Origin of the sequence: Microbacterium meiriae (assembly GCF_032364335.1) — a bacterium.
In the GTDB taxonomy this organism is placed as follows: Bacteria; Actinomycetota; Actinomycetes; order Actinomycetales; family Microbacteriaceae; genus Microbacterium; species Microbacterium meiriae.
Window position 1 is genome coordinate 2,428,670 of sequence record NZ_CP133984.1, and the last position, 114,184, is coordinate 2,542,853.

General features: G+C 70.7%; 103 protein-coding genes and 1 tRNA gene (2 of these 104 cut by a window edge). 35 read left to right on the plus strand and 69 right to left on the minus strand.

Going from position 1 to position 114,184, the window contains the following annotated elements; all coding sequences use genetic code 11:
- Positions 1–181 carry the beginning of an NAD(P)H-quinone dehydrogenase gene (locus tag RI211_RS11715; protein WP_025105680.1) on the minus strand. It extends 1,268 nt beyond the left edge of the window, so 181 of the gene's 1,449 nt are visible here — the first part of the coding sequence; it begins with the start codon at positions 179–181; the stop codon falls past the left edge of the window.
- A 48-nt stretch (positions 182–229) separates the two neighbouring features.
- Between RI211_RS11715 and RI211_RS11720 the strand changes: the two genes are divergently transcribed.
- Genes RI211_RS11720 through RI211_RS11730 form a run of 3 tightly spaced genes read left to right on the plus strand, consistent with a single transcriptional unit; the run spans position 230 to position 2,996 of the window.
- On the plus strand, positions 230–1,063 hold the full coding sequence (locus RI211_RS11720) for a purine-nucleoside phosphorylase (protein ID WP_315637980.1): 834 nt from the start codon (positions 230–232) through the stop codon (positions 1,061–1,063).
- On the plus strand, positions 1,060–2,730 hold the full coding sequence (locus RI211_RS11725; RefSeq protein ID WP_315637979.1) for a phospho-sugar mutase: 1,671 nt from the start codon (positions 1,060–1,062) through the stop codon (positions 2,728–2,730). The genes RI211_RS11720 and RI211_RS11725 overlap by 4 nt, the downstream gene beginning before the upstream one ends.
- A 2-nt stretch (positions 2,731–2,732) precedes the next feature.
- Positions 2,733–2,996, plus strand: coding sequence for an HPr family phosphocarrier protein (locus tag RI211_RS11730; protein ID WP_187661928.1), 264 nt, complete (start codon positions 2,733–2,735; stop codon positions 2,994–2,996).
- Positions 2,997–2,999: 3 nt separating this feature from the next.
- Here RI211_RS11730 and RI211_RS11735 read toward each other — a convergent pair whose 3' ends face one another.
- The gene (locus tag RI211_RS11735; RefSeq protein WP_315637978.1) at positions 3,000–4,922 is read right to left on the minus strand and encodes a BglG family transcription antiterminator; all 1,923 of its coding nucleotides are present in this window, start codon (positions 4,920–4,922) and stop codon (positions 3,000–3,002) included.
- Between the two features lie 164 nt (positions 4,923–5,086).
- On the opposite strand from RI211_RS11735, the gene RI211_RS11740 reads away from it, so the two are divergent.
- Genes RI211_RS11740 through RI211_RS11770 form a run of 7 tightly spaced genes read left to right on the plus strand, consistent with a single transcriptional unit; the run spans position 5,087 to position 11,360 of the window.
- Complete coding sequence (locus tag RI211_RS11740; RefSeq protein ID WP_315637977.1) at positions 5,087–5,404, plus strand: PTS sugar transporter subunit IIB; 318 nt, start codon at positions 5,087–5,089, stop codon at positions 5,402–5,404.
- A complete protein-coding gene (locus RI211_RS11745) occupies positions 5,401–5,682 on the plus strand; it encodes an HPr family phosphocarrier protein (RefSeq protein ID WP_315637976.1) in 282 nt (93 codons plus the stop codon). The genes RI211_RS11740 and RI211_RS11745 overlap by 4 nt, the downstream gene beginning before the upstream one ends.
- Positions 5,679–7,364, plus strand: a complete 1,686-nt coding sequence (gene ptsP, locus RI211_RS11750; protein ID WP_315637975.1) for a phosphoenolpyruvate--protein phosphotransferase — start codon at positions 5,679–5,681, stop codon at positions 7,362–7,364. Before RI211_RS11745 ends, ptsP begins: the two co-directional genes overlap by 4 nt.
- Entirely contained in the window at positions 7,361–8,995 is a 1,635-nt protein-coding gene (locus tag RI211_RS11755) for a PTS mannitol transporter subunit IIBC (RefSeq protein ID WP_315637974.1), read from the plus strand. The genes ptsP and RI211_RS11755 overlap by 4 nt, the downstream gene beginning before the upstream one ends.
- Positions 8,992–9,426: a PTS mannitol transporter subunit IIA gene (locus RI211_RS11760; protein ID WP_187661934.1), complete on the plus strand. Its 435-nt coding sequence runs from the start codon at positions 8,992–8,994 to the stop codon at positions 9,424–9,426. Before RI211_RS11755 ends, RI211_RS11760 begins: the two co-directional genes overlap by 4 nt.
- On the plus strand, positions 9,423–10,577 hold the full coding sequence (locus tag RI211_RS11765; protein ID WP_259954620.1) for a mannitol-1-phosphate 5-dehydrogenase: 1,155 nt from the start codon (positions 9,423–9,425) through the stop codon (positions 10,575–10,577). Before RI211_RS11760 ends, RI211_RS11765 begins: the two co-directional genes overlap by 4 nt.
- Before the next feature lie 36 nt (positions 10,578–10,613).
- Positions 10,614–11,360: an alpha/beta hydrolase gene (locus RI211_RS11770; protein ID WP_315637973.1), complete on the plus strand. Its 747-nt coding sequence runs from the start codon at positions 10,614–10,616 to the stop codon at positions 11,358–11,360.
- Here RI211_RS11770 and RI211_RS11775 read toward each other — a convergent pair.
- The 9 genes from RI211_RS11775 to RI211_RS11815 form a co-directional block, all read right to left on the minus strand.
- Positions 11,357–12,226 carry a carbohydrate kinase family protein gene (locus RI211_RS11775; RefSeq protein ID WP_315637972.1) on the minus strand — a complete coding sequence of 290 codons (870 nt, stop codon included), beginning with the start codon at positions 12,224–12,226 and terminating at the stop codon, positions 11,357–11,359. The two genes, RI211_RS11770 and RI211_RS11775, sit on opposite strands and share 4 nt — an antisense overlap.
- An 83-nt stretch (positions 12,227–12,309) precedes the next feature.
- On the minus strand, positions 12,310–13,425 hold the full coding sequence (locus RI211_RS11780; protein ID WP_315637971.1) for an adenosine deaminase: 1,116 nt from the start codon (positions 13,423–13,425) through the stop codon (positions 12,310–12,312).
- A gap of 48 nt (positions 13,426–13,473) precedes the next feature.
- The gene (locus RI211_RS11785; protein ID WP_187661939.1) at positions 13,474–14,787 is read right to left on the minus strand and encodes a thymidine phosphorylase; all 1,314 of its coding nucleotides are present in this window, start codon (positions 14,785–14,787) and stop codon (positions 13,474–13,476) included.
- Positions 14,784–15,182, minus strand: coding sequence for a cytidine deaminase (locus RI211_RS11790; protein ID WP_187661940.1), 399 nt, complete (start codon positions 15,180–15,182; stop codon positions 14,784–14,786). The genes RI211_RS11785 and RI211_RS11790 overlap by 4 nt, the downstream gene beginning before the upstream one ends.
- A 29-nt stretch (positions 15,183–15,211) precedes the next feature.
- Complete coding sequence (locus RI211_RS11795; RefSeq protein ID WP_396654951.1) at positions 15,212–16,495, minus strand: ABC transporter permease; 1,284 nt, start codon at positions 16,493–16,495, stop codon at positions 15,212–15,214.
- Positions 16,495–17,802 carry an ABC transporter permease gene (locus RI211_RS11800; protein ID WP_303709465.1) on the minus strand — a complete coding sequence of 436 codons (1,308 nt, stop codon included), beginning with the start codon at positions 17,800–17,802 and terminating at the stop codon, positions 16,495–16,497. The genes RI211_RS11795 and RI211_RS11800 overlap by 1 nt, the downstream gene beginning before the upstream one ends.
- A complete protein-coding gene (locus tag RI211_RS11805; RefSeq protein WP_315637969.1) occupies positions 17,799–19,313 on the minus strand; it encodes an ABC transporter ATP-binding protein in 1,515 nt (504 codons plus the stop codon). The genes RI211_RS11800 and RI211_RS11805 overlap by 4 nt, the downstream gene beginning before the upstream one ends.
- Before the next feature lie 105 nt (positions 19,314–19,418).
- On the minus strand, positions 19,419–20,537 hold the full coding sequence (locus tag RI211_RS11810; protein ID WP_187661944.1) for a BMP family lipoprotein: 1,119 nt from the start codon (positions 20,535–20,537) through the stop codon (positions 19,419–19,421).
- A 147-nt stretch (positions 20,538–20,684) separates the two neighbouring features.
- The gene (locus RI211_RS11815; RefSeq protein ID WP_071329657.1) at positions 20,685–21,800 is read right to left on the minus strand and encodes a mannose-1-phosphate guanylyltransferase; all 1,116 of its coding nucleotides are present in this window, start codon (positions 21,798–21,800) and stop codon (positions 20,685–20,687) included.
- Between the two features lie 35 nt (positions 21,801–21,835).
- Here RI211_RS11815 and RI211_RS11820 point away from each other — a divergent pair, with 35 nt between their 5' ends.
- The 7 genes from RI211_RS11820 to RI211_RS11850 all read left to right on the plus strand — a co-directional run bounded on the left by RI211_RS11820 (position 21,836) and on the right by RI211_RS11850 (position 28,908).
- Positions 21,836–23,095: an FG-GAP-like repeat-containing protein gene (locus tag RI211_RS11820; RefSeq protein ID WP_315637968.1), complete on the plus strand. Its 1,260-nt coding sequence runs from the start codon at positions 21,836–21,838 to the stop codon at positions 23,093–23,095.
- Positions 23,096–23,248: 153 nt separating this feature from the next.
- On the plus strand, positions 23,249–23,683 hold the full coding sequence (gene sdhC / locus RI211_RS11825; protein WP_082758508.1) for a succinate dehydrogenase, cytochrome b556 subunit: 435 nt from the start codon (positions 23,249–23,251) through the stop codon (positions 23,681–23,683).
- Positions 23,683–24,123, plus strand: coding sequence for a succinate dehydrogenase hydrophobic membrane anchor subunit (locus tag RI211_RS11830; RefSeq protein ID WP_149085820.1), 441 nt, complete (start codon positions 23,683–23,685; stop codon positions 24,121–24,123). Before sdhC ends, RI211_RS11830 begins: the two co-directional genes overlap by 1 nt.
- Positions 24,124–24,142: 19 nt before the next feature.
- The gene (gene sdhA / locus RI211_RS11835; protein WP_259954611.1) at positions 24,143–25,969 is read left to right on the plus strand and encodes a succinate dehydrogenase flavoprotein subunit; all 1,827 of its coding nucleotides are present in this window, start codon (positions 24,143–24,145) and stop codon (positions 25,967–25,969) included.
- Positions 25,970–25,971: 2 nt separating this feature from the next.
- Positions 25,972–26,739 carry a succinate dehydrogenase iron-sulfur subunit gene (locus RI211_RS11840; protein ID WP_187661947.1) on the plus strand — a complete coding sequence of 256 codons (768 nt, stop codon included), beginning with the start codon at positions 25,972–25,974 and terminating at the stop codon, positions 26,737–26,739.
- 114 nt (positions 26,740–26,853) lie between these two features.
- Positions 26,854–28,059 (plus strand): YhjD/YihY/BrkB family envelope integrity protein, encoded by a 1,206-nt coding sequence (locus tag RI211_RS11845; RefSeq protein ID WP_259954610.1) that lies wholly within the window; start codon positions 26,854–26,856, stop codon positions 28,057–28,059.
- Between the two features lie 9 nt (positions 28,060–28,068).
- The gene (locus RI211_RS11850; RefSeq protein ID WP_259954609.1) at positions 28,069–28,908 is read left to right on the plus strand and encodes an exodeoxyribonuclease III; all 840 of its coding nucleotides are present in this window, start codon (positions 28,069–28,071) and stop codon (positions 28,906–28,908) included.
- Here the strand turns inward: RI211_RS11850 and RI211_RS11855 are convergent.
- Entirely contained in the window at positions 28,902–29,567 is a 666-nt protein-coding gene (locus RI211_RS11855; protein ID WP_315637967.1) for a DUF4166 domain-containing protein, read from the minus strand. The genes RI211_RS11850 and RI211_RS11855 overlap by 7 nt on opposite strands.
- A 62-nt stretch (positions 29,568–29,629) precedes the next feature.
- On the opposite strand from RI211_RS11855, the gene trpS reads away from it, so the two are divergent.
- The gene (gene trpS, locus RI211_RS11860; RefSeq protein ID WP_082749972.1) at positions 29,630–30,634 is read left to right on the plus strand and encodes a tryptophan--tRNA ligase; all 1,005 of its coding nucleotides are present in this window, start codon (positions 29,630–29,632) and stop codon (positions 30,632–30,634) included.
- Positions 30,635–30,660: 26 nt separating this feature from the next.
- The gene (locus tag RI211_RS11865) at positions 30,661–31,302 is read left to right on the plus strand and encodes a hypothetical protein (protein ID WP_315637966.1); all 642 of its coding nucleotides are present in this window, start codon (positions 30,661–30,663) and stop codon (positions 31,300–31,302) included.
- Between the two features lie 16 nt (positions 31,303–31,318).
- On the opposite strand, the gene pth is transcribed toward RI211_RS11865, so the two are convergent.
- Together pth and RI211_RS11875 are read right to left on the minus strand one after the other, a co-directional pair.
- The gene (gene pth / locus RI211_RS11870; protein ID WP_187661952.1) at positions 31,319–31,900 is read right to left on the minus strand and encodes an aminoacyl-tRNA hydrolase; all 582 of its coding nucleotides are present in this window, start codon (positions 31,898–31,900) and stop codon (positions 31,319–31,321) included.
- 96 nt (positions 31,901–31,996) lie between these two features.
- Complete coding sequence (locus tag RI211_RS11875) at positions 31,997–32,602, minus strand: 50S ribosomal protein L25/general stress protein Ctc (protein WP_315637965.1); 606 nt, start codon at positions 32,600–32,602, stop codon at positions 31,997–31,999.
- 225 nt (positions 32,603–32,827) lie between these two features.
- Between RI211_RS11875 and RI211_RS11880 the strand changes: the two genes are divergently transcribed.
- Positions 32,828–32,953, plus strand: a complete 126-nt coding sequence (locus tag RI211_RS11880) for a hypothetical protein (protein WP_259954603.1) — start codon at positions 32,828–32,830, stop codon at positions 32,951–32,953.
- Here the strand turns inward: RI211_RS11880 and RI211_RS11885 are convergent.
- Both RI211_RS11885 and RI211_RS11890 read right to left on the minus strand, forming a co-directional pair.
- A complete protein-coding gene (locus RI211_RS11885) occupies positions 32,938–33,462 on the minus strand; it encodes a gluconokinase (RefSeq protein ID WP_268776824.1) in 525 nt (174 codons plus the stop codon). The two genes, RI211_RS11880 and RI211_RS11885, sit on opposite strands and share 16 nt — an antisense overlap.
- Positions 33,463–33,479: 17 nt before the next feature.
- Positions 33,480–34,538 carry a D-2-hydroxyacid dehydrogenase gene (locus tag RI211_RS11890; protein ID WP_315637964.1) on the minus strand — a complete coding sequence of 353 codons (1,059 nt, stop codon included), beginning with the start codon at positions 34,536–34,538 and terminating at the stop codon, positions 33,480–33,482.
- Between the two features lie 164 nt (positions 34,539–34,702).
- On the opposite strand from RI211_RS11890, the gene gndA reads away from it, so the two are divergent.
- Positions 34,703–36,157 (plus strand): NADP-dependent phosphogluconate dehydrogenase, encoded by a 1,455-nt coding sequence (gene gndA, locus RI211_RS11895; RefSeq protein WP_315637963.1) that lies wholly within the window; start codon positions 34,703–34,705, stop codon positions 36,155–36,157.
- 51 nt (positions 36,158–36,208) lie between these two features.
- On the opposite strand, the gene RI211_RS11900 is transcribed toward gndA, so the two are convergent.
- The 3 genes from RI211_RS11900 to RI211_RS11910 form a co-directional block, all read right to left on the minus strand.
- Positions 36,209–37,459, minus strand: a complete 1,251-nt coding sequence (locus RI211_RS11900; RefSeq protein ID WP_315637962.1) for an FAD-binding oxidoreductase — start codon at positions 37,457–37,459, stop codon at positions 36,209–36,211.
- Between the two features lie 76 nt (positions 37,460–37,535).
- A complete protein-coding gene (locus tag RI211_RS11905) occupies positions 37,536–38,255 on the minus strand; it encodes an ABC transporter ATP-binding protein (protein ID WP_396654950.1) in 720 nt (239 codons plus the stop codon).
- Positions 38,256–38,302: 47 nt separating this feature from the next.
- Entirely contained in the window at positions 38,303–39,772 is a 1,470-nt protein-coding gene (locus RI211_RS11910; protein WP_315637960.1) for an ABC transporter permease, read from the minus strand.
- A 164-nt stretch (positions 39,773–39,936) separates the two neighbouring features.
- Between RI211_RS11910 and RI211_RS11915 the strand changes: the two genes are divergently transcribed.
- Positions 39,937–40,665 carry a response regulator transcription factor gene (locus RI211_RS11915; protein WP_136051691.1) on the plus strand — a complete coding sequence of 243 codons (729 nt, stop codon included), beginning with the start codon at positions 39,937–39,939 and terminating at the stop codon, positions 40,663–40,665.
- Between the two features lie 26 nt (positions 40,666–40,691).
- On the plus strand, positions 40,692–42,182 hold the full coding sequence (locus tag RI211_RS11920) for a sensor histidine kinase (protein WP_315637959.1): 1,491 nt from the start codon (positions 40,692–40,694) through the stop codon (positions 42,180–42,182).
- 418 nt (positions 42,183–42,600) lie between these two features.
- Here RI211_RS11920 and RI211_RS11925 read toward each other — a convergent pair whose 3' ends face one another.
- The 6 genes from RI211_RS11925 to RI211_RS11950 form a co-directional block, all read right to left on the minus strand.
- Positions 42,601–44,175: an FAD-dependent oxidoreductase gene (locus RI211_RS11925; protein ID WP_315637958.1), complete on the minus strand. Its 1,575-nt coding sequence runs from the start codon at positions 44,173–44,175 to the stop codon at positions 42,601–42,603.
- Positions 44,172–45,065: an FAD:protein FMN transferase gene (locus tag RI211_RS11930; RefSeq protein WP_315637957.1), complete on the minus strand. Its 894-nt coding sequence runs from the start codon at positions 45,063–45,065 to the stop codon at positions 44,172–44,174. Before RI211_RS11930 ends, RI211_RS11925 begins: the two co-directional genes overlap by 4 nt.
- Before the next feature lie 15 nt (positions 45,066–45,080).
- Positions 45,081–45,554, minus strand: a complete 474-nt coding sequence (locus RI211_RS11935; RefSeq protein ID WP_315637956.1) for an FMN-binding protein — start codon at positions 45,552–45,554, stop codon at positions 45,081–45,083.
- A 92-nt stretch (positions 45,555–45,646) separates the two neighbouring features.
- Positions 45,647–46,681: a ribose-phosphate diphosphokinase gene (locus RI211_RS11940; RefSeq protein ID WP_315637955.1), complete on the minus strand. Its 1,035-nt coding sequence runs from the start codon at positions 46,679–46,681 to the stop codon at positions 45,647–45,649.
- A gap of 7 nt (positions 46,682–46,688) precedes the next feature.
- Positions 46,689–48,119, minus strand: coding sequence for a bifunctional UDP-N-acetylglucosamine diphosphorylase/glucosamine-1-phosphate N-acetyltransferase GlmU (gene glmU, locus RI211_RS11945; RefSeq protein WP_315637954.1), 1,431 nt, complete (start codon positions 48,117–48,119; stop codon positions 46,689–46,691).
- Between the two features lies 1 nt (position 48,120).
- Positions 48,121–48,192: transfer RNA gene (locus RI211_RS11950), tRNA-Gln, on the minus strand.
- Positions 48,193–48,315: 123 nt separating this feature from the next.
- On the opposite strand from RI211_RS11950, the gene RI211_RS11955 reads away from it, so the two are divergent.
- Both RI211_RS11955 and RI211_RS11960 read left to right on the plus strand, forming a co-directional pair.
- Positions 48,316–48,825 carry a GNAT family N-acetyltransferase gene (locus tag RI211_RS11955; RefSeq protein WP_315637953.1) on the plus strand — a complete coding sequence of 170 codons (510 nt, stop codon included), beginning with the start codon at positions 48,316–48,318 and terminating at the stop codon, positions 48,823–48,825.
- A complete protein-coding gene (locus RI211_RS11960) occupies positions 48,822–49,316 on the plus strand; it encodes a MarR family winged helix-turn-helix transcriptional regulator (protein WP_025105633.1) in 495 nt (164 codons plus the stop codon). Before RI211_RS11955 ends, RI211_RS11960 begins: the two co-directional genes overlap by 4 nt.
- Before the next feature lie 232 nt (positions 49,317–49,548).
- On the opposite strand, the gene RI211_RS11965 is transcribed toward RI211_RS11960, so the two are convergent.
- The gene (locus RI211_RS11965) at positions 49,549–50,019 is read right to left on the minus strand and encodes an RrF2 family transcriptional regulator (protein ID WP_315637952.1); all 471 of its coding nucleotides are present in this window, start codon (positions 50,017–50,019) and stop codon (positions 49,549–49,551) included.
- Between the two features lie 63 nt (positions 50,020–50,082).
- Here RI211_RS11965 and RI211_RS11970 point away from each other — a divergent pair, with 63 nt between their 5' ends.
- Both RI211_RS11970 and RI211_RS11975 read left to right on the plus strand, forming a co-directional pair.
- On the plus strand, positions 50,083–50,832 hold the full coding sequence (locus RI211_RS11970) for an SDR family oxidoreductase (RefSeq protein WP_315637951.1): 750 nt from the start codon (positions 50,083–50,085) through the stop codon (positions 50,830–50,832).
- Between the two features lie 341 nt (positions 50,833–51,173).
- The gene (locus RI211_RS11975; RefSeq protein ID WP_315637950.1) at positions 51,174–52,097 is read left to right on the plus strand and encodes a pseudouridine synthase; all 924 of its coding nucleotides are present in this window, start codon (positions 51,174–51,176) and stop codon (positions 52,095–52,097) included.
- 6 nt (positions 52,098–52,103) lie between these two features.
- Here RI211_RS11975 and RI211_RS11980 read toward each other — a convergent pair whose 3' ends face one another.
- From RI211_RS11980 to RI211_RS12005, 6 genes are all read right to left on the minus strand, one after another.
- Positions 52,104–52,763, minus strand: coding sequence for a methionine ABC transporter permease (locus RI211_RS11980; RefSeq protein ID WP_312675263.1), 660 nt, complete (start codon positions 52,761–52,763; stop codon positions 52,104–52,106).
- Positions 52,763–53,806, minus strand: coding sequence for a methionine ABC transporter ATP-binding protein (locus RI211_RS11985; protein WP_312675264.1), 1,044 nt, complete (start codon positions 53,804–53,806; stop codon positions 52,763–52,765). The genes RI211_RS11980 and RI211_RS11985 overlap by 1 nt, the downstream gene beginning before the upstream one ends.
- Positions 53,807–53,904: 98 nt before the next feature.
- Positions 53,905–54,810 carry a MetQ/NlpA family ABC transporter substrate-binding protein gene (locus RI211_RS11990; RefSeq protein WP_315637949.1) on the minus strand — a complete coding sequence of 302 codons (906 nt, stop codon included), beginning with the start codon at positions 54,808–54,810 and terminating at the stop codon, positions 53,905–53,907.
- Between the two features lie 103 nt (positions 54,811–54,913).
- Positions 54,914–56,698: a Na+/H+ antiporter gene (locus tag RI211_RS11995; RefSeq protein ID WP_315637948.1), complete on the minus strand. Its 1,785-nt coding sequence runs from the start codon at positions 56,696–56,698 to the stop codon at positions 54,914–54,916.
- Positions 56,699–56,737: 39 nt separating this feature from the next.
- Complete coding sequence (locus RI211_RS12000; RefSeq protein ID WP_315637947.1) at positions 56,738–58,630, minus strand: ABC-F family ATP-binding cassette domain-containing protein; 1,893 nt, start codon at positions 58,628–58,630, stop codon at positions 56,738–56,740.
- Between the two features lie 42 nt (positions 58,631–58,672).
- The gene (locus RI211_RS12005; RefSeq protein ID WP_268776812.1) at positions 58,673–59,437 is read right to left on the minus strand and encodes an alpha/beta fold hydrolase; all 765 of its coding nucleotides are present in this window, start codon (positions 59,435–59,437) and stop codon (positions 58,673–58,675) included.
- Between the two features lie 225 nt (positions 59,438–59,662).
- On the opposite strand from RI211_RS12005, the gene RI211_RS12010 reads away from it, so the two are divergent.
- Positions 59,663–60,883, plus strand: coding sequence for an HNH endonuclease signature motif containing protein (locus tag RI211_RS12010; RefSeq protein ID WP_315637946.1), 1,221 nt, complete (start codon positions 59,663–59,665; stop codon positions 60,881–60,883).
- 286 nt (positions 60,884–61,169) lie between these two features.
- On the plus strand, positions 61,170–62,399 hold the full coding sequence (locus tag RI211_RS12015; protein WP_315637945.1) for a Cmx/CmrA family chloramphenicol efflux MFS transporter: 1,230 nt from the start codon (positions 61,170–61,172) through the stop codon (positions 62,397–62,399).
- A gap of 87 nt (positions 62,400–62,486) precedes the next feature.
- On the opposite strand, the gene RI211_RS12020 is transcribed toward RI211_RS12015, so the two are convergent.
- The 7 genes from RI211_RS12020 to rsmA form a co-directional block, all read right to left on the minus strand.
- A complete protein-coding gene (locus tag RI211_RS12020) occupies positions 62,487–63,608 on the minus strand; it encodes a substrate-binding domain-containing protein (RefSeq protein WP_315637944.1) in 1,122 nt (373 codons plus the stop codon).
- A gap of 62 nt (positions 63,609–63,670) precedes the next feature.
- Positions 63,671–65,038, minus strand: a complete 1,368-nt coding sequence (gene mmsB / locus RI211_RS12025; protein WP_187661979.1) for a multiple monosaccharide ABC transporter permease — start codon at positions 65,036–65,038, stop codon at positions 63,671–63,673.
- Entirely contained in the window at positions 65,035–66,648 is a 1,614-nt protein-coding gene (gene mmsA / locus RI211_RS12030; RefSeq protein WP_410505918.1) for a multiple monosaccharide ABC transporter ATP-binding protein, read from the minus strand. Before mmsA ends, mmsB begins: the two co-directional genes overlap by 4 nt.
- A 60-nt stretch (positions 66,649–66,708) precedes the next feature.
- Positions 66,709–67,722, minus strand: coding sequence for a LacI family DNA-binding transcriptional regulator (locus RI211_RS12035; RefSeq protein ID WP_187661980.1), 1,014 nt, complete (start codon positions 67,720–67,722; stop codon positions 66,709–66,711).
- A gap of 118 nt (positions 67,723–67,840) precedes the next feature.
- Positions 67,841–68,773 (minus strand): 4-(cytidine 5'-diphospho)-2-C-methyl-D-erythritol kinase, encoded by a 933-nt coding sequence (locus RI211_RS12040; protein ID WP_315637943.1) that lies wholly within the window; start codon positions 68,771–68,773, stop codon positions 67,841–67,843.
- A gap of 7 nt (positions 68,774–68,780) precedes the next feature.
- Complete coding sequence (gene mgrA / locus RI211_RS12045) at positions 68,781–69,848, minus strand: L-glyceraldehyde 3-phosphate reductase (protein WP_315637942.1); 1,068 nt, start codon at positions 69,846–69,848, stop codon at positions 68,781–68,783.
- Positions 69,849–69,857: 9 nt separating this feature from the next.
- Positions 69,858–70,727 (minus strand): 16S rRNA (adenine(1518)-N(6)/adenine(1519)-N(6))-dimethyltransferase RsmA, encoded by an 870-nt coding sequence (gene rsmA / locus RI211_RS12050; protein ID WP_315637941.1) that lies wholly within the window; start codon positions 70,725–70,727, stop codon positions 69,858–69,860.
- A 97-nt stretch (positions 70,728–70,824) separates the two neighbouring features.
- On the opposite strand from rsmA, the gene RI211_RS12055 reads away from it, so the two are divergent.
- Positions 70,825–72,111, plus strand: coding sequence for an MFS transporter (locus RI211_RS12055; protein WP_259951499.1), 1,287 nt, complete (start codon positions 70,825–70,827; stop codon positions 72,109–72,111).
- Here the strand turns inward: RI211_RS12055 and RI211_RS12060 are convergent.
- The 10 genes from RI211_RS12060 to rsmI all read right to left on the minus strand — a co-directional run bounded on the left by RI211_RS12060 (position 72,090) and on the right by rsmI (position 84,104).
- The gene (locus RI211_RS12060; RefSeq protein WP_315637940.1) at positions 72,090–72,986 is read right to left on the minus strand and encodes a TatD family hydrolase; all 897 of its coding nucleotides are present in this window, start codon (positions 72,984–72,986) and stop codon (positions 72,090–72,092) included. The genes RI211_RS12055 and RI211_RS12060 overlap by 22 nt on opposite strands.
- Positions 72,987–73,003: 17 nt before the next feature.
- On the minus strand, positions 73,004–74,581 hold the full coding sequence (gene metG, locus RI211_RS12065; RefSeq protein WP_315637939.1) for a methionine--tRNA ligase: 1,578 nt from the start codon (positions 74,579–74,581) through the stop codon (positions 73,004–73,006).
- A gap of 49 nt (positions 74,582–74,630) precedes the next feature.
- Positions 74,631–75,800, minus strand: a complete 1,170-nt coding sequence (locus RI211_RS12070; RefSeq protein ID WP_315637938.1) for a glycoside hydrolase family 1 protein — start codon at positions 75,798–75,800, stop codon at positions 74,631–74,633.
- A 40-nt stretch (positions 75,801–75,840) separates the two neighbouring features.
- Entirely contained in the window at positions 75,841–77,541 is a 1,701-nt protein-coding gene (locus tag RI211_RS12075) for an ABC transporter ATP-binding protein (RefSeq protein ID WP_396654949.1), read from the minus strand.
- Positions 77,542–77,546: 5 nt separating this feature from the next.
- Entirely contained in the window at positions 77,547–78,479 is a 933-nt protein-coding gene (locus tag RI211_RS12080; RefSeq protein WP_280565617.1) for an ABC transporter permease, read from the minus strand.
- On the minus strand, positions 78,476–79,456 hold the full coding sequence (locus RI211_RS12085; RefSeq protein WP_187661998.1) for an ABC transporter permease: 981 nt from the start codon (positions 79,454–79,456) through the stop codon (positions 78,476–78,478). The genes RI211_RS12080 and RI211_RS12085 overlap by 4 nt, the downstream gene beginning before the upstream one ends.
- The gene (locus tag RI211_RS12090; protein WP_315637936.1) at positions 79,453–81,117 is read right to left on the minus strand and encodes an ABC transporter substrate-binding protein; all 1,665 of its coding nucleotides are present in this window, start codon (positions 81,115–81,117) and stop codon (positions 79,453–79,455) included. The genes RI211_RS12085 and RI211_RS12090 overlap by 4 nt, the downstream gene beginning before the upstream one ends.
- Before the next feature lie 156 nt (positions 81,118–81,273).
- On the minus strand, positions 81,274–82,368 hold the full coding sequence (locus RI211_RS12095; protein ID WP_315637935.1) for a LacI family DNA-binding transcriptional regulator: 1,095 nt from the start codon (positions 82,366–82,368) through the stop codon (positions 81,274–81,276).
- Positions 82,369–82,572: 204 nt separating this feature from the next.
- On the minus strand, positions 82,573–83,127 hold the full coding sequence (locus RI211_RS12100) for a class I SAM-dependent methyltransferase (RefSeq protein WP_315637934.1): 555 nt from the start codon (positions 83,125–83,127) through the stop codon (positions 82,573–82,575).
- A 155-nt stretch (positions 83,128–83,282) separates the two neighbouring features.
- A complete protein-coding gene (gene rsmI / locus RI211_RS12105) occupies positions 83,283–84,104 on the minus strand; it encodes a 16S rRNA (cytidine(1402)-2'-O)-methyltransferase (RefSeq protein WP_259951490.1) in 822 nt (273 codons plus the stop codon).
- Positions 84,105–84,200: 96 nt separating this feature from the next.
- On the opposite strand from rsmI, the gene RI211_RS12110 reads away from it, so the two are divergent.
- Positions 84,201–85,754, plus strand: coding sequence for a dolichyl-phosphate-mannose--protein mannosyltransferase (locus tag RI211_RS12110; protein WP_315637933.1), 1,554 nt, complete (start codon positions 84,201–84,203; stop codon positions 85,752–85,754).
- A gap of 22 nt (positions 85,755–85,776) precedes the next feature.
- Here RI211_RS12110 and RI211_RS12115 read toward each other — a convergent pair whose 3' ends face one another.
- From RI211_RS12115 to RI211_RS12145, 7 genes are all read right to left on the minus strand, one after another.
- Positions 85,777–86,256: an Lrp/AsnC family transcriptional regulator gene (locus RI211_RS12115; protein ID WP_144882465.1), complete on the minus strand. Its 480-nt coding sequence runs from the start codon at positions 86,254–86,256 to the stop codon at positions 85,777–85,779.
- Between the two features lies 1 nt (position 86,257).
- Positions 86,258–87,661: an amino acid permease gene (locus RI211_RS12120; protein ID WP_396654948.1), complete on the minus strand. Its 1,404-nt coding sequence runs from the start codon at positions 87,659–87,661 to the stop codon at positions 86,258–86,260.
- Positions 87,662–87,672: 11 nt separating this feature from the next.
- Positions 87,673–88,740 carry a histidinol-phosphate transaminase gene (hisC, locus tag RI211_RS12125; RefSeq protein WP_315637931.1) on the minus strand — a complete coding sequence of 356 codons (1,068 nt, stop codon included), beginning with the start codon at positions 88,738–88,740 and terminating at the stop codon, positions 87,673–87,675.
- Positions 88,741–88,905: 165 nt separating this feature from the next.
- On the minus strand, positions 88,906–90,708 hold the full coding sequence (locus RI211_RS12130; protein WP_315637930.1) for a thioredoxin domain-containing protein: 1,803 nt from the start codon (positions 90,706–90,708) through the stop codon (positions 88,906–88,908).
- 73 nt (positions 90,709–90,781) lie between these two features.
- Positions 90,782–91,351 carry an FMN reductase gene (gene msuE, locus RI211_RS12135; RefSeq protein ID WP_187662006.1) on the minus strand — a complete coding sequence of 190 codons (570 nt, stop codon included), beginning with the start codon at positions 91,349–91,351 and terminating at the stop codon, positions 90,782–90,784.
- A gap of 165 nt (positions 91,352–91,516) precedes the next feature.
- Complete coding sequence (locus tag RI211_RS12140) at positions 91,517–92,353, minus strand: aldo/keto reductase (protein WP_259951484.1); 837 nt, start codon at positions 92,351–92,353, stop codon at positions 91,517–91,519.
- Between the two features lie 55 nt (positions 92,354–92,408).
- Positions 92,409–93,653, minus strand: coding sequence for a heparan-alpha-glucosaminide N-acetyltransferase domain-containing protein (locus RI211_RS12145; protein ID WP_315637929.1), 1,245 nt, complete (start codon positions 93,651–93,653; stop codon positions 92,409–92,411).
- 66 nt (positions 93,654–93,719) lie between these two features.
- Here RI211_RS12145 and hrpA point away from each other — a divergent pair, with 66 nt between their 5' ends.
- Both hrpA and RI211_RS12155 read left to right on the plus strand, forming a co-directional pair.
- A complete protein-coding gene (gene hrpA, locus RI211_RS12150; RefSeq protein WP_315637928.1) occupies positions 93,720–97,712 on the plus strand; it encodes an ATP-dependent RNA helicase HrpA in 3,993 nt (1,330 codons plus the stop codon).
- A 23-nt stretch (positions 97,713–97,735) separates the two neighbouring features.
- Positions 97,736–98,680: a quinone oxidoreductase family protein gene (locus tag RI211_RS12155; RefSeq protein WP_315637927.1), complete on the plus strand. Its 945-nt coding sequence runs from the start codon at positions 97,736–97,738 to the stop codon at positions 98,678–98,680.
- A gap of 57 nt (positions 98,681–98,737) precedes the next feature.
- Here the strand turns inward: RI211_RS12155 and RI211_RS12160 are convergent, their stop codons facing one another.
- The 9 genes from RI211_RS12160 to RI211_RS12200 form a co-directional block, all read right to left on the minus strand.
- Positions 98,738–99,304, minus strand: coding sequence for a hypothetical protein (locus RI211_RS12160; protein ID WP_315637926.1), 567 nt, complete (start codon positions 99,302–99,304; stop codon positions 98,738–98,740).
- Between the two features lie 40 nt (positions 99,305–99,344).
- On the minus strand, positions 99,345–99,953 hold the full coding sequence (locus tag RI211_RS12165; RefSeq protein ID WP_315637925.1) for an alkylhydroperoxidase domain protein: 609 nt from the start codon (positions 99,951–99,953) through the stop codon (positions 99,345–99,347).
- Positions 99,950–100,609, minus strand: coding sequence for a CMD domain protein (locus tag RI211_RS12170; RefSeq protein WP_315637924.1), 660 nt, complete (start codon positions 100,607–100,609; stop codon positions 99,950–99,952). The genes RI211_RS12165 and RI211_RS12170 overlap by 4 nt, the downstream gene beginning before the upstream one ends.
- Complete coding sequence (locus RI211_RS12175; protein ID WP_315637923.1) at positions 100,606–101,676, minus strand: putative FMN-dependent luciferase-like monooxygenase; 1,071 nt, start codon at positions 101,674–101,676, stop codon at positions 100,606–100,608. Before RI211_RS12175 ends, RI211_RS12170 begins: the two co-directional genes overlap by 4 nt.
- Positions 101,673–103,313, minus strand: a complete 1,641-nt coding sequence (locus RI211_RS12180) for a dipeptide ABC transporter ATP-binding protein (RefSeq protein WP_315637922.1) — start codon at positions 103,311–103,313, stop codon at positions 101,673–101,675. The genes RI211_RS12175 and RI211_RS12180 overlap by 4 nt, the downstream gene beginning before the upstream one ends.
- Positions 103,310–104,203, minus strand: coding sequence for an ABC transporter permease (locus tag RI211_RS12185; protein WP_315637921.1), 894 nt, complete (start codon positions 104,201–104,203; stop codon positions 103,310–103,312). The genes RI211_RS12180 and RI211_RS12185 overlap by 4 nt, the downstream gene beginning before the upstream one ends.
- Positions 104,200–105,180: an ABC transporter permease gene (locus tag RI211_RS12190; protein WP_315637920.1), complete on the minus strand. Its 981-nt coding sequence runs from the start codon at positions 105,178–105,180 to the stop codon at positions 104,200–104,202. Before RI211_RS12190 ends, RI211_RS12185 begins: the two co-directional genes overlap by 4 nt.
- 16 nt (positions 105,181–105,196) lie before the next feature.
- On the minus strand, positions 105,197–106,831 hold the full coding sequence (locus RI211_RS12195; protein WP_315637919.1) for a TIGR04028 family ABC transporter substrate-binding protein: 1,635 nt from the start codon (positions 106,829–106,831) through the stop codon (positions 105,197–105,199).
- Positions 106,832–106,962: 131 nt separating this feature from the next.
- Entirely contained in the window at positions 106,963–108,357 is a 1,395-nt protein-coding gene (locus tag RI211_RS12200; RefSeq protein ID WP_315637918.1) for an NtaA/DmoA family FMN-dependent monooxygenase, read from the minus strand.
- Between the two features lie 103 nt (positions 108,358–108,460).
- Here RI211_RS12200 and RI211_RS12205 point away from each other — a divergent pair, with 103 nt between their 5' ends.
- Both RI211_RS12205 and RI211_RS12210 read left to right on the plus strand, forming a co-directional pair.
- Positions 108,461–109,456, plus strand: a complete 996-nt coding sequence (locus RI211_RS12205; protein ID WP_315637917.1) for a Gfo/Idh/MocA family protein — start codon at positions 108,461–108,463, stop codon at positions 109,454–109,456.
- Complete coding sequence (locus RI211_RS12210; RefSeq protein ID WP_187662020.1) at positions 109,449–110,429, plus strand: NYN domain-containing protein; 981 nt, start codon at positions 109,449–109,451, stop codon at positions 110,427–110,429. The genes RI211_RS12205 and RI211_RS12210 overlap by 8 nt, the downstream gene beginning before the upstream one ends.
- A gap of 25 nt (positions 110,430–110,454) precedes the next feature.
- Here RI211_RS12210 and RI211_RS12215 read toward each other — a convergent pair whose 3' ends face one another.
- From RI211_RS12215 to RI211_RS12230, 4 genes are all read right to left on the minus strand, one after another.
- On the minus strand, positions 110,455–111,462 hold the full coding sequence (locus tag RI211_RS12215) for a sugar phosphate isomerase/epimerase family protein (RefSeq protein WP_315637916.1): 1,008 nt from the start codon (positions 111,460–111,462) through the stop codon (positions 110,455–110,457).
- A 40-nt stretch (positions 111,463–111,502) separates the two neighbouring features.
- Positions 111,503–112,354, minus strand: coding sequence for a sugar phosphate isomerase/epimerase family protein (locus RI211_RS12220; protein ID WP_315637915.1), 852 nt, complete (start codon positions 112,352–112,354; stop codon positions 111,503–111,505).
- A gap of 78 nt (positions 112,355–112,432) precedes the next feature.
- On the minus strand, positions 112,433–113,629 hold the full coding sequence (locus RI211_RS12225) for a substrate-binding domain-containing protein (RefSeq protein ID WP_396654946.1): 1,197 nt from the start codon (positions 113,627–113,629) through the stop codon (positions 112,433–112,435).
- Positions 113,630–113,643: 14 nt separating this feature from the next.
- Positions 113,644–114,184 carry the 3' portion of an ABC transporter permease gene (locus tag RI211_RS12230; RefSeq protein WP_232089058.1) on the minus strand. It continues 509 nt past the right edge of the window, so only the last 541 of its 1,050 coding nucleotides appear in the window; its start codon lies beyond the right edge, outside the window — the gene reads right to left on this strand; its stop codon occupies positions 113,644–113,646.

Here is a 114,184-nt window from a genome sequence, read left to right on the forward strand (position 1 = left end):
GGCTCTTCGAGGGCACCACGTCGGTGAGCACGGCGGATCCGCCGACACCGACGCGCTCGACGAGGGTGACCTCCGCTCCGAGCTGGGCGGCCGCCAGGGCCGCCTCGTAACCGCCGGGTCCGCCGCCGAGGACGGCGACGCGCTGAGTGCGCTCGAAAGTGGTGGAAGACATGCTCTCCATTCTTCCGCAATCCTGGCACCGGAGCCTGCCACTTCCTAGAGTGGATCCATGCCTGAAACCCACAGCAACCCCCTCGACGACCCCTCTGCGAACCCGTTCGAGGTCGCAGCCGAAGCCGCCGCCGACATCGCGCGGCTGACCGGCGTCGAGAAGCACGACATCGCCCTCACGCTCGGCAGCGGCTGGGGCAAGGCCGCCGACCTCATCGGCGAGACCGTGGCGACGATCCCCGCCACCGAGGTCACCGGGTTCTCGAAGCCCGCTCTGGAGGGCCACGTCGGCACGCTGCGCAGCATCCGCACGCCCGGCGGGAAGAACGTCCTCGTCATCGGTGCCCGCACGCACTACTACGAGGACCACGGCGTCCGCCGGGTCGTGCACAGCGTCCGCACCGCCGCAGCCACCGGCGCGAAGATCATGGTGCTCACCAACGGCGCCGGCGGCATCAGGGAGACCTGGAAGCCCGGCCAGCCCGTGCTGATCAGCGACCACATCAACCTCACCGCCGACTCCCCGCTGGAGGGCGCGACGTTCATCGATCTCACCGACCTCTACGCGAAGCGCCTGCGCGACATCGCCCGTACCGTCGACCCCACCCTCGACGAAGGCGTCTACACGCAGTTCCGCGGCCCGCACTACGAGACCCCGGCCGAGGTGCAGATGGCCAAGCACATCGGCGGCCACATCGTCGGCATGTCGACCGCTCTCGAGGCGATCGCGGCGCGCGAGGCCGGCATGGAGATCCTCGGGTTCTCGCTCATCACGAACCTCGCGGCCGGGATCCAGCAGACCCCGCTCAGCCACGCCGAGGTCATCGAGGCCGGACGCGAGGCGGAGCCGGTGATCTCCGACCTGCTGGCCCGGGTGGTCGAGGCCCTGTGAGCGAGGAGCGGCTCGCCCAGGCCCGCGCCTGGCTGCGCCAGGACCCCGACCCGCAGACCCGCGACGAGCTGGCCGGCATCATCACCCGCGCCGCCTCCGGGGATGAGGCCGCCACGGCGGAGCTCGACGACCGCTTCGGCAGTCGTCTCGCGTTCGGCACGGCCGGGCTCCGCGGCGCGCTCGGGGCGGGAAGCAACAGGATGAACCGGGTGCTCGTCTCCCAGGCCGCGGCGGGCTTCGCGGCGTATCTGCGCGAGCGGGCCGCGGGCGCGACCCCGACCGTGGTGATCGGCTACGACGGCCGCCGCAACTCCCGGGTGTTCGCCCAGGACTCCGCGGAGCTGTTCGCCGGTGCCGGCCTGCGCGCGATCCTGCTCCCCCGCCTGCTCCCCACCCCCGTGCTGGCCTTCGCGGTGCGGCACCTCGGCGCCGACGCCGGCGTGATGGTGACCGCGAGCCACAACCCGCCGGACGACAACGGCTACAAGGTGTACCTCGGCGGCGCGGATCACGGTTCGCAGATCGTGGCTCCCGCCGACGCCGAGATCGCCGCCCACATCCAGCGCGTCGCGGACGGCGGAGACGTGCGGACCCTGCCGCGGTCCACGGCCTACGAGACCGCGGGCGAGGATCTCGTCCAGGCCTACGTCGCCGCCACCGCGGCCGTCGCCCCCGCACCCGCGGCAGGCCGCCGCCTGCGCTGGGTCTACACCGCGATGCACGGCGTCGGCTGGGAGACGTTCGCGCGCATCCTCGACGCTGCCGGCTACCCGCGGCCGATCGTGGTCGACGAGCAGCTCCACCCGGACGCGACGTTCCGCACGGTGTCCTTCCCCAACCCGGAGGAGCCGGGCGCCATGGACCTGGCGTTCGCCACGGCCCGGAGGGCGAAGGCGGACTTCATCCTCGCCAACGATCCGGACGCCGACCGGCTCGCCGTGGCCGTCCCCGACGACACCGCCGCGGACGGCTGGCGACGTCTGACCGGCAACGAGGTCGGACTGCTGCTCGGCGCCCGCGCCGCGCGTGCCGCGGCCGGAACTCCCGGGGCCTCGCTCGCGTGCTCGCTCGTCTCCTCCCCCGGGCTCGGCGCCATCGCCGCCCACCACGGGTTGGACTTCCACGAGACGCTCACCGGGTTCAAGTGGATCTCGCGGGCGCCCGGCATCGTCTTCGGCTTCGAGGAGGCCCTGGGCTACCTCGTCAACCCCGAGACCGTGCGCGACAAGGACGGCATCTCCGCCGCGGTCGCCGTGCTCGGGCTGGCCGCCGAGGCGCAGGAGCGCGGGCTGACCCTCGCCGACCTCGTCCGCGAGGTGGGCGACACGTACGGTCACTTCGCGAGCTCCCAGGTGTCGGTGCGGGTGGCTGACCTGTCGCTCATCGGCACGGTGATGCTGTCGCTGCGCTCGCTTCCGCCCACGCAGATCGGCGGACGCTCGATCGCGTCGACCGAGGACCTGCTGCAGAGCGCACCGGGGCAGCCCTCCGGGGACGTGCTGCGGTACCGGCTCTCCGACGGATCCCGGGTCATCGTGCGCCCGAGCGGAACGGAGCCGAAGCTCAAGGTCTACATCGACGCCGCAGCCGACTCCGCGGAGGGTGCGGCGTCCGCCGTCGCCGAGCTGGAGGCCGGTGTCCGGGTCCTCCTGGACGAGCGCTCCTGACCATGCCCGTCCGCCACGTCGTCGTCAGCGCCCACAACGGGGTGCACGCACGACCGGTCGCGGAGCTCGTGCGCCTCGCGCAGGCGCACGAGCTCCCGGTCACGCTGCGCACCGCCGGCGGCACGGCCGTGGATCTGCGCAGCGTCCTCGCGGTGATGGACCTCGCCCTCGCCCCCGGGGACGCCGTGACCCTGGAGACGCCGCCGGGCCCGTCGTCCGAGCGCGTCCTCGCGCAGCTCGCCCTGGTGCTCGCGCCCGACGCCTGAGTCTCAGCCGTCGATCACGGCGACGAGCTCATCGAGGAAGCCCTCGAAGGTCGCCCCGCGGCGGACGATCCGTTGCACGCTCTCCCGCTCGCTGAACACCTCGACGAGCTGCTCGAACACGGTCTGGAAGGCCGCCCTGTCGCTCTCGCTGAAGGCGGCGAGCGCGACGACCTGCACGCGTCCGTCCCCCCAGGCCGCCGACCCGTCCGCGACGCCGAGCGCGATCGCCGTCCGGGTCGCGGTCATCTGCAGCGCGTGCGGCACGGCGAGTGCGTCGGTGAAGGCTGTGGACGACATGCGCTCGCGCACGATCGTGTTCTCCACGTAGTCGTCTCCGATCAGCCCCGCGCGGACCAGCGGCGCGCCGAGCTGCCGGATGATGGCCTCCTCGCCCTCGTCAGGGAGCGGGTGCACGAAGGCATCGGGGTGGAAGTAGCGCGCGAGCTCCTCCCGGAGCCGGGCGAGCCGTCGACCGCGGCGCAGCCGCCCTGCGGCCTGCTGGATGCGGTCGACGTCGGCGTCCGTGAGGAACGGCTGGATGCGCACGAACCGGTCGCCGGAAGCCCCGGGTTCGATCGTGCTCAGCACGAGGTCGGTGTCGAACGACGCCCAGTCCGGGTCGACGTTCGTGACGACGCTGGTGACCTCGATCGCGGAACCCAGCGAGCGGTCCACGCTCGAACGCAGGAGTTCGTGGAGTTCGTAGTAGCCGGGGCAGACGATGGTCGCGGTGAGGATGGACTCCGCCTTGCGGCTCCGCTCCAGCCGTCCCCCGACGTGCATGGCGATGTAGGCGATCTCGTCGTCGTGGATGGGCGTGCCGAGCCAGTCGTGCAGACCGCTCGCGATCGACACCGCCACCTCGAAGATCATCGGATAGGTCGTCTTCAGCGAGCGGGTCAGCGGGTTCCGGGTGAGGGCGCTCTCCTCGGCGCGGCGCAGGAGGTTCTGCACGTGCAGCGCGAGGCGGAGCACGAACGTCTCGTCGACGAGGTCGACGCGGTAGTCCTCCGCGGCCCGCGCGATCTCCGCTCTGACCGCCGCCTCCACGTCCGGGGCGACGCCGCTGCGGGCGAGCTCCTGCGCCGCCTCGCCGCCCGGCGCGACGATCCGCGTCAGGACCAGGGAGGCGAGGTGACCGCTGTCGCCCTCGCCCAGGACCACGGCGAAGTGCTCGGCGGCGAGGCGGGCGATCACCGCTCCCACCCGCGGGATCTCCGGTCGAGCTCCCACGGGGGGTGCCTCGAGGGCACGGCCGGCGGCCACCCGCTCGGCGGCGATCGCGATGTGCAGGAGCACGTCGGCGATCGCGAGTTCGTTGACGTAGTAGCCGAGTTCGCCGAGCTCGCGCACGAGGGCCGACTTGAAGGGTCCGACCGCCTGCGCATCGACCGCGGTCCCGGAGAGGGCCCGCCGGAAGATCTCCGGGTGGAACGACGCGTCGTCCATCTCGTCGTGGGCGAGGCGGCTGAGTAGGCGGCGCTGGGCGGCCTCGTCTCCGCGGAGCCGCACCCGCTCACGGGCCCGGTCGAGCGTCAGGTCGGTCCCGTCGAGGAGCCCGCGCACGCGCACGAGGTCCGCCTCCAGCGTCGCCTCGCTCACGTGCAGCGCATCCGCGGTGTCGAAGACGTCGATCCCCTCCGGCTCGTCCAGGAGCAGCCGGACGAGGGCGTGCAGCCGTTCGCGCGGGGCGGAGTCGCCGCCCTGCCGGACGCGCAGCGCACCGCGGGCGCCGGGACCCGCCCGATAGCCCGCGGGGCCGGACTCGACGACCGCGGCGCCCGGCGTGCGGGCGTTCAGTGCCGCGACGTAGGAGCGGATGCTCCGCGGGGTCACACCCAGGAGATCGGCCAGCGTGCCTGCGGTCGCCCAGCCCTCCTCGCGCAGCAGCGCGGCGAGGAGCTGGTCCCGACGCTGGCGCGACATGGTCCCTCCGAGTTCCCGTGCTGACGGCACTGTCCGACTGCTCTCCATGATGACAGCCTCCGGCGGCACGGGCGCGGCGAGGAGCATTCCGCAGGGGCGGAAGAGAACGTGTTGGTGCCGCCGTGGTCACGTTTCCCAGACTGTTCTCAGGAAGGGTGACATCGATGAGGATTCTCGTGGTCTGCGGCGCCGGCGCGTCGAGCACGTTCGTCGCTCAGCGCCTGCGCACTGCCGCAACGGCAGCAGGCCTGGACTGGGCTGCGGATGCCGGGGTCGAGAGCACCGTCCCCCTCGGCGGACACGACCTCGTCCTCGTGGGCCCGCATCTGCGTGAGCGCCTCGACGCCATCCGCGACCTGACCCGCGCGCCCGTCGCCGTCCTGCCGGACGACGTGTTCGCGGACCGCGACGGCGTCCGCACCCTTCTGCTCGCCCAGTCGACCCTCGCCGCCGCCGGCGGGGCCCCGAAAGGAACACCATGACCGCCACCCGCACCGTCCGCATCGGCTCCTCGCACGGACTGCACGCCCGGCCCGCAAAGATCTTCGCGCAGGCCGCGAAGGACTCCGGGCTCGCGGTCACGATCGCCAAGGACTCCGGCACGCCGGTCAACGCCGCGAGCATCCTCGGGGTGATCGCGCTGGCCATCGAGCACGGCGACTACGTGACGCTCACGGCCGACGGCGACGGCGCCGAGGCCGTACTGGACACGCTCACCGAGCTGCTGACGACCGACCACGACCAGGACGCGGCCGGATGAGCGCGTTGCGAGGAGTGGGCATCGGTCTCGGCGTCGCGCAGGGACCGGTCGTCCGCATGACCGAGGCGCTGCCCGCGCCCGAGAACGTCCCGAGCACCGCCGGGGCCGATGCCGAGCGCGCGCGGGTCCGCGAGGCCGTCGCCGTCGTCGCGCAGGAGCTGACGCAGCGTGGCGAGGCCGCCGGCGGCGCCGCGCAGGAGGTGCTGGAGGCGCAGGCGATGATCGCCGAGGACCCGACGCTGCAGGACGAGGTCGACGCGAGGATCGATGCCGGGGCCACCGCGGAATGGGCCGTTCACGACGCCTTCGCGGGCTTCCGGGCCACGCTCGAGGCCGTCGGCGGCTACCTCGGCGAGCGCGCCGCCGACCTCGACGACATCGCGCAGCGGGTGCTGGCCCGGCTGCGCGGGGTGGACGCCCCCGGCGTGCCCGATCCCGGGCACCCGTTCGTCCTCGTGGCACGCGACCTCGCGCCCGCCGACACGGCGCTGCTGAACCTCGACCAGGTGCTCGCCCTCGTCACCACCGACGGCGGCCCCACCTCCCACACGGCGATCCTCGCCAGGGAGAAGGGCATCGTGGCCGTGGTCGGCGTCGGAGACGGGCACGCGCTGACGACCGGCGAGACCGTCATCGTCGACGCCGCCGCGGGTGTCATCACCCGCGAACCGACTGCCGATGAGCGCAACCGCGCCGCCGAGCGCGCCGCGGCCCGACTCGTCGCGGACGACGCGCCGCTGACGCCCGGTGCGCTCGCCGACGGCACACCGGTCGCCCTGCTCGCGAACCTGGGCAAGCCCGCCGACGCCGCCGACGCGGTCGCACGCGGGGCCGAGGGCGTCGGGCTGTTCCGGACCGAGTTCCTGTTCCTCTCCGCGTCGCAGGCGCCCACCGTGGCCCAGCAGCGGGAGTCCTATCGCGAGCTCCTGGAGGCGTTCCCGGGCAAGAAGGTCGTCGTGCGGATGCTCGACGCGGGTGCCGACAAGCCCCTGGCCTTCCTCAACGACGCGCACGAGGAGAACCCGGCCCTGGGGTTGCGCGGTCTGCGGGCTCTCCGCGCGAGCGAGGACATCCTCCGCGAGCAGTTGACCGCGCTGGCCGAGGCCGACGCCGCGACCGACGCCGATCTGTGGGTCATGGCGCCCATGGTGGCCACCGTCGAGGAGACCGTGTATTTCACAGGCCTCGCCCGCGAGTACGGCCTGAAGACGGCCGGCGTCATGGTCGAGGTGCCGTCCAGCGCCCTGCTCGCCGACCGCGTCCTCGCCCACGCCGACTTCGCGTCCATCGGCACCAACGACCTCACGCAGTACACGATGGCCGCGGACCGGCTGCTCGGCTCGGTCGCCTCGTTCCAGGACCCCTGGCACCCCGCGGTGCTGCGGCTGGTGCGCGAGGTCGGCACGGCCGGTGCCCGCCTCGGCAAGCCGGTCGGCATCTGCGGCGAGGCCGCGGCCGACCCGCTGCTCGCGGTCGTCCTCGTGGGGCTCGGTGCGACGAGCCTCTCCATGGCGCCGTCCGCCCTCGCGGACGTCCGCCAGGCGCTCGCCGCCCGCACTCGCGACGACGCCCTCCGCCTCGCGGAAGCCGCGCTCGCCGCGGACGACGCCCCCTCCGCCCGCACCGCTGCGGCGACCCTCGCCGCGGCACTCCCCCCTCATCAGAAAGAGACCACATCATGACGACGACGTCACCCGCCGCCACCAGACCCGGTGGCCTCCGCGTAGGCGTGCAGCGGTTCGGCACGTTCCTCTCCGGCATGATCATGCCGAACATCGCGGCCTTCATCGCCTGGGGCTTCATCACGATGCTCTTCATCCCGAAGGGCTTCTTCGGCGCCGAGAGCCCGTTCGGCTGGCACTGGGCCGGCGTCGCCGAGATCCTCGGCGGCGGCGGCGACTCCGCCGTCCTCGGCTGGCAGGGCGCGATGACCGCGGTCGCCGAGGGCGCAGACGGCAACATCCTGGCCTACGTGGGCCTGGTCGGCCCGATGGTCACCTACCTGCTGCCGCTGCTGATCGCGAACACCGCCGGCCGCATGGTCTACGGCGAGCGGGGCGGCGTGGTCGCCACGATCGCGACCGTCGGCGTGATCGTCGGCACGAACATCCCGATGTTCCTCGGCGCGATGATCATGGGCCCGATCGCCGCTTGGATCATGAAGCAGGTCGACAGGCTGTGGGACGGCAAGATCCGCCCTGGTTTCGAGATGCTCGTCAACAACTTCTCCGCCGGCATCCTGGGCATGCTCCTCGCCATCGTCGGGTTCTTCGCCTTCGGTCCGGTCATGCTGGGCATCAGCGCCGCGCTGGGTGCCGCCGTCGACTGGCTCGTGTCGCTCAACCTGCTGCCGCTCGTGTCGATCATCGTCGAGCCGGCCAAGGTGCTGTTCCTCAACAACGCCATCAACCACGGCGTGTTCACCCCGCTGGGGATCGAGCAGGCTGCGGAGACGGGCAAGTCGATCCTCTTCCTCATCGAGGCGAACCCCGGCCCCGGCCTCGGCCTGCTGCTCGCCTTCACCTTCTTCGGGGTCGGCGCCGCGAAGGCCTCGGCTCCCGGTGCCGCCATCATCCAGTTCTTCGGCGGCATCCACGAGATCTACTTCCCGTACGCTCTCAGCAAGCCGACCACGATCCTCGCGCTCATCGCCGGTGGAGCGGCTGGCGTCACCACGAACATGGTCCTCGGCGGCGGACTGGCCTTCCCGGCCGCCCCTGGCAGCATCATCGCCGTGACCGCCGCGGCCATCGGCCCCGGCGTCGCCAACCTCCTTGTCGTGTACCTGTCGGTCATCGTCGCTGCGACCGTGACCTTCCTCATCACCGGCGTCATCCTCCGGGCCTCGCGCACGCGCGACCTCGCAGCCGAGGGCGACACGTTCGGTGCGGCCATCGCGCAGACCGAGGCGAACAAGGGCAAGTCGTCCGCGGCGATGGACGCCCTGCGCACCTCGACCGCGACGGCGGCACCGGAGTCCACGCCCGCTCCCGCCACCACTGCGGTCGCGGCGGCCCCGATCGAGACCATCGTGTTCGCGTGCGACGCCGGTATGGGCTCGTCCGCCATGGGCGCCAGCGTGCTGCGGAACAAGCTGAAGAAGGCCGGCATCGAGGGCATCACCGTCACGAACGCCGCCATCGCCAACCTCGACGGCGCCGCCGACGTGGTCATCACGCAGCAGCAGCTCACCGACCGGGCCACGGCGAAGTCGCCGGACTCCCTGCACGTCTCGGTGGACAACTTCATGAACTCGCCGAAGTACGACGAGGTCGTCGAGATGGTCAAGGAACAGCGAAAGGACGAAGAATGAGCGTTCTCACAGCCGAGCAGGTCCGCATCCACCCGGGAGGCGCGTCGCGGGACGACGCGCTCCAGGAGGCGACGGACATCCTCGTCGCCGCCGGTGCGGTGACCCCGGCGTACGTCGATGCGATGCGTCAGCGCGAGGAGACCGTGTCGACGTACATGGGCAACGGCCTGGCCATCCCGCACGGCACGAACGAGGCGAAGGACACGATCCTGGCGTCCGCGCTCTCCGTCGTCCGCTACGACGGCGGCGTCGACTGGGACGGCGAGCAGGCGAGGTTCGTGATCGGCATCGCCGGCGTCGGCGATGAGCACCTGGACATCCTGTCCCGCATCGCGATCCTCTTCTCGGAGGAGGACGACGTCGCCCGGCTGGAAGCGGCGGCGACGCCGGACGAGCTGTTCGCTCTCCTCTCGGAGGTGAACGAGGGATGAAGGCGGTCCACTTCGGGGCGGGCAACATCGGGCGCGGTTTCGTCGGCCTGCTCCTGCACGAGGGCGGGTACGAGGTCGTGTTCAGCGACGTCGCCGACGCACTCGTGGAGGCGATCGACCGGGCGGACTCGTACACCGTGCACGAAGCCGGCCCCGGAGGGACCGACCACGTCGTCTCCGGGTTCCGTGCGGTGAACAGCCGCACGGACCCCGCCGTGGTCGCGGAGGAGGTGGCGACGGCCGACGTCGTCACGACCGCCGTCGGCCCCACCGTGCTGCGGTTCGTCGCCCCGTCGATCGTCGCCGGGCTCGCGTTGCGCTCCCCCGAGGCCGCGCCTCTGCAGGTGATGGCCTGCGAGAACGCCATCGGCGCCACCGATCAGCTGCGGCAGGAGATCGTCGCGGCGGCGGGGCCGGATGCCGACGTCCTCCTCGCGCGTGCGGTGTTCGCGAACACCGCCGTCGACCGCATCGTCCCGGCGCAGCCGGACGGTGGGGGCATCGACGTCACCGTCGAGCCGTACTTCGAGTGGGCGATCGAGGCCCGGCCGTTCGGCGACACCCCGCCGCGTATCCCCGGCGCCCATTTCGTCGACGACCTCGCGCCGTACATCGAGCGCAAGCTCTTCACGGTGAACACCGGTCATGCCGCCACCGCGTACTTCGGTGCACGGGCGGGCATCGAGCGGATCTCGGACGCCCTCGCGGACGACGCGATCGCCGCGCAGGTGTCGGCCGCCCTCGAGGAGACCTCGGCGGTGCTGGTCGTCGAGCACGGGCTCGACCCCGCAGACCTCGCGCAGTACCGTGCGACCATCCTGGAGCGGTTCCGGAACCCGGAGCTCGTGGACACCGTGCAGCGCGTCGGCCGTCAGCCCCTGCGGAAGATCTCCCGGCACGAGCGGTTCATCGGCCCCGCGGCGATGGCAGCCGAGCACGGACTGCCGACGGATGCCCTGGTGGCCGCGGTCGCCGCCGCGCTGGAGTTCGACGACGCCGCCGACGAGCAGTCGGTCGAGCTGCAGACCCTTCTGCGCACGGAGAACGCGGCCGGCTTCACCGTCCGCACCACCGGCCTCGATCCGGAGCACCCGCTCTTCCCCGCCGTCCGCGACGCGGTGGCCCTCCGTCAGGCGGCGCTCGCCGGTTGAGGGACGCGGCGTCGGGGCCGGGGTAGCGTTGCTGCTGTGCAGAAGAAGCCCCGGCGCCGCGTCCTGAAGCGAGTCCTGTGGAGCGTGGCGATCGTCATCCTCCTCGCCATCGGCGGAGTCCTCGTCTGGAGCCAGGTCGGCGTCATGGCCGCGGAGCCCGCACCGCTGACCGCCGTCCGCGAGAACCCGGCGATCACGGTGACCGATGCCGATGAGGGGATCGTCCTGGAGCCCGCGGACGGCTCCTCCGACCGGGGACTCGTCTTCATCCCCGGCGCGAAGGTCGACCCCTGGGCCTACGCGTCGATCCTCCAGGGGCTCGCGGCAGAGGGCACCACGGTCGTGATCACGCGGCCCTGGCTCCATCTCGCCTTCTTCGACCCGCGCGGCCTCGACTCGTTCACGAGCGCCGCGCCCGACGTGGACACCTGGGCCGTGGGCGGCCACTCCCTCGGCGGGGTACGCGCCTGTCAGCTCGCGACGGACGCCGATGCCCTCGTCCTCTTCGCCTCTTACTGCGCGACCGACCTCGCAGGCACCGACCTCCCGGTGCTGAGCGTCTCCGGCAGCGAGGATGGTCTCTCCACACCCGAGAAGATCGCGGACGCCCGCTCCGAACTCCCCGCGGACGCCGAGTTCGTCGAGATCGACGGCGCCTCCCACGCCTCCTTCGGCGACTACGGACCCCAGTCCGGCGACGGCACCCCGACCATCGACGACGACGAGATGGATGCCGAGGTCACCGAGGTCGTCGGCGGGTTCCTGGAGCAGGTCGCGCCCTAGGCCGCCCGCGGATCCCCGAGGATCGAGTCGAGCAGCGGGTGCAGATGCCGGGTGGTCAGCACTCCGGCGGCCGAGCGTGCGCCCGCCGAGAGCGCCGACGCCAGGTCCGCGCCTCCCAGCCGCGCGTCGAGGACGCCCGCGAAGAACGCGTCGCCGGCGCCGTTGGTGTCGACGACGGTGGTCGGCACGGCGGGCACCCGGAACTCGGCACCGTCCGCCCCCACCGCGACCGCTCCCTCGGCGCCGAGCGTGCACACCGCGAACGCCGCTCCCTCCGCGACGACGGCGCGGAGGAACTCCACCGGCGCGTCCAGCCGGTCCGCGTTGCAGAAGACCGCCGTGGCTGCCGCGAGGAACGGCCGGTGGTACTCCCCGACGCCGTCGTAGTCGTGCACGTCGACCCACAGCGGCGTGCCGCTGGCCACTGCGAGCGGGAGCAGCCGTCGCGGCTCGGCGGACAGGTCGAGGACGACGGCGTCGGCTCCAGCCATCTCCGCCGCGTGCGCCCCGTCCGCCTCCCCCGTCGTCTCCGCCGGGGTCGAGAGGTACAGCGACACCCGCTCACCGCGCGGCGTCATCAGGTTGAGGTGCCGCTCGGTGATCCCGTCCGTCCACTGCGCGACCACTCCGGCCGCCTGCAGCGCCTCGCGGACGCGCAGCCCGTCCTCGTCCTCTCCGGCGGTGCCATGCAGCACGACCGGCCGCCCCAACGCCGTCAGGCTCAGCGCCTTGCCGGCGCTCGTGCCGCCGACCGTCTCCCAGCTCGCCTGCGCGAACTGCATGTGGGGCACGGGCTCGGGGAGCCGGTCGAGCAGGACCATCCGGTTCCACGAGGCGGGACCGGCGAGGAAGACGGAGGCGGGCATGCCCCCATCCTCGCGTCCCCGCATCCCGTTCCGGCCGTGCCGACGGGTCGTGTCGGCCGCGACGGGTCGTGTCGGCCGCCGGGTCAGGCGCCGAAGCCCTCGGCGATCATCTCGACGAGCTCCTCGCGCTCCTCGACGGGGAGGAACGCCGCAGCGGCGGCGTTGAACTGGAAGGCCTCGAGGTCGTCGAGGTCGTACTCGAACGTCTGCACGAGCAGCGCCAGCTCCCGCGTGAGGGAGGTCGCGCTCATGGTGCGGTTGTCCACGTTCACCGTCACCGCGAACCCGAGCTGGTACAGCAGGTCGAACGGATGATCGGCGAGGGTCTGCCCCCACGCCGCGACGGCTCCGGTCTGCAGGTTCGACGACGGGGAGAGCTCCAGCGGGATCTCCCGATCGCGCACCCAGCGGGCGAGGTCACCGAAGCGCACCTGCACCTCGTCGCCCTCCTGCGTGACGACCTCGAGGTCCTCCGCGATGCGCACGCCGTGTCCGAGTCGGAGCGCACGCCCGTCCAGAAGGGCGGAGCGGATCGAGGCGAGCCCGGCCGCCTCCCCCGCATGCACGGTCACCGGGAAGAAGTTCTCGGCGAGGTAGTCGAAGGCCGCGCGGTGGTCCGACGGAGGGAAGCCGTCCTCGGGGCCGGCGATGTCGAAGCCCACGGCACCCCGTCCGCGGAAGTCCACCGCGAGCTCGGCGATCTCCCGTGCGCGGTCGGTGTGCCGCATCGCGGTGAGGAGCTGGCCGACGCGGATGCTGCGGCCGTCGCGGTCGACGGCGTCCTCACCCTCCTCGATGCCCTGCTGCACCGCCTCGACGGCGTCCTCCAGCGAGAGACCGCGCGCCTGGTGCTGCTCCGGCGCCCAGCGCATCTCACCGTAGATGACACCGTCCGCCGCGAGGTCCTGGACGAACTCTCGCGCGACGCGCGTCAGCCCCTCACGGGTCTGCATGACCGCGGTGGTGAGCTCGAACGTCTTCAGGTACTCCACCAGCGATCCCGCGTCGCTCTTCTTCGCGAACCACGAACCGAGCGCGGCAGGGTTGGATGCCGGGACCTCGAGACCGATCGCGTCGGCGAGCTCGATGATCGTGGCCGGGCGCACCGCGCCGTCCAGGTGGTCGTGCAGCGACACCTTCGGCAGACTCCGCAGGGAGACGCCCTGGATGGCGACGTCGCCGCTCGCATCGATCGACATGGGGATCCTCTCGGTCGCGGGGTGTTCGTCCAGGCTAGCGCCCGGGCCTCACGCCGTGATGCGCTCGCGGACGATCGGTCCCACGGTCGGAGCCTCGTCGCCGAGCTCCCAGGCGCCCTCGAGCGCCTCGATCGCCCGGGGGAAGCGCGCCTCGTCGGCTGCCGAGAGCGTGAACAGCGGCTGCCCCGCCGACACCCGGTCCCCCGGCTTCGCATGCAGATCGATCCCCGCCTCGAAGATCACCGGGTCCTCCGCGCGCGCACGCCCGGCGCCGAGACGCCAGGCGGCGATGCCGAAGGGAAGCGCGTCCATGCGGGTCACGACGCCGTCCGCGGGCGCCGTCACGACGTGCGTCTCCCGCGCCACCGGGAGCGCCGCGTCGGGGTCGCCGTCCTGGGCACGGATCATCGCCTTCCACGTGTCCATGGCCCGGCCGTCGTCGAGCGCTGCCTCCACGTCGGCGTCAGGCTGACCGGCGAGGGCGAGCATCTCCCTCGCGAGCGCGACGGTCAGCTCCCGGACGTCGGCGGGTCCCCCGCCGGCGAGGATCTCGACCGACTCGCGGACCTCGTTGGCGTTGCCGATCGCGCGGCCCAGGGGAACGTTCATATCGGTCAGAAGTGCCGTGGTCGCGACACCGGAGTCCGTGCCGAGCGCCACCATCGTGCGCGCGAGCTCCCGAGCCCTGTCGATGTCCTGCATGAAGGCGCCGGAACCGAACTTCACGTCCAGGACGAGAGCGTCGGTCCCCTCGGCGATCTTCTTCGACATGATGCTGGAGGCGATCAGCGGGATGGCCTCCACGGTGCCGGTGACGTCGCGGAGCGCGTAGAGCTTCTTATCGGCGGGCGCGAGACCCGACCCCGCGGCGCAGATCACGGCCCCGACGTCGCCCTGCATCTGCGCGAACATCTCCTCGTTGCTGAGCGCAGCGCGCCAGCCGGGGATGGACTCCAGCTTGTCGAGCGTCCCGCCGGTGTGGCCGAGGCCGCGGCCGCTGAGCTGCGGCACCGCCACGCCGAACGAGGCGACGAGGGGTGCGAGCGGCAGGGTGATCTTGTCGCCCACGCCACCCGTGGAGTGCTTGTCCACGGTCTTCTTGCCGAGAGTCGCGAAGCTCATCCGCTCCCCCGAAGCGATCATCGCGTCGGTGAGCACGCGGATCTCGTCGCGCTCCATGCCGCGCTGGAAGATCGCCATCGCGAAGGAGGCCATCTGCGCGTCGGACACGTAGCCGCGCGTGTAGGCGTCCACCATCCAGCGCAGGGCCGGCTCCGGGACCACGCCTCCGTCGCGCTTGGCCCGGATCACGTCGATCGCGTCGAACTGCTCGATGGCTCCCTGAGCCTGTCCCGCGGTCATCGTGCGTCCTCCAGGTCGCGCGGCCCGAACGCGTCGGGCAGCACCTCGTCGATCGTGCGGATGCCGGAGACGGTCTCCAGCAGCATGCCGGGTACCGCATGCTCGAACAGCAGCTGGCGGCACCGGCCGCACGGCATGATCGTCTCGCCGTCGTTGTTGACGCACACGAAGGCGACGAGCTGCCCGCCGCCGGACATGAACAGATCGCCCACGAGCGCGCACTCGGCGCACAGCGTGACGCCGTAGGAGGCGTTCTCGACGTTGCAGCCGGCGACGATCCGCCCGTCGCTGACGAGAGCCGCCGCTCCCACGCGGTAGCGCGAGTACGGCGCGTACGCCTTGGTCATGGCATCCGCGGCGACCTGCCGCAGCTCATCCCAGTCGATGTCCGTCATGGTTGGTGGTTCCTTCTTCCCTGCGGGTTCTACGACTTGATGTACGGCTTGCCGCTGGCGGCAGGGCCCCGGATCTGACCGGCGAATCCGGCGACCGCGAGCAGCGTGACGACGTACGGCAGCATGAGCATGAACTCGCCGGGGATCGGCGTCTTCAGGATCGAGAGCAGGTTCTGCAGGTTCGTCGCGAATCCGAAGAGCAGGGCGGCGAGCGTCGCGCGGATCGGGTCCCAGCGGCCGAAGATCACGGCGGCGAGAGCGATGAAGCCGAGACCTGCCGTCATCTCCTTGCCGAACTGCGGGACCGACACGAGCGTGAAGTACGCACCGCCGATGCCGGCGATCGCGCCCGCGAGCAGCACGTTCCAGAAGCGGGTCGGGTTGACCCGGATGCCGACCGTGTCGGCCGCCTGCGGGTGCTCGCCCACGGCGCGCAGCCGCAGACCCCACCGCGTGCGGTACAGGCCCCACGCGACGACGGCCACGGTGATGAACATGAGGTACACGATGAAGGTCTGGTTGAAGAGCACCGGCCCGATGATCGGGATGTCGCTGAGCACCGGGATCCGGATCGGCGCGAAGCGCTCCGGGCTGTTCAGCTCGTTCTCGTTCGGCGCGAGGAGCGCCCCGTACAGGAAGCCGGTGAGGCCGGTGACGAGGACGTTGAGCACGACACCGACGATGACCTGCTCGACGAGGTACTTGATGGCGAAGGCGGCCAGCACGCTCGCGACGAGCACGCCGCCGATCATGGCGCCGATCAGGCCGACGAACGGGCTGCCGGTGATGCTCGACAGCAGCGCCGCCGAGAAGGCACCGAGGAGCAGCTGTCCCTCGATCGCCACGTTGACGACACCGGCCCGCTCGCCGATGACGCCGCCGAGGGCGCCGAACACGAGCGGCACCGACAGCGACACGGCGCCGAAGAGCAGGCTCGTGACGGGGACGAGGCCCCCGGCTGCGGCCCAGACGAGGAACGCGAAGACAGCGAGCACGCCGTAGACCACCATGAGCCAGATCGACGCGGCGCGGTACGTCCACGCCCGGAGGAACGCTGCGACCGTGAGGACGACGAGCACGGCGAAGACGACCCAGAAGGTCGGCGCGGTGGGCAGCGCCACGTCGGGGAGCTCGAAGGCCGACGTGCGGTCGCCGAGGCGGAAGGTGCTGGTGCCGCTGCGCGGCACCGCCAGGAAGAGCACGGCCAGCAGCGCGGTGACGATCGCGAGGCTGATCGGTGCCTTGAGGTGGCGCTCCCGGACGGTGGCGAGCTGCACCGTGCCGTCGGCGGCTTCGGTCTGCACGATCGACATCATGCCGTCACCGCCTTCTTCGCGGCCTTGGCTCTCGCCTTGGCTGCCTTCTCTGCATCGGACTTGGGGAGGAAGAACACCGTCCGCAGCAGCGGCGGTGCGGCGATGAACAGCACGACGAGCGACTGCACGACGAGCACGATGTCGACGGGGATGTCCTGCGCCTGCATCGAGAACGAGCCCGCCTTGAGGGCACCGAACAGGATTCCGGCCGCGAAGGTCCCCCACGCGCGGCTGCGTCCGAGGAGGGCGACCGTGATGGCGTCGAAGCCGATGCCGGCGTCGATGGTCTCGGTGACGCCGGTGGTGACGGCGCCCTGGAGCTGGTTCATGCCGGCGAGGCCGGCGAGGGCACCCGCGAAGAGCATCGCGTAGACGTAGACGCGCTTGACGCTGATGCCCGCGGCGCGAGCGGCGTGCGGGTTCTCCCCCACCGCGCGCATGCGCATGCCCAGCGAGGAGCGCTCGATGAGCCACCACACGAACACCGTCGCGATGACCACGATGACGAAGCCGAGGTCCAGAAGCGGGAACTGCGGGCCGAGCAGGGTCGGGAACTGCGCGCTCTCCGGCGTCGCCGAGCCGAGCGCCTGATTGGTCCCCGGCTTCTGCAGGAGCCCCGGCGTGCGGATCATCCAGAGCAGCAGGTAGTACGCGATGTAGTTGAGCATGATCGTGAGGATCACCTCGTGCGCGCCCGTGCGTGCCTTGATGAGACCGGCGATGCCGCCCCAGAGCGCACCGCCGGCGATACCGGCCAGCAGGGTGACGGGCAGGTGGAACCAGATCGGCAGGTCGAGGTTGAACGTCAGCAGGGCCGCCACCGCGACGCCGACGAGCATCTGACCGCGGGCACCGATGTTGAACAGGCCGACGCGGAAGGCGAGGGCGACGCCCAGACCGGCGGCGATCAGCGGAGCCGCGAAGCCCAGCGTGTTCGTCAGCGGTCGGATCTGCGCGGCGAAGTCGGCGCCGCGGGCGTTGAAGATCGCTCCGCGGAACAGCGCCTCGTAGCCGTTGTAGACCGCGTTCCAGGCCGCGACGAACGTGTCGCTCGGCTTGGCGAAGAAGTACCCGGAGGCCTTCTGCACGTCTTCGTTCGTGAAGGCGATGAGGATGCCGCCGACGATGAGCGCGAGGACGATCGCCAGGATCGTCGTGACCGCACTCCCGCGGAGGATCTCCTTGAGGACGACGTTGCCGCGCGGGGGCGGCGGCACCTCGTCCGCCAGGCCCGTGCTGGGCGGAAGCTGCTCGGGAGGCAGCCCCTTCGTGACGTCTCCTGCGCCGGGCGTCGCGCCGCTCACGCGGTCACCTCCGTATCGGCCGCTCCGGCCATCATGAGTCCGAGTGTCTCCCGAGGCGTGTCGCCGGGGACGATGCCGACGATGGTGCCGCGGTACATGACCGCGATCCGGTCGGCGAGGGCGGCGACCTCGTCGAGCTCGGTCGAGACGACGATCACGGGGATGCCCGCGTCCCGCGTCTCGATGATGCGCTTGTGGATGAACTCGATCGAGCCCACGTCGACCCCGCGCGTCGGCTGGGCCGCGACGAAGAGCCGCAGTTCCCGGCTCATCTCGCGCGCGATCACGACCTTCTGCTGATTGCCTCCGGAGAGGGTTCCCGCGGGGGTGTCCGGGCCCTGCGTGCGGATGTCGTATTCCGCGATGCGCTCCTTGGCGAAGTCCTCCAGGGCGCCGCGACGCAGCGTCCCGGCCCGGCTGAAGGCGGGATCGTCGGAGCGGTCGAGGATGAGGTTCTCGGCGACCGAGAATCCGGCGACGAGGCCGTCCTCGGTACGGTCCTCCGGCACGAATCCGACACCGGCGTCGAGGATGCCGCGGACGCTCTTGCCCACGAGCTCGGTACCGTCGAGGATGATGTTCCCCTCGACGCGTGCGGCGAGGCCGACGATGGCCTCGACGAGCTCCGTCTGGCCGTTGCCCTGCACACCGGCGATGGCGAGGACCTCACCGGGGCGGACCGTGAAGTCGACGTCGTCCACGACGATGGCTCCGGTCGAGGTGAGCACCCGGAGGTTGCGGACCTCCAGGCCGCCTTCGCCGAGGCGGGGCGCCTCCTTGTGCACGGTCAGCTCGACCGCGCGGCCGACCATGAGCGAGGCCAGCTCGGCGTTGGTGGCGGTCGGCGAGGCCTCCCCCACCACCCGGCCGAGCCGGACGATCGTGATGCGGTCGGCGACCTCGCGCACCTCGCGCAGCTTGTGCGTGATGAACACGATCGCGGTGCCCTCGTCCCGGAGCTGGCGCATGATGGCCATGAGCTCGTCGGTCTCCTGCGGCGTCAGCACCGCGGTGGGCTCGTCGAAGACGAGGACCTTGGCGTCGCGGGACAGCGCCTTGATGATCTCGACGCGCTGCTGCACACCGACGGGCAGGTCGCCGACGACGGCGTCCGGATCGATGTCGAACCCGAACCGCGCCGCGACCGCGCGCACGTGCTCGCGCGCCTTCGCGATGTCGAGCGTGCCGAGGCCCTTGGTCTGCTCGTGACCGAGCATGACGTTCTCGGCCACCGTGAACACCGGCACGAGCATGAAGTGCTGGTGCACCATGCCGATGCCCGCGGCCATCGCGTCGCCGGGGCCGCGGAAGTGCTGCACGACGTCGTCGAGGAGGATCTCGCCCTCGTCGGCCTGATACAGGCCGTAGAGCACGTTCATCAGCGTCGACTTGCCTGCACCGTTCTCGCCGAGGAGAGCGTGGATCTGACCGGGTTCGACCACGAGATCGATGTGGTCGTTCGCCACGAGGCTGCCGAATCGCTTGGTGATGCCGCGAAGTTCGAGCTTCATATCTGCACCTTATCCAGAAGAGTCACCGAGGAGAATCGTCGCCGCCCACAGTGCGGGGCGAGTGGCAGCCTGCGCCACTCGCCCCGTGCTGGGTACGGCTCCGACTCAGCGGGTGGGAGAGTTCTCGGACTCCACCGTGATGTCGCCGGAGATGATCTGCTCCTGGAGAGCGGACAGCTCGTCCGTGAGGCCCTCGGGCAGGTCCGCCTCGAAGTCGCCGAAGCCGGAGAGCTTCACGCCCTCGTTCTCGAGCGTGCCGATGTAGGGCTCCGGGTCGAACTCGCCGGCGGCGGCCGCGAGCGTCGCGTCGCGGACGGCCACGTCGATGGCCTTCATGATGGAGACGAGCGTGATGTCGGCGACGCTGGGGTCGGCGACGGCGAGGTCGCTGTCGACACCGAGCATCAGCGTGTCCTTGCCGCTGTCGTTGATCGCCGCTGCGGCGCTCTGGTAGACCGGGCCGCCGACGGGGAGGATGACGTCGACACCCTGGTCGAGCACGCCCTGGGCGGTCTGCTTGGCCGTGTCGTTGGCGTCGAAGCCGCCCGTGAAGGAGCCCTTCTGGGTGGCGGCGTCCCAACCGAAGACCTGGACGTCGGCCGACTTGTCCTCGTTGTACTTCTCGACACCGAGCTGGTAGCCGTCCATGAAGACGGCGACCGACGGGATCTGCATGCCGCCGAAGGTGCCGACCTTGTTCACGCCGGCCTCTGCGGACCAGGCGGCCGCGGCGTAGCCGCCGAGGTAGGCAGCCTGAGCGGTGTCGAAGACGAGGGGCTTGATGTTCGGCGCGTCGGTGGTGCCGTCGAAGTCGTTGTCAGCCCAGTCGTCGATGATCGCGTAGTCGATCTCGGGGTTCGCGAGTGCGGACTCGACCGTGGCTGCGGACAGCTTGAAGCCGACCGAGACGATGAGCGAGCAGCCCTCGGAGACGGCGGTCTCGAGGTTCGGCGCGTAGTCGTTGTCGTTGGCGGACTCGAACTCCAGCGGCTTGATGCCGAGCTCGTCGGCGGCGCTGTCCATGCCCTCCTTGGCCGACTGGTTGAACGACTTGTCGTTCCAGCCGCCGGCGTCGGAGATGAGGCACGGCTTGAAGTCGGAGTCGACGGGGGCGGATCCGCCCTCGGACTCGTCGGTCGGCGCCTGACCGCAGCCGGCAAGAGCGAAGACGACACCGGCGGCGACCGTCGCGCCGAGCAGCTTCTTGGTGGTGGAGATGGTCACGGATGCCTCCCTCAACGAACCCGCGGCCATCGCGGATCGATCAAAGTTACCTAGTGTTTCGACGTTCGTGCACGTCGGCCCCGGGCGGCCGGGCCAATGGTTACAAAGCTGAAATCAACCCTGCCGATGAGCACGGAGCGCTGCTCATCAGAGCACGTCGCCCTGACCGTTGAGTTTGAGTGACTCCACCACGCCCTTCACCCGCTGCGCGTTCTCGACCGTCGTGACCAGGAGCGCGTCGGGGGTGTCGACCACGACGATGTCCTGCACCCCCACCAGGCTGATCACGCGGGTGGTCTGGCTGACGAGGATGCCACTGGCCGCGTCGGTCAGCACCCGGGCGCGGGGCCCGAGGACGGCGAGGTCGTTCTTGCGGCCGTTCGTGATGAGCTTCGTCAGCGACGCGAAGTCCCCCACGTCGTCCCAGTCGAAGTGCCCGGGGACCACGGCGAGACGCCCGCGCCGCGCCGCCGGCTCCGCGACGGCGTAGTCGATCGCGATCTTCTTCAGCCGTGGCCAGATGCGGTCGACGGCGGGCCCACGGAGCTCCCGGTCGTCCCAGGCCTCGGCGAGTTCGAGAAGACCGGCGTGCAGGGCGGGCTCGTTGGCCGCGAGCTCGTCCAGCAGGACGCTCGCCTTCGCGATGAACATGCCCGCGTTCCACAGGTAGGTGCGCTCGGCGAGGTAGGCCCTGGCCGTCTCCAGATCCGGCTTCTCGACGAAGCTCTCGACGAGGGCCGCCTCCCTGGCGCGCTCCACGACCAGCTCCGGCCCCTTCTTGATGTAGCCGAAGCCGACCGCCGGCTCGGTCGGCGCGATGCCGATCGTGCAGATGTAGCCCTCCCTGGCGACCTCGACGGCGTCGCGGACGGCGAACTCGAAGACCCGCGTGCCCCGGATGACGTGGTCCGCGCTGAACGAGCCGATGATCACGTCCGGGTTGCGCCGATGCAGCACGGCCGCGGCCAGCCCGATCGCCGCCGCGGACTCGCGGGGCTCGGATTCCAGGAAGACGTTGAGGTCGGCGATGCCGGGCAGCTCCGCCTCCACCGCAGCTCGGTGGGCGCGGCCGGTGACCACCGCGATCCGGTCCGGTCCGGCGAGCGGCTCCAGCCGGTCCCACGTATCGCGCAGCAGCGAATGGCCGGAGCCGGTGAGGTCGTGCAGGAACTTCGGGGCGTCCGCGCGGGACAGCGGCCACAGCCGACTGCCGATGCCACCGGCGGGGATGACCGCATAGAAGTCTTCGATCGGCTCGCTCATGCAGGCCAGCGTAGCGGCGGCGCTATCGTCGAGCCATGAGCCGGTCCCGCAGACCCCTGATCGCCTACGCCCGCCGCCTCGCCGTCGCTGCCCTCGCCGGCGTCCTGGCCCTCGTCGTCCTCACCCCTGCCACCGCTTCCGCGGCCGGCGGGCCGGCGGGAGACGTGTTCGCCCGGACCAACGCCCAGCGGACCGCCGCCGGGCTTCCCGCGCTCGTGTCAGACCCCGGTCTCGACGCGGCCGCCGCCGAGTGGGCGCGACAGCTGGCGTCGTCGTGCACCTTCGAGCACAGCTCCTCCTCCTGGCGGAGCACCCGTATCGCTGCCTTCGGATGGACGGCGAGCGGTGAGAACATCGCAGCGGGACAGCCGGACGCCGCCGCCGTCGTCTCGAGCTGGATGGCGTCGCCCGGCCACAAGGCGAACATCCTCGACCGTCGATACACCGGGCTCGGAGTCGGCTACGCCACCGGCTCCTGCTACCGCACGTACTGGGTGCAGATCTTCGGCATCGGCTCACCGGTGAAGACCCTGTCCGGTGGTGTCGGCGACCTCAACGGCGATCGGTCAGCCGATGTGCTGGCTCGAACCACCTCCGGTGACCTCCGTCTCTACCCCGGCACCGGAACCGGACGATTCGGAGCGGCGACGACCGTCATCCCCGGCTGGGGCAGTCGTCCCTTCGCGCCTCTTGGTGACTTCACCGGGGACCGCCTTCCCGACATCGCCCGCGTCGAGGCGGACGGTCGGCTGATGCTCTACGCGGGCAACGGGCGTGGCGGGTTCGGCACGCCCACCGCGATCGGCTCCGGGTGGGCGCGCTTCGCGCAGGTGATCGGAGGGATGGACTTCGACGGCGATCGCCTCGCCGACGTGATCGCGCGGACGACGGCGGGTGAGCTCCTCCTCTACCGGGGAAACGGACGCGGCGGCTGGCTCGCCGGAGGCGGCGCCCGCATTGGCTCGGGATGGCAGAACTTCACGTCGGTGTTCAGCCCCGGCGATTTCACCGGCGACTCCCGCAGCGACCTCATCGGCCGCCGGGCAGACGGCACGTTGTGGCTGTACGCCACCACGGGTAAGGGCACCTGGGCTTCGGGCCGACAGATCGGGAAGGGGTGGGGTTCGTTCACGGCCCTGGCCGGAGCCGGGGACTTCGACGGGAACGGCACGCAGGACATCCTGGCCAGGAACGCCTCTGGAGCGCTCCTCCTGTACGGCGGCACCGGACGGGGCGGATTCCTCCCCGCGCGGACGGTGGGAAACGGATGGAACGGCATCGCGCAGCTCGGCTGACGCCGCGCGCGGCACTTAGGGTTGCCTTCGTCGCCCGCGGCGTCCGCACGGGAATAGGATGGACTCCGATCGGGCGTGCCTGACCCTCCTCCAGGCCAGATGTGGACGAAGCAGCGCACGCGACCGAAACACATCGATCCAGGGAGGACGACCGTGTCCACAAGCGCTCGCTTGACACCGTCGATTTCGGAAACCACGTCCAAGACCCCCCGCGGCACCCTCTACCGGGGTCGCGAAGGCATGTGGTCGTGGGTGCTTCACCGCATCACCGGAGTCGCCATCTTCTTCTTCCTGTTGGTGCACGTGCTCGACACGGCGCTGATCAGGGTGTCGCCGGAGGCGTACGACGCGGTCATCGGCACATACAAGAACCCGGTCATGGCGATCGGCGAGGTCGTGCTCGTGGCGGGCATCGTGTTCCACGCCATGAACGGCCTGCGCATCATCGCCGTCGACTTCTGGTCGAAGGGCGCCAAGTACCAGCGCCAGCTGTTCTGGGGCGTGCTGCTCGTGTGGGGCATCATCATGGCCGGCTTCGTGCCGCGTCACCTGATGCTCGCGTTCGCCGGCTTCGGAGGAGGACACTGATGAGCGCGCAGACCGTCGCCGCTCCCGCCCGCCGTCAGCGCGGCATCAACCTCGAGAAGTGGGGCTGGGTGTTCATGCGCGTCTCGGGCGTCGTGCTCGTCGTGCTGATCTTCGGCCACCTCTTCGTCAACCTCATGGTCGGCGAGGGCATCCACGCCCTCGACTTCGCCTTCATCGCCGGCAAGTTCGCCACGCCGTTCTGGCAGTGGTGGGACGTGCTGATGCTCTGGCTCGCCCTCATCCACGGCGCCAACGGCATGCGCACGATCGTGAACGACTACGTGACCAACCCCACCGCGCGCAAGGCGCTCGTCTGGGCCCTCGGCCTGGCCGCGGGCCTGCTCATCCTCCTCGGCACCCTGGTCGTCTTCACGTTCGACCCATGCCTGGGTGTGACCGAGTCGAGCACGCTGTGGGAGACCTGCCAGGCGCAGGGCTAGAAGAAGAGGCAAACGAGAAGTGACTACCCAGACGCAGGATTCCGTCGTCCGTGACGGCGTGCACTACCACCAGTTCGACATCGTCATCGTGGGCGCCGGCGGCGCCGGCATGCGGGCGGCCATCGAGGCCGGCCCCGGCGCGAAGACGGCCGTGATCTCCAAGCTGTACCCGACGCGGTCGCACACCGGTGCTGCGCAGGGCGGCATGGCGGCGGCCCTCGCGAACGTCGAGGAGGACTCCTGGGAGTGGCACACCTTCGACACCGTGAAGGGCGGCGACTACCTCGTCGACCAGGACGCGGCGGAGATCCTCGCGAAGGAGGCCATCGACGCGGTCATCGACCTCGAGAACATGGGCCTCCCCTTCAACCGCACCCCTGAGGGCAAGATCGACCAGCGCCGCTTCGGCGGCCACACGGCCGAGCACGGCAAGACCCCGGTCCGACGCGCGTGCTACGCCGCCGACCGCACCGGCCACATGATCCTGCAGACGCTGTTCCAGAACTGCGTCAAGCTCGGCATCAACTTCTTCAACGAGTTCTACGTGCTCGACCTCATCACCGTGAAGGACGCGGCGGGGGCGACGCAGGTCGCCGGCGTCGTCGCGTACGACCTCGCCACGGGCGAGCTGCACGTCTTCCAGTCCAAGGCCGTGATCTTCGCGACCGGCGGCTTCGGCAAGATCTTCAAGACGACCTCCAACGCGCACACGCTCACCGGCGACGGCGTGGGCATCGTCTGGCGCAAGGGCCTCCCCCTCGAGGACCTCGAGTTCTTCCAGTTCCACCCGACCGGTCTCGCCGGCCTCGGCATCCTCCTCACCGAGGGCGCCCGCGGTGAGGGCGCGATCCTCCGCAACGCCTCCGGTGAGCGGTTCATGGAGCGCTACGCCCCCACCATCAAGGACCTGGCACCCCGAGACATCGTCGCGCGCTGCATGGTCCAGGAGGTCGCCGAGGGCCGCGGCGCCGGTCCCCACAAGGACTACGTGCTGCTGGACTGCACGCACCTGGGCGCCGAGGTGCTCGAGACCAAGCTCCCGGACATCACCGAGTTCGCCCGCACGTACCTGGGCGTCGACCCGGTCGTCGAGCCGGTGCCCGTCATGCCGACCGCGCACTACGCCATGGGCGGCATCCCCACGAACAACAACGGCGAGGTGCTCGCGGACAACGACACCGTCGTCCCCGGCCTCTACGCCGCCGGTGAGTGCGCCTGCGTCTCGGTGCATGGCGCCAACCGTCTCGGCACGAACTCGCTGCTCGACATCAACGTGTTCGGCAAGCGGTCGGGTCGCAACGCGGTGGAGTACGTCAAGACGGCGGACTTCGTCCCGCTTCCGGAGAACCCCGCGGCGTTCGTCTCCGACATGCTCGAGGGCCTGCGCAACAACCAGGGCACCGAGCGGATCGCCGTACTGCGCAAGACGCTGCAGGACGAGATGGACAAGGGCGCGCAGGTGTTCCGCACGCACGAATCCCTCCAGCACGTCCTCGGCGTGATCGCCGAGCTCCGTGAGCGCTATAAGAACGTGCACGTCGACGACAAGGGCCACCGGTTCAACACCGACCTGCTCGAGGCGGTCGAGCTGGGCTTCCTGCTCGACATCGCCGAGGTCGTCGTCTACGCCGCACAGAACCGCGAGGAGAGCCGCGGCGGCCACATGCGCGACGACTTCCCGAAGCGCGACGACGAGAACTACATGAAGCACACCATGGCGTATCTCACGGGCGACCCGCACTCCTCCGACCCGAGCGACCACATCAAGCTCGACTGGAAGCCCGTCGTCTTCACCAAGAACGACAAGGGCGAGTTCAACTACCCGCCGATGGAGAGGAAGTACTGAGCATGTCCAACGCCCTCGCCGAGGCCCCGGCAGATACGACGGAAGAGACCGGGATCCAGTCCTTCATCGTCACCTTCAACATCCGTCGGTTCGACCCGGAGATCGACGCCGAGCCGCACTGGGTCGACTACGACGTGGAGCTCTACTCCACCGACCGCGTCCTCGACGCCCTGCACAAGATCAAGTGGGAGGTCGACGGCTCGCTCACCTTCCGGCGCTCCTGCGCCCACGGCATCTGCGGCTCCGACGCCATGCGCATCAACGGCCGCAACCGCCTGGCGTGCAAGACGCTGATCAAGGACCTCGACATCTCGAAGCCGATCTACGTCGAGGCCATCAAGGGCCTGCCGCTGGAGAAGGACCTCGTCGTCGACATGGAGCCGTTCTTCGCGTCGTACCGCGAAGTGCAGCCGTTCCTCGTCGCGAACTCCGTGCCGGAGAAGGGCAAGGAGCGCACGCAGTCCATCGCCGACCGCGAGATCTTCGACGACACCACCAAGTGCATCCTCTGCGCCGCGTGCACCTCGTCGTGCCCGGTGTTCTGGACCGACGGACAGTACTTCGGCCCGGCGGCCATCGTCAACGCGCACCGCTTCATCTTCGACTCGCGTGACGACAACGCAGCGGTCCGCCTCGACATCCTCAACGACAAGGAAGGCGTCTGGCGCTGCCGCACGACCTTCAACTGCTCCGAGGCGTGCCCCCGCGGCATCGAGGTCACCAAGGCCATCGCCGAGGTCAAGCAGGCGGTCCTCCGCGGCCGTCCCTGACGCGCCGACGCAGGCATTCACGCGAGAACAGGCGGTCCCGGACGGGGCCGCCTGTTCTCGCGTCTGTGCCTGTTCTCGCGGAAGGGCGTGATCGGTCTTGGGTAGGGTGGGGGCGTGTCCGAGCCCGGTTCGGCGACCGATGGTCGCCTCGATGCCGCGGTCGAGCGCGCGACCGCGCTGACGCGGCGGACCCTCGGTCTCTTCCCGGTGCGGGTGTGGCGCCACTTCCTGCAGCACAACGGCTTCCTGCTCGCCGCCGGGGTGAGCTACCAGGCGCTGTTCGCCATCTTCGCCGCGGTGTACCTCGCGTTCGCCATCACAGGGCTCTGGCTCGGCGGCAGCGAGGAGGCCGTGAACGGGCTCATCGACATCATCAACAACTACATCCCGAACCTCATCCTCGACGAGGGCGGCGTCTTCACGCCCGCGCAGGTGCAGGAGATCGCGTCGAACACCACCGGGTTCCTCGGAATCACCGGCCTCATCGCGCTCGGCACGGTCATCTGGACGGCGATCGGCTGGGTGACCTTCTCCCGGCGAGCCGTGCGGGACATCTTCGGCCTCGAGCCCGACCGCCGCAGTTACCTCCTCCTCAAAGCGCGCGACCTCCTCGCCGCGCTCATCTTCGGTGTCTCGCTCATCCTCGGCTCCGCCCTCAGCTCGGCCAGCGCCGCCGTCCTGAGCTGGGTGCTCTCGCTCCTCGGCTGGGACGCGGGATCGGACGGACTCAACCTCGGCATCCGGATCGGCACGGTGCTCGTGTCGTTCGTCCTGCTGACGGGGGCGCTGGCGGCGATGGTGCGCTTCCTCACCGGCACCTCGCTGCACTGGAGCACCATCTGGCCGGGCGCCCTCCTCGGCGGCGCGGCCATGACGGTGCTGCAGTTCGGGGTCGGGTTCCTCCTGAGCTACACGCCGTCGAACCCCCTGCTGGCGACCTTCGCGATCTTCGTCGGGCTGCTGCTGTGGTTCCGGGTGAACGGGGTGGTCATGCTCGTCGCCGCCTCCTGGATCGCCGTCGCCGCCCAGGACCGCGACCTCCCGCTCCTGCTGCCGACGGAGGCCGAGCGGCGGGTGGCGGAGCACGCCACCCTGCTCGCGGCGGCACGGATCCGCTTGCGCGACGCCCGAGCCGCGCAAGACGAGGCCCCGTGGTATCGGAGCTGGGCGGCCGGGCACGCCGTCCGCGAGGCGGAGGACGAGGTCGCGCGACTGGAAGCCTCTGCTCCCCCGCCCGCACCCCCGACCTCCCCTCTCGCGCAGCGCCTGCTCTCCGAGCTCGATCACCGTCAGAACCGCGATGTCGGCGGTGCTCGTTAGGCTGGAGGAATGCCTCACCTGCGTATCGCCTCGGTCAATGTCAACGGGATCCGGGCGGCCGCCCGCAACGGGATGAGCACGTGGCTGGACGCCGCGGACATCGACATCCTCACCCTTCAGGAGGTGCGCGGGCAGGACGAGCACATCGAGGCCGCCCTCCCCGGCTGGACCTTCGTTCACGACGAGGCCACGGCCAAGGGGCGCGCAGGCGTCGCGATCGCCAGCCGCCTCCCCGCGCTCGCCTCCCGGGCGGACTTCGGCCCGGAGGACTTCGACTCCAAGGGGCGCTGGATCGAGGCCGACTTCCTGATCGGCGACCGTCCGCTCACCGTCGTCAGCGCCTACGTGCACTCCGGCGAGGCCGACACCCCGAAGCAGGACGAGAAGTGGAAGTTCCTCGACGCGTTCGAAGCGCGACTGGCGAGCCTGAACACCGACGGCGCCCTCGCCCTCGTCACCGGCGACCTCAACGTGGGGCACCGCGAGCTCGACATCAAGAACTGGCGCGGCAACCGCACCAAGGCCGGCTTCCTGCCGCGTGAGCGCGCCTACTTCGATCGCTTCCTCGGTGAGGCCGGGACCCCGGTCACCGGCGTCGACGGCTCGGTCGGCACCGGCCTGGGCTGGGTGGACGTCGGCCGCCGCTTCCACGGCGAGGTGGACGGGCCGTACACATGGTGGTCCATGCGCGGGAAGGCCTTCGACAACGACTCGGGATGGCGCATCGACTACCACCTGGCCACGCCCGCTCTCGCCGAGCGCGTCCAGGCGTACCACGTGGCGCGTGCGGCCGCGTACGACCAGCGCTGGAGCGACCACGCGCCGGTCGTCGTCGACTACACCTACTGACCCGGGTCGGGCTGCTCGGAGGGTGACGGCTCCGACTCCCGATACCATCCGCGGTACTCCAGGACGGTGCCGAGCAGCGGGTTCACGGCACGCATATCGATCGTGCGCCGGCGGTGCTCCGCGTCCCAGCCGTCGACCAGGTCCACGCGCGCTCCGAGCGGACCGGGCAGCGCGAACCGCCGACCGAACAGCCGCAGCGCGACTCGGACGGTGCGCATCCGCAGGAAGCCCTCCGCCGTCACACTGCACTCCTCGATGAGTTCGACGCGGCCTCGGGCACCGAGCAGGTTCCGGACCAGTCCCGGTCGGACGCTCACCGTGAGCCGGTCGACGATCCGCGCGGTCCGTCCGGGGAAACGGAACTCGCGGATGGAGTCGAGCGTCGCGCGGCCGGTCTCTGTGCGCCCCGAGGCCGTGCGGAGCACGAAAGGGACATCTCGTCCCGATGTCGGCACCAGCAGACCCGGCCCGACGATCGGTCGCGCGAGAGCGGCCGCGCGACCGAAGCGGCTCCCCGCGACGGCGAACACCCCCTCCGCGTGCCCCGCCGCGACGGGAGCGCGATATTGCGCGAGGATCTCCGGATGCAGACGCTCGGCGTCCGCGCCCAACGCGTCGAGGAACACCTGTCCGCGCGTCGGGGGCGCACCGCTCGTCATGACGTCAGCGTAAGGGATCGGCGGGCGCAGGGGTCCGCGGCGCGGACGCATAGGATTGACGGGTGAACAAGCCTCGTCTCTACTCCGGAATGCAGCCCTCCGCCGACTCCCTCCAGATCGGCAACTACATCGGCGCGCTCCTGCAGTGGCGGGAGCTCCAGACCTCGTACGACGCGTTCTTCTCCGTCGTCGACCTGCACGCCCTCACGGTCGCCCAGAACCCGGCCGAGCTCCGCGAGAAGACCCGCCGTACCGCCGCGCAGTACATCGCGGCGGGCATCGAGCCCTCGCAGTCGACGCTGTACGTGCAGTCGCACGTGCGTGCGCACGCCGAGCTCGCCTGGATCCTCAGCACGATCACCGGCTTCGGCGAGGCCGGACGGATGACCCAGTTCAAGGACAAGTCGGCCCGCTACGGCGCCGATGCGACCAGCGTCGGCCTCTTCACCTACCCGGTGCTCATGGCCGCCGACATCCTGCTCTACCAGACGGACGTCGTGCCGGTCGGCGACGACCAGAAGCAGCACGTCGAGCTCACCCGCGACCTCGCGGAGCGCTTCAACTCGCGGTTCGGCGAGACCTTCACGGTGCCGGTCCCGGTCATCCAGAAGGAGACGGCGCGCATCTACGACCTGCAGAATCCGACGGCCAAGATGTCGAAGTCGGCCGAGAGCGATGCCGGCGTGCTGTGGATGCTGGACGACCCGGCGAAGTCGGCGAAGAAGATCATGCGCGCGGTGACCGACAACGAGGGCACCGTGCGGTTCGATCGCGAGGCCAAGCCGGGCGTCTCGAACCTCCTGACCATCTACGCCGCGCTGACCGGACGCCAGATCCCCGCGATCGAGGACGAGTACGCGGGTCGCGGGTACGGCGACTTCAAGAAGGGCCTCGCCGAGGTCGTCGTGGAGGAGTTCGCTCCGGTGCGCGACCGTGCGCTCGAACTCCTCGACGATCCGGCCGAGCTCGACCGGATCCTCGCCGAGAACGCCGCCCGCGCCGATGCCGTCGCCGATCGGACGCTGTCCGACGTGTACGACCGCGTCGGACTGCTGCGCCGGGTCTGAGCCGCGCGCCACCCTAGGATGACATCGTGACCGATCCGCAGCTGCCCCCTCCGTCCGGCGCCGTTCCGCCCGCCCCTCCGGCGGCCTCGGTCCCGCAGGACTCGGTCTCCGGTGCGATCCCGCCGCCCGCGTACGCGTCCGTACCGCCGAGGGCTCCGGCACCGTACCCGCCCGCCGGCGGATACGGCCAGCCGGCACCCCCGGCTGCGCCTCCGGGGGCGTATCAGGTGCCCGTGGGCGGCTACGCAGCACCGTCCGGCACGTACACCGCGCCGGATGCCGCGCCGAAGCCCTCGGGGTTCCTCGGCCTGCTCGCCCTCGGCCTCTCGATCCTCGCGGCCGTCGTCATGCCGATCATCGGCGGCGTCAGCGCGTTCGAGGTGGGCCGCCGCATCCCGCAGGGCATCAGCGGCTCCTCGGGAGATCTCGGGTTCCTGTCCCCCGCGCGTGATCAGGTGCTGTGGACGGAGCTGTCGTTCTGGGCCGGCACGGTTCTCGGCATCGCCGCGATCGTGCTGGGCATCATCGCGATCCGCCGGCGGCAGGGACGTGGAGCGGGCATCGCCGCGCTGATCGTCGCCGTCCTCGGCGCAATCATCTTCTTCGTCGCCGTGTTCACGGCCTTCGCCGTCGGCGGCGCCGCGGGATACGCCACCTTCACCACCTGACCCCGCGGGGCGCCGGTCAGCGCGGTGCGTGATGCTTCTGCTGCGCGGCGAGCAGGCCTTCCCCGACGAGGAGCTCGACGGCGTCCGCGGCGTCACCCACGAGCAGGGGAAGGTTCGCACGCTCGTCCTTGCCGAACGGGGAGAGCACCCAGTCGGCAGGATCCTGGCGCCCCGCCGGTCGGCCGATGCCGACCCGCACCCGCGGGAAGTCCGGGCTCGTGAGGGCCCGCGCGATGTCACGCACGCCGTTGTGACCGCCGTGCCCTCCACCGGTCTTGAGCTTGACCGTGTCGAACGGGATGTCGAGCTCATCGTGCACGACGACCACGTGGTCGAGAGGGACGGAGTAGAACCGGGCGAGCGCTGCGACCGGGGTTCCCGAGACGTTCATGAACGTGTTCGGCTTGGCGAGCACGAGCTTGTCGGCGCCGGGCCGGAGCCAGGTCTCGACGACGCGCGCGCCGCCCTTGTGCTCCCGGAAGCTCTCTCCGCGCCGCGCCGCGAGCTCGTCGACGACCATTTGGCCGATGTTGTGGCGGGTCGCCTCATAGCGGGGTCCCGGGTTGCCGAGACCGACCACGAGCCAGGTCGCTGCCATTCCTCGTCCTCTCTCGCCGGAGCCTTCACCCCGGTCAGGATACGACGGAGGGGACGCGATCCGATCGCGTCCCCTCCGTGATGAAGCAGGCGGAGATCACTCCGCGGCGGCCTCCTCGGACGCCTCGGCGGACTCGCCCTCGGTCTCCTCGTCCTCGTCCGGAGCGGCCGGGACGGAGATGGCGACCACGAGGACCTCGCCGTCGGTGAGGAGCGTCGAGCCCTTCGGGAGGGTGACGTCGGCGGCGGTGATGTGCGCGCCCTCCTCGAGTCCCTCGACCGAGACCTCGATGTTCTCGGGGATGTGCGTGGCCTCGGCCTCGACCTGGATGGTCGTGGCGTCGAGGTTGACGATGGTGCCGGGGGCCGACTCACCGGTGACGACGACGGGCACGTCGATGGCGACCTTCTCGCCCTTCTTCACGACCAGGAGGTCGATGTGCTCGATGATCTGGTGCACCGGGTCCTTCTGCACGTCCTTGACGAGTGCGAGCTGCGAGGTGCCCTCGATGTCGAGCTCGAGCAGCGCGTTGGCGCGGCGGATGATCAGGGAGACCTGGTGGCCGGGCAGCGCGACGTGCACGGGCTCGGTGCCGTGGCCGTAGATGACCGCGGGGATCTTGCCGGCGGCGCGCAGACGACGGGCGAAGCCCTTGCCGAAGCTGCTGCGCAGCTCGGCGTGGACCGTGGTGTCTTCAGACATGAGGTTCTCCTTCGGGGCACGCAGCGAAGGCGCCGCGCGGTGGTCTTGGAATTGTGGACTCGAACGCGGACGCGTGAGGAAAGCCACCGGGCTTGCTTCGCCGCGTCGATCACGGACGCCCGCGCACGCGCAGAAGCGTCCCTCGCCGAGGTACGCCTCCATGGTACCGGATGACCCGATAGGCTGAGGACACCGGTCCCCACTGCAGAAATTCGGAGTACCCCCATGCTCGACGGCGCCTTCCTCTCCCACGTCCTCCTCTGGCTGATCGGCGCCATGTCGGTGTGCGCGGCCGTCGCCACGGGTGCGGCTCTCTTCTCCCTCGGCCGCTCGGGCTACCGCAAGGACTGAGGCTCCCCCGGCGTTCCCGTCTCCGCGGCGAGCGCCTTCCGGATCGCCGCCACCTCCTGCACCAGCGGGAGCGCGGCATCGACCCGGACGCCGGGCTCGTCACCCGTCAGCGGTTCCCACGCGTCGAGCTGGGAATCGAGCAGCGAGGCCGGCATGAAGTGGTCGGGCCGTCCACCCAGTCGCCGGGCGAGCGTCTCCCGTGCCACGCCGAGCTCGACGAAGAAGGCGTCCGGCGCCTCCGCCCTGATGGCATCCCGGTAGCGCCGCCGCAGCGCGGAACAGGCGACGACGATGTGCGTCTCGGCGGCGAGCGTCCGTCCGACCACCCGCAGCCAGGGCATCCGGTCCTCGTCATCGAGGGCGATCCCCGCTGCCATCTTCTCGACGTTGGTCAGCGGATGCAGATCGTCACCGTCCACGAAGCGCGCCTCGAGGCTCTCCGCCAGCGCCGCACCGACCGTCGATTTCCCGGATCCGCTCGGCCCCATCACGACGATGCGCACGCTCATACCTGCTGCATCCCGATTCAGTAGAACTCGACCGTGTCGACCACTGCGCGCAGCTCCCGACCGTCGAGCAGGCGGGTGGCGTTCTCGGCGAACCGCCGCGCGATGCGCTCCTCCTCCTTCGAGCTGAGCGCCGCGGTGTGCGGGCTGACGAGTACGCGCGGGTGCGCCCACAGCGGGGACTCGGCGGGCAGCGGCTCCTGCTCGAAGACATCCAGCCCGGCGAAGCCGACGCGGCCGTCGTCGAGGGCGGAGAGCAGCGCCGCCTCATCGACCACGCTCCCGCGCCCGACGTTGGTGAGGATGACCCCGGACTTCACTGCCCGCAGAACCTCCTCGCCGATGAGGTGTCTGGTCTGCTCCGTGCCCGGAAGCGTGACGACGATCGCGTCGACCTCCCCCACCGCGTCCACGAGGTCGTCCAGCGCGATGAGGCGATCGACGCCCTCGACCGGACGACCGGAGCGAGTGGTCCCCCACACGCGGGCGCCGAGAGCGTGGAAACGGCGGGCGCACTCCGCGCCGATGCCGCCGAGTCCCACCACGAGCACGGTCATCTCGTCGACCTGGCGCATCTCCCACCGCTCGGGCCAGATGCGCTGATCCTGATCGGTCCGCAGGCGCGGAAGGTCCTTCGCCCCGGCGAGCACCGCGAAGAGGGCGAACTCGGCGAGCGTGCCGCCGTGGACGCCGGCGCTGGTGGTGAAGACGATGCGGTCGAGATCGGCGCGGTCGAGTTCCGCGGCCTTGACCGTGCTGCCGCCGCCCGCCGCCGTGGTCATGACCCACCGCAGCCGCGGGTTCGCAGAGACCGTCCGCGCCAGTGCGTCGGGGTCGACGTCGGGGATGCCGAAGAGCACGTCGGCGGAGTCGACGAGGGCCTCGAACGCGCGCTGCTGCTCCGGCGTGCGGGTGAAGTCAGGGTCGCCCGACCAGTCGGCCGGACCGCGCATGGGAGGCACCAGTGCCGCGTCGTGGATGACCTCGAGCCGCGGCTCGAGCTCCTCGATGAGCCCGCACAGCTCCTCCGTCAACGGCACCGCGACGACGGCGCGGACCTTCTTCTCGGACTCCGTCACGACCGACTCCCTCCAGCTCCTGTGCTCCCTTCAGCGTAGAGGTCCGGAGCCTCCGGGCCGCCCGACGTCGCGGACGATGACGGTGATGCGTCATCGGGTGCGCCTCGATCCGTCGCACAGCGATACGCTGAAGACAACCCTTCTTCACGATCGAGGAGCCTTCCGTGCCCGAAGCATCAGCGAACATCGGAGTCGTCGGACTCGCCGTCATGGGGTCGAACCTCGCCCGTAACCTCGCGAGCCGCGAGGGCAACACCGTGGCGATCTTCAACCGCAGCTACGAGAAGACCCAGACCCTCCTCGACGAGCATCCCGAGGCGGGCTTCATCCCCGCGAAGACGTACCAGGAGTTCGCCGACTCGCTGCAGAAGCCGCGCACCGCGATCATCATGGTCAAGGCCGGAGCGCCGACCGACGCCGTGATCGACTCCCTCGTGGAGGTCTTCGAGCCGGGCGACATCATCGTCGACGGCGGCAACGCCTACTTCCCCGACACCATCCGCCGCGAGAAAGCGGTCCGCGAGACCGGCATCAACTTCGTCGGCGCGGGTATCTCCGGCGGCGAGGAGGGCGCCCTCACCGGCCCCTCGATCATGCCGGGCGGCTCGGACGAGTCCTGGATCACGCTCGGGCCGATCCTGAAGTCCATCGCCGCAGTCGCCGAGGGCGAGCCCTGCGTGACGCACGTCGGCCACGACGGCGCCGGCCACTTCGTCAAGATGGTGCACAACGGCATCGAGTACGCGGACATGCAGCTCATCGCCGAGGCCTACGACCTCATCCGTCGCGGCACCGGCAAGACCCCCGCAGAGATCGCCGAGATCTTCGCCGAGTGGAACCGCGGAGAGCTGGAGTCGTACCTCATCGAGATCACGGCCGAGGTGCTGCGCCAGGTCGATGCGTCCACCGGCAAGCCGCTGGTCGACGTCATCCTGGACCAGGCCGGCGCGAAGGGCACCGGCGCCTGGACGGTGCAGACCGCGCTCTCGCTCGGCGTCCCGGTCTCGGGCATCGCCGAGGCGACGTTCGCCCGGTCCCTCTCCTCCCACCCCGAGCAGCGCGCGGTCGCCGCGGCGCTTCCCGGTCCGGACGAGGAGTTCACGGTCCCGGCCGACGAGGTCGACGCTTTCGTCGAGGACGTCCGCCTGGCGCTCTATGCCTCCAAGATCGTCGCGTACTCGCAGGGCTTCGACGAGATCCGTGCCGGCGCCGCCGAGTACGGCTGGAACATCGACCTCGGTGCGATCTCGAAGATCTGGCGCGGCGGCTGCATCATCCGTGCGCAGTTCCTGAACCGGATCGCCGACGCCTACGCGGAGACCCCCGACCTGCCCGTGCTGATGACGGCTCCGTACTTCGCCGAGGCGCTCACCCGCGGCCAGGCGGCATGGCGTCGTGTGGTGGTCACGGCGGCGCAGTCCGGCATCCCGGCTCCGGCGTTCTCGTCGTCGCTGTCGTACTACGACGGCATCCGCGCCGACCGCCTCCCGGCTGCTCTCGTGCAGGGCCAGCGCGACTTCTTCGGCGCGCACACCTACAAGCGCATCGACAAGGAGGGCACCTTCCACACGCTGTGGTCGGGCGACCGCTCCGAGATCGAGGCCGAAGACACGCACTGACCTCGGGTCTGCGAAGGGCCGGGCACCGTAGGGTGCTCGGCCCTTCGTGCGTCACACGAGGATGTTGTGGTTGCGGCGGAACAGGTTCTGCGGGTCCCACTGCGCCTTCACCGCCCGCAGACGCGCGTAGCCGTCGCCGTCGTACATCCCGGACACCGCGTCCGGTCGCTCCCGGTCGACGAAGTTGCTGTACTCGGCGAGGCGGCCCCCGACGATCCGCTGCGCGTCCGCGGCGGCCTTCGCCCGCCCCTCCTCGTCGAGCATCCCCGGGACATCGAAGGCACCGGCCATGACGAACCAGGTCGCCGTGCGCGCCGGGAAGGCCGTCTCCTCTTGCGGAACGTCGCCGAACGCCCCGCCGAGGGACCGGAGGAAGACGACCGAGGCGGGGTACTCCCGCCGATAGGCCACCAGCCGATCGATCGTCTCATCGTCGAGGTCGGCGACGAGCCCGTTCCCGCCGAGGAACCCGGGAGGGGCGGGAGCCTCGCCGCCCTCGGGCTGCGGCATCTCCATCAGGATGTCCCGATAGGCGGGTTCGGTGATCTCCGTCGTGACACCGTCGAGGGCGGTGATCGGCGCGAGCTCCACGCGCAGCGCCTCCGGGTCGGGCCCGGCCCACACGGCGGTCAGCCGGGCACCGGCCGGAGCGCTCGGGTCCATGGGCGGCACGTCCATGTACGTGACGGTCAGCTCGCGCGGGGCGTCGCGGAGGAGTTCGCGCGCGGCCCGGAGCACGGCCGTCGCGTCGCCCTCGACGACGGACTCGGCCAGCGCGATCCCCGGCAGGCGATGCGCTTCGAAGTCGAAACGGGTGACGATGCCGAAGTTGCCGCCACCGCCGCGCAGCGCCCAGAACAGGTCGGGATGCTGCGTGGCCGAGACCTCCACCACGTCTCCGCTCGCGGTGACGACCTGGGCGCCGACGAGCTGATCGACGGCGAGACCCCAGGCGCGCACGATCCAGCCGATGCCGCCGCCGAGGGTGAGACCGCCGACGCCGACGCTGGCCGTGTCGCCGGAGCTCAGGGCGAGGCCGTGGCCGGCGAGAGTCTTCGCGACGTCGCCCCACACGGCACCGCCGCCGATGCGCACGGCGGTGCCGTCGACCTCGATCGAGGAGAGCGCCCCGAGTTCGAGGCGCAGACCGGGAGCGGGGGCATGGGACCAGGGCCCGTGGCCGCCGGAGACGACGGTCAGGGGGACCGCCTCCTGCGCGGCGGCGCGGACGAGCGCGGCGACCTCGGAGACGGTGGAGGGACGGTGGACGGTGGGCTGTGCGGATTCGACGTGGTCGACCATGAGCACACGGTAGACCCGGGGTCGGACATCGCGGAAGAGGGGCGGCTCGCCGTCCGCCCCTCCCCCGCGCCGCCGACTACCGGGTGATGTCCCTCACCGTCCCCTGCGTCAGACGCAGCCGTTTCGTCGCCCGCCGCGCCACCGCGGAGTCGTGCGTGACCACGACCATGGTGATGCCCTCTGCGCACAGCCGTTCGAGGAGGTCGAGGATCTCGTCGCGCATGCTCTCGTCGAGGTTGCCCGTCGGCTCGTCCGCGAGCAGCACTCGGGGGCGTTTGACGATCGCCCGCGCGATCGCGACACGCTGCTGCTGCCCGCCGGACAACTCTGCGGGACGATGGTCTCCGCGGTCCGCCAGGCCGACGTGGGCGAGAGCGGCGGCGACCCGCGTGCGTCGTTCCGCCCGGTCGATGCCGAGCGGCTCCAGGGCCATGTCGACGTTCTCCACCGCCGTCAGCGTCGGGATCAGGTTGAACCCCTGGAAGACGAATCCGATCTCCTGCGCGCGGATCCGTCCCAGCTCCGACGGCGACGCCGACGACAGTTCACGGCCGTCCAGCTGCAACGTCCCAGCAGTCGGGGTGTCGAGCGCCCCCAGCAGCTGCAGCAGCGTCGACTTGCCTCCTCCGGTCGGCCCCTGGATCGTGACGAAGGCGCCGGGCATGATCTCCAGGTCGATGCCGGTGAGCGCGGTCACCGTCCGTCCCCTCCGCGTATAGGTGCGCGTGACACCCGTCGCCCGGTACAGCGGGGTCGCCGCCGACGAGGCCGGAACGCGGGCCTCGGAATCCGTCATCGTGGTCATCTCGGTCTCCTTCTCTCCTGTGTGGTTCGCGACGCCGCTCATGCGACGGACCGCAGGGCCTCTGCCGGGCTCAGCCGCGCCGCCCGCCAGCCTCCGAAGGCGCCGGCGACGAGCCCGCCCAGCACCGCGAGGCCCACGGCGGCGACGAGCACCCAGGGGGTCAGCGGTGCCTGCAGCACGATGTCGGTGGCGGTCTCCGCGCCCGGGGCCATGCCACCGGGGCCACCGAAGCCGCCTCCTCCCTCCGGGCCTCCGCCGACGGCCGCGGAGCCGGCGGCTACGCTCGGCTGCGCGACGGTGATGATCAGGATCCCGGCGAGGCCGAGCACGAGACCTGCCGCTCCTCCGAGGAGTCCCTGCACCATCGACTCCCCGGCGACCTGACGCACGACGCGGCCGTTCGACCACCCCATCGCCTTCAGGGTGCCGAACTCGCGGGTGCGACGGCCGACGCCGGAGAGGGTGAGGAGCACCGAGAGCAGCACGGCGACGGCGAGGACGATGATCGACAGCCAGGTGCCGAGGTTCGTGACGAGCGCCGTCGCGTTCGAGAGCGAGCCGGACACGGTCGCAGCGAGCTCGGACTGCGAGGAGACGGTGGCGTCGGGAAGCTCCTCCGCCAAGGCCGTCTGCACCTCGTCGAGGGACGCCGCCGAATCCGCCTGCACGTACACCGTGGAGATCACGTCCTCCACGCCGGCCAGCTCCTGCGCGGTGTCGAGCGGGAGGTAGACGTCCGCCGCGGTGTCTGCGGCATCCGACGCCGAGGTGAGGAGGCCGACGACCTCGACGTCGGAGCCTGCGACGTCCATGGTGTCGCCGACGGCGATGTCCTCGCTCGCGGCGTACGTGCTGTCCACCAGAGCGACGAGCTCTCCGCTGTCGTCGGCGTCCAGCCCACGCCCCTCGCCGATCTCGGCGGAGGCCAGCGGGCCGACCTCCGTCGCGGACGGGTCGATGCCGAGGACGGTGAACGAGTCGATGCCGAACGCACCGCCACCGCCACCGCCACCGCCGCCCTGCGGGGGCGCCTGGCCCTCCACGGGCGCCTCGCCGCCCTCCGCGCCGTCCTGCCCGCCGAAGCCGCCGCTCGGCAGCTCACCGGAGAAGGTCGAGTTCGTCAGGCTCAGCGCACCGGTCGCGGCGGCGACGCCGTCGGTACCGGCCACCGTGTCCAGCACCGCGGCATCGAGCGTCGTCCGGCCGAAGTCCGTGCGCAGGGTCGACTGCTCCAGGGTCGTGGTCTCGCCGTCGCTCTCCCCCGCGTCCTCGTCGAACTCGAACCGCGGTCCCGTCCCGTCGCCCGGTTCCGCGGCGGCGCCGGTGACGGTGAGATCCGTCCCCACTCCGTAGACCGCTGCCAGCGACTGAGTCTGGGCGTCGCGCACACCGGTCGTCAGGGCGTTCACCACGATCACCAGTCCGATCGCGATCGCGAGCCCGATGGCCACGATCGCCGTCTGCTTCTTGCGGCCCGCGAGTTCGCGCCGCAGATATCGTCCGTACATGTCTCTCCTCCCGCCGCGACGATCGCGGCGCCGAACCGACGCTAGGGACGACCGTTGTGCGGATCCGAGGGACGGATGATGAGGGTTCTATGAGGCGGACATCTCTCAGATAACCCATAGCCCGTTCCATAGAAATCACATAGGAAGTTCCGCAGAATAGAGGCATGACCAGCGACCTGCCCGAACTGCGCCGCCCCGACGGCTCCCCTCTGCGCATCCTCGCCGTGGACGACGAGCAGATGCTCACCGATCTGCTCGCCATGGCCCTGCGCATGGAGGGCTGGGAGGTGCGCACCGCGTCCTCCGGGCTCGAGGCGCTCCAGGTCGCGAAGGAGTTCGAGCCGGACGCCCTCGTGCTCGACATCATGATGCCCGACCTCGACGGGATGGCCGTGCTCAAGCGGCTCCGCGAAGCGGGCAACCTCGTCCCCGTCCTCTTCCTGACGGCGAAGGACGCCGTGGGCGACCGCGTCGCCGGGCTCACCGCCGGGGGCGACGACTATGTGACCAAACCGTTCAGCCTGGAGGAGGTGATCGCCCGGCTCCGCGCGATCATCCGGCGCACCGGACACGCCAGCGCCGACGACGGGCAGTCGATCCTCCGGGTCGCCGATCTTACGCTCAACGAGGACAGCCACGAGGTCGTCCGGGACGGCGTGGAGATCGAGCTGACCGCGACCGAGTTCGAGCTGCTGCGGTACCTCATGCGCAACGAGCGCCGGGTGCTGTCCAAGGCGCAGATCCTGGACCGGGTCTGGAGCTACGACTTCGGCGGCAAGTCCTCGGTCGTGGAGCTCTACATCTCCTACCTCCGGAAGAAGATCGACGCCGGCCGCACGCCCCTCCTGCACACCGTGCGCGGCGTCGGCTACATGATCAAGGCCCCGCAGTGAGCGGAGCGACGGTGGCGCGACGGCCCATGAGCCTGCAGACGCGGCTGATGACCGCGGTGATCGGGTTCGTGTCGCTGATCCTCGTCATCGTCGCCGTCATCACCAGCGCCACCCTCGGCAGCACGCTGGAGGACCAGCTCGACAACAAGGTGAAGAGCTACGCCGCGACGATCAGGGATCGGATCGTGGAGGGGATCGCGCCGTCCGAGGCTACCGTCGACAACATCCTCCCTCTCCTCGGCTCTCGCGCCCCCGGGTTGCTGCTCTCGCTCGGGAGCCCCGTGGCCGGACCGAGCGGTGTCACGTTCCAGGAGACGCGTGGGGCGTTGAACAGCACGCCGCAGCCGCTCACTCCCGAGCAGTTGCAGAGGTTGTACGGCACGGTCGCACTCGGCACCCCTGCCACGGTCTCCTTCGACGGCCTCGGCTCGTATCGGGTCGTCGCGACCACCGCGAGCAACGGCGTCGTCGTCGTCACCGGGCTCCCCCGCGACGACGTCCAGAATCAGCTCACGCAGCTCCTCACCGTGATCCTGCTGGCCACGGCGGGCGGCCTGATCCTCCTCGCCCTCACCACGGCGGTCACGATCCGCGTGGGGCTGCGGCCGCTGCGCGCGGTCGCGGCGACCGCGACGAGGGTCGCCAATCAGCAGCTCGACCGCGGCGAGGTCAGCATCACCGAGCGCGTACCGGCGAGCGAGGCCGATCCGCGGACGGAGACCGGGCTCGTCGGCGCCGCGCTCAACAAGCTGCTCGACCACGTGGACACGTCCCTCTCGGCGCGGCAGAAGAACGAGGAGCAGATGCGCCGGTTCGTCGCCGACGCGAGCCATGAGCTGCGTACGCCTCTGGCCTCGATCCGCGGCTACTCGGAGCTCTCGTTGCGGGCACTGCGTCAGGCACCGGAGGCGACGAAGGAAGACGCGGTCATCGAGGGCACGACCTCCTCCTTGGAGCGCATCCAGGCGCAGTCGCTGCGGATGACGCGACTCGTGGAGGACCTCCTGCTCCTCGCCCGCCTCGACGAGGGCCGTGAGCTCGTGTACGGCACGGTCGACCTCGCCCAGCTCGCCCTCGAAGGCCTCTCGGATGCGCGGCCGACGGCGGCCGACCACCACTGGAACATCGAGGTGCCGGACGAGCCGGTGACCGTCGTCGGTGATGCAGGGCGCCTGCATCAGGTGGTCGCGAACCTGCTGGCCAATGCCCGGACCCACACCCCCGCGGGGACCACGGTGACGTTGAGCGTGGCTCGGGAGGGCGACGAGGCCGTGCTGCGCGTGCACGACGACGGCCCGGGGATCGATCCCGCCCTCCGCGACGAGCTCTTCGCCCGGTTCGCCCGCGGGGACAGCTCCCGCGCCCGGCAGACCGGCGGCACCGGACTCGGTCTCGCGATCGTGAAGGCCATCGTGGAGGGTCATCACGGCCGCATCTCGGTCGAGAGCGAGCCCGGCGACACGACCTTCACGGTCCGTATCCCGATGACTCCTCCCGGCGAGACCCCGCCCGACTGACCCGTCATTCCCTTTCTGTCGCGCACACCTGCACGACCCGACCCCGTCCGCACGACCGATCCGTCCATCCCGTCGTGCACCCGTCCCCCTGTCGTGCAGGCGTCGTCCGAGGTCGAGACGAGCCGTGCTCGCCCGCACGAACCGACCCCGTCGGCACGACCGATCCGTCCATCCCGTCGTGCACCCGTCCCCCGGTCGTGCACCCGTCCCCGGTCGTGCAGGCGTCCCCCGGTCGCGCACCCGTCCCCCGGTCGCGCACCCGTCCGCCGACGGGTCGTGACGGAGTTCTGTCGTGGCCGGGCCGCCTGCACGATCCGGGGCGGGCTGCACGACGAGACCGGGGATTCCGTCGTGCGGGTGTCGCGGGGTCGTGCAGGCGTCGCAAAACCCCGGCAGAAGGGACGGAAGACGATCCGGGTCAGTAGCCGGCGAAGGCGTCCGTGGTGAGGGAACGGGCCTTCTGCAGCGCGGGCGCGAGGTCGGCGATGAGCCGCGGCGGGCCGGAGATGAACGCGTGCCGCGCCGAGAGGTCGTCCACCGCGCTCTCCAGGGTCTCCGCGTCCAGGCGTGCCCCCTGCCCCCACGTCCAGTGCGGAGGAAGGCCAGCCGGCTCGTCGCGGGTGAACACGACCGTGCGCACACCCGTCGCGGCCAGCTCGTCCCGGAAGGCGAGCTCCTCCGCCGAGGACGCCACATAGACGAGAACGATGTCACGCCGCTGCCCTGTCGCCTGGAGCTGCCGAAGCTGCGAGACGAACGGTGTCACACCGATGCCGGCCGCCACCATGAGCACCGGTTGCTCACCGCGCGGGAGGATGAAATCGCCCCAGGTGCCCGTCACCGCGAAGGTCGCGCCGGGCTCGGCCGCCGCGAGAGCGCGCTTGTAGCTCGACGGATGCTGCTGGTCGCCGTTCTTGTAGGCGATGCGGAGTGTCGGGAGGTCGGCGGGGGCGGACACGATGCTGAACTCGCGGCGCGTCCCCCGCGCGTCAGGGCGCCGATGCGGGACATCGAGCTCGAGGTACTGCCCGGGCAGGAACCGCACGCGGCCCTTCGCCCGGAACGTGAGCTCCTGCGCGGTCGGCGTCACGAGGGCGCGGCGCTCGAGGACGAGGCGCACGGAACCGCGGAGGGCGAACGCGAAGGCCACGAGGTTGCCGATGAGCAGGGCGCGCTCTTGCCCGAGCGTGAACAGGCCCCCCACCGAGATCGGCCACCCCGCGAGGAGACCGACCACGACGGCGACGACGAGCTGCTGACGACGCCGCGGCGGCAGCGTCAACGGCTCCGACAGCATGAACGCTCCGAGGAAGAGGAACGGCGACTGGAGCACTGCGAACGACAGTGCCGTCATGAGATCGAAAGAGATGTCGAACTGCCCGGCCTGCACCGCCTGCCGCACGAGGGAGGTGGCCACGGCGACGACGAGGAACAGGAGGACGACGCCGACCTTCTCCGTGCGCCACAGCACGGCCAGCCCGAGGAGGACGACAGGGATCACGAGAACCGGTGTGCCGACCCACCACGACGACGAGGTGCCGAGCCAGCTGAACGCGCCGAACGCTCCAAGGATCGACACCACCGCGGCGCCGAACGCTGCCGGATTGAAGATGTGCCGTCCCCGCCAGGCGATGAGGTACTTGGACGCGCTCGCCACCGCGCCGGCGATCGCGAGGCCGAGCAGGGCCGACGGCTCGATGCCAGGACGCAGCACGAACAAGAGGATGAGGGCGGTGACGAGGGACGACTCGACGCGCCACGGAAGGCGAAGCAGGCGCTGGGCGACCGCGTCCACGGCGGAGATCGCCACCGCCAGCACCGCGAAGGAGGCCAGCAGCTCGACCGGGGTCGGAGAGACGATCACCCCGACCAGGGAGAGCACGAGGGCGATGAGCGCGAGTGCCGTCAGCGCGAACAACACGAGGCGGTACATCGACAGTGAACCGAGCACGGCGAGGACGCGCTGGCGGGCGGCGGCGAAGGCAGTGGTCATGGTGTCCTGTCTCCCACGGTTCCGGCGGCTCGCGCAGGAGCTGCGGTGAAGAGCTCGGCCTGGCAGCCCGGCGAGCGCTGCACACGGCCGTCGGTGGTCATGCGCACCCACTCGACGCCCCAACGGGCGGCCAGCTCCGGGCCGCCGTCGAAGAACAGGGCGGTGGCCACGGCATCGGCCCTCATCGCCTCCGGGGCCAGTGCCCACGTCGCCGCCCAGGTGCGGACGGGCTGTCCTGTCCGCGCGTCGAGCACGTGATGGAGGCCGTTCCCCCACGCCCTGCGGTTGACGGCCGATGCGCACAACGCTCCGTCAGCGACCTCGACGACGCCGATCGCCTTCCGCGCATCGAACGGGTGCTCGAGCGCGATGCGCACGCCGGCACCCCGCACGCGGATGTCCCCACCGGCATCCACGACAACATCACCGGGGATGTCGGCCAGCACCGCCATCACCCGGTCGACGAGACGCCCCTTGCCGAGGGCGCCCACGTCGAGGAGGGCGGGCTCGTGCGCCTCGACCGTGTCCGCCGACCAGGTCAGCAGGGATGACCAGGACGTAGGAGCGGGGCGGGGCTCCCCGGCCCGCAGCGAATACGTGGCGTCATAGCCCAGGGCCTCCAGGCTGTCGGCGACCAGGGGGTTCACGGCACCGGCCGTGGCGGCGTCGAGATCGCGATAGACGTCGAGCATCGGCCCCGCGTCCGGCGAGGACAGCGAGCCGCCCGACCGTCCGAGCCGGGCCACATCGGAGTCGTCGCGGAACCGGGACCAGGCGCGATCGAACCGCTCGATCTCCACTGTCACGGCCGCGCGGACGTCATCCGTGAGCGGGGCGCCGGTCTCGATCTCCCATCCGGTGCCGATCGCCTCGAATCGCCACTGCCCCATGAGGACGCCTCGCGCCTAGGCGGCGGCCTGCTCCTTGATGGAGGCCACAGCGTCGTTGAAGCCGCCGCTCGTGAGCGAGGATCCGGCGACGCGGCTGACGTTCAGCTCGTCGATCGGCTTCCCCACGACCTCATCGGCGATCCCGTCGATGAACTCGCCCTGGTACCGCTCGGTCTCCGGAGCCTTCGGGTCGCCCGTCACCTCGACCTCCGTCACGACGCCGTCGGCGAGGGTGAGCGAGACGGTGATCTCCTCCACCGTCTCCGGGGTCTGGTACGAGCCGTCGGCCGTGTACGTGCCGTCGGTGTAGGTGCCGGAGGCGTCACCCCCGCTCGACGAGGACGAGCTCGACCCGGAGGTCTCGTCGGTGCCGGTCGAGGTGTCTGCGGCGTCGCCGGTCGACGAGCATCCGGCGAGGACGAACAGCCCTGCGACCCCGAGGAGGGCAGTGCCGGTGCGGACAGAGGTGGGAACGGTCGTGCGGATCATGATGTCCTCCGTGGTCGGCGTCGGTCGACTCTTCCGTCGATGACTCGACCGTAAGCAGCCCGGCTATGCACGGGCTGTGCCGTCCCGATGAGTTACGCGTCCCCGCCGAACATGCTCGTGACGGAGCCGTCCTCGAAGACCTCGTGGATCGCGCGGGCCAGCAGCGGCGCGATCGGCAGCACGGTCAGCGTCTCCCAGCGGCGCGATTCCGAGAGCGGGATGGTGTCCGTGACGACGACCTCGTCGATGGCCGCGTCCTGCAGCCGCTCGGACGCCGGGTCGCTGAAGATCGCGTGGGTCGCCGCGACGATCACGCGGTGCGCGCCGTTCGCCTTGAGCGCCTGCGCCGCCTTGACGATCGTGCCGCCGGTGTCGATCATGTCGTCGACGAGGAGGCAGGTGCGCCCCTCGACGGTGCCGACGATCTCGTGCACCGAGACCTGGTTGGCGACCTTCGGGTCGCGGCGCTTGTGGATGATCGCGAGCGGCGCCCCGAGGCTGTCCGACCAGGTGTCGGCCACGCGGACGCGTCCCATGTCCGGGGACACCACCGTGAGGATCTCGCGGTCCTCCGGGGTGAGTGTGCGCTCGAAGTGGTCGAGGAGCACCGGCTTGGCGAAGAGGTGGTCGACGGGGCCGTCGAAGAAGCCCTGGATCTGGGCGGCGTGCAGGTCGACGCTCATGACGCGGTCGGCGCCGGCCGTCTTGAGCAGATCGGCGACGAGGCGGGCGCTGATGGGCTCGCGGCCGCGGCCCTTCTTGTCCTGACGCGAATACGGATAGTAGGGGGCGACGACGGTGATCCGCTTGGCCGAGGCGCGCTTGGCGGCGTCGATCATGATGAGCGTCTCCATGAGCCACTCGTTGACCGGCTCGCCGAACGTCTGCACGAGGAAGAGGTCGCAGCCGCGGATCGAGACCTCGAAGCGGGCGTAGATCTCGCCGGAGGCGAAGGTGCGGTGCTCGACCGGAGCGATCTCGGTGCCGAGCGAGGCGGCGACGGCCGCGGTCAACTCGGGATGCGATCGACCACTCGCGATGACCAGACGCTTCTTCGTCTTGGCGACGAGGCCGGGGGCCACGCCGTTGTCGCGATCCAGGTCGACCGTCTTCTTCTTCCGGGCCATGCTCCGCCTATTCCGCCGAATTCTCCCGGGCCGCGGCATCCGCCGCGCCCGTCCCTGCTCTGTTCTTCTCGACCCACCCCTCGATGTTGCGCTGGGGGGCCACGCTCATGGCCAGAGCACCGGCCGGGACGTCCTTGCGGACGACGGCGCCGGCGCCGGTCTTCGCACCAGGACCAAGCCTAACGGGCGCGACCAGCACCGTGTGCGAGCCCGTGTGCACCTCGTCGCCGATCTCCGTGCGGTGCTTGTTGACGTCGTCGTAGTTGGCGGTGATGGTGCTCGCCCCGAGGTTCACCCCGCGGCCGATGGTCGCATCACCGACGTACGACAGGTGCGGGACCTTGCTGCCCTCGCCGATCTCGGCGTTCTTCGTCTCGACGTAGGCGCCGATCTTGCCCTTCGGGCCGAGCACGGTACCGGCGCGGAGGTACGAGAACGGGCCGACGGTCGCCTCGGCACCGATCACGGCCAGGGTCGCGTCGGTGCGGCGGACGACCGCGTCCTCCCCCACCTCGCAGTCGACGAGCGTGGTGTCCGGGCCGATCGTCGCTCCCGCGGCGATCGTCGTCGCGCGCAGGATCTGCGTGTTCGGGAGCACGGTGACGTCCGGGGCGAGCGTGGCGTCGTCGTCGATCCAGGTCGTGGCCGGGTCGACGATCGTGACGCCCTCGAGCTGCCAGCGGCGCACGATGCGGGCGTTCAGGCGCCGGCCGACCTCGGCGAGCTGGGCGCGGTCGTTGACCCCGAACGTGACCTCGACGTCCGAGACGATCGAGGCGGCGACCCGGTCGCCGTCCCGGCGCACGAGGCCGGGCACATCCGTGAGGTACATCTCGCCCTGCGCGTTGTCGACACCGAGCCGGGGCAGGTAGCTGCGCAGCGTGGCGGCACGGAAGACGTACATGCCGGCGTTGATCTCGCTGACGGCGGCCTCCTCCTCCGTCGCGTCCTTCTGCTCGACGATGCGGTCGACGCCGCCGTCCGCGTCGCGGATGACCCGCCCGTAGCCGGTGGGGTCATCGACGAGGGCGGTCATGAGGGTCGCCGGCGCTCCGGAGGCGCGGTGCTCGGCGAGGAAGGCGGACAGCGTGTCCGCATCTGCCAGCGGGCAGTCGCCGGACAGGACGAGGACGTCGCCGTCAAAATCGGCGGGAAGGGCATCCACCGCCACCTGGACCGCGCGCCCCGTGCCGGGAACCTCGTCCTGATCGACGAAGATCGCCTCCGGATAGTCGTCATGCAGCGCGGACACGACCTGATCACGCTCGTGCCGCACGACCACCTCGATGTGCGCCGGGTGCAGGCGGGTCGCGGTCGTCAGCACGTGTCCGACGAGCGGACGCCCGCCGATCCGGTGCAGCACCTTCGGCAGGCGCGACTTCATGCGCGTGCCTTGGCCTGCGGCGAGGACGACGACGGCGAGGTTGTTCTCAGTCATGCTCCGCCGCCAGGACTCGAACCTAGACCTCACAGCTCCAAAGGCTGTCGTGCTGCCATTACACCACGGCGGACCGCGGCACCCCCGGGGCACCGCCCGATAAGTCTGCCACGTCCCGGTGTCCGTTCCTGTGTGTGCGACCCGCGTCGCACCGGCCCGTTATCCGCCCGAAACACCGCTCTGCGATGCTGGGGCGATGACCATCGTGATCGAGCGCGTCACCGTCGCCACCCCCGAGATCGCGGCCTTCATCGCCGCTCACCATGCGGAGATGGACGGCACCGCTCCGCCGGAGAGCCAGCATGCACTCCCGCTCGACCGGCTCCTCACTCCTCGCGTCCGGTTTTTCACGGGGATCGTCGACGGACGGATCGCCGCGACCGGCGCGCTGGCCGTGGTGGCCGACGGACACGAGGAGCTGAAGTCGATGCGCACCGACCCGGCGTTCCGCGGGCGCGGGTTCGGGCGGACGATGCTCGGCCACCTCCTCGACGACGCGGCCGCGCGAGGCATCGGTCGCCTCTCGCTGGAGACCGGCAAGGACCCCTTCTTCGCTCCCGCCCTAGCCATGTACACCGCCGCCGGGTTTCGGGAGGGCGCGCCGTTCGGCTCGTACCTGCCCGACCCGCACAGCGCGTTTCTCACGATGCTGCTCCCCGCGTCATCCGCGGCCACGACTCCGCCGCACGCGATAATGAACGGATGAGCGAGGCGGATGAGGTCGATCGGATCGTCGGTGCGTGGAACACGCAGCGCCCCGACCTCGACTTCTCCCCGCTCGAGGTGCTGTCCCGCATGGATCGCCTCTCGCGGCACCTCGACCGTGCACGCCGCGAGGTGTTCCGTCGGAGCGACCTGGAGCCGTGGGAGTGGGATGTGCTGTCGGCGCTGCGCCGGGCGGGTTCGCCGTTCCAGCTCTCGCCCAAGCAGCTGCTGCAGCAGACCCTCGTGTCGAGCGGCACCATGACCAACCGCATCGACCGTCTCGTCGGCCGTCGCTTCGTGCGCCGCGAGGCCGACCCGGCGGATGGCCGCAGCGTGCTCGTGACCCTGACTGACGACGGCCGGGTCCGCGTGGACGCCGCGATCACCCGGCTCGTGGACGCCGAGGCCGACCTCCTGCGCGCCCTCTCCCGCGCCGACCGTGACCGGCTGGCCGCCCTGCTGCGGAAACTGAGCCTCAGCTTCGACACCTGACCCGATCCTGGAGTGGTTCGGTTCGGTTCGGTCCGGTTCGGCCGACCCGTCCGGTCTGTTCCGCCTGCACGATCCGTGCACGGCTGCCCGGGAGAAGTGGTCACCTGGTCGTGCATCCGGACCCGGGTCGTGCAGACGTCGCAGGACCGATCCGACACGGGTCGTGCATCCGGACCCGGATCGTGCAGACGTCGCAGGACACGACCCGGCACGGATCGTGCGAACGGGTAGGTCAGGGACCGAGGAGGATGCGCCGGTTCTTGGCCGGGACGGTGTCCGGAAGCGTGGCGACGACCTCGGCGATCGAGACGCCTTCCAGGGACCTCCGCCAGGCGTCGTGGGCGCGGCGCATCACGACGGCGAGTCCGCACGGCGCGGTGCAGTCCTCCGGGCGGGCGGCGCCCCTCCCCTGCTGACGGAGTTCGCGGCAGATGTAGGGGTCGGCGGCGCCGTCCACCGCGGAGACGAGATCGAGGATGCTGATGCTCTCGGGCTCCCTGGCGAGACGGAAGCCACCGCGGGGTCCCGTGCTGCCTGTGAGGATTCCGGCGCGGACGAGCTTGGCGAGCTGCTTCGACAGATACGGCCCCGGCACACCGAAGTGCTCGGCGAGCTGCGCACCGGACACCGTCGACCCCGCGGGGAGCTGGGCGATCACCGCGACGGTGTGCAGCACCCACTCGGAGGTCTCGGGGAGTTTCACTTGCCCATCGTATCGGGACCAACCTATTGTGGACACACAATATCCATGATTGAAGGAGTGGGCATGCGCATCGCGGTCGCAGGCGGAACGGGGCGGATCGGGCGACGGGTCGTCGAAGAGGCTCGGCGTCGGGGGCACGATCCGCTGTCACTCAGCCGCAGCGAGGGCGTCGATCTGACCACGGGCGAAGGCCTCCCCGCCCTGCTGCGCGGGGTGGATGCGGTCGTCGATGCGACGAATCCCCCGGTATCCGACGTCGCCGAGGCCGAGCGGGTGTTCACCACGCTCAGCCGCACGCTGCTCACCGCCGAGGGCGAGGCGGGGGTCGGCCACCACGTGGCCCTCTCGATCGCGGCGCTCGATCGGGTGCGCGGCAATCCGCATTACGCGGGTAAGCGCGCCCAGGAGCGTGAGGTCACGCGCGGCGCGGTGCCTTTCACCATCGTGCGGGCGACGCAGTTCCACGACTTCCCCGCGATGATCGCCGAGTGGAGCATCGAGGACGGTGAAGGCATCGTGCCCCCTCTGCTGCTGCAGCCCATCGCGCCCGCAGACGTGGCCGTCGCCCTCGTCGACGCCGCGGAGTCGCCGGCGCTCGGCGGCTCGTTCGACATCGCCGGACCCCGCACGGAGGACGCCGTCGACATGGCGCGCCGCACCCTCGCCGCGTGGGGGCGTGAGCTTCCGCTGCGCGCCGCGTGGAAGGGTGCCGCGCTCGGCGTCGAGTTCGCGGGTGAGGTGCTGCTTCCCGGTGACGACGCCCGCATGGCGCCGACGACCTTCGACGACTGGCTCGCCGCCGAAGCCCGCTGACACCCCGACCGGTTCAGGGCCTCCCGTCCGGTCCCCTCGCTCCGGATGCACGACCAGGGTCCGCTCGTGGGACGAAAACCCCGGAACGGTCGTGCAGGCGCAACCGGATCGTGCACCGAGGCGGACAGCGACCCTGTCTCCCGTCGGGTCCCACCACTCCGGATGCACGACCGAGGTCCGGACGTGGGACGAGAGCCCCGAAACGGTCGTGCAGGCGCAACCGGATCGTGCAACCGGGGCGGGATGAGTGGCGGCCGCGGCCCACGGACTCTGCCCGGCCGGTCGCCTAGGCTGGAAGCACCCGGTCGCGGCCCCGCGACCCCTGCTCCGAAGGCCGAGACATGGGCATGCCCTCCCCGCTTCCCGTGCGCGACGGGGTCGGCGCGACCCGGCTGCACGTGCCGATGACGGGTGCATGGCCCACGGTCGCCGCCTACATGGTCGAGCGGTTCTTCCACCTGGATCCGGAGCGGCTGCTCGTGCGCTTCGACCGCGGGGAGATCGTCGCGCGCGACGGCCGGCCGCTCTCCCGGGACACGCCTCTCGGCGCCGAGGAGTTCGTCTGGTACTACCGGGAGCCTCCGACCGAGAAGGAGATCCCGTTCGCCGAGGAGATCCTGCACCAGGACGAGCACCTGGTGGTCGTGGACAAGCCGCACTTCCTCCCCACCACGCCGGGCGGCAAGTACCTGCAGAACTCCGCCCTCGTCCGGCTGCGCAACCGTCTCGGCAACCCGGATCTCACGCCCATCCACCGCCTCGACCGGGCCACGGCGGGCCTGCTGATGTTCTCCGCCCGCCCTGCCACCCGCGGCGCCTACCAGCTGCTGTTCGAGGATCGCCGCGTGGAGAAGGTGTACGAGGCGGTCTCCGCGCGCCCCGCGGACTGGGATCCGTCGCGGTTCCCCCTGGTCTACCGCAACCGCATCGAGAAGCTCCGCGGTCAGGTGTGCGTGCAGGTGGATGAGGACGGCGAGCCGAACTCCGAGACGCTCATCGAGGTCATCGCCGCCGACGACCGCGTCGTGCACACGCTTCTCCGTCCGCACAGCGGGAAGATGCACCAGCTCCGCGTACACCTCGCCGCGCTCGGCCTCGGCATCCTCCACGACGGCTTCTACCCCGTGCTGCAGCCGGAGCGTCCGGACGACTTCACCCGCCCGCTCCAGCTCCTCGCACGCGAGCTCCGGTTCACCGATCCGCTGAGCGGGCAGGAGCGCACGTTCACCACGCGCCGGAGCCTGCAGGAGGCCCCGGCACGCTAATCGACCTCAGCGGCGCATGACCTTCCGCGCGAGCCGGGTGCCGAGCGTCTGAGCCACGTGCACGAACACGACGATGAGCAGCACGGCGGCCCACATCACGACCGGCTCGAACTGACGTCGGCCGTACGTCAACGCGAAGTTCCCGAGACCACCCGCGCCGATGTAACCGGCCATTGCGGTCATGTCGATGAGCGCCACGATCACGAACGTGTATCCCAGGATCAGGGGTCCGAGCGCCTCGGGGATCACGACCGTGAAGAGGGTTCGCCACGGTCCGGCTCCCATCGCACGTGCGGCTTCGATCACTCCCGGCGAGACACCGACCAGATGCTGCTCGACGATCCGGCCGATGGCGAACATCGACGCCACCACCAGGGCGACGATGGCAGCGTTCGTGCCGATGCCGCTCCCCACGATGAACCGCGAGAACGGGATCAGCACGGTGATGAGGATCACGAAGGGGATGGGGCGGAAGAAGTTGATGAAGAGGTTCAGAACGGCGGAGATAGCCCGGTTCTGCAGCATGCCGCCCGGCCGCGTGAGGTACAGCCCGACTCCGATCAGGCCTCCCAGCAGACCACCGAGCACCAGTGTCAGCGACACCATGTAAAGCGTCTCGACGGCAGCCGTCCAGAACTCAGGGCCCAACTCGATCAAACGATCCATCAGCGCACCTCCTCGCGGTCGATGTCCGTCACTTCGATGCGCTCCGAGATCCGTGCAAGCGTCGCATCGATGCGAGCGTCGTCCCCGCGGATCGCGAGAGTCAAGTGGCCAAAGGCCCTGCCGCGGATGTCATTGATACCGCCGAAGACCAGCTCGAACTCCAACCCGGCCTCCGCCAGCTCCAGGAAGACCTGCGCTTGGGACGGACCGCCGTCGCGGAAGGAGAACGTCACGAGTCGTCCCTGATGCCGGTCACGCAGGACAGCACGCTCGGACGGGGAGGGAATGCCCTTGACGACCGTACCGACGAATCGCTGCGACGCGGCATGCTGCGGGTTGGAGAAGACCTCGAACACATCTCCCTGCTCGATCACCCGCCCACGGTCCATGACGGCGACCCTGGTCGCGAGCGTCTGGATGACGTCCATCTCGTGGGTGATGACGACGATCGTGACGCCCTGCTCCTCATTCACGCGCTTGAGCAGGGAGAGGACTTCATGTGTGGTCTCCGGGTCCAGCGCGCTGGTCGCTTCGTCGGCGAGGAGGATCGCCGGCCTGGTCGCGAGTGCCCGCGCGATCCCGACCCGCTGCTTCTGGCCTCCCGACAGGTGCTCGGGGTACGAGCGTGCCTTGTCGCTCAGCCCGACGAAAGACAGCATCTCGGTCACGCGCGCGTCGATGTCTGCCTTCGACCACCCCGCAAGCTTCAGCGGATACGCGATGTTCGCCCGCACGCTTTTCGAGGAGAAGAGGTTGAACTGCTGGAAGATCATGCCGATCCCGCTCCGCACCCGCCGGAGCTCACGCTCGCTGAGTGCCGTGATCTCGACACCGTTGACGGCGATGCGGCCGGCGGAGGCGGGCTCCAACGCGTTGATGAGTCGAACCAGGGTGGACTTCCCCGCACCCGAATAGCCGATGATTCCGAAGACATCTCCCTGCTCGATTTGCAGAGACACATCGTCGACAGCGGTGATCTGGGTGCCGGATGCGGACGGCGAGGGGTAGCTCTTCGACACGTGCTCGAGGGAGACGATCGGCATGGGTTCTCCGGTCTTGAAGGAGGAAAGGGCGGGGTCGGCCTGAAGACGACGAATCGGGCGACGCATCCGCGTCGCCCGATTCTCTCAGGTGAACCTGATCAACCGTTCGCAGCGACGTCCTTCTGGACGTCCTTCAACAGCGAGGCGAGCTCATCTGCCGGCGTCTGCAGAGTGACGCCGGTTCCTCCGGACGACTTCGCCAGCCCCTCCTGTACAGCTTCGTCGGTCTGGAAGATCTCGACGAGCTTGAGGTAGGTCTCGTTGTCGACGTCCTCAGCGCGAGACGCGAAGATGTTCACGTACTGGAGCGCGCTGGGGTCCTCCGGGTCGTCGGTGAAGAGTGCATCGTCGAACGAGAGACCGGCGTCCTCGACGAAGTCGTTGTTGATGATGGCGGCAGCGACGTCGGGCAGAGCCTCCGGAGTAAGTGCGGCTTCCAGCGCGGTGACCTTGACCGTCGACTTGCTCTCGTCCACGTCTGCGAGATCGGAGAATGCCGTGCCTCCGTCCTTCAGCTCGACGAGGCCAGCGGCTTGAAGCACGAGAAGCGCGCGGGCCTGGTTGGACGCGTCGTCGGGAACCGCGACGGTCTCGCCCTCAGGAATGTCCTCGACCGAGTCGTACTTCGTCGAGTAGAGACCGAGCGGGTAGATCTGCGTCGAACCGATCGCCGCGAGGTCATCCCCCGAGGCCTCGTTGTACTGCGCCAGGTACACGACGTGCTGGAACTGATTGAGGTCGATCTCCCCCTCGCTCAGCGCAGGGTTGGGCAGCTCGTACGAGCCGAAGTCGACGAGTTCGACCGTGATGCCGGCGTCAGCCGCCGCATCCACGAAAGCGGGCCACTGCGGGTCGCTCTCGCCGACCACGCCGATCTTGACGGTCTCGTTCTCGGAACCGCCGTCGCCGGACCCCGCGTCGGACGAGGTGGCGCACCCGGCGAGGGCGACGAACAGCGGGACCACGGCGAGCGCGGCGAGGGCGGAGGTTGTGCGGCGGGACATGATGAGGAGTTCCTTCCTGGCGGGACTCGACAACGTTAGGCAGGGGGGCGCGCTGTCGCGGAATCGGGATGTCACACGGCGTCACAGCCGCGCGGGAGGCGGGTCAGTCGAGCTCTTCGATTCCCTGCAGGCGCACCTGCTCCAGGTCGAGACGGGCGGAGATCCGGCGGACGACCATGTCGTCCACGGTGCCGGCGCCGCGGAGCCCGAGCAGGACCTCGCGCTTGCGGTCGAGCAGCGCGAGCTTGAGCCGGGTGTGCTCCTCGTGCCGCACGAGCGGCGAGCGCTGGGCGAGGTCGACGTCGGCGGAGGTCGCGATCATCTGCAGCGTCGTGCCGTCCGTCGCCTCGGGGTCGGGGGCGGTCCCTGCCGACACCGCGACGTCGCCCGCGTCTGCGTCCTCGTCCTCGCGACGGGGCGCCTCTCCCCCGGTGCCGTAGGGATCGGGCTCGCCGAGCATCTCGTCCAGCGCGTCGGCCTCGGCGTCGATGAGCGCCTGCTCCCGCGCGAGCGTCCGGGCGTTCGCGAACTCCAGCGCCTGGTACCCCTCGGCGCGCACCCGGTCGCGCACCTCCTGGCCGATGCCGTGCTCCGCGGCGAGGTCGTCGAGCGCGGCCAGGGCCGCACCCGAGATCGCCCGCTCGGCGAGCTCGTACTCCTCGTCCTCGGCATGGTCGACCGGGAATCGCGCCCAGCGCACGAGCGCGGGGAGGAGAGGCGCCTGCACGAGGAGGCTGAGCAGGATCACTCCGGCGGTCACGAAGACGATCTCGTCACGGCCGCCCACGACGCTCCCCTCGGAGACGCCGGTCGGCACCGACAGTGCGATCGCCAGCGACACCGCTCCGCGCATGCCGGCGACCGTGGACACGAGTCGGGCGCGGGAGCGGGAGCCGCGCGGCGGGCGTTCGGCCGGGCGACGCTGGAACAGCACGTTGAGGAGCTGGAACACGTACCGGACGGCGAAGAGCGTCGCCCACACGGCGAGCGTCACGAGCACCAGGCGGCCGATGGCGGCGGCGGAGATCTCGTGCGCGACGAACTGCACCTCGAGGCCGATGAGCACGAACAGCGCCCCGTTCAACAGGAAGACGCCGAACGGCCAGGCCGCGTCGGCCTGTCGGCGCGAGGCCGCCGTCGTCACGCGCGGCGACACCCAGGCGACGATGAGTCCGGCCACGACCACGGCGAGCACCCCCGACGCGTGCACGAGCTCGGCGAGCAGGAACGCGGAGAACGGCACGAGCAGCAGCGTGACGTTGATGACGATGGTGGAGGAGATGCGGCGCAGCAGCAGCGTGGCCAGGGCCGCGACCACGATCCCCGCGGCGATCCCGCCCACGTACGACACCAGCACGTCCCAGGTGACCGAGAGCGGCGTGACCTGGCCGCCCAGCGCGAGGGACACCGCGATGGCGTAGAGCACGAGCGCGGTGCCGTCGTTGGTCAGGCTCTCGGCCTTGAGCTTCATGAACATCCGACGCGGCAGCAGCCGACCGAGGGCCGCGACGGCCGTGGCATCGGGCGGTGCGACCGCAGCACCCAGGATGAGCGCGATCTCCCAGGGCATGCCGAACAGCACGCCGATGCCGGCCACCGCGAACGCGGAGGCGACGACGAGGAGCGTGCTCATCGGCACGATGTAGCGGAAGTCGCGGCGGATCGACCGCAGCGATGTCGTCAGGCTCTCCCAGAACAGCATCACCGGCAGGAAAAGCAGCAGCACGGTCTCCGGCGGCAGCTGGACCTCGCGCAGCGGCGGGATGAATCCCAGCGCCAGACCGAGGATGACGAGGACGAGGGGCAGCGCGAGACGCACGCGCGGGGCGATCAGGGTTCCGACGAGGATTGTGAGTCCGAGCAGGACGGTTACTTCGAGGCCTTCCATCGCTACTCCCAACAGTCGTGGGAGAAGGATATTCCTCCGTCAGCCGATCTGCTCCGTGACTTCGAACCAGCGCAGCTCCAGCTCCTCGATCTCGGCCTCCTGCGCCGTGATCGCCTTCATCCGCTCGCCGAGGCCCTCGTAGTCGGACTGGTCGTGGTCGGCGAGGGCGTGCTTGGCCGCGTCGACCTGCTGCGTGAGCTTCTGGATGCGGCGCTCCAGGGCGGCGGCTTCCTTCTGCGCCGCCCGGAGAGCAGCGCCGTCGAGACCGCTCGTTGCGGGGGCCGCTGCCGCGGTCGCCGCGGCCGTCTCGAGGTGCTGTCGCAGGCGCAGGTACTCGTCGACGCCGCCGGGGAGATGCCGCAGGCGCCCCGCGCCGTCCGGCCCCGGGAGGATCGCGTACTGCTGGTCCGTCACTCGCTCCAGGAAGTACCGGTCGTGGCTGACGACGAGGAGCGTGCCCGACCAGGAGTCGAGGAGGTCCTCGATGGCGGCGAGCATGTCGGTGTCCATGTCGTTCGTGGGCTCGTCGAGGATGAGCACGTTCGGCTGGTCGAGCAGCACGAGCAGCAGCTGCAACCGACGCTGCTGGCCACCGGAGAGATCCTTCACCGGCGTCGAGAGCTGGGCGGAGGAGAACCCGAGTCGCTCCAGGAGCTGTCCGGGCGTGAGGTCCTGCGCCTTCGACCCGGCGCCGAGCGTGTACGAGGTGCGCAGACCCGAGATGACTACGCGCACGGGGTCGTTCCAGTGCGGCAGGAGTTCGTCGAGGCGCTGCGTAAGCGTGCGCACCTGCACGGTCTTCCCTCGCTTGATCCGCCCCTCGGTGGGCTCGACCGTGCCGGAGATGAGCCCCAGGAGTGTGGACTTCCCGGCGCCGTTCACGCCGAGGATGCCCGTGCGCTCGCCCGGGGCGATCCGCCACTCGACGTCCTTGAGCACGGTCTTCCCGCCGGTCCCTGAGCCCGCCTGGGTCCCTGAGCCTCCCTGGGTCCCTGAGCCTCCCTGGGTCCCTGAGCCTGCCTGGGTCCCTGAGCTTGTCGAAGGGTACGTCACCCCCACATCGAGCAGGTCGACGACGTCCTTGCCCAGCCGCGAGACGGCGAGCGACTGCAGCGAGACCTTGTCGCGGATCTCGGGCACGTCGGCGATGAGCTCGTTGGCGGCGTCGATGCGGAACTTCGGCTTGCTGGTGCGGGCCGGGGCACCGCGGCGCAGCCAGGCGAGCTCCTTGCGGGCGAGGTTCTGCCGCTTCGCCTCTGTCGCCGCCGCCATGCGGTCGCGCTCGACCCGCTGCAGGATGTAGGCCGCGTAGCCGCCCTCGAAGGGCTCGACGATGCGGTCGTGCACCTCCCACGTCTCGGTGCAGATCTCGTCGAGGAACCACCGGTCGTGGGTCACGACGAGGAGGGCTCCGGCGTTCGCGGGCCAGCGCTTCTTGAGGTGCCCGGCGAGCCACGTGATCGCCTCGACGTCGAGGTGGTTCGTCGGCTCATCGAGCGCGATGACGTCCCAGTCGCCCGTGAGCAGTTTCGCGAGGGACACACGGCGGCGCTGCCCGCCGGAGAGGGAGCCGATCTGCGCGTCCCACGGCAGATCCGTCAGCAGCCCCTCGATCACGTCGCGGACGCGGGCGTCTCCGGCCCATTCGTGCTCGGCCATGTCGCCGACCACGGCGGCGCCGATCGTGATGTCGTCGGGGAGCGTGTCGGCCTGGTCGAGCACGCCGATGCGGGTGCCGCCGCGCACGGTCACGCGCCCGGAATCCGGTTCCTTCCGGCCGGCGAGCATGGCGAGAAGGCTCGACTTGCCGTCGCCGTTGCGGCCGACGATGCCGATGCGGTCGCCCTCCTCGATGCCGAGGGTCACGGCGTCGAAGACGACGCGGGTCGGGTATTCGAGGTGCAGGGCTTCGGCCCCGAGAAGATGTGCCATGTCCTCTCCAGGGTAGTCGCGCCGCGTCGGGCGGTCGCCCGGTCAGACGAGCGAGGGGGCGAAGAGCTCCGGCAGCGCGGCGGTGAAGACCTCGAAGTGGCTGTACCAGACGGTGTGGGCGGCGCCGGGGATGCTGCGCACCGTCACCCCGCCGTGCTCGAACCGTCGCGCGTCCTCATCGGTCACCCAGGCGCTGGGTTCCGCGCGCACGACGATGGAGCCGGGGGCGGCGGTCCAATGGCCGTCCTCCCCGCAGGAGACGGAGGCCGCCGTCGGCGGGTCGAACCGCTCGGCCGCCCGCGCCTCGACCGTGGCGTCGTCGACGGAGTAGAAGGGACGGAGGCGGCGGAGGTCGGCGGGCGACATCCGCTCGCGGCGGTCATGCTCGTACTGCGACACGAGCACGGCACGATCCTGGCCGCCCTGCAGGGCGAGCGGCGCGTCGACGTAGACCGCGAGGCCCGGGTCGAGGCGGGGCGCGGCGGCGGCGAGCACCGTGGCTCCGAAGGAGTGCCCCACGGCGACGGCGAGGGTGGAGCAGGCGCGGTCCCCCGGGGTGCCCTCGGCATCGCAGCCGGCCGCGACCTGCGCCAGAGTCTCGACGACGGCATCGGCCGCCGACTCGATCGTGAGCTCCGGGTCACGCGGCGAGAGGCCGTGGCCGGGCAGATCGAGCGCCAGCACGCGGAAGCCGCGTTCCACGAGCAGCGGGACCACGCGGTGCCAGCTCTCGGCGGACCCCATCATGCCGTGCAGCAGCACGGCGACGCGGTCGCCCTCCCCGGCTTCGATGACGTTCAGGAGCACGGAGCCAGTCAACCACGGTCGTTATTCTTTCGTGATACGACTTTCGGCCAGATTCCTTCGAACCTTCGTTCGAATGTCGGTGGTCGGTGATGGACTGACGTCATGCCCGCACTGCTCGACGCGACCGACTCCCAGATGGCGATGCTCGCCGATCTGGTGGAGGGGCTGGAAGCGGCCGAGAAGACGCTGAGCAGCATGTAGGCGGCCCGCGACGGACTGCTCGCGATGGCGGGGCGTCTTGCGGTCGACATCGCTCGGCAGGCGCGTCATCCGGACGGCGGCGACATGGCGATCCGCACGGTCGCCGCGGAGATCGGGGCCGCACAGCGCGTCAGCGACCGCACGATCGAACGGCGGATGTCCGAGGCGTCCTGGCTGGTCGAGCGGTTCCCCACCGTCTGGGAGGCCCAGGGCGCCGGACGGATCAGCGCCGCGCACGCGCGGCTGATCGTGGAGGCGGGCGCTCATCTCGATGACCCGGACGACCGTTCGTGTTTCGCGACGGAGGCGATCGAGGTGGCCGCTGCGGAGTCTCCGAACCGGATACGCCGGCTCGTGCGCCGACTGGCCGACCGGCTCCAGGAGCGGACGCTCGTCGAGCGACACCGCGACGCCAGGGAGCTGCGCCGCGTCTGGGTGACCGACCTCGAGGACGGCATGGCCGAACTCGGTGCGCGCGGCCCTGCGGCCCTCGTGCACGGCATGTTCGACCGGCTCTCCCAGATGGCGCATGCCGTGCGGGAGGAGAACGCGCGAGCACACCGTCGGGAGGCGGAGGAGAGCATCCCCGACGACAGGACCGTGGACCAGCTGCGCGCGGACCTGCTCGCCGACCTCGTCCTGACGGGCGCTCCGGCGGGACATGACTCGGACGAAGGACTGCTCTCGGAACTTCGAGCGCGCGTCGAGGTCACCGTGCCGGTGCTGACCCTGATGCACGGCGAGCAGGAAGGGACCACGGACGGGACTCCGATCCTCGCCGCCGAGCTCGACGGGGTCATCCCGATCGATCCGGCCACGGCCCGCCGACTGGCCGGCGCGGCGAGCGGATGGGACCGGGTGCTCACCCACCCGATCAGCGGGGCGCTGCTGGCCGTCGACCGGTACCGGCCGAGCGAAGACCTCCGCCGGCACCTGCGGGCCCGCGATCAACGCTGCCGCTTCCCCGGCTGCGGCCTCGCGCCGCGGAAGTGCGACCTCGATCACAATCACGATGCGGCGCTCGGCGGAGAGACCGTGCACGACAACCTCGCGACCTTCTGTCGACGACATCACATGCTCAAACACCACTCTCCGTGGCACGTCGAGCAGGGGCCGGGCGGCGTTCTCGAGTGGACGAGCCCCACCGGCCGGAGCTACATCGACCGACCGCCGCCTCCGCACACCGTGACCTTCGCCGAGGATCCCCCGTGGTCCGCCGCCGACGCGCGGCCCGGCTCCGACTGATCCCGCAGGCACGACGTTGACGTCTGCACACCGATCACGCAGGGACACCGATCACGCAGGCACACCGATCGCGCCTGCACACCGATCACGCAGGCACGCCGATCAGCCGTAGGGTGGAGGGCATGTCGAGTCCCGAATCAGACAGGTCGGGGGCTGCCGGTCACACCGTCAGCCCCGTGAACCGCTGATCCCTTCGTCCGCCCTGTCGGCGGGCGCGCGCCGGTGACCCGGGCGCTGACCGTGGTGACGAGAAGCCCTCCTCTTCCCTCTCACCTCGGAGCACTCGATGCCTTTCCCCCTCTATGCCCTCGCCCTGGCGGTCTTCGTCATGGGCACCTCGGAGTTCATGCTCGCTGGACTCCTCCCCGCGATCGCGGACGACCTCCACGTCCCGGTCGGCACGGCCGGTCTCCTCACCTCGGCCTTCGCCGTCGGCATGGTCGTGGGCGCGCCCGCCATGGCCGCGTTCGCGCGCGAGTGGCCGCCGCGTCGCACGCTCATCGTCTGCCTGGCGCTCTTCGCCGCGTGCCATGTCGTCGGCGCGGTGACGTCTGCCTTCGAGCTCCTCCTCGTCATGCGCGTGCTCAGCGCCCTCGCGAACGCGGGGTTCCTCGCCGTCGCGCTGCGTACGGTGACTCTCCTCGTCCCCCGCGAACGCACGGGACGCGCCCTCGCGGTGGTGCTCTCGGGGACGACCATCGCCACCGTCGTCGGCGTCCCTGCGGGGGCGGTGCTCGGCAGCGCATCGAGCTGGCGGGCCACCTTCGCCGCCGTCGCTCTGCTCTGTCTCCCCGCGCTCCTCGGGATCCTCCGTGGAGTGCCGACGACGATCCGGGGCGCGACGCATGGGCAGCCTCGGTCGACATCCGGAGCAGCCCCGGCCCCGGCGCATCCCGCCAGGAAGGCACCGTCCCTGCGCGCGGAAATCGCCCTCCTGCTGACGCCGCCGCTCGCCCTCGCGATGATCCTGGCGGCGCTGGTGAACGCGGGGACCTTCGCGGTCTTCACGTTCCTGGCGCCGATCGTCACCGAGATCGCCGGTCTGCCCGACGCTGCGGTCTCGGTCGCGCTCGTCTTGTTCGGTCTCGGCTCGTTCCTCGGCGTGACGATCGCCGGTCGATACACTGATCGGCACTCGGGCGCGTTGCTCGCCGTCGGTGGACCGCTGCTCCTGGGCGGCTGGATCGTCTTGGCGACGGTCGCGGATCAGCCGGTCGCGCTGCTGGTTCTCGTCTTCGTGCAGGGCATGGCCTCGTTCGGCGTGGGAAGCACCTTGATCACCCGCGTCCTGTACGCCTCCTCCGCCGCCCCGACGATGGGAGGGTCCTACGCGACCGCGGCCCTGAACCTCGGTGCCGTGATCGGTCCGGCCTGGGGCGGCTGGACGCTCGCCAGCGGAGCCGGTCCGCTCTCCCCCGTCGCGGTCGCCGTGACCCTGTCGACCTGTGCCCTCCTTCTTGCCCTGATCACGCGAAGAAGGCACTCCGGCAGCGGACGCCGCGAGGCTGAGCCCTGACAACGGCGGCGAGCCGCCCGGACCCGAAGGTCCGGACGGCTCGTCGTGTCCGACGTTCGCGGGGAACGAGGACGGTCTCGCTTCTGCTTACTCGTACGACTTCACGATCTCGAGGAGGCTCGGAACGTTGGCGTACGCCTCGGCCGCGTTCTCCTTGGTCACGATGACCGGCGGGAGGAGGTAGGCCGGGACGACCTTCTTGCCGTTGTCGTACTGGTCGGTGTCGTTGACGTCGACCTCGTCGCCCTTCTGGAGCTGACCGACCATCTTGATGGCCTGCTCCACGAGCAGCGTGGTGTCCTTGTTGATCGTGGAGTACTGCACGCCCTCCATGATCGACTTCACCGACTCGACCTCGGAGTCCTGACCGGTGACCACCGGGACGGGCTTGCCGGCCTGCTGCGCCGAGGTGATGATGGCGCGGGCGAGGGTGTCGTTCGGGGACAGGACGCCGTCGAGCGTCTCCGAGCCGTAGCTCGACGTGAGGATCGAGTCCATGCGACGCTGCGCGTTCTCCGGCTTCCAGCCCTCGGTCGCCGTCTGGGAGATCTCGGTCTGCCCGGAGACGACGTTCAGCGTGCCGTCGTCGATCTTCGGCTGCAGCACCTCCATCGCCCCGTTGAAGAACACCGCCGAGTTGGCGTCGTCCGGCGAGCCCGAGAACAGCTCGATGTTGTACGGCGCCTCGTGATCCGCGCGCTCGGCGAGGCCGTCGAGCAGCGCCTGGCCCTGGAGCTTGCCGACCTCGAAGTTGTCGAAGGCGACGTAGTAGTCCACGGCGTCGGTGTTCTCGATGAGACGGTCGTAGGCGATGACCGCGACACCCGCGTCGCGGGCGGCCTCCACCTGCGTGGTGAGCTGCTTGCCGTCCTTGGCACCGATGATGATGACCTTGGCGCCACCGGTGACCATCGCCTGGATCTGGTTCTGCTGCTCTGCGACCGTGTTGCTGGCGGGCGCGTACTGCACGTCCGCCTTGAAACCGGCCTTCTCCAGGCCGTCGGTGAACAGCTGACCGGCCAGGACCCAGTTCTCCGAGGTCTTGTCGGGCAGAGCGACACCGATCGTGGAGCCGGCGTCGAAGCCCGAGGCGGTCTCCTCGCCCGCCCCCGAACCCGAGTCCCCACCGCCGCGCTCCGAGGAGCAGCCGGTGAGGGCGAATGCGCCCGCGACGACAAGCGCTGTCGCCGACAGAAGGATCTTCTTCATGTGATCTCTTTCTCTGGTGTGTGCAGGTCCCGCCGCGCCTGCGTTGCGCGACGTGGCCCTTACTATCCGCGCGTCTCCTCGACGGCGGGGGCTTCGTACTTCTGACTGGTGGGGTAGTTGGTCTTCGTGGGATCGAACGTGTCGGTGGCCGGGTCCTGCTTGCGGCCGAGACGGCGCGTGAGGAAGCCGGTGATCGACGGACGACCCTGCTGCTTGTTCCACACGTCGACGCCGACGGCGAACAGCAGCACGAGGCCCTTGATCATCGAGACCACGTCAGCACCGGCGCCGAGCAGCGCGAGGCCGTTGTTCAGGAACGCCATCACCAGACCACCGATGATCGACCCGATCACCGTGCCGATGCCGCCGGAGACGGCCGCGCCGCCGATGAAGACGGAGGCGATCGCGTCGAGCTCCCAGCCGTTGCCGTCCTGCGGGCCCGAGGCGGTCGCCCTCGCGACGTAGATCATGCCGGCGAGCGAGGCCAGGACCGACATGTTCATCATCACGAAGAAGTCCACCCAACGGTCCTTCACGCCCGAGAGGCGCGCGGCCTGGCGGTTGCCGCCGACCGCGTAGATGTGGCGGCCGAAAACGGTGTTGTTCGTGATGAACGAGTAGAGGATGACGAGGGCGAGGAGGATGACGCCCGAGATCGGGAAGCTCGTGCCCTCGCGCCCCGTGGCGAACAGCCAGCCGGCGATGAGGATGACGGCCGAGATGAGGACGACCTTCGTCACGCTCACCCAGATGGGCGCCATGTCGGAGCCCATCTTGCGCTGGATGCGCCGGGTGCGGATCTCCCAGAACACGATCCATGCGACACCGGCGAGCGCCAGCAGCATGGTCGGGATGTTGAACGGCAGGGGCAGGGCGATCTCCGGCAGGTAGCCGGCACCGATGATCTTGAAGCCCTCCGGCACGGGCACGGACTGAGAGTCACCCACCGCCTGGTTCGCACCGCGGAAGAACAGCATGCCGGCCAGCGTCACGATGAACGCCGGCACCCCGACGTAGGCGACCCAGAATCCCTGCCAGGCGCCGACGAGCACGCCGACACCGAGACCGAGGAGGATGCCCAGCGGCCAGGGGAGGTTCCAGTCCTGCATGGCCTTCGCCACGACGATGCCCGTGAACGCGGCGACCGATCCGACCGAGAGGTCGATGTGTCCCATGATGATGACCATCACCATGCCGATCGCCAGGATCAGGATGTACGAGTACTGGTTGACGACGTTGATGAGGTTTCCGGAGGACAGCGTCAGTCCGGTGCCCTTGAAGATCCACGTCAGCACCTGGAAGACGACGAGGATGACGACGAGGCTGCCGAGGATGCCGAACTGACGGAGGGTCGACTGCCCTCCCCCGAACATCTTCGTGATGTCCTTGAAGTGGAAGCCGCGCTTCGCGGTGGTCGAGTCGGTGGTCATGCGGTTGCTTTCTGGGTCGCGGAGGTCATGCTGCGCATGAGGTCTTCGGGGGTCGCCTGGTCGGCCGGGATGCAGTCGGTGACCCGGCCTTCGAACACGGTGTAGATGCGGTCGGAGATGCCGAGCAGCTCGGGCAGCTCGCTGGAGATGACGATCACGCCCTTGCCCTGCGCGGCGAGCTCGTTGATGATCGCGTAGATCTCGTACTTGGCGCCGACGTCGATGCCGCGGGTGGGCTCGTCGAGGATCAGCAGGTCGGGGTCGGTGAACATCCACTTCGCCAGGACGACCTTCTGCTGGTTGCCGCCGGACAGCTTGCCGACGCCCTCCTCCACCGACGGGGTCTTGATGCGCAGCGCCTTGCGGTACCGCTCCGCCACCGAGAACTCCTCGCGGGAGTCGACGACGCCGTGGTGCGCGATCTTGGAGAGCTTCGCCGCGACGATGGACCGCTTGATGGTGTCGAGGAGGTTGAGGCCCAGCACCTTGCGGTCCTCGCTCACGTAGGCGAGCCCGTGCTTGATGGCGGCGGCGACGTCGGGGAGCTCGATCTCCTGTCCGTCCTTCACGATCGTGCCGGAGAGGAACGTGCCGTAGGAGCGGCCGAAGATGCTCATCGCCAGCTCGGTACGGCCGGCCCCCATGAGCCCGGCGATGCCGACGACCTCGCCACGACGGACGTTGATGCTCGACCCCTTCACGACCATGCGCTCCGGCACGGTCGGATGCTGGACCCACCAGTCCTTGACCTCGAAGAACACCTCGCCGATCTCCGGCGTGCGATCCGGGTAGCGACTCTCCAGCGACCGGCCGACCATGCCGCGGATGATGCGGTCCTCGTTGATCTCGCCGCGGGAGATGTCGAGCGTCTCGACCGTACGGCCATCGCGGATGATCGTGATCTCGTCGGCGATCTGCTCGATCTCGTTGAGCTTGTGACTGATCATGATCGACGCGATGCCCTTGGCCTTGAGCCCGAGGATCAGGTCGAGGAGGTGCTGCGAGTCGTTCTCGTTGAGCGCCGCGGTCGGCTCGTCGAGGATGAGCAGCTTGACGTCCTTGTTGAGCGCCTTGGCGATCTCGATGAGCTGCTGCTTGCCGACGCCGAGCGTCTTGACCGGGACGTCAGGGTCCTCATCCAGCCCCACGCGGGCGAGGAGCTCGATCGTGCGCTCCTTCTGTGCCTGCCAGTCGATGCGCCCGAAGCGGCGGATCTCGTTGCCGAGGAAGATGTTCTCGGTGACCGAGAGCTCCGGGATGAGCGCGAGCTCCTGGTGGATGATGACGATGCCGGCCTGCTCGCTGGCAGCGATGTCCTTGAAGCGCTGCTCCTGGCCGTACAGGAGGATCTCGCCGTCGTAGGTCCCGTAGGGGTACACCCCCGAGAGGACCTTCATCAGCGTCGACTTCCCGGCGCCGTTCTCGCCGCAGATCGCATGGATCTCACCGGCGCGGACGGTGATCGAGACGTCGGCGAGCGCCTTGACTCCCGGGAACTCCTTGGTGATGCGGCGCATCTCCAGGATCGGGCCTGACACGGTCGGCAACGTTGCTGTGGTGCTCACGGATCTTCCTCGCGACGTGCGGTCACCTTCGATGTGACCGTTCACATCGGTATATCGTCGTCTTCCGCAGGAGCGGTGTCAAGTCCGCGGCGTGTTTTCGTGTCGCTACCGTGATGCAGCGGATTCGCGCGCCCGCAGAAGGGTCTGCAGAGGGCCGAACGCGGGGGGCTTCTCACCGCGGATCTCGGCGAGGAGGATGCGCACGGCGCGTCGGCCGAGCTCGGGGAAGTCCTGATGCACGGTGCTGAGCGTCGGCGCCACGTGCGCCGCGACCGGGATGTCGTCGAAGCCGATCACGCTCACGTCGTGCGGCACGCGCAGCCCGGCATCGCGGAAGCCGTGGAGCAGCCCGATCGCCATGAGGTCGTTCGCCGCGAACACCGCCGTGAAGTCGCGCCGCAGCGAGAGTTCCTTGCCGGCGAAGTAGCCGAAGTCGGCCGTCCAGTCGCCGCGGATCGGTGGGAACGTGGAAAGGTCGGCGTCGCGGAGCGCATCGAGGTACCCGCGCATCCGGGACTCGGCCTCGATCCAGTCCTGCGGGCCGGCGAGATGGAGGATGTCGCTGTGGCCCAGAGCGATCAGGTGCTCCGTGGCCGCCTTCGCCCCCGCCACCTGGTCAGCCGAGAGGCTCACGCCGTCCGATCCCGAGGCCGTCTGCAGGGTCACGAACGGCATCGTGACGTTCATGCCGCGCAGGACATGGAAGACGCGCACCTGCGGCGCGAGCACCACGATGCCGTCGACCTGCTCGCGCTCGAGCTGGCGCACGGCGTTGCCGATCGCCTCCGGCGTGGTCGCGGGGAGATTGAGCGTGGAGACGGAGTACCCCTCCTCCCGCGCCGCGTCCTCGATGCCGGCGATGGACGACGTCGGTCCGAACTCGCCGATCGTCGCGGAGAGGATGCCGAGCATGTTCGACTTGCTCGTCACGAGCGCGCGGGCGGCGAGGTTGGGGCGGTAGTCGAGGACGGCGATCGCGTCGAGGACTTTCGCCTTGGTCTCCGGGCGGATGCTGGGGTGGTCGTTGAGCACCCGGGACACCGTCTGGTGGGAGACGCCGGCGAGGCGGGCGACGTCGCGGATGCTGGGCATGCGGGCACGCTCGGAGGAGGTGGACATCCAGCCTCCTCGCGTGTGCACGGTCACATGACCACTTCATTATGTCTGCCATGACCCCCGGACGCACCTCGACCGCGCGCACACCCCTCGTGTCCCGGACACGGCGGATCGGGAAGGCTCAGCCGATGATGCGGGCTCCGGGGACGGCGCCGTGCACGTGCAGTGGATCGAGGCCGCCCTCGCGGAGAGCCGTCTGCACCGCCTGCGCGGACTCGGGATCCGCGCAGAGCAGCGCCACGGTCGGCCCCGATCCCGAGACGAGGCCGTGCAGCGCGCCTGCTGCGACCCCGCGTTCGATGGTCTGCGCCAGATTCGGTCGCAGGTCCAGGGCGGCCGCCTGGAGATCGTTGTGGAGCGCGTCCGCGAGCTGCCAGGCATCTCCGGTCCGCAGCGCCTGCAGCACCGGGATCGGCACGTCCAGCGAGAGCGGCGGATCGTCGGCGAGCGCGCCCTCCTCCTCGCGCAGCTCATCGAGCCGGGTGTACACGGCGGGGGTGGACAGTCCCTCGTCGCTGGTCACCAGCAGCCAATCGAAGCGGCCGCGGGCGAGGGCCGGATTCAGCTGATCGCCGCGGCCGGTGCCGACGGCGGTGCCGCCGTGCAGCGCGAACGGCACGTCGGCGCCGAGCCGCGCGGCCAGATCGTGCAGCCGTGCAGCCGAGAGCCCCGTGCCCCAGAGGGCATCGCACGCGACCAGCGCGGCCGCCGCGTCCGCGGAACCGCCGCCCATGCCGCCCGCGACGGGGACGCTCTTGCGGATCCGCAGCGCCGCCCCGCCCGGATGATCGGTCGCCATGGCCAGCAGCTTGGCCGCGCGCATCGCGAGGTTCCGGTCGTCGAGCGGAACCGAGCCGTCGTCCTCCACCCCTGACACCGTGAGGGAGAAGTCGTCGGCCTCCCTGGCGATCACGTCCTCGTAGAGCGACACCGCCTGGAAGACCGTCGCGAGGGCGTGATAGCCGTCGTCATGGCGCCCGCCGACCCCGAGGTAGACGTTGATCTTCCCCGGCGCGCGCACGTGCACGGACCGGGAGGACGCGGCGAGGCTCATGAGCGGATCACAGGTCCGACGAGGTCGCCCACAGGTTGACGTCGATGGCGCCGGCGAGCTCGTCGATGCGGCGGAGCTCCTCGTCGGTGAAGGCGGGGCCGTCCAGAGCCGCGAGGTTCTCGTCGAGCTGCTCCGTGCGGGACGCTCCGATGAGAGCCGAGGCGACGACCGGGGTGCGCAGCGTCCACTGCAGGGCGAGCTGTGCGAGCGACTGTCCCCTGCCCTGGGCGACCTCGTTCAGCGCGCGGAGCGTCTGGACGGCGTCATCGGTCAGTGTGCCCTTCGGCAGCGAACCGCGCTGCTGCGCGCGCTCGGCGGTGCCGTCACCGAGGTACTTGTCGGTGAGCAGCCCCTGGGCGAGCGGGGTGAAGGCGATGGCGCCGAGGCCCGACTCCTCGAGGGTCTGCGTGAGGCCGTCCTCGATCCAGCGGTTGAGGATCGAGTACGCGGGCTGGTGGATGACGAGCGGCGTGCCCAGCTCCTTCGCCACCGCGACGGCCTCGGCCGTGCGCTCGGCGCTGTAGGAGGAGATGCCGACGTACAGCGCCTTGCCCTGGCGGACCAGGGTGTCGAGAGCGCCGACCGTCTCGGCGATCGGGGTGACCGGGTCGACGCGGTGCGAGTAGAAGATGTCGACGTAGTCCAGCCCCATGCGCGTGAGGGACTGCTCCGCGCTCGCGAGGATGTACTTCCGGCTCGCGTAGTCGCCGTACGGGCCGGGCCACATGTCCCAGCCGGCCTTCGACGAGATGATCAGCTCGTCGCGGTACGGACGAAGGTCCTCCGCGAAGATGCGACCGAAGTTCTTCTCGGCGGAGCCGTACGGCGGGCCGTAGTTGTTCGCCAGGTCGAAGTGCGTGATCCCGTGGTCGAACGCGTGGCGCAGGAGCGCCCGCTGGTTGTCGAGCGGGATGTTGTCGCCGAAGTTCCACCAGAGCCCGAGCGAGATCGGGGGGAGGTACAGGCCGGAGGAGCCGACCTGACGGTAGGCGAACCGTCCGTAGCGGCCCTCGTCGGCGGCGTACGGACGGTGCAGCTCGGGGACATCGGGGCGGAAGCGGGGGGAGTCGGTCACCGTGCCAGATTAGCCGCTGACGCCGGAACCCTCGATCGCCGTTGCGTGCTGGGCGATCCGCTGGTAGTCGTCGACCGTGAGGTCCTCCCCGCGGGCCGTCGGGGCGACGCCGGCGGCGGTCAGCACCTCGATCGCCGCGGCGGAGCTGCCGAAGACCCCGGAGAGGGCCTGCCGCAGCATCTTGCGGCGCTGGTTGAAGGCCGCATCGACGATCGCGAAGGTGCGTCGGCGCTCCTCCACCGGTCCGCGCTCCCCCTCGGAGCGGTCGAAGCCGACGAGGAGGCTGTCCACGTTCGGCACCGGCCAGAAGACCTGCCGGGAGACGTTCCCGGTGAGCTTCCACTCGCCGTACCAGGCGGCCTTCACGCTCGGCGAGCCGTAGATCTTCGACCCGGGCTTCGCGGCGAGACGCTCGGCCACCTCGGCCTGCACCATCACGACACCCCGCTGCAGGTACGGGAACGTCTCCAGGAAGTGCAGCAGCACCGGCACCGACACGTTGTACGGCAGGTTCGCGACGAGGACGGTCGGCTCCCCCGGCAGCTCTGTGACGCGGAGCGCATCGGCGTCGACCACCGTGAGCCGGTCTGCCTCGACCCCGTGTTCGACAGCGGTCTGCGGCAGACGCGCCGCCAGGCGGTGGTCGATCTCGACCGCGGTGACCGCGGCCCCCGCCTCGAGGATCGCCAGCGTCAGGGACCCGAGTCCCGGTCCGACCTCCACCACCCGCTCCCCCGGCTGCACGCGGGCGGCCTGGACGATCTTGCGGACGGTGTTCGCGTCGACGACGAAGTTCTGCCCGAGCTTCTTGGTGGGGGTGACATCGAGCTCGGCGGCCAGACGGCGGATCTCGGTGGCCCCGAGCAACGTGACGGTCATGGATCCATTCTCCCGGATGACGAGCCGTGCCCGGATCCTGGGTGGGTTCCTGGGTGAGTTCCTCGGCAGTGTCCGTGATCATCGCTATCCTTCGGAGGTGCCCTCCCTCGGTGAACTGATCGCTCCGCGGCGCCTGGGCAGGGATTTCCGCTGGCTGCTCGCGTCGTCGTGGACGAGCAACATCGGAGACGGCGTGGCGCTGGCCGCCGCTCCCCTGCTCATCGCTTCGATGACGTCGTCGCCGATCCTCGTGGCCTCCGGTGCCATCCTGCAGTTCCTGCCGTGGCTGCTCTTCGGCCTGCACGCCGGGGCGATCGCCGACCGCTTCGATCGGCGGCGCCTGGTGATGACAGCCAATGCCGTGCGCGCCGTCGTGCTCGCCGCCCTCTGCGTGTTCCTCGTGACGGGAACGGCGAACATCGGGATCGTGCTGGCCGTCGCGTTCCTCTACGGCACCGCGGAGGTCTTCGTCGACACCGCGGGGAGCACGTTGCTGCCGATGCTCGTGAAGCCGGCTGACCTCGGCATCGGCAACGCACGGCTGCAGGCGGGATATCTCGTGGCGAACCAGTTCGCCGGACCGCCGCTGGGCGCCTTCCTCTTCGCCGCCGGGAGCGCGTGGCCGTTCCTCGTCGAAGTCCTGTGCGTGACGCTCGCCATCGTCCTGATCTCCCGGATGGCGCGCACCCCCGTGCCGCCGCGGGAGACCGAGACCCACCCGCCGGTGCACACCGACATCGCGGAGGGGCTGCGCTGGCTGTGGCGCAACCCGCCGGTGCGGATGCTCGTGCTCATCATCCTCGTCTTCAACGTGACGTGGGCCGCACCGTGGGGCGTGCTCGTGCTCTACGCCACCGAGCACCTGCAGATGGGGCCCGTGGGCTACGGCGCCCTCACCACGGCGTCCGCGGCGGGCGGCATCGTCGCGACGCTGAGCTTCGGCTGGCTGGAGCGGCACGTGTCCTTCGCGACTCTGATGCGCATCGTGCTCTCGCTCGAAGTGCTCATGCACCTCGCCTTCGCGCTGACCACCACGGGCACGGTCGCCCTCGTCATCATGTTCTTCTTCGGCGCGTACGCCTTCGTGTGGGGCACGATCTCCACGACCGTCCGGCAGCGGCTCGTCCCCGCGTCCCTGCAGGGGCGCGTCGCCTCGGTCAACATGGTCGGCGTCTTCGGCGGCATGATCGTCGGCCAGGCCCTCGGCGGCGTCATCGCGCAGACCTGGGGCCTGACGGCGCCGTGGTGGTTCGCGTTCGGCGGGGCGGCGATCACCCTGCTGCTGGTGTGGAAGCCCATCTCGCACATCGTCAGCGCGAAGCCGGTCGCCGAGACGGGGCCGGACGACGTCGAGCCGGAGGGTCAGTCGGCGAACGAGCCGTAGACCCGCAACGTGTTCTCGGCGAGCTGCGCGGAGAGATCGTCCACGTCCAGGCCGAGCTCCGCGGCCAGGAAGCGCACCGTGAGCGGCACGAGGTACGGCGCGTTCGGGCGGCCGCGCAGCGGAATCGGCGTGAGGAACGGAGCGTCCGTCTCGACGAGGAGGCGGTCGAGCGGGGTGACCTTGAGGGCGTCCCGCAGGTTCTGCGCGTTCTTGAACGTCACGTTCCCGGCGAACGAGAGGTAGTACCCGGCATCGGCGCAGACCCGCGCCATCGCTTCGTCCCCCGAGAAACAGTGGAACACGGTGCGCTCGGGAGCGCCGACCCGCGTCAGCGTCTCGAGCACGGCCTCGTGCGCATCCCGGTCGTGGATCTGCATCGCGATGCCGTGCTTCTTCGCGAGCGCGATGTGCGCCTCGAACGAGGCGAACTGCGGCGCACGGCGCTCCGGCTCGGTGCGGAAGAAGTCGAGCCCGGTCTCGCCGATCGCGCGCGTGCGCGGATGCGCGGCGAGGTCGTCGATCACGGCGAGCGCCTCGTCGAGGCGCCCCTCCTCCGCGTACGTCGGGGCGTCGTTCGGGTGGATGGCGACCGCGGCGAGGACCCGCGGATCGGACGCGGCGGCCGCGACCGCCCAGCGGGACGACTCGATGTCGCCCGACGCCTGCACGACGCCGATGACGCCGACGGCCTCGGCCCGGTCGAGCTGGGCTTTGAGGGAAAGCCCCTGGGTCCCTGAGCCTGTCGAAGGGCCATCGGCGATCTCGAGATGCGCGTGGTTGTCGTAGACGGGCACGGCGAGGGGTTCCGGGGCCGCCGGGTAGGTCCGATCCTTGCGCCCGTCGCCCGAGCGCTCGCGCACGTAGGTCTCCGCCATGGTGTCCTGCCCGGATGTCAGGCCGTGGACTCCACGCGCGGGAACAGCGGAGCGAGGCCGTTGACGCTCGTGCCCGGCTTCAGCACGCCCCAGGCGCCGGCTTCGCGGATCGGCTGATCCTGCAGGCGGCCGAGGGTCTCCGCGGCACCGAGGGCGATCCACAGCTTCTCGGTCGACTGCGGCATCACCGGCGACAGCAGCACGGCGAGCGCGCGCAGCCCCTCGGCGCACGTGTAGAGCACGGTGCCCAGACGCTCGCGCTTGTCCTCGTCGCGGGCGAGCGCCCACGGCTCGTTCTCGGTGATGTACCCGTTGAGCGCGTCGACGATGGTCCATATCGCGGAGATCGCCTCGTCGATGCGGAACTGGCCGATCGCGGCGTCCGCCTTCGTCGCGGCGTCCGCCACGATCCGCTGGATCGCGAGGTCGGCCTCGGTGTACGCGGCCGCCGGCGGCACGATGCCCTCGAAGTACTTCTCGATCATCGCGGTCGTGCGCGAGGCGAGGTTGCCAAACCCGTTCGCGAGCTCGGCCTGGTACCGGGCGGAGAGGTCCTCCCAGGAGAAGGAGCCGTCCTGTCCGAACGCGATCGCGGACAGGAAGTAGAAGCGGTACGCGTCGGAGCCGAAGACATCGGTGATCTCGGTCGGCGCGATGCCGGTGAGCTTCGACTTCGACATCTTCTCGCCGCCCACGAGCAGCCAGCCGTGCGCGAACACGCCCTTCGGGACGTCGAGCCCCGCCGCCATCAGCAGCGCGGGCCAGATGACGGCGTGGAAGCGCAGGATGTCCTTGCCGACCACGTGGTAGGCGGGCCAGCGGCGCGCGAAGGTCTCCTCGTCGGAGCCGTAGCCGACGGCCGTGGCGTAGTTGAGCAGCGCGTCGACCCACACATAGATGACGTGCGACTCGTCCCACGGCAGCGGGATGCCCCAGTCGAAGGTCGAGCGGGAGATCGAGAGGTCCTTGAGGCCCTGGCTCACGAACGAGACGACCTCGTTGCGCGCCGAGTCGGGGCGCACGAAGTCGGGCTCCGTCTTGTACAGCTCGAGCAGGCGGTCCTGGAACTCGCTGAGCTTGAAGAAGTAGTTCTTCTCCTGCAGCAGCTCCAGCGGCTTCGAGTGGATGGCGCAGACCTTCAGCCCCTCGAACGGACCCGTGCCGTCGACGATCTCCGATTCCGGCTTGAACTCCTCGCAGCCCACGCAGTAGAGCGCCTCGTACTCTCCCGCGTAGATGTACCCGCGGTCGTACAGGCGCTGGAAGAACGTCTGCACGTTCGTCTCATGCCGCTCCTGCGTGGTGCGGATGAAGTCGTCGTTCGCGACGTCGAGGGTCTTCAGCAGCGGGAACCAGCTCTCGCTGACGAGCTTGTCGACCCATTCCTGCGGGGTGACGCCGTTCGCCGCCGCGGCCCGCAGCATCTTCTGACCGTGCTCGTCCGTGCCCGTGAGCATCCACGTGTCGTCCCCCGCCTGACGGTGCCACCGCGCGAGGGTGTCGACGGCCACCGTCGTGTACCCGTGGCCGATGTGCGGCACATCGGAGGGGTAGTAGATGGGCGTGGTGATGTAGAAGGAGTCGCCAGCGGGCATGGGGACAATTCTAGGTGCCCCCATGCCCGTGGTTACGCCGTGCGGCTCGTCAGAGCCCATTGCGGCGGGCGACCTCGCCGAGCCAGGCCAGCGAGGGCTTCGGGAACCGCTCGAAGGTCTGGTGGTCGAAGCCGATGAGACCGAACGTCGGCCGGAATCCGCTCGCCCATTCGTAGTTGTCCAGCGCGCTCCAGTGCTGGTAGGCGCGGACCTCGATGCCGTCGCTGATGGCGCGGTGCAGCCCCTCCAGCGCCCCCTGCGTGTAGGCGATGCGCCGGGTGTCGTCGGCCGTGGCGATGCCGTTCTCCGTGACGAGCACGGGCACGCCGCCGCTGCGCTCCCACGCGCTGCGCACGCCCAGCTCGAGGGCCTCGGCGAAGAACTCCCAGCCCGTGAGTGTCGTCTCCACATCCGGCGACACCGGCAGCGGACCCTCCGGACCGATGAACGTGCGGGTGTAGGCCTGCACGCCCACGAAGTCGTCGCCGGCGGACTGCTCCAGGTACCAGTGGTCACGCGGGTCGCCGTACGTCGCGAGCATCTCGTCCGCGCCGGGCTCGCCCGTGGAGTGGAACGCCTGGGTGGCGATCGTCCACCCCGCCTGCACACCGGGGACCGTGTGCAGGATCTCGGACGCGCGCCGGTGCGCCTGCAGCAGGGTGTCCGCGACGCCGAGGTCGGGGTTCGGCAGGCCATAGGCGACGAGGTTCGCCGCGTCCTCTCCCCCGGCCAGCATCGCCGCGATGTTCGGTTCGTTGATCGTGCACACGTAGCGCACCCCGTCGAGGATCGGCAGCACCGTCTCGACGTAGCGGGAGAACAGGTCCACCGCGTCGTCCGCACGCCAGAACCCGTCCTTCTGGAACCACTGCGGCACCGTGAAGTGCATGAGGGTGACCGTCGGGTCGAGACCGTTCTCCCGCGCGGTGTCGATCATGCGGCGGTAGTGGTCGAGCATCGCCCGCGAGACGAACCCGCGCTCCGGCTCGATCCGCGCCCACTCGACCGAGAAGCGATAGGAGTTCAGCCCCGCCTCGGCGAGCAGCCGCATGTCCTCCGGATACCGGTGGAAGTGGTCGGCGGCGTCACCGGAGGGCTCGACCATGGTCGAGTCCGGCGCGTGTTCCATCGCCCACCAGTTGCTCGTGGTGTTGTTGCCCTCCACCTGGTGGGCGGCGGTCGCGGCGCCCCAGAGGAAGCCGTCGGGGAATGCGAGCACGGATGCGCTCCTCTCTCTTTCTTGCAGTCTTTCCCGGGCCTCAGCGGGCGCGGGCAGGGTTCGGCACGGCGTCGAGCAGTTCGACCGTGTACGGGTCCTCCGGATGCTGCAGCACCTGGGAGGTCTCGCCCCGCTCGACGACGCGGCCGCTGTTGAGCACGAGGATGTTCTCGGTGACCAGACGCGCGCTCAGCAGATCGTGCGTGATGTAGAGCATGCTGATGCCCCACCGTTCGCGGAGGTCCTCCAGCAGCGCGAGCACGCCGGCGCGGAGCGACACGTCGAGCATCGACACCGGCTCGTCCGCGATCAGCACCTGCGGGTCGCTCGCGAGCGCCCTGGCGATCACGACGCGCTGCCGCTGCCCGCCGGAGAGCTGGTGCGGCAGCTTGGCGGCGAACTGCTCGACGGGCGTCAGGCCCACCGTCTCCAGCAGTTCGAGCACACGGGCCCTGGCCTCCGCCCCGCGCAGCCTCGTGTAGTTCACGACCGGACGGGTCAGCGCGTACTCGACGGTGTGCAGGGGATTCAGGGCCGCGTACGGATCCTGGAACACCATCTGCACGTCCTTGCGGAGGTCGCGGAGTCCGCGGCGCTTCAAGGACGCGACATCGGTATCGCCGAAGCGGATGCTGCCGGAGGTCGGCTTCTCGACCCCGGTGAGCATCTTCGCGATCGTCGACTTGCCCGAGCCGGAGGCACCGACCAGCGCCAGCGCCTCCCCCGGCTCCAGGCGGAAGGACACGTCGTCGACCGCGACGACGGGATCCTGCCCGCGGCGCGGAGCCGGATAGCGCTTCGAGACGCCCTCCACCACGATCGCAGCGTCGGCGCGGCGGGCGTCCCGCGGCGACACCGTCGGCAACGTCTCGGTGACGTCCGTGCGGCTGCGCCCCTCCCGGCGACGGGTGCCGAGATCGACGAACCCGGGGATCTCGATCTTCTCGGCGCGCGGGTCGGCGTAGTGACTCAACAGCATCCGGGTGTACTCGTCCTGCGGACGGTGCAGGATGTCCTGGCTGGAGGCATCCTCCACGATGCGCCCCTCGTGCATGACCATCACCCGGTCGGTCGCCTCGAGGACGATGCCGAGGTCATGGCTGATGAGGATGGCCGTGAACCGCTCGGACCGCTGCAGCTCCTGGATCGTGTCCATGACCGCGTGCTGGACGAGCACGTCGAGCGCCGTGGTGGGCTCGTCGAACACCATCAGCTGGGGTTCGAGCGAGAGGGCGAGGGCGATCGAGGCGCGCTGCCGCATGCCTCCGGAGAGCTCCCCCGGGTACCGGTCGAGCACCTCCGGCTTCAGCCCCACCTTGCCGACCAGCTCCCGCGCCCTGGCCTCGCGCTGCTCCGCGGGCACATGGCCGTGCGCGGCGAAGATGTCGCGGAAGTGGTTGCCCACGGTCCGCACGGGGTTCAACGCATTCATGCCGGACTGCAGCACCATGGCGAAGCCGCCCTGTCGCTGGCGCCGCAGCTCCTCGGCGTCGAGCTCGCGGATGTCGCGGCCGTCGAAGAGGATGCGTCCTCCGCTGATGCGCGCCGGCGGCTTCTGCAGCCGCGTGAGCGCGAAGCCGAGCGTGGACTTGCCCGACCCGGACTCGCCGACGAGCCCGACGAACTCGCCGCGCCGGAGCGCGAACGACACGTCGTGCACGGCCGGCACCGGCACCTGCCCCGGGGAGGCGTACTCCACGGACAGCGACTGGACGTCGAGGAGGAGGTCGTCGTGCTCCATGGCGCTCATCGGCCCTTCCCTTCGCGGAGGCGCGGATTGGAGATGCCGTCCACGCCGAAGTTGATGAGTGTGAGGCTGAGGGCGAGCAGCGCGATGCACAGACCGGGCGCGAACAGCAGCAGCCACTGGCCGGTGAGCAGGGAGTTGGAGTTCTGCGCCCAGTAGAGCATCGTGCCCCAGCTGACGATGCTGGAGTCGCCCAGCCCGAGGAACTCCAGCCCCGCCTCGGCGAGGATCGCCGCCGTCGCCGCCCCGAAGAGCGTCCCGGCGATGATCGAGGTCATGTTCGGCAGGATCTCCCGGAAGACGATGCGAGCCCTGCTGTCGCCGGAGAACTGCGCCGAGGTGACGAAGTCGTTGCCGCGGAGGGACTGGGTCTGACTGCGCAGCACGCGCGCACCCCACGCCCATCCGGTCACGACGATCACGGCGATGATCATGAGGATGCCGCCGTTCTGCAGGTAGGCGGCGATCACGATCATCAGCGGAAGGCCGGGGATCACGAGGAAGAGGTTCACGATGAACCCGACGACCTCGCCCGCGAAGCCGCGCATGTAGCCCCAGCTCAGGCCGATGAGCACCGCGACGATCGTGGAGAGGAGCCCCGCCGCGAAGCCCACGAGGAGGCTGACCTGCGCTCCGTAGATGAGCTGGCTGAGCACGTCCTCCCCTGCGGCGGTCGTGCCGAGCCAGTGCTCCCACGAGGCGTCGGCGTTCCGCGGGAAGCCGTTCTCCTTCGGCCCGTAGGGGGCCAGGAGCGGGGCGAACACGGCGACGAGCACGAAGAACGCGAGGAGGCAGAGGCCGATGCGGGCCTTGCCGTTGGACCACAGGGTGCCGACCATGCGGCCGAAGGCGCGCCAGGGGCTGGGCGCCGCGATGCGGTCGGTCGGGACCTTGACGGTCACGGTGCTGGGGGTGGGGTTCGGGGTCGTCATCGTCGAGTCCTCGGGTCGAGAACCCCGTAGAGGATGTCCACGAGGAAGTTGGCGATGAGCACGCTCACGGTGATCATCAGGAAGAGCGCCTGCATGAGCGGGTAGTCCTGCCCGATCACGGCGTTGAACAGCAGGTAGCCGATGCCCGGGTATCCGAACACCTGCTCGACGAGGATCGAGCCGCCCACCACGCCGCCGAGCGTGAGCCCGAAGCCGGTGAGGTTCGGCAGGATCGCGTTGCGGGCCGCGTAGCGGAGGGCGATGGTGCGACCGCGGAGGCCGTTCGCCTCGCCGAAGGTGATGTAATCCTCGCCGAGCGTGTTGATCATCGCGTTGCGCATGCCGATGATCCAGCCGCCGAGGGAGGTGAGCAGGATCGTCAGCGCGGGCAGGAACGCGTGCCGGACGAGGTCGACGATGAAGTCCCAGGTGAACCCCGGGGTGGTCGTCGCCGAGTAGGCGCCGGTGGTCGGGAACCAATGCAGCACGTAGCCGAGGAAGAACAGCAGCAGCAGCGCCGTCCAGAAGTACGGGAACGTGCTGAGGAACGACCCGGTCAGCGTCGGCAGCGAGTCCAGCCACGTGCCGCGCCGCCAGGCGGCCATCACGCCGATCAGCGTGCCGATCACGAACGCGAGGATCGTGACGATGCCGACGAGGCCGAGCGTGTAGGGCAGCGCGGTGGAGACCATGCTCGACACGGTCTGCGGGTAGAACGTGTACGAGACGCCGAAGTCGAGCCGGACGACCTGGCCGAGGTAGGCCACGTACTGGTCCCACATCGAACCGGTCGGCACCCCGAGCTGGGCCTCGATCGCGGCGCGCGTGGCGTCGGAGACCGGACCGTTCTGGGAGAGCTTCGCGATCGCAGCGTCGGCGGGAGAGCCGGGCATCAGGCGGGGCAGGAAGAAGTTCAGGGTGATCGCGGCCCACAGGGTGAGCACGAACAGGCCGATCTTCTGGAGGACGTACTTCACTGGTCTCCCCCGTCCGTGCGCTTCAGGTGGGTGAAGATCCCCAGGGGCGCCGAGTCGTAGTTCTGCGGGATCATGTACGGATCGTCCGCGGAGGGCCAGCCGGTGAACTTCGCGTCGTTGAACAGGCCCCAGATCCCGCCGTAGTACATGCCGATCACGGGGACCTCCTCGTACACGATGCTCTGCAGCTCGTGCACGATCTCGGTCTGGCGCTCGGGATCGATCGTCGCGCGGAACTCCTCCAGGAGGGCGTCGGCCTCCGGCGAGCGGTAGCGCTCGAAGTTGTTGGTGGTCACCTCGCCGGCCGGCACGTAGAAGTCGCTGGAGAGCAGGCTGTTGTAGGCCTGGTACACGTCGCCGTTGCCCATGCCGCCGATCGCCATCTCGAAGTCGCCGGTGCCGATCGCGCTCTGGTAGCCCGCGGGCTGCGGGAGCTTGAGCGACACCTTGACGCCGATGTCTGCCAGCTGCCGCTGCACGGTCTGGGCGGCGCGCGTCCAGTCGGAGAAACCGTTGGCGGTGGTCAACGAGAACGCGAGCTGCTCGCCGTCCGGGCCGACGAGCTGGTCGCCCTGCAGGGTGTACCCGGACTCGGCGAACGCCGCGAGCGCGGCGTCGCGGTCCTGCGCGAGCATGCCCTGATCGGGGATCTCCGGGTCGAGGTACTGCTCCTGGTTGGGCAGGATGAGCCCGGTCTGCCCTGCGGGCTGCATGTACCCCTCGGAGGCGGTCTCCGCGATCTCCTCCCGGTCGAGCGCGAGCGCGATGCCGCGGCGGACATTCACGTCGTCGAAGGGCGCGACCTCGAGGTTCGGCACGAGCGAGATGACGCCGCCCGGCGGGAACCACCAGGTGTTGTCGGGACTCGCCGCTCCCCAGGTGCCCTCGACGTCGGAGATGAAGGAGTAGGCCCAGTCGTAGCCGCGGGTCACGGTGTCGAGCTGCGTGTTCGTGGCCGGCAGGATGATGTGCTCGATCTCGATCCTGTCCGCCTGCCAGTAGTCCGGGTTGCGGTCCATCGAGTACTGCTGGTCGTTGTAGTTGCCGAGCACGAACGGCCCGGTCCCGACCGGCTCCTCGTTGCGCCAGGTGGCCGGGTCCTTCACATCCGCCCACAGGTGCTCGGGGACGATCATGGTCTGCCCGAGGATCGACAGCGACGGCGCGTCGTCGCTCTGCAGGTGGAACACGATGTCGTCGCCGTCGATCTCGATGCGGTCGATGTGCTGCCACGCGCCCTTGATGTCGAGCGAGGGCTCGTCCTTGATGAGCTGGAACGTGAACGCCACGTCCTCCGGGGTGAGCGCCTCGCCGTCGCTCCACTCGACGCCGTCGCGGATCGTCATCACGATCGTGCGGGCGTCGGGCTGGGTCCACTCGGACGCGAGCCACGGGGTGAGCTCGCCGTCGAGCGGGTTCACCAGGATGAGCGGCTCGTAGATCCACCGCGAGGCGGTCCTGGTGTTGGTGAGGTAGGGGTTGAAGTTCTGCGTGAAGAACGGGTTTCCCTTGTCGGCGTTGATGAGCATCGTGTCGTCGCCGATCGACGGGTCGGGCTGCGAGCTGATCTGGATGCTGCAGCCGCTGAGCGCGACCGCTGCGGCCGCGAGCCCCACGACGGCGGCGCGGCGCCAGCGTCGGAAGGTGTGCGTCTCTGCCACTGGATGACCTCATGTCGTCTCTGTCATGAAGGGCGCCCCGGGGGGTGGGGAGTCCTGCCGGCCGAAGCCGTACACCAGATTGTAAGCGCATACATTTTGAATCGGCAACCCCGTGACGAGCCAGGGGGTCCTCCGGGGCGGCGCGGTCGCGGCGACTCAGGCCGGGCGCGTGGAGCTCTCGCGGAGGAGGATCTGGAGGGGCAGACGCGTGGTGAGCGGCGGGGCGTCCGGCTGCTCCAGCCGTCGCGCGAGCACCTGCACGGCCGCGCGTCCGAGCTCGATCATCGGCTGCCGGATCGTGGTCAGCGGCGGCGACACCAGGGTCGCCGCCTCGATGCCGTCGAACCCCGTCACGAGCACGTCGTCCGGCACCTGCACGCCCGCAGCACGGAACACGTCCATCGCCCCGAGTGCCATCTGGTCGTTGGCGGCGATGAGCGCGGCGGGCACGCCGTCGCGCGTGAGCTCCTGCCCGGCCCGGCGCCCGGAGGCCCGTGTGAAGTCGCCCCGCAGCACGCGCACCGCTGCCGGATCACGCCCCGCTGCGGCGAGCGCGGTCGACACGCCCTCCCACCGTTGCTCCGCGTCCGGCGAGTCGGCCGGCCCGGCGAGGAAGACGATCTCCCCCTCCCCGACCTGCGACAGCACATGGCGGGTCAGCTCCCCCATCGCCTCGGCGTTGCTCACCGTGACGTGGTCGTAGGCATCGCCCCGCGGCGGCCCGGACAGCACGACCACCGGGATACGCCGCCCCAGCCGCGCCAGCACCTCGTCCGGCACGCTGCGGGCGAGCACCATGAGTCCGTCCACCCGGCCGGCCATGTCGCGGACGGTCGAGCGGTCGGGGTCGTCACGTCCGACGCCCACCATGAGCACGAACCCCTGCTTCCACGCCTCCAGCTCGGCCCCCCGCAGGACTTCGTCGAGGAACAGCATCGAGGAGTGCGGCGGGTCGGCTTCGTCCGACACGACCGTGAACGGCGGGCGCGCGGCGGCGGACAGCACATCGAGCGGCGGGGCGTCCTCGGCGGCGTCGAACTGGGGGAAGTACAGCCCCAGCACCCCCGTCCGACGCTCGGCCAGACCCCGCGCACTGCCGCTGGGGACGTAGCCCAGCGCGGCGACCGCGTCGAGCACCCGCTCCCGGGTCACCGGACGGACGGCCTCCGGCGAGCGCAGCACACGCGAGACGGTCGCGATCGACACTCCGGCGCGCTCAGCGACGTCGTACACCGTCGCGGCCTTGCTCACGCGTGCTCCTCTCCCCCGCGGTTCTGGTTCTGGTTCCGGTTCCGGTTCCGGTTCTGGTTCTGGTTCTGTCAGCGTAGGACAGTCTCCCCCGGTGCCCCCGTCCCCTCCCGCGCGCGGGCGCAGATTCGCGTCGGTGTCGCACGGATGGTGCCAGAACCTGCGACACGGTGCAGATCTGCGACGGGGTTCCTGGACGGTGCAGGATCACGCGCTGCGGGCGCGGAGGGATCCGTGGGGGCGGGAGCTGATCTCGCCGGGCTCTCGCTCGCGGGCCTCGGACCACTGCAGCTCGAGGCCGGCGGCGGCGAGCAGCGGGGACAGGGCCTCGGCGGTCCAGAAGAACGCGGGTGCGACCGCATGAGCGAAGGCCGCCCGGGGTTCGCCGACGAAGTATCCGAGGAGCAGGCTCCCGCCGGGGGCGAGCACCCGAGCGAACTCGGCGAACACCTCCGTGAGCTCGGCCGGAGGCGTGTGGATCACCGAGTACCACGCGAGGATGCCGCCGACCGTGCCCGATGCCTGCGGCAGCGTCCGGAACGACCCGTGATGGAACGTGAGGTGCGGATACCGAACCCTCGCCCCGTGGATGAAGGCCGTGGAGAGGTCGATCCCCTCGACGTCGCGCCCGGTTTCGAACTCTGCGCCGTCACCCCCGTGGAGAAAGGCCGTCCAGTGACCGGGACCGCACCCCGCGTCGAGCAGCATCCCCGGAGTCTCATCGCGCCAGCGGCGGATGAGCTCGCGGTCGCGCGGATCCATCAGCCCCAGGTCCCCCGCGACCTCGAGGTACTCCGCGGCCCTCTCGTCGTAGGCTCGCGCGACCGACTCCTGTCCCGCGGGAGGTCGCAGATCCGGACCCGCGCCGCACGCCTCCCCGGAATCCCTGCGACCGGGGTGCGAATCCGCGACGGGAGTCACCGTGACCGCGCCGCAAGGGCGGCCTGATACAGGTCTCGGGAGGACAGGCCCGTCAGGGCCGCGACCTCGGAGGCCGCGTCCTTCAACCGGGTGCCGTCCGCGACCAGGGCCTGCACCTGAGCGAGGGCGTCCTCCGGCGAGGCCTCCCGCCGCGGCGCACCCTCGACGACCACGACGATCTCGCCCTTCACCCCGTCGGCGGCCCAGGCTGCGAGCTCGGACGCGGTGCCGCGACGGACCTCCTCGTACAGCTTCGTCAGCTCCCGGCACACGGCGATCCGGCGGTCTGCGCCGAAGGCGGCCCCCATGTCGGTGAGGGTCGTCGCGAGGCGCGAGGGCGACTCGAAGAACACCATCGTGCGGGGCTCGGCGGCGAGGGCGGAGAGGGTCGCCCGGCGCTCCCCCGGCTTCCGCGGCAGGAACCCCTCGAAGGTGAAGCGGTCCGTGGGAAGCCCCGAGATCGCCAGTGCCATGAGCACCGCGCTGGGTCCGGGAATGGCGGTGACCGTGACCCCCTGCGCCACGGCCTCGGCGACGAGACCGTATCCCGGATCGCTCACGGTCGGCATCCCCGCGTCGCTCAGCACCACGAGGTCGGTCTCCGCGGCGAGCGCGGCCAGCTCCGCGGCCTTCTGCTTCTCGTTGTGGTCGTGCAGCGCGATCAGCCGGGGCCGGTTGTCGATCTTCAGGGCCTGCAGGAGTCGCTGCGTCGTGCGGGTGTCCTCCGCGACGACGATCTCCGCGTTCTCCAGCACCTCCACGAGTCGCCGCGACGCATCGCCCAGGTTTCCGATCGGGGTCGCGGCGAGGATGATCACCCGCCCAGCTTAGGCGTGGGCCTGAGTCGGGGCCGTCGGAGCGGACCGGTGCCGGCATACCGGAAGCACAGGGCGGAGTGTGTCTAGGCTGGACCGGTGACCGCGCCCGAGCCCCTGCTGCCCGCCCCCGAGGAGCGGCTCACGCGCTACGAGCGGCTCCGCGACCGCGTGCTGCACGCCCCGGACTGGGGCCGAGCGATGGGCTGGTTGGCCCCGCTGCTGATCACCGCCCTCGCCGCGGTGCTGCGCCTGGCGAACGTCGGCCATCCCCATCAGCTCGCCTTCGACGAGACCTACTACGTCAAGGACGCCTGGTCGCTGTGGAGCCTCGGCTACGAGGGGGTGTGGGGAGAGAACGCGAACGACGCGTTCATCACCCTGCAGGAGCTCCCCCTGACGAACAAGGGTGCGTTCATCGTGCACCCGCCGCTCGGGAAGTGGCTGATCGCGCTGGGCATGGCCATCGGCGGACCGGACAACAGCGCCGGCTGGCGTCTCGCGACCGCCGTGCTCGGCGCAGCATCCGTGCTGCTGGTCTACCTCATCGCCCGACGTCTGACCGGTTCGGTCGTGGCGGCGACCGTGGCCGGCACGCTCCTCGCGATCGACGGCCTCAGCATCGTGATGAGCCGGATCGCGCTGCTCGACGGCATCCTCACCTTCTTCGTGCTGCTGGGCGTGCTGTTCGTGCTCATCGACCGCCAGCACACGATCCCGCTGCTCGAACGCCGGAATCCCGACGACGAGGATCCGCTGTGGGGACCGATCCTGTGGCGCCGTCCCTGGCTCGTCGCCGCGGGTCTCGCGCTCGGCGCCGCCTCGGCGGTGAAGTGGTCAGGACTGTACGTGCTCGCGGGCTTCGGCCTCTACGTCGTGATCACCGATGCCCTCGCCCGGCGCCGCGGCGGGGTCGTCGTATGGCCGGCATCCGCGGTCTTCCGGCAGGGGCCGGTGTCGTTCGTGCTCCTCGTCGTCCCCGCGCTCGCGGTGTACCTCGCGAGCTGGACCGGATGGCTGGTGACGGCGAACGGCTACGACCGCGGCAGCGATCCGAACCCGCTCGTCGCGCTGTGGAACTACCACGAGGCGATGCTCGGCTTCCACGTGGGCCTCACCCGAGGACACCCGTACGCGAGCCCGGCGTGGGAGTGGCCCTTCCTGCTCCGCCCGACGGCGGTGTGGGTGGACAGCGACCCCACCGGCTGCGGCGTCGACCACTGCATCGGCGTGATCTCGGCGATCCCCAACCCGCTCATCTGGTACGGCGGCGTCGCGGCCGGCGTGTACCTGCTCTACCGCCTCATCCGCGGCTGGATCACCCGGCAGCCGGTCGGCCCGGCCCTGAGTCTTCCGCTCGTGGGGCTCGCCGTCACCTACCTCCCCTGGCTGATGTTCCCTGAGCGGACGATCTTCCAGTTCTACACGGTCGTGATGATGCCGTTCCTCGTGCTCGCGCTCACCGTCACGCTGCGGATCATCGCGGGGCGCCGCGAGGATCCGCTCGTGCGCCGCCAGTCCGGAGAGCGGACCGTCCTGATCTTCCTCGGCGTCGTCGTCCTCGTCTCGGCGTTCTTCCTGCCGCTGTGGACGGGGATGAGCGTGCCGTACGACTTCTGGCGCCTGCACAACTGGCTGCCCGGCTGGGTCTGACCCGCCGCGCCGTGAACCCCGGTCAGGGGATCTCGTCGGCCACGTGCTCAACGAGCGGGAGCACGCGACCGGAGAGGTGGGTGCGCATGGCGATCGAGGACGCCGTCCGCGCGACGCCCGGCACCAGGGCGACCCGGTCCAGCACCTCCTGGAGCCGGGTCGCGTCGCGCGCGACGAGCCGGAGCTGCATGTCGCTCGCGCCGGTCACGGTGTGCATGTCGACGATCTCCGGCACCGCGTCCGCGAGGGCCGTCGCCACATCGTCGTGCCCGACCTTCTGATCGATCTCGACGAGGCAGAACGCCACGACGCCGTAGCCGAAGCCGGCGGGGTCGATGCGCGGCACGATCGCCTCGATCACCCCGCCCTCGTGCAGCCGCGCGAGGCGGCTGGTGGCCGTCCCTCGCGCGATGCCCAGCCGGCGCGCGCACTCGAGGAGAGGCAGCTGCGGCGACTCCGTCAGCAGCCGGATCAGCGCGGCGTCGAGGCGATCGATCCGCACGTCACTCCCTGACGATGCCGGGGCGGGAGACACCCCGCGTCAGGCGGGCGACGACGAGCAGCACCGCGGTGAGCCCGAGCGTGAGCAGCAGCTGGATGCGCGCGGCCGGGTCGATCATCGCGAGCGCGATCACGGCGGCCAGCAGCACCAGGCACAGCCACGACACCCAGGGGAAGCCCCAGAGCCGCATAGGCATCGCCTCGCCGGCACGGTCGGCCCGCCGTCGCAGCACGATCTGCGAGATCGCCGTCGCCGTCCAGATCACCAGCAGGGTCGACCCCACGACGTTCAGCAGCGCCGGGAGCACGACGTCCGGGAACGCCCAGTTCAGTCCGACGGTGACGAACCCGAAGGCCACCGAGGCGAGCACCGCGACGAACGGGACGCCCTTGAGGCTCGTCCGGGTGACGGACAGCGGCGCCAGTCCCCGCTCCCCCAGCGAGTACGCCATCCGGGAGGCGCCGTAGATGTTGGCGTTCATGGCCGAGAGCAGCGCGATCACCACGATGAGGTCCATCACGAGACCGACGCCCGGGATGTTCAGCGTGTCCAGCACGGCCGAGAACGGACCGGCCTGCACGGCGGGGTCGTCCCACGGGAGCACCGCGACGATGACGAAGATCGAGCCGACGTAGAAGATGAGGATGCGCACGAGCACCTCGCGCACGATCCGGCGGATGTTCCGCGCGGGGTCGTCGGACTCGGCCGCGGCGATCGCCACGACCTCGGTGCCGCCGAACGCGAAGACGACGATGAGGAGCGCCGCCGCGATGCCGGTGATCCCGTGCGGGGCGAAGCCGCCCTCGTCCACGAGGTTCGAGATCCCCGTCGCCGGCACACCGGGGATGAGTCCGATGATCGCGCACACGCCGACGATGAGGAAGGCGATGATCGCGGCGACCTTGATCGCCGCGAACCAGAACTCGAAACGGCCGTAGTTGCGCACGCCGAAGAGGTTCACCGCGGTGAGGGCGACGACGAAGACCAGCACCCAGACCCACGCGGGGATCCCGGGCACCCAGTTCGCCACGATCCCGGCCGCGCCGGTCGCCTCGGCGGCGATCACGACGACCAGCTGGATCCAGTACAGCCAGCCCACCGCGCTTCCGGCGCTGCGCCCCATGGCCTTCTGGGCGTAGGAGCTGAAGGCGCCGGAGCTCGGGCGGGCCGCGACCATCTCGGCGAGCATCGCCATCACGAGCACGACGATGCCGCCCGCGACGAGGTAGGAGATCAGCACGGCGGGTCCGGCGATGCTGATCGCCTGCCCTGAGCCGACGAACAGCCCCGCGCCGATCGCGCCGCCGAGCCCCATCATGGAGATCTGGCGGCGGGTGAGGCCCGGGTGCAGGCCCTTCGTGGTCGTCGTGGTGACGGGGACCTCGGTCACGGGATCGTTGGTCATGCGTCCATCGCTCATGCGTTCACCTCGGCGAGCTCGGTCTCGAGGGCGGCTTCCACCCGGTCGATGTCAGCGGCGGATCCGGACGAGATTCGCACGCCCTCGCCGGGGAAGGCGCGGGCGACCACGCCCCCGGCGTGCAGGAGGGCGTCGAGGTCGGCGGTGCGCTCCCCCGCGGGAACCCAGACGAAGTTGGCCTGCGAGCGGACGGCGGGCCAGCCGGCCGCCGTGAGCACGGTGTGCAGCCGATCGCGCTGCGCCACGACCTCGTCGATGCGGGCGGCGAGCTCGTCCTCCGCAGCGAGGGAGGCGAGGGCCGCGGCCTGGGCGAGGTCGGTGACCCCGAACGGCACGGCCACCTTGCGCTGCGCCTCGGCGATCGCGGTGGGGGCGATCGCGTAGCCGATGCGGAGGCCGGCCAGGCCGTACGCCTTGGAGAACGTGTGCAGCACCGCGACGTGCGGGTGCCGACGGAACAGCTCGATCCCGGCACCGCGGCTGCCCGTGCGGTCGAAGTGCACATAGGCCTCGTCGATGACGACGAGGACGTCGTGCGGCACCGCGGCGACGAAGCGCTCCAGCGCCTCGGCGTCGACGACGGTGCCGGTCGGGTTGTTGGGGTTGCACACGAACACGAGACGCGTGCGCGGGGTGATCGCGGCGCGCATCGCGTCGAGGTCGTGTCCGTGGTCGGCGTCCAGCGGCACGGCGACAGGCGTGGCACCCGCGATCCGGACGAGCGAGGGGTACGCCTCGAAGGACCGCCATGCGAAGACGACCTCGTCGCCCTCGCCGGCGACCGCGTGGATGAGCTGGGCGGCGATCTCCACCGACCCGGCGCCGACGGTCACCTGGGCCGGGTCCACGGCGTACCGGGCGGCGAGCGCCTCCCGGACCGCGGAGGCGCTCATGTCCGGGTAGCGGTGGATGCCGGCGACCCGGTCCTGCACGGCCTGCACGACGGAGGGCAGCGGCGGGTGCGGCGACTCGTTCGAGGAGAGTTTGGAGGCACCGGCCGGGGCGGAGCGCCCCTGTCGGTAGGCGGGCACGGCGTCGAGGCCGGCGCGGGCGGAGAGGGTCATCGTCAGAGCATCCTTGCTGTGATCCGAGAGGGGTCGCGTCACCCTAGAACGGATGGCAGGCGCTGGGCAAACCGTGCACTCGAAGCTGCGCATCGCGCGCAATCGAACGCCACCTGGGTGCCGCACGCTAGGCAGATTGCACACCCCTGCTCCGGGGAAGGGCGCTCACCGTGCGTGCGACACCGCGGCCGGATCGCTCACCGGCAGGCGGCACACGAAGGCGCGGCAGTCGTAGGCGCGCTCGGCTGTCGCCTCCTTGCCGTCGAACAGTTCGAAACCCTCGGCGGCGAACGCCGTGGCCTGCGCCGGGCTGACGACGACGATGACATCGGCATCGGCTCCGCGTGCCGCGGCGGCGAGCGCTCCCCCGGGGTCCTCCGTGACCACGACGAGCTGCCGCGGGGCCGCGACGAGTCCGGCGGCGACCCGGAGCAGGCTGCCGTGCGCGAAGGGCTGGGCGAGCGCCCGGGAGGCGAGCGCCTCCACCCGCTCGGCCGCCGCCGCGCGGTACCGGTCGCCCGCTCCGAGCCGCCAGGCGGTGAGCGCGGCCTGCGCGACCGCCGCCGTGTCCGAGGGGAGGTCTCCGTCGGTGTGATCGGGCGAGGCGGCGATGCCCTGCGCGCGGAGCAGCGGGTCGTCTCCCCCGGCTCCGTCCAGCACCTCGTCGAGGAGGTCCCGCCCCGTGACCGCGGGAGCGACGTCGCCGGTCGCCGCCGCCAGGGCGAACAGGCCGTCGGCGAGGAGGGCGAGGTCGGCCGCAGTGGCCACCGCGGCGGAGGCCCGGCCATCCAAGGACGCCCGCACGAGAGCGCCGTCGCCACCGCGATTGGTGCGGAGCACGGCGTCGGCGGCGTCCGCGGCGGCGGCGACCCACGCGTCCTCGCCGAGCGTCGCACCCGCCCTGGCGAGTGCCGCGACCGCGAGGCCGTTCCATCCTGTGATGACCTTGTCGTCCACCGCCGGCGGCTCCAGCGTGGCGCGCTCCGGGACCGGGCGGAGGTAGTAGCCGCCCTCGCTGCGGGCCCCGTCGATCCACGACTCGGAGTCCTGAGCGGCGCCGAAACCGCCGCCCTCCCGCCGCAGCGTGCCGAGCAGGAAGCGGGCGATTCCGCGGGCGGTCTCCTCGTCGCCGGTGTCGAGCGCGACCTCGAGAAGCTGGGCGTTGTCGGTCAGCATGCGCTCGTAGTGCGGCACCGTCCAGTCGCGCCGGGTCGCATAGCGGAAGAACCCGCCGTCGGCATCCCGCAGAGCAGAGCCCGCCATCGCCGTGAGCGCGCGCTCGGCTGCTGCCGCGGCCTCCGGCGCGGCCTCGCGGACGAGGGGCTGCTGCAGGAACCGCAGGGTCGTGGCCACCGGGAACTTGGGAGCTCCGCCGAAGCCGCCGAACTCGCTGTCCTCCCTGGCGGCGAGTCCGCGGGCGGCCTCGGCGAGCGCGGCGGTGTCCGGGAGGGTCGAGGGCGTGGCCTGCGCAGCCTCTGCGAGGGCTGCGGTCACCGCGTCCGCGGACTCCTCGGCCTGCGCGCGGCGCGTCGTCCAGGCCTCGCGCACGGCGGCCAGCACATCGCGGAACGCCGGCATCGGCGGTCGCGCCTCGGGCGGCCAGTACGTCCCCGCATAGAACGCGCGACCGGCGGGGGTGGTGAACACCGTGAGCGGCCAGCCGAGGTTCTGCGTGAACGCGGACGCGGCGGCCATGTAGGCCCCGTCGACGTGCGGATGCTCCTCGCGATCGACCTTCACCGCGACGAATCCCTCGTTGATGCGGGCGGCGGTCTCGGGGTCGGCGAACGACTCGCGTGCCATCACATGACACCAGTGACAGGTGGAGTAGCCGATCGAGATCAGCATCGGCACGTCTCGGCGGCGGGCCTCGGCGAACGCCTCTTCCCCCCACGGGTACCAGTCGACGGGGTTGTCGGCGTGCGCCCGAAGGTACGGGCTGAGGGTGTCGGCGAGACGGTTCGTCATGTCCCCACGCTACGCCGGGGAGACAGGCTGCGGGTCGGCCGTCGATCGGCTCGCGGGGACCGGCAGCTCCGGGTCAGCCGACGAGCAGCTCCGCGGGGCGGGTCGCGGTGTAGCCGACGAGCGGGAGGGCTCGCTCGGCGGCCAAGGCGATGCGCGCGCGCAGCACGTCGGTGGCCACCTCGTAGCCGTCGAAGTCCGTGGTGCTCGCGTAGACGCCGAGGGGCAGCGTGAGCGCCTGGAAGAAGGCGAAGAGCGGCCGGAGCTGGTGCTCGATCATGAGGGCGTGCCGCTCGCCGCCGCCGGTCGCGGCGAGGAGCACCGGCGTGCCGACGAGCGCGTACTGGTCCACGAAGTCAAACAGGTGCTTGAACAGCCCGGTGAACGACGCGCGGTACACCGGGCTCCCCACGATGAGGAGGTCGGCGGTCTCGATCGCCTGCAGGTGCACCTCCACCTCCGGCGGGAGCTGGTCACGGGTGAGAGCACCCGCGAGCGACGGCCCGATCTGCGTGAGCTCGATCAGCTGCGCCTCGACGGGGGCACGCTCGGCGACCGCGGCGGTGATCGCTCGGAGGAGGGCGGTGGTCTTGCTCGGCTCGTGCAGGGAGCCCGAGACGGCGACGACGCGGAGCGGAGCTGTCATGCGCTCGACGGTACCCACGCGGACGCCCCGTGTCGCGCGAAGCGACACGGGGCGTCATGTGGAACGGAGACGAGCCGCCGGCCGCGGGCTCGGGAGCACGGCTCCGGTGAGTGCGGGCTCGGTGACGGCGTCAGTGCCGAGCCCGCGGCCGGTATGAGGGCGGGATCAGTTGACCTCGTCCGGGTGCGAGCCGACGCGGCCGGAGCCGTCGAGCGGGTCGAGGGCGTCGATCGCGGCGATCTCGGCGTCGGTCAGCTCGAAGCCGAACACGTCGAGGTTCTCCCGCAGGCGCTCCGGGCGCACCGACTTCGGGAACACGATGATGCCCTTCTGCAGGTGCCAGCGGAGGACGGCCTGCGCGGGCGTCACGCCGTGGGCGGCGGCCGCATCGGCGACCGCCGGAGTGCCGAAGAGGTCGTACTTGCCCTGGCCGAGCGGACCCCACGCCTCGATGCGCACGCCGTTTGCCTCGGCCCAGGCGACCTCCTCGCGGCGCTGATACGCCGGGTGCAGCTCGATCTGGTTCACGGCCGGGACGACGCCGGTCTCCTTCACCGTGCGCTCCAGGTGCGGGACGAGGAAGTTCGAGACGCCGATGCTGCGGGTCAGGCCCGCGTCGCGCAGTTCGATGAGCTTCGCGAACGCGTGGACGTAGTCGTCCTTCGCCGGAGTGGGCCAGTGCACGAGGTACAGGTCGACCTGCTCCAGGCCGAGCTTCTCGAGGCTCTCGCCGATGGCGGCGCGGGGCTCGTCGTCGTGATGACGGTCGTTCCACAGCTTCGTGGTGACGAAGAGCTCCTCGCGCGGGATGCCGGAGGACGCGATGGCAGCGCCCACGCCCTCCTCGTTGCCGTAGATCGCGGCGGTGTCGATGTGGCGGTACCCGATCTCGAGGGCCTCGCTCACCGCCTTCTCGGTCTCTGCCGGCGGCACCTTGAAGACGCCGTAGCCCAGCTGGGGGATGGAGTTGCCGTCGTTCAGTTCGAGTGCAGGAATGGTCATCCCCCCAGCCTAGGACCTGTGATGACAGGCGTGCCCGTGCGGATGACGAAAAGCGTCAGCGCCGAGGGACCGCGGCCATCGCGGTGGCCCCCTTACCGACGAGGCGCTCCAGGGGACCGCGTCCGACGAACATCGCCCACAGCGTCGTCACCACCAGGAGTGCCACGGCCGTGAGCCCCCAGAACGAGTTGTCCGCGATGAAGCCGCCAGGGCCCGCGACGAGGACGACGGAGACGACGTGCAGGCTGTATGCCGTGAGCGGCATGGACCCCAGAGCGCCGAGCGGCAGCAGCGGCCAGCGCAGCGGGCGGCTCAGGAGCAGGCACAGCGCGATCACCGCCAGGGCGAACCCGCCGGAGCCCAGGATCTCGGCGGTGCCACCGCTGTGCGGGTCGACGGCGAAGACGGCGCGGACCACGGAACCGAGCGGATCGCTCGCGGCGAGAGCCTCGGGGTAGCTCTCCCAACCGGACGGCGGCATCACGTCGTCCGGGATGAACGACGACAGACTCTCGGCGGGAAGGCTGTCCAGGCTCTCGCTGGGGAGGCTGTCCAGACTCTCGCTGCCGGAGTACCCGCTCGTCGAGGAGGTGAGCGAGCCCGTCCCGCCGAGACCTGTACTCGCGCCCACGGCTCCCAGGCCGTAGCCGATCGCGGCGAGGACCACCCCGACGACGAGGGCGACGACGGCCGTGCGCACCTCCTGCACGCGGAGCCGGCCCAGGGCCATGCCGCCCAGCACGAGAGCCAGCCACACGGTGATCGGATAGGTGCCGTAGAGCACGAACCCGATGCCCGCGCCGAACGGCTGCAGCGCCACCGCGCTGATCAGGGCGAGCAGCGCCGGACCGGCGAGCGCGAGGACGGCGGCGCCGAGGAGCAGCTGCCGGGGCCGCCACCGCAGCACGGGGATGACCGCGACGTAGAGCAGCCCGTAGAGCGTCAGGATCACGGCGATCGGGGTGTTGAGGAGCTCCAGGGCCAGGCCGATCACGAAGATCACGGCGCCGCGGCCGACGAGATTCAGGCGGATGCCGGGGAGACGCTCCCGCTCCGGCAGCACGTCGCGCCCCGTCATGAGCGCGATGGAGACGCCGGCGAGCAGCGCGAAGAGGATCGAGGAACGACCGTGCACGAGGTCCGTCCACGTGGTGGGGTCGCCCCAGTCGAAGGCTTCGGTCATGCCGACGTGGGCGCCGGCCATTCCCAGGATCGCCAGACCCCGTGCGACGTCGAGGCCGAGGATGCGCGGCGGCCGACCGAACTCGCGGAACCAGCGCACGGGGCGCAGAGCAGTCATCACCCGATGATCGTATGCGGCGATCGCGGCGGCTCCGGTGTGCATCCCGGCATACGATGGAGGGCTATGTCCTCCCCTGTGATCTCCTATCCCCCGGAGCTGCCCGTCAGCGCGGCCAGGGACGAGATCGCCGACGCCATCCGGGACCACCAGGTCGTCATCGTCGCCGGCGCGACCGGATCGGGGAAGACCACGCAGCTGCCGAAGATCGCGCTGGAACTGGGCCGCGAGCGCATCGCCCACACCCAGCCCCGGCGGCTGGCCGCCCGCACGATCGCGGAGCGCGTGGCCGAGGAGCTGCGGGTCGAGCTCGGCACGCTCGTCGGCTACAAGGTGCGCTTCACCGATAAGGTCTCCGACGAGACGCGCATCGCCCTGATGACCGACGGGATCCTCCTCAACGAGATCCACCGCGACCGCCTGCTGACGCGCTACGACACGATCATCATCGACGAGGCGCACGAACGGTCCCTCAACGTCGACTTCCTGCTGGGCTACCTCGCCCGCATCCTCCCGCAGCGCCCGGACCTGAAGGTGATCATCACCTCCGCCACGATCGATCCGGAGAGCTTCGCGCGGCACTTCGCCGCGGCCGACGGCACCCCCGCTCCGGTCATCGAGGTGTCGGGGCGCACCTATCCCGTCGAGATCCGCTATCGCCCGCTCGTCGACGAGGACGCGGAGCAGGACGCCGCCGGCGAGCCGGAGGACGAGGTGAGCGCGATCGTCACGGCGCTCCGCGAACTCGACCGGGAGGCGCCCGGCGACGTGCTCGTGTTCCTGCCCGGCGAGGCGGAGATCCGGGACGCGGCCGACGCCGTGCGCGCCGCCTACGCGAAGGACCGTTCGCCCACCGAGGTCCTCCCCCTGTTCGGCCGGCTCTCCGCCGCGGAGCAGCACCGGGTGTTCGAGCGCAGCACCGTGGCCGGCGTCCGTCGCCGCGTGGTGCTCGCGACGAACGTGGCCGAGACCAGCCTCACGGTGCCCGGCATCAAGTACGTCATCGACACCGGCACGGCCCGCGTCTCCCGGTACAGCAACCGCTCGAAGGTGCAGCGGCTCCCCATCGAGGCCATCTCGCAGGCCTCGGCGAACCAGCGCTCCGGTCGCGCCGGCCGCACGAGTGACGGCATCGCCATCCGCCTGTACTCCGAGGAGGACTACGCGCGGCGTCCCGAATTCACCGAACCCGAGATCCTGCGCACCTCGCTCGCCTCCGTCATCCTGCAGATGCTCGCGCTCGGCTTCGGCGACATCACCGCGTTCCCCTTCCTCACCCCGCCCGACTCCCGGGGCGTGAAGGCGGCGTTCGACCTGCTCACCGAGCTCGGCGCCCTTCGACCGGCTCAGGGACCGGACGACGGCCCCCGGCTCACCCGCATCGGGCGGGACATCGCCCGGATGCCGATGGACCCCCGGTTCGCGCGGATGCTCATCGAGGCGGGCCCTTCGACGGGCTCAGGCCCTTCGACAAGCTCAGGGACCCAGCGGGGTGCAGGCCCTTCGACAGGCTCAGGGACCCAGAGGGCGGTGCTGCGGGACGTGCTCGCGATCGTCGCGGGGCTGTCCATCCAGGACGTGCGGGAGCGACCGGAGGAGCGGCGCGAGGAGGCCGACCGGCTGCACGCGCGCTTCGTGGACCCGACGAGCGACTTCCTCACCCTCCTGAACCTCTGGAACCACCTGCGCGAACAGCAGCGGGAGCTCGGCTCCAGCGCGTTCCGGCGCCTGTGCCGCAGCGAGCACCTCAACTACGTGCGCGTCCGCGAGTGGTTCGACGTGCATCGGCAGCTCCGGACGCTCGTCAAGAGCCCCGATCGCGGGGCGGAGCCGGGCGGCGCGGCCGATCCGGATGCCATCCACCGCGCGCTGCTGTCCGGCCTGCTGTCGCAGATCGGCGTCCTCGACGAGCGCACCACCCCCGCGGGGAAGGCCCACTCTCCCGCGAAGGACGCCCGCCGCCGGATCACGGAGTACCGGGGCGCGCGGGGTATCCGGTTCTCGATCTTCCCGGGGTCGGGGCTGCGCAAGAAGAGCCCCCGGGCGGTCATGGCGGCCGAGATCGTGGAGACCTCCCGCACCTTCGCCCGCACCGTCGCCGCCATCGACCCCGCCTGGGCCGAGCCCCTCGCCGGCGACCTCGCGAAGCGTCAGGTCACCGAGCCGCACTGGTCCAAGGACGCCGGAGCCGCGGTGGCGTTCGAGAAGGTCACGCTGTTCGGGGTCGAGATCATCCCGCGCCGGCGCGTGCAGTTCGCCCGCGTCGACCGGGCCGCATCGCGCGAGCTCTTCGTCCGTCATGCGCTCGTCGAGGGCGAGTGGGACCCGTCCCGGATCGACAAACGGGTCAGCGCGTTCTGGCGCAGCAACGCCGAGCTCCGCCGCCGCCTGGAGAAGCTCGAGGAGCGTGAGCGGCGCCGCGACATCCTGGCCGGCGACGAGGCCGTCTTCCGGTTCTACGACGAGCGCATCCCCGCCGAGGTGTTCGACGTGCGGTCGTTCGAGAAGTGGTGGCGCGAGGCGCTGACGACGACGCCGAAGCTGCTCGTGATGCGCGAGAGCGACCTCATCGACGACGAGGACCGAGCCGACCAGCGCGAGTTCCCGACCCGGTGGACGCAAGGCGACCAGGTGCTCGGCCTCGCGTACCGGTTCGAGCCGGGTGCCCCCGATGACGGCGTGAGCGTCGTGCTGCCGCTGCCGCTGCTCGCCCAGATCGAGGATCGCGGCTTCGACTGGCAGGTTCCTGGGCTCCGCGCCGAGCTCGTCACCGGACTTTTGCGCGCGCTGCCCAAGGCCATCCGCCGCCACGTCGTCCCCGCCGCCGACTGGGCGGAGAAGTTCGGGGCGGCGCTGGCCGACGAGGGTCCGGAGGTGCACGGCGGCCTCCCTCCGCGCACCCTCAAGGAAGCGCTCGCGCGGCTCGTGCAGCCGCTCGCGAACCAGGTGGTGACGGCCGCGGACTTCGATGACGAGCGGGTGCCGGCGCACCTGCGCATGAACTTCCGCGCCGTGGACGAGCGGGGACGGGTGGTCGGGTCAGGGCGTGATCTCCGGGCGCTGCAGGCCGAGCTCTCCGACCGCGCGCGCAGCAGCGTCGCCCGCTCCATCGCCCGACCCGGGCGTGCGGAGGCACCGGGGCCGCGCGGGGCGGAGCGCGTGGCCGCCGCTCCCGTCGAGCAGACCGGGCTGACGGCGTGGACGTTCGGCGACCTCCCGGCGGTCATCGACACGAAGGTCGCGGGCGGCGTCGTCCGCGGGTATCCGGCGATCGTCGATGCCGGCAAGAGCGTGTCGGTGCGGGTCGAGGCGACCCCGGACGCCGCGGCCGCCGCCACGCGCGACGGCGTGCTCCGTCTCGTCCTGCTCGCGGTGCCCTCGCCGTCCTCGTACGTGCAGCAGCACCTCACCAGCCAGGAGAAGCTCGCCCTCGCCGCCTCGCCCTATCCGTCGGCGGCCGCGCTCATCGAGGACTGCCGAGCCGCCGTCGCCCGTCGCGTGATCGACGCGTCGACCGGCGCCGACGGCCGGGACCGCGGCGTCGTGCGCACCGAGGCCGAGTTCGCCCGCGTGCGCGACGCCGTGTCCGCCGTGCTCGTCGACGAGCTCTTCGCCTGCGTCTCCCTCGTCGCCCGCATCCTCACGAAGGCGCGGGAGGTGGAGCGCGGCATCAAGTCCCAGAACTCGCTGGCGCTGCTCGGCCCGCTGAACGACATCCGCACCCAGCTCTCCGGACTGCTGCACCCCGGCTTCGTCGCGGCGGCGGGTGTCGACCGGCTCGCCCACTTCCCCCGGTACCTCGACGGCATGATCGACCGGTTGAAGACCCTGGCGAACGAGCCGGGCAAGGACCGCGCACGGATGACGGAGTTCGAGCGGATGGCGGTGCTGTTCGCGGACGCCGGTGGCACGATCCCCCTCGCGCCCGACGCTCCCCCCGCGATCGTCGAGGTGCGCTGGCTGCTGGAGGAGTACCGGGTCAGCGTCTTCGCTCAGCGTCTCGGCACCGCGCAGCCGGTGTCGCCGCAGCGGATCACCAAGGCGCTCGCGGGGAAGTGACCCCCGCCGGGTAGCCTGAGGGCATGGCCCGCGCGATCGTCTACACCGAGTTCGGATCCCCCGCTGTCCTCCACCTGATGGAGGTGCCTGACCCCGTGCCCGTCCGCGGCGAGGCGCTGGTGCGCATCGAGGCGGCCGGTGCCAACCCCATCGACGCGAAGCTCCGTAGCGGCAAGCGCCCGTCTGCGCCGATCACCGAGCCGCGTCCGGTCGGGTTCGACGGCGCCGGGGTGATCGAGGTGCTGGGCGAGGGTGTCGACGACCTCGCGGTGGGCGACCGCGTGGCGATCCGCGACACGCTCGGCACATACGCCTCCGCCCTCGCGGTCGAGGCCGACAAGCTCGTGAAGCTCCCGGACGCCGTCACCGCGGCCGAGGGTGCGGCGATCGGCATCCCGGCCGGCACCGCCTACCAGTCCCTCCGCTCGCTCGCCGTGACGGCCGACGACGTGCTCCTCGTGCACGCAGGATCCGGCTCGGTCGGCCAGGCCGCCGTGCAGTTCGCGGTCGCCTGGGGTGCGACGGTGATCGCCACCGCGAGCCCCGCGCGGCACGACCAGCTCCGCGAGCTCGGCGCGATCCCCGTGGCCTACGGCGACGGCCTGCTCGACCGTGTCCGCGCGGCGGGCCCCTCCCCCGTGACCGTCGTCCTGGACTGTGCGGGCACCGATGAGGCCATCGAGACCTCCCTCGCCCTGGTCGCGGACCGCGACCGCATCGCGACCATCGTCCGCGGTCCCGACGCCGCCGACTTCGGCATCCGGGCGTTCTCCGGCGGGTCCCCCGAGCCGCTCACGCCGCAGGAGCTGGAGTGGCGCGCCGAGGCGCTGCAGAAGACCGTGGACCTCCTGGCCGCGGGCGACTTCACCATCGAGCTCGGGCCGGAGCTGCCCCTCGCCGAGGCGGCACGGGCCCATGAACTCATGGAGACCGGCGCCGCCTCGGGGAAGATCATCCTCGTCCCCTGAGAGATCAGGGTGGCACCGGAGCGGGGTTGCGGCTGCGACGGGCTCCGACCCGATCGCCTAGCCTCCGGGGCAGTCGCACTCACTGCCGCTGTAGCACTGGCACACCGAGTCGGGGTAGTCGGCCTTGGTGGCGGTGATTCTGACATCGAGTTCTTCGAGCGGGACGACGTCCTCGATGCCGTCCAGTTCCGGGATGTCCGGGCAGTCCGCGGGGCCGGTCTCCACGATCTCTTCGCCTCGCGGAAAGGTCAGAGTGAAGCACACCGCCCCCTGACGCTGCTCGTACCACCAGCCACCGCCCGTCTGCGCGCCACCGAGTGCGAGGAGTGTCAGGGTGGTGCCGTCGCCCCTCTTGTCGAGGTCGAGGAGCTTGAGGGGGTTGCCGTCGAGCTCGTCGGTTCCGTCCCGGAGGTCGGAGGCGAGGGAGAGTTCGGCGATGGTCGCTTCCGAGTCCGTGACGATCTTGCCGCGGTGCTCCCACATACTGTCCTGCGCGTCTTCGATGGAATCCGCGAGGCTCACCCGCACGAGGTTCTCGATGCTCGGCGCGCACCCGACGAGCATGGCGGCCGCAGCGACGAAGCCAACGACAGGGAGGCTTCGGCGGCGCAGACTGCTTGTCATGATGCGACGGTAGCGCATCGGGTGAGGACCTCCCGCAAGGTCAGGCGGGCGCGAGGGGGCGGCCGAGCGAGAGCATCAGCCGGTTCGCCCAGTTGAAGAAGGCTGCGCCGTGCACGACGTCCGCGATCTCGAGGTCTTCCAGTCCGGCCGCACGGAGGCGCGCGATGTGCGCGGGACCGAACTGGCGTGGCGTGTCGGTCAGCGCGACCGCGGCGGCGATGATCGCGTTCCAGCGCTCCCCCAGATCTGCGTCCACGCCCTCGGCGAGCAGCGCATCGACGTCCTCCGGCCGCTTGCTGTGGTGCGCCGCGAACCGGGAGTGCACGGAGGCGCAGAACACGCAGCCGTTGCGACGCGAGGCGGCGGTGGCCGCCAGTTCCCGCTCCGCCCGTGGGAGGCCCTCTGCGGCGTTGTAGAAGATGTCCTTGTCGACGAGGGTGCGCGCGCGGAGCACCTCGGGGTCGCGGGCGAGCAGCCGGAAGTACTCGTTCTTCGCCCGGGCGGCGTCGACGAGGCCGTCGAGGTGCCGCGGGGTCAGATCCTCCTCCGCCAGGGGCGCGAGGTGCGGCGTCCAGCCGACCTCGGCGCGGGTGAAGGCGTGCGGATAGGGGGCGTCGTCGTGGCGGAGCACGGTGTCGGCGGCGGTCATGCGGCCTCCTCGTCGGTGGCGGTTTCGGTGTCGGTGGCGGTGTCGGTCGTGGTCGCTGTGTCGGCGGCGGTGAGTCCGGCCTCCGGAAGCACGCGGAGGCCGGTGACGACCCGCTGCTGGAAGGCGAGGAAGGACACGAGCTGCGACAGCGTCACGATGCCGTCCGTCGACCAGCCGGCGTCGTGCAGGCGGCCGAGGTCGGCGCCGGATGCCTCGCGGGGACGGAACACCAGCAGGTGCGTGTGCGCGAGAGCGGTCGCGAGACGCTCCCCCAAGGCCGCCGATGCCGCTTCGTCCGGGAGGTAGCGCGTGCCGTCGGTGCTCTCCGCCTCCAGCCCGCGTTCGGTGTAGGCGCCGAACGGTCCCGTGGTCGCGGCGGCCTCAGCCTCTCGGGCGACGATCGCGGCGCGCTCCGGGTCGATCTCGCGGGCCCGCCCGGCGTAGAACACCGCCGTGGGATCGTCGGCACCAGCGAGCGCGGTCGCGAACGCCGCGATGAGCGCGCGCTCTGCGAGAGACACATGCTCCGCGGATACCGGGTGGAAGAGCGCGTCGAAGCTCGCCTGGAGCTGCTCCCTGGTCACGGGACGGCGACGACGCAGCGCATCCAGCTCCGGCGTCACCCCCGTCAGCTGGTCGACGATGTCAGCGGTCATGCGTTCTCCTTCACGGTGGGGGTGTTCTCGGGCGTGTGGGTGGTCTCGGGATCCGGCGGCGTGAGCGCGTAGCCGAGGGCCGGGGCGACCTCCGTCGCGAACAGCTCGATCGAGCGCAGGACGTGGGCGTGCGGCGCGTCGACCGAGTGCACCTGGAACGCCACCTCGGTCGCGCGGCGCAGCGTGGTGTCGGCGGCGAGCGAGGCGGCGACCTCCTCGGGGGTGCCGAGGTGCGTGTCGAGAGCGGCGATGAGGTCGTCGATGCCGTCGCCGGGGATCGTCTGGCCCTGCCGCCGGAAGCCCTCGGCCGCCCGCCGTAGACCGACCTCGGCGAACCGGAGCGCCTCGGCGCGGTCGTCCGCCACGAACACGGTGCGGGAGGCGGTGATGCGCGGCGTCGCGGCGGCGGGGAGCGCGTCGAGGTACGCGTCGATGATCGGGTCCTGCAGGGCGGACAGCGGTGCGTGCAGACGGTCGCCGGGGCGGGGCTGCGTGCGGGACAGCAGCAGTCCATGACCGTGGACGCCTGCTCGATGACCGCCGGGTGCCGAGAACGTCGCCTGCCAGATCCGCGAGGCCAGCGACCCCGCGTCCGGATACAGCGTGTTCCCCGCACCGACGTCGCGGCCCTGGAGAGCGTCGAGAAGCACGCCCAGCTTGCGGTCGTAGGTGGGCCCCTTGTCGCGCACGTCCTCCCCGAAGGGCGTGAAGGACGACGGGGTGCCGCCGCTGCCGAGCCCGAGGTCGATCCGTCCGTCCGCGAGCAGGTCGGCCACCACGGCGTCCTCGGCCACCCGTACCGGGTCTTCGAGGGGCAGCGTGATGATCCCGGTGCCGAGCCGGATCCCCGAGGTGCGTGCCGCGGCATGGGCGAGGAAGACGAGCGGCGAGGGCAGCCCGCCTTCCGCCGCCCGGAAATGATGCTGTGCCACCCAGGCCCTCCCCACGCCGTGCCGTTCGGCGTGCTGGATCTGCGCCAGGGCGAGGCGGTAGCGGTCGTCCGGAGACGCATCGTCCAGGAGCCGGGTGAAGAATGCGACGGTGGGGCGAGGGGTGGGGGCGCTCATGCGAGGATCTCCGTTCGGCCGGGGACCGCGGCCAGCAGCTCCCGGGTGTTCTGGTGCTGCGGGTCGTGGAACAGCTCTTCGGTCGGTCCGTCCTCCACCACGCGCCCGCGGTGCATGACGGAGACGGTGTGGCTGATGCGACGCACCACCGCGAGGTCGTGCGAGATGAAGAGGTAGGTGAGTCCGAGCTCGGCCTGGAGCGCGGAGAGCAGTTCGAGGATGCGCGCCTGCACCGTCACGTCGAGCGCCGACACCGCCTCGTCAAGCACGAGGATCTCCGGGTCGACGGCGAGCGCCCGCGCGATCGCGACCCGCTGCCGCTGCCCGCCGGACAGCTCGCTCGGGGTGCGGCGTGCCGCATCCGCCGGCAGCGCCACGCGTTCGAGCAGCGCGACCGCGCGATCCCGACGCTCGGACCGGTCGCCGATGCGGAAGTTGTGCAGCGGCTCGGCCACGATGTCGGCGATCTGCTGCCGCGGATCCAGGGAGGCGAACGGGTTCTGGTACACGAGCTGGATCCGTCGACGCAGGGCGCGCAGCCGGGACCCCTCCACCGCCGTCGCGTCCTCCCCCGCGAGCTCCACGGTCCCGGCGTCCGGACGGAGGAAGCGCGTGACCAGGCGCGCTGTCGTGGACTTGCCCGATCCGGACTCGCCGACCAGCGCATGGGTCGTGCCGCGGCGCACCCGGAAGGAGACGTCGTCGACCGCCCGGAAGCGCTCACGACCCGCGACCCGGAACTCCTTCACGAGGCCGGCGGCCACGATCTCCCACGGCTTCTCGGCGGCCACCGCCGCGGCGTCCCGGAGGAACGGCGGCGCGTCCGGACGCCGGAAGCCGGTCGTGAAGGCGGGCGCGTCCGCGAGCAGCTGCCTCGTGTACGGGTCTTCCGGCTCCGCGAGCACCTGCGCACTCGGCCCCTGCTCCACGATCCGGCCGTCCTTCAGCACCGCGATCCGCGCCGCCCGGTCCGCGGCGACGCCGAGGTCGTGCGTCACGAGCAGGATGCTCGTGCCGTCCTCGCGCTGCAGCTCGTCCAGCAGATCCAGCACCCGGCGCTGCACCGTGGCGTCGAGGGCGCTGGTGGGCTCGTCCGCGATGAGCAGCCGAGGGCGGAGGGCGATCGCGGCCGCGATGAGCACCCGCTGCCGCATCCCGCCGGAGAGCTCGTGCGGATACTGTCGAGCACGCAGATCAGGGTCGTCCAGCCCGACGCGGTCGAGCAGCTCGAGCACGCGGGCGTTCCGGGAACGACGGTCGCGATGCCCGTGCAGACGCAGCACCTCGGCGACCTGCACGCCGACGGGGCGCACCGGGTCGAGCGAGGTCGTCGGATCCTGCGGGACCAGCCCGATCTCCGAGCCGCGGATGCCGCGGAACGCCCGATCCGACCATCCGGAGATGTCGAGGTCCCCGAGCCGGACGCGCCCGCCCTCGACCCGTCCGCCCTCCGGCAGCAGGCCGAGGAGGGCGTGCGCCGTGGTGGACTTGCCGGAGCCCGACTCGCCGACGAGGGCGAGGGTCTCCCCCTCCGCGATGGCGAAGGAGAGGCCGTGCACGACCTCGCGGCCGGCGTACGAGACCCGCAGGTCCGTCGCGGCGAGGACGGGGGTTGCTGAGGACGGGGGCGCGGTCATCGCGAGCTCCTTCCGAGCCGATGGCTGATGCGGTTGGCGCTGAGCACGACGGCGACCACCACGAGGCCGGGGAGCGCCGTGAGCCACCAGGCGGTCGCGATGTAGTTGCGCCCCTCGGCGATCAGCAGGCCCCACTCGGGGGTGGGCGGCGGGGCGCCGTAGCCGAGGAAGCCGAGGGTGGAGATGGCGAGGATGGCCGTGCCGAACTGCAGCGCGGCGAGCGCGATGATCGGGGTGAGGGCGTTCGGGAGCACATGCCGGTGCAGCACGGCGACGAAGGTGCCGCCGCTGCCGTACGCCGCCTCGACGTACTCGGTGCGGCGCACCCGCGCCACCTCGGCGCGCATGAGCCGGGCGAAGGCGGCGACGCTGCCGAGTCCCACGGCGATCGCCGCGTTCACCGTTCCGAAGCCGAGCAGGATGATGACGGAGAGCGACAGCAGCAGCCCGGGGATGGCCAGCAGCACGTCGACGATCCGCATCAGCACGTCGTCCACGACACCGCCGGTCGCGCCGGCGACGGCTCCGAGGAGCGTGCCGAGCGCGAGGCCGACCGTCACGGCGATGAGCGCGCCCGACAGGGAGTGCACCGCGCCGTGCACGACCCGGCCGAAGAGGTCGCGGCCGAGGGCGTCGGTCCCGAACCAGTGCGCGGCGCTCGGCGGCAGGAGCTTGTCGGCGGGCACGCCGGTCAGCGGATCGCCCGGCGCGAAGACCCCCGGGATCACCGCCCACAGCACCGCCACGGCGACGACAGCGAACGCGAGGTACAGCCCCCAGGCGCGCGACCGCCGTCGCGGAAGGGATGCGGAGACGGGCGCCGGGGCGGACGGCGCGGGCGGGGCACCCGACGTCTCGACCGACGTCTCGACGATGACGGGAGCGGTCATGCGGGCACCTCCTGGGCGGCGGGACGGACGGGGCGCGACCGGGCGGCGCGGGCCGCCCGCCGCTGCCGCGGGTCGATCAGGGGCGTGGCGAGGTCGACGGCGAAGCTGATCACCACGAACCCCAGGGCAGACAGCAGCACCACTCCCTGCAGCACCGGGATGTCCTGGTTCGCGACGGCCTGCTCCGTGAGGCGTCCGATGCCGGTGCGGCCGAAGACGGTCTCGGTGACCACCGCTCCTCCGACGAGCTCTCCGAACAGCACCCCCGCGATGGTGAGCGTCGGGACGGCGGCGTTGCGCGCGACCGACCGCGTGAGCACCCATGCCGGCGGCGCGCCCTTCGCCCGCACCACGGTCACGAACGGCTGCGCCTGCACGCGGTCGATGGACCGGACCAGGACCTGGGCGAGCGGCGCCGAGATCGGCACGGCGAGCGTGAGGACGGGAAGGATCAGGCCGCTGATCGGATCGGCCCCCACGATCGGCACCCATCCGAGCCCGAACGAGAACACCTGGATGAGCAGGATCCCGAGCCAGAACACAGGGACCGCCACGAACAGTCCCGGCACCTGCCGCAGACCGTCCCGCAGCCAGGCGAAGGGCGCGAGCGAGGAGAGCACCGCGATCAGCACCGCGAGCAGGACGGCGACCAGGAGCCCGAGCGCCGCGAGCAGCAGCGTGGCGGGCAGTGCTTCAGCGAGCATCGTCCGGACCGGGGTGCCGTACTGGGTCGAGTAGCCGAAGTCGCCGGCGAGGAAGCCGAGCCCCGCGTGCAGGTACTGCTCCCCCCACGGGACGTCGGCGCCGTAGGTCGCGCGGATGTCGTCGAGCTGCTCCGGCGAGAGCCCCAGGCTCGGGTCGGAGAACTTGATGAGGATGGCGTCTCCCGGCAGCAGCTGCAGCAGGAAGAACGTGGCCGTGAAGGCCGCGATCAGCACGATCGCGGCCTGCCCGGCCCGTCGGAGGACGAAAGTCATGGGGTCACCGTGATCCTCAGTGCTCCGCGAGCCACACGCCGGAGAACGTGGGCCGGCCGACCGACTCGAAGGCGACTCCGTGCACATACGTGGCCGCACCGTAGACCTGCGGCTCCTCGAAGAGCGGGATCACGTACGCCTGCTCCGCGATGTAGTCCTGCACGGCCTGCGAGGCGGCCACCCGCTTCTCGGCGTCCGGCTCGGAGGCGACGGCCAGCAGCAGTTCGTCGAGCGTCGCGTCCTGAGAGATGAGCACGTCGCGGTTCTTCGTGAAGTACTGGCTCTTGATCACGTCGAGGTCGGCACGCCCGACCATCGAGTGGTAGAACCCCGTCTTCAGCGGATCACGCGTGTCCTCCGCGTAGCTGCCCGCATCGCCGGGCTTGACGGTGAGCTCCACGCCGACCGCCGCGAGCTGCTGCGCCACGAGCTCCAGGGTCTGCTTCGACAGGGGCTGCGGCTTGGCCTCGTAGACCGTGATCGACAGCCGCTCGCCGTCCTTCTCCCTGATGCCGTCGGCGCCGGGCTCCCAGCCGGCCTCGTCGAGCAGCGCCTCCGCCTTCTCCGGATCGTGGGCGTAGTGCGCGGACTCGTCCTTGTAGCCCGCGGCCTGGGAGGACAGCACCGACGTGGCCACCGGGTAGTTCTCGGTGAACAGGGTGTCGACGACCTCCTGCGCGTCGACCGCGGCGATGATCGCCTGGCGCACGCGGATGTCGGACAGCAGCGGGTTCTCCGGGCGGAGGGCGATCGAGTTGTTCACGCCGCGGGTCTGCGGCGCGTACAGCGTGAAGCCGGCCCCCTCCACGCGGTCCTCGTCGAACGCCTGGACGTAGCGGACGTAGTCGGCTTGGCCCGCGAGCAGGGACCCGATGCGGACGGAGTCCTCGGGGGTCACCAGCACGTGCACGGCGTCGAGGTAGGGACGACCGTCGTTCTCGGCGCTGTCCGGGCCCCAGTCGTAGTCGTCGCGGGCGGTGAGGGTGTACTCGGTGCCGAGCTTCTCGTCGGTGACGGTGAAGGGACCGGAGCCGATGATCTCCTCCGCGTTGCCGGCGCCGAAATCCTCGATCGTGCCGTCCAGCGTCTCCGGGGACAGCAGCCCCGAGTTGATGGTCGACGTCGCCTGCAGGAAGCCGGGCGACGGAGCGCTGAAGCGGAACGTCACGGTGTCCTCGTCCACCACCTCGCTGCCGGCGTAGTTGTTGATGGCCTCGGAGACGGTGAGACCGCGTTCGGCGTCCCCCAGCCCGTAGGTGTCGAAGTTCTTCGCGACGGCGGCGGCGTCCACGGGCGTGCCGTCCGAGAACGTCACGTCCGGGTTGAGGTCGAAGGTGTACTCCGTGGCGTCGTCGTTCACGGTCCACTCCGCGGCGATCCACGGCTCGATCTCGAGCGTCTCCGGATTCTGCCAGGTGAGCCGGGCGGCGATGTTGTTGACGATGCCGCCGTTCGGGTAGAAGCCGGCCTGCGGCGGGTACAGGTTCGTGTAGGCCTGGTGCTCGAGGTAGGTCATGGTGCCGCCGGAGACCGGGTCCCCCGCGTCGGCCGGAGTGTTCCCCGGGGCGGGCGAGGTGGCGCAGGCGGCGAGGCTGCCGGCCAGGACGAGCGGGACCGCGACGGCGGCGGTGCGGATGAGGCGGCGGTTCATGCGGGGGACTCCTCGGATTCGGAAGACGGGGTCTCGGGTGCGGAGGGGGTGCAGGTGGTGTTCACGGTAGGAAGCGGCAGGGCACGGGGGCGAGGCGGCGGACTCCGGGTGTCGCGAGACGACACCCGTGGTCACGCGCCGACACGCGACGTCACACGGAGGCGGTCGCGCAGCGTCTCACGCCGGCCGTCCTGGCCGGCCTCCTCCGCCGCGCGGAGCAGGCCACGGCGGCGGAGCTCGGGGGCCGCGAGGCGGGTGAAGGCCTCGAACTGCGCGGGTTGGAATGCCGAGAGGACGTTGAAGCCGTCGGCGGCGCCCACGTCGCGCCAGCTCTCGAAGTGGTCGGCGATCGTGCCGGCATCGCCGACCACGAAGGCCGCGGGGACGGCGTGCGCGGCGACGAGATGCCGCCAGGTCACTGCCGCCTCCGCCCCGACCGCGAGCCCGGCGATCCGCGCGAGTCGCTCGACGAGCGCGGCACCCCGCTCCCCCAGCCGGAGCACCTCGGCGGCCGTCACCGGGGCGTCGAAGGCGGCGGCGCGCAGCGGGTCGTCGGCGGCCACGTCCAATGCGTCGGCGAGGGAATCCACCGTGCGGTTCGGCGGGAACGCGACGCGATCGGGCTGCACCCCCTCCGCGAGCGGCACGAGCTCCAGCAGCCGCCGGACGATCCGGTGCGCCCCGGCGTCCGACTCTGCGACGACGGGCAGCACCGGGGCGATGACCTTCAGCTCCTCCGCCGGGCGCCCCGCGTCCGCGGCGATGTCCTTCAGCAGCCGCCGCGTGGTCACGGCATCGGCGAGGGTGGGCGCGGCGATGAGCGCGAGATCGGCGGCGGTCGCGGCGAGCGCCCGCGACCGCGGCGAGGTCCCCGCGTGCACGATCGGGATGCGCCCCTGCGGCGGACGCGCGACATTGAGCGGACCGGCGACCCGCACATGTGCGCCCGTGACCTCGGCCGCGCGCAGCCCCTCGGGGTCGATGAGCACGCCGCGCTCGGCGTCCGCGATCCAGGCGTCCTCGTCCCACGAGTCCCAGAGCCGGCGCAGAGCGACGACGAACTCCTCGGCCCGGTCGTAGCGGGTCTCGGTGTCGGCGTGGGCGTCACGGCCGTGGTTGCCCGCGGCACGCGGCTCGGCGCCGGTGACGAGGTTGATCCCCGCCCGGCCGTGGGTGAGGACGTCGAGGGAGGCCAGCGCCCGCGCCGTGGCGTACGGATCGGCATAGGTGGTGTTGACCGTCGCGATGAGACCGATCCGCGAGGTCACCCCGGCGAGGAACAGCACCGCGCTCAGCGGGTCGATGCGGGCGAGCAGGTAGGGGTCGCGGAACTCCAGGTCGGGTCCGGTCGCCAGCCAGTCGCCGAAGAAGAGGTAGTCCAGGCCCGCGTCCTCCCCCTCCCGCGCGATGCGGCGCAGGATGTCCGCGTCCTCCGCGGGGTCGCGGTGGGCTCCGGGATACCGCCAGCCGGAGGGGTAGGCGCCGAGGGTGCGCACCATGGCGCCGATCACGAGGGGTTCCGTCATGACGACACGGTAGGAGCGCCGCCTCCATCCCGGCTACGGGGAGGAAGCCGGAGGTCACCGGATGTCACAGACGGTCACACGCGCCACCCTCTACGCTGAGAGGATGACTGGACTTCGTTGGGGAATCCTCGCGACCGGCGGCATCGCCGGCGCCTTCGCATCCGATCTGCGCACGGCCGGCCTCGACCTCGTCGCCGTGGGCTCACGCTCGCAGGAGTCGGCCGATGCCTTCGCCGCGCGCTTCGACATCGCGCACGCGCATCCGTCATACGAGGCGCTGGTCTCCGATCCCGACGTCGACATCATCTACGTCTCCACCCCGCACCCGATGCACCACGAGAACGCCCGGCTCGCCCTGGAGCACGGGAAGCACGTCCTCGTCGAGAAGGCGTTCACGCTCGACCACGCCCAGGCCGCGGACCTCCAGCGGCTCGCCGCCGAGCGCGGGCTGCTCGTCATGGAGGCGATGTGGACCCGGTACCTGCCGCACATGGTCCGCATCCGCGAGCTCCTCGCCGACGGCGCCCTGGGTGAGATCCGCACCGTGAGCGCCGACCACACGCAACAGCTGCCCACCGACCCCGCCCACCGTCTCAACGCCCTCGAACTGGGCGGCGGGGCGCTGCTCGACCTGGGGATCTACCCGATCTCCTTCGTCTGGGATGTCCTCGGCGCACCGACCACCATCCGCGCGGTGGGGCGTCTGGTCGAGACCGGAGCCGATTCCGAGGTCGCCACCGTCATGATCCACGAGAGCGGGGCGATCTCCACGACGCTCTCCTCCTCGCGCGGCGCCGGCCCCAACGCCGCGAGCATCGTCGGCACCGAGGCCCGCATCGACATCGACCGGGTCTGGTACGCCCCCACCTCGTTCCGTCTCGTGCGGCCGGACGGCACGGTGCAGGAGGAGTACGTCTCGTCCGTCGAGGGTCGCGGCATGCAGTACCAGGCGTTCGCGGCCGAGCGCCTCGTCCGCGACGGTCTCCTCGAGGGCGACGTCCTCCCCATCGCGGAGAGCGTCGCCATCATGGGCGCACTGGACGAGATCCGCGCGCAGATCGGCGTGCGCTACCCCGGCGAGGAGGACGACCGTGGCTGAGACGACCGACGCCCGCGTGGCGGTGTACCTGGACTTCGACAACATCGTCATCTCCTGGTATGACCGGGTCCACGGCCGAAACTCCTACGGCAAGGACCGCCAGCGCATCACGGAGCACCCGAACGACCCCGAGGTCGCCGAGCGGCTGAGCCGGGCGATGATCGAGGTCGGCGCCATCATCGACTACGCGGCGTCCTTCGGCACCCTCGTGCTGACCAGGGCGTACGCGGACTGGTCGTCGCCGGTCAACGCCGAGTACCGGTCGCAGCTCGTGGCGCGCGCGGTGGACCTCGTCCAGCTCTTCCCCGCCGCGGCGTACGCGAAGAACGGCGCGGACATCCGGTTGGCGGTCGATGCGGTCGAGGACATGTTCCGTCTTCCGGACCTGACCCATGTGGTCATCGTGGCCGGCGACAGCGACTACGTGCCGCTCGCCCAGCGCTGCAAGCGCCTCGGCCGGTACGTGATCGGGGTGGGCGTGGCCGGGTCGACGGCGAAGTCGCTCGCCGCGGCCTGCGACGAGTTCGAGTCGTACGACTCGCTTCCGGGCGTGGCGCGTCCGGCGAAGGCGGCACAGCCCGCCGTCGCTCCGGTGGTCGAGGCCCCGGCGGAGCCGTCCGCCCCGGCCGCCGCGGACGCGGGTACCCCGAAGCCCAAGACCGCGTCGAAGTCCCGGGCGAAGGCCAAGGCCAAGGCCACTGCCGAGGAGCCCAAAGTCGAGGAGAAGATCGACGACCAGGGCGAGGCCACGCGGCTCCTGGAGCGCGCCCTGCGCCTCGGCCACGACAAGGCGGATGCCGACGAGTGGCTGCACAGCTCCGCGGTCAAGACGCACATGCGCCGCATGGACCCGTCGTTCAGCGAGAAGGCCCTCGGCTACCGGTCCTTCTCCGACTTCCTCAAGTCGCGCGACGACATCGCCGAGCTCGAGGAGACCGGGCACGAGCGCCTGGTCCGCCTGCGGGAGCCCTAAGCACGGGCCGTCGCCTGCCGTCCCGTCACTGGTGGCGGAACGCGGCGTCGAAGGCGGCCGCGGGCTGCGGCCACAGCAGGGAGCGCACGAAACCGAGCGCCTCGGGGGCGCCGTGCAGGCGGTCCATGCCGGCGTCCTCCCACTCGATCGAGATCGGGCCGTCGTACCCGATCGCATCGAGCGCGCGGAACGCGTCCTCCCAGGGCACGTCGCCGTGGCCGGTGGAGACGAAGTCCCAGCCGCGCCGGGGGTCGCCCCACGGCAGGTGCGAGCCGAGCACTCCGGCACGGCCGTTCCGCGGCCGCAGGCGGGTGTCCTTGCAGTCGACGTGGTAGATCCGGTCGGCGAAGTCGACGATGAAGCCGATGGGATCGATGTTCTGCCACATCATGTGCGAGGGGTCCCAGTTGAAGCCGAAAGCGTCGCGGTGGTCGATCGCGTCGAGGGCGCGGACGCTCGACCAGTAGTCGTACGCGATCTCCCCGGGATGCACCTCGTGGGCGAAGCGCACGCCCTCGCCGTCGAACACGTCGAGGATCGGATTCCATCGGTCAGCGAAGTCCTGGAACCCCTGGGCGATCACCGTCTCCGGCACCGGCGGGAACATCGCGACATAGGGCCAGATCGACGACCCGGTGAAGCCGACGACGGTGTCGACGCCGAGCTTCCTGGCCACCCTGGCCGCACGCGTCATGTCCTCCGCCGCCCGCTGCCGCACACCCTCGGCCTCGCCGTCGCCCCAGACGTACGGGCGCAGGATGCCCTGGTGCCGGAAGTCGATCGGGTCGTCGCACACCGCCTGCCCGGCGAGGTGGTTGGAGATCGCGAACACCCGCAGTCCGTGCCGGTCGAGGATCTCGCGGCGGGAGGCGACGTAGGCATCGTCCTCATCGGCCCGGCGGAGGTCGAGGTGGTCGCCGGACGCGGCGATCTCCAGCCCGTCGTAGCCCCACTGCGCGGCGAGGCGGGCCACCTCCTCGAACGGCAGGTCGGCCCACTGGCCGGTGAACAGGGTGACCGGGTGACTGCTCATGGATACTCCTTCGTATCGCGGGTGCTCGTATCGCGGGGGTTCAGGCGCCGAGGGCGCGCAGGTGGGCGATGCTGCGGGCGGCGAGATCGTCCTGGCTGGCCGCGAGCGGTCGCCACACCGAGGCCGCGACCGCGATCGTCGCGTTCTCGCCCGTGAAGCTCTCCAGCCCCAGCACGCCGCGGTAGCCGGCGTCGTCGAGCGCGCGGAGCATCTCCGGCCAGTCGGTGTGGTCGTCGCCCACGGCACCGCGGTCGCTGCCGCACACCTGCACGTGCGCGATGGCGGCGCCCGCCGCCCGGACCGCGTCGGCGGGACGCTTCTCCTCGATGTTGAGGTGGTAGGTGTCGAGGGCCAGCCCCGCCCCGGCACCGAGCAGCGGCGCCAGCGCATCGAGGCTCTGCGCCACGGTGTTCAGCACGCTGGTCTCGTAGCGGTTGAGCGGCTCGACGGCCAGCGTCACGCCGATCGCGGCGGCCTCGCGAGCGAGGGGGGCGAGGTTGTCCCTGAGCTCGCCGACGACCTCCGCCCGCTCCGTCTCGTCCATGCGCCAGGTGACGCCGGTCGGGGCGTAGAACGGCCCGGCGACGACCGCGGCCCCGAGGACGGCCGCGGCGTCCAGGCAGGCGCGGAGGTAGTCCTGCGTGGCGGCGACGTCTCCGGCGCGCGCGAGCAGCGAGCGCCCGGGTCCCATCGCCCCGACCACGACCGCGCCCATCCCGAGGCCGTCCAGCACGGCCCGGGCCCGGAGCGGGTCCCAGTCGCCGATGCTCTCCAGCGGCAGCTCCAGGGCGTCGTAGCCCATCCGGGCGGCCGTGCGGGCGAGCGGCTCCAGGGTGTCGTCCGTCAGCGGAGACGTCCAGACCCAGGTGTTGACGGCGATCGTGCGGGGCATCGTTGTCCTTCTGATCGTGCGGGTGCTCCCACCCTCCCACTCGCCTCAGGCGGAGCGGAAGGGCGGGAGCACACGGGGTCACGGGATCTGGCGCTCCTGCCAGACCGTCGGGTAGCCGGGAAGGTCCTCTCCGCCGAACTTGGCGTAGTGGCCGTCGGGCATGCCGTCGTTCGCCGTGAGGTAGTCGTCCAGCTCGGCCTCGGTGATCGGCTTCTGCGGGAGCACCCACTCCTTCGGCACCTCTTCGCCCGCGAAGATCATCTGCGCCGCGAGCAGCGGGGTGCGCCACTGGAAGTTCGAGTACACCGGGGCGAGGCCGGTGAGGCCCGTGTCCTTCCACTTGCGCAGGAAGCTCATCTCGTCCTCGCCGGTCATCACGGGGTAGTCGGCCCCGGCATCCTCGAAGGCCTCGATGGCCGCGACGGCGCCGTCACCGGCGTCCATCCAGATGCCCTGCACGTCGCCCTTGGCGAGCTCATCGCTGATGATGCTCTTGATCTCGGCGGGGTCCGCTCCGGTGAAGTGGTCGACGGCCTCGATCCCGGCCTCCTCGAACAGCTTCTCGGCGCCGGCCCAGCGGTGCTCCAGCACGTCGACACCGGGGAGGATCCGGAGAGCCACGACCTTATCGCCCTCTTCCAGGTTGTCGATGAGGAACTCCGCGGTGTCGATGCCCCAGGCGAAGCCGCCGATCGGGTGGATGAACGTGACAGGGCAGTCGGTGTTCACGCCGCGGTCGAACACGACCACCGGCTTGCCCGTCTCGCACGCCCGCTCGACCGCGGGGGTCATCGCCGCCGTGCTGTTCGGGGAGATGAGGAAGACGTCGCACTCGCCTTCGGAGATGAAGTAGTCGATGTCGGCGATCTGGGTGTCGTCGGAGTCCTGCGCGTCGCGGGTCTCCATCTCGCTGATCGCGCCCGACTCCTGCAGCACCTTCAGCTGCTCGTTCATCGTGATCCAGCCCGTCTGCCGCCACGGGTTCGAGATCGAGGCGTTCGCGAAGCAGGCCTTCTTGGCGCCGGTGCTGGCGAACTCCGACGTGTCGACCATCTCGGCGTTGATGTGCTGCAGGTAGGGCTGGTCGGCGGGGCCCTGGGGGTCGACGCCGCGCTCCTCGTCCTGCTTGTCGAAGAGCTCCTGGTCGAACCACTCGGTGGTCTCGGCCGACTCCTCGGGGTTCTCCGACTCCGCCGGCGCCACGGACGGGTCGGTCGTGCACCCGGCGAGCGCGATGAGGCCGAAGAGGGCCACCCCTGTGGTGGCGATCTTCATCGATCGTCGCATTGCTAATCTCCTCTGGTTGTAGGGCTTGATGCGGTGCTGCGGTTCTCGGCGTTCTCGGTCCCCGCGGTATGGACGTCCGTCGGCTGGGGACCGCGCCGGCGGCGGGCTCGGAAGGCGACACCCGCATAGGCGACGGCCGCGATGATGATGACGCCCTGCACGGCGTCACGGAGGGTGGAGGGGACGCCCGCGATGTTCAGGAGCAGGAACAGCGCCTCCAGCGCGAACGCTCCGGCCACGGCGCCGACGATCCAGCCTCGACCTCCGCCGAGCACGACGCCGCCGAGCACCACCGCGGTGATCGCGGTGAACTCGTAGCCCCGGCCGACGGACGGGTGCACTCCCGCGTACCCGACCAGCAGGACGGCCGAGAGGGTGGCCGAGAGGGAGGACAGCACGAACGCGCGGGTGGTGACCCAGGCCCGGCGGGCACCGGCGTAGTCCACGGCGCGGGCGTTGTCGCCGATCGCGATGAGGGTCTTGCCCAGCGGGCGCTTGGTGATGACGATGCCGAGGGCGAGCCAGGCGGCGAGCAGCAGCACG

Bases quoted from the DNA above. Each gene is read 5' to 3' on its own strand.
- RI211_RS11775 (WP_315637972.1), bottom strand. From the start codon at position 12,226: ATGCCCGCCTCCGTCTTCCTCGCCGGTCCCGCCTCGTGGAACCGGATG.
- RI211_RS12075 (WP_396654949.1), bottom strand. From the start codon at position 77,541: ATGGAGCACGACGACCTCCTCCTCGACGTCCAGTCGCTGTCCGTGGAG.
- RI211_RS11885 (WP_268776824.1), bottom strand. From the start codon at position 33,462: ATGAGCGTGCGCATCGTCGTGATGGGGCCGAGCGGATCCGGGAAATCG.
- RI211_RS12040 (WP_315637943.1), bottom strand. From the start codon at position 68,773: ATGAGCCTCGCCGCGTCCTCCCGGTCCGTGCACGTGCGCGCGCCGGGG.
- RI211_RS11880 (WP_259954603.1), top strand. From the start codon at position 32,828: ATGCTCGACGGCGCCTTCCTCTCCCACGTCCTCCTCTGGCTGATCGGC.
- RI211_RS11910 (WP_315637960.1), bottom strand. From the start codon at position 39,772: ATGTACGGACGATATCTGCGGCGCGAACTCGCGGGCCGCAAGAAGCAG.
- RI211_RS11990 (WP_315637949.1), bottom strand. From the start codon at position 54,810: ATGTCCCGCCGCACAACCTCCGCCCTCGCCGCGCTCGCCGTGGTCCCG.
- ptsP (WP_315637975.1), top strand. From the start codon at position 5,679: ATGAGCGCGTTGCGAGGAGTGGGCATCGGTCTCGGCGTCGCGCAGGGA.
- RI211_RS12165 (WP_315637925.1), bottom strand. From the start codon at position 99,953: ATGACCGCCGCCGACACCGTGCTCCGCCACGACGACGCCCCCTATCCG.
- RI211_RS11960 (WP_025105633.1), top strand. From the start codon at position 48,822: ATGAGCGAGGCGGATGAGGTCGATCGGATCGTCGGTGCGTGGAACACG.
- RI211_RS11735 (WP_315637978.1), bottom strand. From the start codon at position 4,922: ATGTCGCGCCAGCGTCGGGACCAGCTCCTCGCCGCGCTGCTGCGCGAG.
- RI211_RS11795 (WP_396654951.1), bottom strand. From the start codon at position 16,495: ATGTCGATCGTGCAGACCGAAGCCGCCGACGGCACGGTGCAGCTCGCC.
- RI211_RS11935 (WP_315637956.1), bottom strand. From the start codon at position 45,554: ATGATCCGCACGACCGTTCCCACCTCTGTCCGCACCGGCACTGCCCTC.
- RI211_RS12145 (WP_315637929.1), bottom strand. From the start codon at position 93,653: ATGACTGCTCTGCGCCCCGTGCGCTGGTTCCGCGAGTTCGGTCGGCCG.
- RI211_RS11915 (WP_136051691.1), top strand. From the start codon at position 39,937: ATGACCAGCGACCTGCCCGAACTGCGCCGCCCCGACGGCTCCCCTCTG.
- RI211_RS12195 (WP_315637919.1), bottom strand. From the start codon at position 106,831: ATGAACCGCCGCCTCATCCGCACCGCCGCCGTCGCGGTCCCGCTCGTC.
- metG (WP_315637939.1), bottom strand. From the start codon at position 74,581: ATGCCCGCTGGCGACTCCTTCTACATCACCACGCCCATCTACTACCCC.
- RI211_RS11930 (WP_315637957.1), bottom strand. From the start codon at position 45,065: ATGGGGCAGTGGCGATTCGAGGCGATCGGCACCGGATGGGAGATCGAG.
- RI211_RS11820 (WP_315637968.1), top strand. From the start codon at position 21,836: ATGAGCCGGTCCCGCAGACCCCTGATCGCCTACGCCCGCCGCCTCGCC.
- RI211_RS12010 (WP_315637946.1), top strand. From the start codon at position 59,663: ATGGCGGGGCGTCTTGCGGTCGACATCGCTCGGCAGGCGCGTCATCCG.
- RI211_RS12185 (WP_315637921.1), bottom strand. From the start codon at position 104,203: ATGACCGCTCCCGTCATCGTCGAGACGTCGGTCGAGACGTCGGGTGCC.
- RI211_RS12130 (WP_315637930.1), bottom strand. From the start codon at position 90,708: ATGACGAACCGTCTCGCCGACACCCTCAGCCCGTACCTTCGGGCGCAC.
- RI211_RS11740 (WP_315637977.1), top strand. From the start codon at position 5,087: ATGAGGATTCTCGTGGTCTGCGGCGCCGGCGCGTCGAGCACGTTCGTC.
- RI211_RS12175 (WP_315637923.1), bottom strand. From the start codon at position 101,676: ATGAGCGCCCCCACCCCTCGCCCCACCGTCGCATTCTTCACCCGGCTC.
- msuE (WP_187662006.1), bottom strand. From the start codon at position 91,351: ATGACAGCTCCGCTCCGCGTCGTCGCCGTCTCGGGCTCCCTGCACGAG.
- RI211_RS12220 (WP_315637915.1), bottom strand. From the start codon at position 112,354: ATGCCCCGCACGATCGCCGTCAACACCTGGGTCTGGACGTCTCCGCTG.
- rsmA (WP_315637941.1), bottom strand. From the start codon at position 70,727: ATGACCGTCACGTTGCTCGGGGCCACCGAGATCCGCCGTCTGGCCGCC.
- RI211_RS11980 (WP_312675263.1), bottom strand. From the start codon at position 52,763: ATGGATCGTTTGATCGAGTTGGGCCCTGAGTTCTGGACGGCTGCCGTC.
- RI211_RS12000 (WP_315637947.1), bottom strand. From the start codon at position 58,630: ATGGCACATCTTCTCGGGGCCGAAGCCCTGCACCTCGAATACCCGACC.
- RI211_RS12020 (WP_315637944.1), bottom strand. From the start codon at position 63,608: ATGAAGAAGATCCTTCTGTCGGCGACAGCGCTTGTCGTCGCGGGCGCA.
- RI211_RS11765 (WP_259954620.1), top strand. From the start codon at position 9,423: ATGAAGGCGGTCCACTTCGGGGCGGGCAACATCGGGCGCGGTTTCGTC.
- RI211_RS12060 (WP_315637940.1), bottom strand. From the start codon at position 72,986: ATGGCGGAGACCTACGTGCGCGAGCGCTCGGGCGACGGGCGCAAGGAT.
- RI211_RS11995 (WP_315637948.1), bottom strand. From the start codon at position 56,698: ATGGAAGGCCTCGAAGTAACCGTCCTGCTCGGACTCACAATCCTCGTC.
- hrpA (WP_315637928.1), top strand. From the start codon at position 93,720: ATGTCCTCCCCTGTGATCTCCTATCCCCCGGAGCTGCCCGTCAGCGCG.
- RI211_RS12180 (WP_315637922.1), bottom strand. From the start codon at position 103,313: ATGACCGCGCCCCCGTCCTCAGCAACCCCCGTCCTCGCCGCGACGGAC.
- RI211_RS12035 (WP_187661980.1), bottom strand. From the start codon at position 67,722: ATGTCCACCTCCTCCGAGCGTGCCCGCATGCCCAGCATCCGCGACGTC.
- RI211_RS11925 (WP_315637958.1), bottom strand. From the start codon at position 44,175: ATGACCACTGCCTTCGCCGCCGCCCGCCAGCGCGTCCTCGCCGTGCTC.
- mmsB (WP_187661979.1), bottom strand. From the start codon at position 65,038: ATGACCACCGACTCGACCACCGCGAAGCGCGGCTTCCACTTCAAGGAC.
- glmU (WP_315637954.1), bottom strand. From the start codon at position 48,119: ATGACTGAGAACAACCTCGCCGTCGTCGTCCTCGCCGCAGGCCAAGGC.
- RI211_RS12215 (WP_315637916.1), bottom strand. From the start codon at position 111,462: ATGAGCAGTCACCCGGTCACCCTGTTCACCGGCCAGTGGGCCGACCTG.
- RI211_RS11850 (WP_259954609.1), top strand. From the start codon at position 28,069: ATGCCTCACCTGCGTATCGCCTCGGTCAATGTCAACGGGATCCGGGCG.
- RI211_RS12225 (WP_396654946.1), bottom strand. From the start codon at position 113,629: ATGAAGATCGCCACCACAGGGGTGGCCCTCTTCGGCCTCATCGCGCTC.
- RI211_RS11840 (WP_187661947.1), top strand. From the start codon at position 25,972: ATGTCCAACGCCCTCGCCGAGGCCCCGGCAGATACGACGGAAGAGACC.
- RI211_RS12205 (WP_315637917.1), top strand. From the start codon at position 108,461: ATGACTGGACTTCGTTGGGGAATCCTCGCGACCGGCGGCATCGCCGGC.
- RI211_RS12140 (WP_259951484.1), bottom strand. From the start codon at position 92,353: ATGACCATTCCTGCACTCGAACTGAACGACGGCAACTCCATCCCCCAG.
- RI211_RS11730 (WP_187661928.1), top strand. From the start codon at position 2,733: ATGCCCGTCCGCCACGTCGTCGTCAGCGCCCACAACGGGGTGCACGCA.
- RI211_RS12190 (WP_315637920.1), bottom strand. From the start codon at position 105,180: ATGACTTTCGTCCTCCGACGGGCCGGGCAGGCCGCGATCGTGCTGATC.
- pth (WP_187661952.1), bottom strand. From the start codon at position 31,900: ATGGCAGCGACCTGGCTCGTGGTCGGTCTCGGCAACCCGGGACCCCGC.
- RI211_RS11815 (WP_071329657.1), bottom strand. From the start codon at position 21,800: ATGAGCGAGCCGATCGAAGACTTCTATGCGGTCATCCCCGCCGGTGGC.
- RI211_RS12160 (WP_315637926.1), bottom strand. From the start codon at position 99,304: ATGACAAGCAGTCTGCGCCGCCGAAGCCTCCCTGTCGTTGGCTTCGTC.
- hisC (WP_315637931.1), bottom strand. From the start codon at position 88,740: ATGACCCTCTCCGCCCGCGCCGGCCTCGACGCCGTGCCCGCCTACCGA.
- RI211_RS11955 (WP_315637953.1), top strand. From the start codon at position 48,316: ATGACCATCGTGATCGAGCGCGTCACCGTCGCCACCCCCGAGATCGCG.
- RI211_RS11805 (WP_315637969.1), bottom strand. From the start codon at position 19,313: ATGAAGCTCGAACTTCGCGGCATCACCAAGCGATTCGGCAGCCTCGTG.
- RI211_RS12080 (WP_280565617.1), bottom strand. From the start codon at position 78,479: ATGACGACCCCGAACCCCACCCCCAGCACCGTGACCGTCAAGGTCCCG.
- RI211_RS12200 (WP_315637918.1), bottom strand. From the start codon at position 108,357: ATGACGGAACCCCTCGTGATCGGCGCCATGGTGCGCACCCTCGGCGCC.
- RI211_RS11920 (WP_315637959.1), top strand. From the start codon at position 40,692: ATGAGCCTGCAGACGCGGCTGATGACCGCGGTGATCGGGTTCGTGTCG.
- RI211_RS11790 (WP_187661940.1), bottom strand. From the start codon at position 15,182: ATGACGGACATCGACTGGGATGAGCTGCGGCAGGTCGCCGCGGATGCC.
- RI211_RS11780 (WP_315637971.1), bottom strand. From the start codon at position 13,425: ATGTCGATCGATGCGAGCGGCGACGTCGCCATCCAGGGCGTCTCCCTG.
- RI211_RS11855 (WP_315637967.1), bottom strand. From the start codon at position 29,567: ATGACGAGCGGTGCGCCCCCGACGCGCGGACAGGTGTTCCTCGACGCG.
- RI211_RS11760 (WP_187661934.1), top strand. From the start codon at position 8,992: ATGAGCGTTCTCACAGCCGAGCAGGTCCGCATCCACCCGGGAGGCGCG.
- RI211_RS11975 (WP_315637950.1), top strand. From the start codon at position 51,174: ATGGGCATGCCCTCCCCGCTTCCCGTGCGCGACGGGGTCGGCGCGACC.
- RI211_RS11900 (WP_315637962.1), bottom strand. From the start codon at position 37,459: ATGGTCGACCACGTCGAATCCGCACAGCCCACCGTCCACCGTCCCTCC.
- RI211_RS11830 (WP_149085820.1), top strand. From the start codon at position 23,683: ATGAGCGCGCAGACCGTCGCCGCTCCCGCCCGCCGTCAGCGCGGCATC.
- RI211_RS11720 (WP_315637980.1), top strand. From the start codon at position 230: ATGCCTGAAACCCACAGCAACCCCCTCGACGACCCCTCTGCGAACCCG.
- RI211_RS11985 (WP_312675264.1), bottom strand. From the start codon at position 53,806: ATGCCGATCGTCTCCCTCGAGCACGTGTCGAAGAGCTACCCCTCGCCG.
- RI211_RS12015 (WP_315637945.1), top strand. From the start codon at position 61,170: ATGCCTTTCCCCCTCTATGCCCTCGCCCTGGCGGTCTTCGTCATGGGC.
- RI211_RS12155 (WP_315637927.1), top strand. From the start codon at position 97,736: ATGGCCCGCGCGATCGTCTACACCGAGTTCGGATCCCCCGCTGTCCTC.
- RI211_RS12120 (WP_396654948.1), bottom strand. From the start codon at position 87,661: ATGACCAACGATCCCGTGACCGAGGTCCCCGTCACCACGACGACCACG.
- RI211_RS11875 (WP_315637965.1), bottom strand. From the start codon at position 32,602: ATGTCTGAAGACACCACGGTCCACGCCGAGCTGCGCAGCAGCTTCGGC.
- RI211_RS11755 (WP_315637974.1), top strand. From the start codon at position 7,361: ATGACGACGACGTCACCCGCCGCCACCAGACCCGGTGGCCTCCGCGTA.
- RI211_RS12100 (WP_315637934.1), bottom strand. From the start codon at position 83,127: ATGGATCCGCGCGACCGCGAGCTCATCCGCCGCTGGCGCGATGAGACT.
- RI211_RS11940 (WP_315637955.1), bottom strand. From the start codon at position 46,681: ATGGCCCGGAAGAAGAAGACGGTCGACCTGGATCGCGACAACGGCGTG.
- RI211_RS12170 (WP_315637924.1), bottom strand. From the start codon at position 100,609: ATGACCGCTGACATCGTCGACCAGCTGACGGGGGTGACGCCGGAGCTG.
- RI211_RS11785 (WP_187661939.1), bottom strand. From the start codon at position 14,787: ATGACCGCGGGACAGGCTCAGGGAGCCATCGAGCAGTTCGACGCGATC.
- RI211_RS11905 (WP_396654950.1), bottom strand. From the start codon at position 38,255: ATGACGGATTCCGAGGCCCGCGTTCCGGCCTCGTCGGCGGCGACCCCG.
- RI211_RS11745 (WP_315637976.1), top strand. From the start codon at position 5,401: ATGACCGCCACCCGCACCGTCCGCATCGGCTCCTCGCACGGACTGCAC.
- RI211_RS11970 (WP_315637951.1), top strand. From the start codon at position 50,083: ATGCGCATCGCGGTCGCAGGCGGAACGGGGCGGATCGGGCGACGGGTC.